Below are 115,343 nucleotides of genomic sequence, written 5' to 3' on the forward strand. Positions count from 1 at the left end.
ACTCGAACCAAGCCCGGACCGATGCCCTGCAACCATGGCTAGACTTCTACAACCACCAACGCCCACACGGCAGCCTCGGAGGCAAAGCACCCATCACCCGGTGTAACTAACGTGCTGTCTCAGTACACCTAGGTGAGGCGGCCAGGTCTGTTGGTGTGGACGCGGGCCGGGCACGGCGCTGGCTGACACGGTCCCGGGCCGGAGCCCGCTTCCGTGCCGGCGGGCCGGGCACCGGTTACAACGAGGGGGTGAACCCTCTTTCCGAACTGCCCGTGACCCCGGGTAACGGCCGGTGCCTGTCCTTGACCGAGCGGGAACAGATCCAGGACCTGCGCCGTGCCGGTGAATCAGTGCGCGGTATCGGCAGGGTGCTGGGCAGGCCGGCCTCGACGATCAGCCGGGAGCTGGCCCGGAACACTGCCGCGGGGATGGGGTACCTGCCTCATGCCGCGCACCGCCTCGCAGCCGGGCGCCGGCACCGCCCGAAAACGGCGAAGCTCGCTCTCTCCGGCAGGCTGCGGGAGTATGTTCAGGCCGGCCTGGTGCTTCAATGGTCCCCGGAGCAGATTTCGAAGAAGCTGGTCTCAGATTTTCCCGATGACCAGGAGATGCGTGTGAGCCCCGAAACGATTTACCAGAGCCTTTACTTTCAGGCACGCGGCGGGCTCAAGCGTGAGGTTCAGGCCGCGCTGCGTACCGGGCGGGCACGGCGGGTAGGGCACCGCGAACCGGACCGTCGCCGGCCCCGGTTCATCGATGAGGCCCTGATGATTTCCGCCCGCCCGGCCGAGGTCCAGGACCGGGCAGTGCCCGGCCACTGGGAAGGAGACCTGATAACCGGTGCCCATAACCGTTCCGCGATAGGCACCCTCGTCGAGCGCAGCACCCGGTACGTGATGCTGATCCACCTGCCCGGAGACCACAGTGCCGAGACCGTCAGGGACGGGCTGGTCAAGGCCATGAGTTCCCTGCCCCGGCATCTGCGCGGGTCGCTGACCTGGGACCAGGGCGTGGAAATGGCCCGGCACCGGTCTTTCAGCATGGCCACCGGAATGCCGGTTTACTTCTGTGATCCGGCCAGCCCCTGGCAGCGCGGATCGAACGAGAACACCAACGGGCTGCTGCGTCAGTATTTCCCCAAAGGAACCGATCTCTCCGTCCACTCACCCGAAGACCTGGAACTCGTAGCCCAGAAGCTCAACGGACGCCCACGTAAAACGCTCGACTGGGACAGCCCAGCCGAGCGTTTACGTGATCTACTTCTAAGCACCTAACAACCCAAGGTGTTGCAACCACCCCTAGAATCCGCCTCCTGATACGGGCAGTTTCTGCTATCTCGCGGGGGATGGGAAAGGGGGTGTCCCGGCGGAACGCGTCGAGTGAGGCCCGCATTCCGGCGCATGGAATAAGGGTTTGTCCAACGTTACGTCCACAATGTGGACCAATGTCCGAATGGCGGACGCGGGGTTCTACGATAATCCTACTTTCCATCCGCACCCGAAAGACTTGCCATGTCAACAAACACACCAAGTGCCGAAACCGAAAAGGCACCCGCAAACTCACGCGGTCGCGTGATCGTAGCGTCGCTGGTCGGAACCTCCATTGAGTTCTACGACTTCTATGTCTACGCGACGGCCGCAGTACTGGTCTTCCCGATCCTCTTCTTCCCGAACGCAGAGGGCGTTACCGCGCTGCTGAGTTCCTTTGCCGTGTTTGGCGTGGCATTCATCGCGCGTCCGCTTGGATCCATCGTCTTTGGGCACTTCGGCGACAAGGTGGGCCGTAAGGGCACCCTGGTGGCCTCCCTGCTCACCATGGGTATCGCCACGTTCCTGATCGGCTGCCTGCCGACCGCCGACATGCCCGGCTGGACCTTCTGGGCACCGGCACTGCTGGTTGTCATGCGCTTCGCCCAGGGCCTGGCCCTCGGCGGCGAGTGGTCAGGCGCGGCGCTGCTGGCCACCGAGAACGCCCCCGCCAATAAGCGCGCCATCTACGGCACGTTCCCGCAGCTGGGCGCTCCGATCGGCTTCATCCTGGCCAACGGCCTGTTCCTGATCCTGAGCTTCAACCTCTCCGAGGAAGCCTTCATGTCCTGGGGTTGGCGCATCCCGTTCCTGGCCAGCGCCGTCATGGTCATCATTGGCCTGTACGTCCGCCTGAAGCTGGTGGAAACCCCGGCCTTCCAGAAGGTTGTCGACTCCGGTGAAGTGAGCAAGCTGCCCCTGGCCGCTGCGTTCAAGTTCTCCTGGCGCCCGATGATTGCCGGCACCTTCATCATGCTGGCCACGTACGTGCTCTTCTACCTGATGACCACCTTCACGCTGTCCTACGGCACCGCCGCGAAGACCGAGGCAGAAGCCGCTGCGAAGGCAGAAGCCGCCGGCAAGGCCTTCGATCCGGATTCATTCGCCTCCGGACTGGGCTACGCGCGCAATGACTTCCTGATCATGCTGATCGTCGGCGTCGTGTTCTTCGGTATCTTCACCATGGTTGCCGGTCCGCTGGCCGAAAAGCACGGCCGCCGCAAGACCCTGCTCTGGGTCACCGCAGCGATCTTCGTCTTTGGCTTCGCGTTCGATCCGCTGTTCGGCGGCGGGTTCGTGGGCACCATGGCGCTGCTGATCATCGGCTTCACGCTGATGGGCCTGACCTTCGGTCCGATGGGTGCGGTACTGCCTGAGCTGTTCCCGACCAACGTCCGTTACACAGGCTCCGCCATCGCCTACAACGTCTCCTCGATCCTGGGCGCCGCTGTTGCCCCGTTCATCGCCGTGGCCCTGTGGCAGGCAGCTGACGGCAGCCCGTGGCTGGTAGGCGTCTACCTGTCCTCCATGGCGGTCCTGACCTTCATCGCCCTGTGGGTTACCCGCGAAACCAAGGACGTGGATTACGTAAACCACTCCAGCTAGTTCGCCTGCTGGAACGCCAAGAGGCCCGGATCCGTGTGGATCCGGGCCTCTTGTGCTGTGCCGGCCGGGTAGGACCTAGTCCAGGATGGTGGCGATGACCGCGCCGGCGGTCACCGTGGCTCCGGGGGCTGCCGAGAGGCCGCTGACGGTTCCTGACTTGTGCGCGGTGAGCGGCTGTTCCATCTTCATGGCCTCGAGGACCACGATCAGGTCCCCCTCGGCAACCTGGGCGCCATCCTCGACTGCCACCTTCACGATGGTTCCCTGCATGGGGGACGTCAGGTCATTGCCGGTTGCAGCCGCCGTGGCGGACCGTGAGCGGCCCTTGCGCTGCTTGCCGTTGGCCGCGGCGCCGCCCTTCCCAGCCATCTGGGCCATGCCGGCGGGCAGGACAACCTCAAGCCGTTTGCCGCCCACCTCGACCGTGAGGCGCTGGCGGGAGGCGTCGTCGTCGTTCCCGCCTGCCGGGTATCCGCTGAACGGTGCAATGGTGTTGTCGAATTCCGTCTCGATCCAGCGGGTATGCACGCTGAACGGTCCCTCTTCCGGCGCGAACGCGGGATCCGCGACGACGGCGGCGTGGAAGGGTAGGACGGTCGGCAGGCCGGTGACTTCGAATTCCTGCAGGGCGCGGCGCGCCCGCTGCAGGGCCTGGGTGCGGGTGGCGCCGGTGACGATCAGCTTCGCCAGCATTGAGTCGAAGTTGCCGCCGACAGTTTCGCCCGCTTCGATGCCGGAGTCGACGCGGACGCCGGGGCCGGTGGGCAGGCGCAGGGACTCGACTGTGCCGGGGGAAGGCATGAATCCGCGGCCGGCGTCCTCGCCGTTGATGCGGAACTCGATCGAGTGCCCGCGGACCTCGGGATCGCCGTAGCCGAGCTCTTCGCCGCGGGCAATGCGGAACTGCTCTCGGACCAGGTCCAACCCGGTGACCTCCTCGGAGACCGGGTGCTCAACCTGCAGGCGGGTGTTCACCTCCAGGAAGGAGATGGTTCCGTCGGTGCCGACCAGGAACTCGCACGTTCCGGCGCCCTGGTAGCCGGCTTCGCGCAGCAGGGCCTTGGAGGATTCGTAGAGCCGCCGGGTCTGTTCCTCGGTGAGGAACGGCGCCGGAGCCTCTTCAACGAGTTTCTGGTTGCGGCGCTGCAGCGAGCAGTCGCGGGTGGAAACGACGACGACGTTGCCGTGCGCATCAGCCAGGCACTGGGTTTCAACGTGGCGGGGAGAATCCAGGAACCGTTCGATGAAGCACTCGCCGCGGCCGAATGCTGCGGTGGCTTCACGGACGGCCGAGTCATACAGTTCGGGGATTTCCTCCAGCGTGCGGGCAACCTTGATGCCTCGTCCGCCGCCGCCGAATGCTGCCTTGATGGCCACCGGGAGTCCGTGTTCGGATGCGAAGGCCAGGACTTCATCGGCGCTGGACACCGGATCCGAGGTGCCCGGAACCAGGGGTGCCCCTACCTTCGCGGCCAGGTGGCGTGCGCGCACCTTGTCTCCAAGCTGCTCAATGGCCTCTGGGGAGGGGCCGATCCAGGTGAGTCCGGCGTCGATCACGCGGCGGGCGAACTCCGCGTTCTCGGAGAGGAAGCCGTACCCGGGGTGGACGGCGTCGGCGCCGGCACGCGTTGCAGCGGCGAGGACCTTGTCCATGTCCAGGTAGGAATCTGCGGCGGTGCTGCCGTCCAGGGCGTAGGCCTCGTCGGCCAGCCGGACGTGGAGTGCGTCCCTGTCCGGGTCGGCATAAACGGCGACCGTGCCGATACCTTCGTCGCGGGCGGCCCGGATGATCCGGACGGCGATCTCACCGCGGTTGGCAATCAGGACCTTGCCCAGCGGGGCGGGGGTGTTCTGGCTCATGAAATGCACTGGCTCCTTTGATCTCTTGGGAGCGTAGCGCGCTTTTGTGGTGTCCCGCCATAAACCGTGCTGTTTCTGCGTGGGGCGGCAGGTTTAGTTGTGGGGACCCTACAAATGGTGTCGTGGTGTGGCGACCCGTTTGGATCTGTGGATATCCCGGGCGGCTGTCCGGACCAGCCGGTAGAACTGGTGGATGCGCACGCCGAAGCCGCTCCCGCCGTCGTTCTCTGACCCGTTCCTTGCCGCTGATGCGCAGCGGGCGGGGCTCACCAGGGGCAGGCTCCGCGCCTCTGACCTGCGGATTCCCAGCCGGGGAATCCGGGTTCCGCGTGCAGCCGACGGCGATGCCGGGGATCTCGCGGCCCGCGCCCGGCCGTACCTGCAGCTGCTGCCGGATGCCGTGCTCAGCCATACGACGGCGGCCAGGCTGCATGGGATTCCGCTGCCGGCGTCGTTCCGGCGGGAGCCGGTGCTGCATCTGGCGCGTGCCCGGGCTGCTGCCGCTACCAGTCGACGGCACGTGCGATGCCATCGGCTGAATCTGGCCGAATCGGAGATTGTCCTTCCATCGGAGGGCGTCCGAGCCACGTCTCCCGTTCGGACCTTCATTGACTTGGCGGGCATGCTTGCGTTGCCGGACCTCGTGGCCGCGGGCGACTGGCTGGTCAGCGAGCATGGACGAAGCTACGGTCAAGTGCGCCGGGCCGTGGTTCGGTTCGAAGTCCTGAGGAGTTACGTGGACGGTGCACGCTGGGTTCCACATATCAGGAATGCGCGCGCAGCGGTAGATTTGGTTCGGGTGGGAGTGGACTCGGGGCCCGAGACTCATCTGCGCTTGTTGCTGCGCGAAGCCGGGCTCCCCACATTTCACCCAAACCTTCCGCTCCTGGATGCCGAAGGGAGGCCGGTCTTATGGTCCGACCTCGGCTGTCCGGAGTTCCGCACCTGCGTTGAGTACGACGGCGAGCACCACCTGATGCGGCAACAGCAGCTCCGTGACCACAACCGGGATCTGCTGGTCAGCGAGCTCCAATGGCATCAGGTGAAGGTCTCTGCTCTGGATATGCACAGGGGGCCCGAATGGGTGGCGGGAAAGGTTGTTCGCGGGCTGAAGCTGGGCGGATGGACTCCAGGCGCCGGGCTTGGGGAATGAGGTTCCGAATAGCCCATCATGTGGGGCAATAGCGGCGTAATCAGTAGGAGCGGACAAAATCCTGTGTCGCGACAGCGTCCTTTGGCTCAACGCCGATGCATCCTGTGTCGCGCTATTGTCCCTCTTCAGCGGTCGAAGGAACCACATCCCGCCACAGGACGTACGGAGAGGCCCAAAGCGACTTCATTGCGCCACAGGATGATGCCCGGAGGCACGGCTGGCACGGCCACGCGCGGCACAACGCGCCGCCGCCGGCTGCCCCGGCCGCGCGGCAGCTAGGCTGCGAGCCCCGCAGCCCCGCAGCCCCGCAGCTGCTGACCCTGCGAGAGCTACTGCCAGAACGAGGTCACGCCAACACCGGCGCTGGCCAGCAAATGGCGCAGCGTCGAGACGGAAAGACCCACAACGGCATGCGGATCCCCGACGACCTTTTCGATGAAGGCACCGCCAAGAGAGTCGATCGTGAAGGACCCGGCAACCTGCAGCGGTTCGCCGGTGGCGACGTAAGCCTCAATTTCGTCGTCGAGCAGCTTCGCGAAGTGCACCTCCGCGGAACTGACAGCGCCGAGGGTGGCGCCGGAGCCGTCCTCCTCGGTGTCGCGGCAGTCGACCAGCCAGTGGCCGGTATGCAGCACCCCAACGTTTCCGCTCATCCGCCGGATTCGTTCGCGGGCGACGTCGGCCTCCCACGGCTTGCCGTGCGCCTCGCCCTGGAACTCGAAGACCGAGTCGCAGCCGAGCACCAGTGCGCCCTCGGACTCGGGCAGCGACGCCACGGCCTCGGCCTTGGCACGGGCGAGCAGGAGCGCGGTATCGTGCGGGTCGGTGGGTCCGTAGCGGGCCGTCACGGCGTCTTCGTCGACGTCGGAAACCAGCACGCGGTGGGCAATGCCGGCGTTGGCCAGAAGCTTGGTGCGGGCCGGGGAAGCGGAGGCAAGAATCAGTTCAGTCACGCTTCCCAGCCTAGTGGGCAAACGAAGAACGGCCGTCCCCGCAGTGGGACGGCCGTTCTCGGAGAAGTGCGAGCAGGAAAACCTTACCCCCTGTTCGCCGTCTCCACGGTAGCGGATGAAGCGGAAGTGCTCTCCTGTGACGGAAGTTCTGCCGCACCCGTCTCAGGTGTGTCCGATTCAACCGAATCGTCGGCGAAGGGATCACCGTTGCGCTCTGCGTCGTAGAGCTCCGGCTGCAGCATTCCATTGCGCTTGGCAACGATGGCGGGGACCACGGTCTGTCCGGCAACGTTCACGGCGGTGCGGCCCATGTCCAGGATGGGGTCGACGGCGAGCAGCAGGGCAACGCCTTCGAGCGGCAGTCCCAGGGTGGACAGGGTGAGCGTCAGCATGACGACGGCGCCGGTGGTTCCGGCAGTTGCCGCGGAACCCAGGACGGCGACGACGGCGATGAGCAGGTACTGGCCGATGCTCAGGTCAATGCCGAAGAACTGTGCCACGAAGATCGCGGAAATGGCCGGGTAGATCGCGGCGCAGCCGTCCATCTTGGTAGTGGCACCCAGCGGTACGGCGAAGGATGCGTAGGCCCGGGGTACACCGAGGTTGCGCTCGGTCACGCGCTGGGTCAGCGGGAGCGTGCCCACGGAGGAACGGGAAACGAACGCCAGCTGGATTGCCGGCCATGCGCCGGAGAACCACTGGCGGACCGAGAGGCCGTGGGACTTGATCAGCACGGGGTACACCACGAACAGGACGATGGCCAGGCCCACGTAGATGGCGAGGGTGAATGTACCCAGGGAGCCGATGGTGTCCCAGCCGTAGGTGGCTACGGCACGGCCGATCAGGCCGACGGTACCCAGCGGAGCCAGGCGGATGATCCACCACAGGACCTTCTGGATGACGGCCAGGGCGGAGGCATTCAGTGCCAGGAACGGCGCGGCAGGCTTGCCGACCTTCAGGGCGGCGATGCCGACGGCGATCGCGATGACCAGGACCTGAAGCACGTTGAAGTTCAGCGACGTGGTAAGCGTCTCCGAGGTGGAGGCGGTCAGGCCCAGGAAGTTGCCCGGGATCAGGCCGGTGAGGAAACCGATCCAGCTGCCGGTGCCGCCGTCGTATCCGTCCGGAGCGGTGGCATCGGCATTGGCGCCGGGCTGCATAATGACGCCGAGCGCAATACCGATCGCGACGGCGATCAGGGCGGTGATGGCGAACCACAGCAGTGTCTGCCAGGCCAGGCGCGCGGCATTGGATACCTGGCGCAGGTTGGCGATGGAGCTGACGACGGCGGTGAAGATGAGGGGTACGACGGCGGCCTTCAGCAGCGAGACGTAGCTCGAGCCGATGGTGGACAGCGTGGTGGTGAGCCAGTTGGGCTCGCCGTCAACGGTGCCCATGTTCTTGGCCAGCAGGCCCAGGCCGAGGCCGACCAGCAGGGCTGCGATGATCTGCGGGCCGAAGGAGGTGGCCCAGCGCGGAAGCCGGCGCCGGGTCTCGGCTGCGGCGGGGGACTGTGGGGAGGTCTGGGGTGATGTCACCGTTCGATGCTAGACGTGATCCTTTATCAGAGCCGTTTCGGTATTGCGAAATGTTACGCGGCCGCAAAGGGGGCACCCTTGGAAGAATGCGCGTGCGAGCCGTTCTGTGGCGCGGACCCGCCGAAGTGGAATTCTTATTCCCTGCCCCACTGTGACGATTGTCCCATCCTTGCCCCCGCCCGTCCGGAGCGCTCCCGGCGTGCTGGGCAGCAGAAACACGCACCCGGCAGAAACACCTGGGCAGCAGGGGAGACGACTGCAGAAACACCCGGAGAACAGGAACGCCCGGCCGGAAACCGGCCGGGCGTTCAAAAAGGGGGTAGCGCTAGTTTTCCAGCAGGGCCCGGCGCAGGGTGTCCAGGCCTACCGAGCCCAGGCGCAGTGCCCGGGTGTGGAAGGTCCGCGCGTCGTAGGCGTCGCCTTCGCGGGTGCGTACTTCGTCACGGATCTGCTCCCAGAGGCGCTGTCCCAGCTTGTAGGCCGGTGCCTGCCCCGGCCAGCCGAGGTACCGGGTGAACTCGAAGTTCAGCTGGCCCTCGGAGATGGCGATGTTCTGCTTCAGGAAGTCGTAGCCCTTCTCCGGAGTCCAGGTGCCGGTTCCCCAGCGCTCGGGGACCTCAAGCTCCAGGTGGACGCCGATGTCGAAGACCACGCGGGCGGCGCGCATGCGCTGGGCATCAAGCATGCCCATCCGGTCTCCGGGATCGGAGAGGTGGCCCAGTTCCTCCATCAGGCGCTCGGCGTACAGTGCCCAGCCCTCGCCGTGTCCGGAGACCCAGCAGACGTTGCGGCGCCAGCTGTTGAGGGTGTCGCTGGCGGCGGTTGCCGTGGCGATCTGCAGGTGGTGGCCCGGAACGCCCTCGTGGTAGACGGTGGTGGTCTCCTTCCACGTGGTGAAGGTGTCTTCCCCTTCGGGGACGGACCACCACATGCGGCCGGGGCGGGAGAAGTCCTCCGACGGGCCGGTGTAGTAAATGCCGCCCTCGTTGGTCGGCGCAATCATGCACTCGAGCCGGCGCATGGGGCCGGTGATCTCGAAGTGCGTTTCGGAGAGCTCGCTGACGGCGCGGTCGGAGAGTTCCTGCATCCAGGCCTGCAGCTCGGCGGTGCCGTGCAGCTGGCGCTCCGGGTCGGCGTCGAGCAGGTCCATTGCCTCGCGGACTGAGGCGCCTTCCTTGATCTGGTTGGCCACCTTCTCCTGCTCAGCGATGATGCGGTCCAGTTCGGCCACGCCCCAGGCATAGGTTTCTTCCAGGTCAACGGCGGAGCCGAGGAATTGGCGGGAGAACAGTGCGTAGCGCTCTGCTCCCACGGCGTCCTTTTCCGGGGCCGAGGGCAGCAGTTCGGTTTCGAGGAAGCTGACCAGCGAGCGGTAGGCGGCGCGGGCGGCGTCGGAATTCTCCTTCAGGGACGCCTGCAGCTGCTCAGGCAGCGCAGCCCCGTCCGGAAGTGCGGCACCGGAGGTGAAGGAGTCGAAGAATCCGCCGTCGTCGGCGTACTTCGACGCCTGCTCCATGACGATCTTGACCTGCCGGCGGGCCGCTACCCGGTCCTGCTCGGCCCCGTGGCGCAGCGAGGTGATGTACCCGGCGACGGCGTCGGGAACGTTGTGCAGGCGGCCGGAGATGTGTTCCCAGGCTTCCACGGTGTCCGTGGGCATGAGGTCGAAAATGGCGCGGATGTCCTGCGCCGGGGAAGCGATGTTGTTCAGGTCTGCCAGGTCCCAGCCGGATTCGTGGATCTCCAGCGCCAGGCCCAGGCGCTCACGCATGGCGTCCAGGGTGACGCGGTCCACGTCGTCCACCGGCTGCAGGTCCTCAAGGCGCTCAAGGGTCTCCCGCATTGCCTCGGCCATGGATTCAAGGCCGGCGGGGGAGTAGTCGGCGTACTCGGTTTCGTGGCCCGGAATGCCAAGCGTGGTGGCAAATGACGGATCCAGGGTGAGCAGATTCTGCGTGAAAGCTTCGGCGACGGCGTCAATCGCAGTGGGGGTGCGCGAACCGGCGTTGGACAGGTTATCTGATGAGGTTGTCTGTTCAGTCACACGTCCGAGCGTAGCGTGTCAGCGGTAGCTGCGCCGCCACGAGCCCGGCCCTGGCGTGGGCTGAAGGCTCAGCGCACGGCGCCGGGTCCACGCCCTGCGGGTGCGCGCGGGGTCCTTCTCCGGGAGTGTTCCAGAGGACAGGTCCGCCTCGGGGGAAGCGGCCCCCAGGCCAATAACGACGGCGGTAAGGGCCGCCAGCTCCTCCTCCGTCGGGTTGCCGCAGACAACCTGCAGGAACGGCTCGGCGGGTACGGCCGGGCCCGCGGTTTCGGAGCCGGAATCAAAGACGCTCACAGCGGAATGTTTCCGTGCTTCTTGTGCGGCAGGGCCGCGCGCTTTTCGCGCAGTGCCCGCAGTCCGCGGATGAGCTGCAGCCGGGTTTCGGACGGTGCAATGACGGCGTCCACGTAGCCGAGTTCAGCGGACTGGTACGGGTTGAGCAGTTCCTCTTCATAGGCGGTGATGTAGTCCTGCCGGACTTCTTCGACGTCGCGTCCTTCGGCAGCGGCGGCGGCGAGCTGGCTGCGGTACAGGATGTTCACCGCTCCCTGGGCTCCCATCACGCCGATCTGGGCGGTGGGCCAGGCCAGGTTCAGGTCCGCGCCGAGCTTCTTGGACCCCATGACGATGTACGCTCCGCCGTACGCCTTGCGGGTGATCACGGTCAGCTTGGGAACTGTGGCCTCGGCGTAGGCGTAGAGCAGCTTGGCGCCGCGGCGGATGATGCCGTTGAATTCCTGGTCCTTGCCGGGCAGGAAGCCGGGCACGTCCACGAAGGTGAGGATGGGGATGTTGAACGCGTCGCAGTTGCGGACAAACCTGGCTGCCTTCTCCGAGGCGGCAATGTCCAGGGTTCCGGCGAACTGCATGGGCTGGTTGGCCACGATGCCAACAGTGTGCCCTTCCAGCCGGCCATAGCCGATGATGACGTTAGGTGCGTAGAGGGCCTGCATCTCCAGGAAGTGCCCGTCATCCACCACCTGCTCGATCACGGTGCGCATGTCGTAGGGCTGGTTGGCGGAGTCCGGGATGAGTGCGTCCAGAGCCAGGTCGCCGTCGTTGGTTTCCGGGTCCTGGTCAAACGGGACCAGCGGGGCTTCGGCGAGGTTGTTGCTGGGCAGGAAGTCCAGCAGTTCGCGGACGAAGTCCACGGCGTCTTCCTCATCGGAGGCGAGGTAGGTAGAGGTGCCCGTGGTGGCGTTGTGCTGCCGGGCGCCGCCGAGGGTTTCCATGTCCACGTCCTCACCGGTGACGGTCTTGATGACGTCCGGGCCGGTGATGAACATGTGGGAGGTCTTGTCCACCATCACCACGTAGTCGGTGAGGGCGGGGGAATACGCGGCACCGCCGGCGGAGGGGCCCATGATCAGGGAGATCTGGGGAACGACGCCGGACGCGTGGACATTGTTGCGGAAGATATCGGCGAACATCGCCAGGGAGGCAACACCCTCCTGGATGCGGGCTCCGCCGCCGTCGAGGATGCCGACCACTGGGCAGCCGTTGCGCAGCGCGAATTCCTGGACCTTGACGATTTTCTCACCGTTGACCTGGCTCAGGGAGCCGCCGTAGACGGTGAAGTCCTGGCTGTAGACCGCAACCGTGCGTCCGTCCACGGTGCCGTAGCCAGAGACCAGGCCGTCGCCGAGCGGCTTCTTCTTCTCCATCCCGAACGCGGTGGAGCGGTGGACGGCGAGGGCGTCGAACTCAACAAACGAGCCTTCGTCCAGGAGAAGGTCGATGCGCTCGCGGGCTGTGTGCTTGCCGCGGGCGTGCTGCTTGGCAACTGCCGCTTCGCCGGAGGGCACCAGCGCCTGTGCCTGGCGGCGCCGGAAGTCGGCGATTTTCCCGGCGGTCGTCTGCAGATCGATGTCCTGGTCGAGGCTCATTTACTCTCCGGTGCTGGGTCTGGCGGGCGGCAGGTGGATCGCCACCCCGAGGGCCGCACAGCGGTTCAGTAGGTTTCTTACAAGCGTGCGGGCGATTCACCCAGTCTAGTGAGCACCCACACGCGGGCAGGGTGTAGGAAACCTACAATTTGTGTCTGCGTGCCTTGGCCCACCTGAAAGCGCCCGGCGGTTTGGCTGCCGACTGCCGCTGCCGGCAGCGCCTCCGGGACTCCGTGTCTGCCGGGAGCCGCATGTTACTGGCCAGTAACATTTTCGACGCAGGTGCATTACCCTGTCCGTATGACTTCGAACACAGCATCCTCTTCCCCGCGTTCGCTGGCCGGCCGCACCATCCTCATGTCCGGCGGAAGCCGGGGGATCGGCCTGGCAATTGCCCTCCGCGCCGCTGCCGACGGCGCCAACATTGCGATGCTCGCCAAGACCGCTGAACCGCACCCGAAGCTGGAAGGCACTGTCTACACGGCGGCCGAACAGCTCGAAGCCGCCGGCGGCAAGGCCCTGCCGATCATCGGCGACGTGCGCCGCGACGAGGACGTTGCCGGGGCCGTAGCGGCCACGGCGGAGCATTTCGGCGGCATCGACATCGTGCTGAACAATGCATCCGCGATCGACCTGCGCAACACCGACGACGTCACGATGAAAAGCTATGACCTGATGCAGGACATCAACGCCCGAGGCACGTTCCTCCTGTCCAAGACAGCGCTGCCGGCCCTGCGCGAATCGGACAACGGGCACATCCTCACCCTCTCCCCGCCACTGAACCTGGACCCCAAGTGGGCCGGAAGCTACCTCGCCTACACGATGGCCAAGTACGGCATGTCGCTGACCACCCTGGGCCTGGCAGAGGAACTCAGGAAGGACGGCATCGGCGTGAACTCGCTGTGGCCGTGCACTTCGATCGACACCGCCGCGATCCGCAACATGCCCGGCGGATCCGAGCTGGCACAGGTCTCCCGCAGCGCGGACATCATGGCAGACGCAGCCCACGCCATCCTCACCCGTCCGGGCCGCGAGGCAACCGGCAACTTCTACACGGATGAAGAGGTGCTCCGGCAGGAAGGCACTACTGACTTCACGAAATACAGCCTGGGTGCACCCGAAGACAAGCTGATGGCCGATTTCTTCCTCTAACCGGGGGGAGGCCAGCGGGTCCACCGGGGAGCGGGGGAGGCGGCGCGTAAGATCGGGATCATGCACCTGCACTACTCCAGCATGGAGCGCCCGCCCCTGGAACCGGAGCGCCTCCAGGCCAGCCTTGTAGCACCTGCGGGTCCGCTGGCCCGCCTGGACGTCGTCGCCGAAACCGGATCCACCAATACGGACCTGGCGGACTCCGCGCGGCTGGTGCCTTCCGAGTACCCGGACTTGTCCGTGCTGACTGCCGAGCTGCAGACCGCGGGCCGCGGGCGGCTGGGACGTTCCTGGCAGGCGCCGGAACGTTCCTCGCTGTTTGTCAGTGTGCTGCTGCGCCCGGTCAACCCTGCCGGTCGGCCGCTGCCCACCCAGTCCTACGGGTGGTTGTCCCTGCTTGCAGCGCTGTCGCTGACCAAGAGCGTGGCAGCCCGCACCGGCGTCGAGCCCCGCCTCAAATGGCCCAACGATGTCCTGGTTGACGGACGGAAACTCGCCGGCGTCCTGGCCCAGCTCGTTCCGGAAAGCTCCGGCAATCCGCCCGCCGTCGTGGTTGGTACGGGTCTGAACGTCTCACTGACGGACGAGGACCAACCGGTTCCCACCGCCACGAGCCTGCTGATGGAGTACGCCTCCACCACAGACCGGAACATCCTGCTGCAGGACTACCTGCTGCAGCTGGCCGGGGATTACCGTGCCTTCTGCGCCGTCGACGGCAATGCGCTGGCCGCCTGGCCCGGCGGCGGGAGCCTGCGGGACCTGGTAGCCGCACGCATGACCACCCTCGGCCAGCACGTCCGCGCCGAGCTGCCCGGCGGAGGTGAGCTGACCGGCCGCGCGGTGGACCTGGACGCCCACGGCGGGCTCGTTGTGGTGGACGCGGAGACCGGGGAACGGCAGACCGTCACGGCCGCCGACGTGGTTCACCTGAGGCCCGCGCAGGCATGACCAAACTTCGACTCCCCGGATTCCGGTGCGGATGAGGCTGGAGCCCGGCGAGCAGGTGATCGTATCCGCACGGCCGCACGCGGGTCCGCTGGCCGGTCCTGTGCTCCTTGCCGTGCTGTCCTGCGCTGCTGGCGGTTTCGCTCTCGGTTACCTCGGGCGGGAGTCGGTACCCGCGTCACTGGCGGAATGGACGCCGGTGCTGGCTCCCGCCGTCGCCATTCTGGTGCTCTTGATCCTGCTGCGTTTCTGCGTCCCGGCCGTGCTGCGCTGGAACGCTGCACGGTATGTGCTGACCAACCGCAGGATGATCCACCGCCGCGGAGTGCTGAGGCGGCGCGAACACGACCTTCCGCTGGCCTCCATCTGCCAGCTGGAAGCCAGGCAGGGGATACTGCAACGCATGCAGCGCGCCGGAACCCTGCGCGTGGATCTGGGCAGGGGGAGGGTCATTGACTATCCGTCGGTTCCGGAAGTGCACCGGTTTAAGTCGATTGTGTTGGCCACCATAGAAGAGCTGCCAATGACCGTAATGTTCGATGGTGTAGATATTGAAGGAAGCGCGGTCTACGACGACGAATGGAGCAGCGATGAGTGAGCAGGGCCAGGACGCACCGGATGGTGCCGCCGAGCCCGAGCCGCTGACACTGTCGATGAACGCAGTCCCCCTGCCGGATAAGCCCGCAATTCCGGGATCTTCCGGTTCGATTGACCGCGAGGATGTCCGGCGGCTCGAAGCGCAGCTGATCGGCGGCCCCCGGACACTCAAGCGGCGCGAGGCCGCCGCAGGGGCAGGCGTGTCCCTGCTCTCCGCCCGCAAGCTCTGGCGCGCCATGGGTTTTCCGAACCTCGACGACGACGCCGTGTTCTTCACGGAGGCGGACAAGGACGCCCTCAGCACCGTGATCGAGCTGGTCCGCGAGGAACGGCTGACCGAGGAAGCCGCGATCTCGATCATGCGGTCCATCGGACAAATGACGGACCGCATGGTGGTGTGGCAGATCGAAGCGCTGGTCGAGGAAATGGTGGTCCAGCGCGGGATCACGGACGCCGAGGCGCGCAAGCGGCTGGTTGCTGCCCTGCCGGACCTGGTTGAACCGCTGGAAAAGACGCTGGTCTATGCCTGGAAGCGGCAGCTGAATGCTGCCATCCAGCGGCTCGCGCTGCGGGCCGAGGCCGGCCTTGCGAGCCATGAAGGGGAAACGGATGACAATCCGCTGCCGCTGGCACGCGCCGTTGGCTTTGCCGACCTGGTTTCCTACACGAGCCTCTCCCGGCAGATGAATGAGAAAACGCTGGCACAGATGGTGCAGCGTTTCGAGCACAAGTGCTCCGAGATCATCTCGGTGGGCGGCGGCCGGCTGGTGAAGACCATCGGTGACGAAGTCCTGTTCAACGCGGAGACTCCGGAAGCGGGAGCCGAGATTTCGCTGGCCCTGGCCAAGGCGTTCACGGAGGATGAGCTGCTGCCCTCCGCCCGCGTAGCCATGGTGTGGGGACGCGTCCTGTCCCGGCTTGGCGACATTTACGGGCCCACCGTGAACCTGGCTTCCCGCCTGACCTCCCTCGCGGAGCCCGGAACGGTCCTGACCGATGCCTCGACGGCGGCGGCGCTGCGCAACAACGAACGGTTCATCCTCATTCCGCATTCCCCGCGCAACGTGCGCGGTTTCGGGGAGATCCACCCGGTGACGCTCGCCCGGGGCACCGGCCCCGGCCTGGTCCTGGACTAGTCCGGCAGGCGGAGTCCGGGTCAGGGATCCACGCGTGCAGCCGGAGCGATCCCCGGAGAACTCCACACCCCCTGACTTTTTTGGGCAGGAACCTTAGCAATATGCGACACTAAGTCCGTCTGCCTGCGTTCTGCCGCCCAGCGATTGGACACCGCATCAACAAGGCGCGGAGAACCGGCACGGCTTTTGGGGATCGCAACAGGGGGAACCACGTGTCAGCATTGAGGGGGGCTGTGCCCGCGCGTCTGCGTGCGCACCGCAAAGCCATCTCGGCCGGCGCGGCTGTGGCAGCCGCGGGAGCACTGGTGGCGACGGCCATCCTGTACCCCGGTTTCGCCCGCGCGGACGTGGATCTCAACGACGGCGGCGTCTGGGTCACCAACCAGACCCAGGGCATGGTGGGCCACCTCAACTATCCTTCGCGAATGCTCGACGGCGCGTACGCGGCCAACAGCGACCGCTTCAACGTGACGCAGCACGAGAGCACCGTTTTCCACTCCAACACGGACCAGTCCAAGATCTCCCCCGTGGACGTGGCCAACGTGGCCCGCGGCACCGAAGTCCAGCTCCCGGCGTCGGCCGTGCTCAGCCAGGGCGGAAACGCCGTCGCCGTGACCGACCCGGCGGCAGGAAACGTATGGCTGACCAGCACCGGTTCCCTTCCTTTCTTCAGCGACACGGAGCTGGAGCCTGCCGTGCAGAATGCGCCGGGAGCCGCCGCGGACGTTTCGCCCGCGGGCGCGGCCGTGATTGCCGACCCGCGCGGAGGCCGCATCTACAGCTACCATGTTGCCGCTGACGGAAGCTACGGCGAGCCGTCCGTCACCGAAGCCGAGGAGCTCAAGGGATTCGGCGACGTCCAGGTGGCTGCCGTGGGCAGCAGGCCGGTGGCGTTCGACGCCGAATCGGGAACCCTGGTGCTGCCCGGGGGACGCACGGTGGAGTTTGATGACACCCGCGGTGCGCAGCTGCAGGACTCAGGTCCCGAGTCGGACGTTGTTGCGCTGGCCACCGCCACTGCGCTCATTGAGCAGCCGCTGAACGGTTCCGAGGCAACGGTCACCGAAATCGAGGGGTCCGGGACACCTGCTCCGCCGGTGATGGTGGACGGCTGCGTCCACGCTGCCTGGGCCGGCGCCGGAACCTACGTGCGCAACTGCGAGCAGGAAGCGGACAACCTCCGCGAGGAGATCCCCGGAATCGGCGCTTCCTCGGACCTGGTGTTCCGGGTCAACCGCTCCGTGGTGGTCCTCAATGACGTCAACGGCGGCAACGTGTGGCTGGTCCTCGAAAACATGCAGCTGGTGGACAACTGGGGAGACGTGATCCCGCCCAAGCAGGATTCCAGCGACGACGAAGAGGAATCCGCCAGCGAGAACCCGGTGAACACCCTCCCGGACCGTACCGGGGAGAACCGGCCGCCGGTCGCCTCCGATGACCGCTTCGGCGTGCGGGCGGGCCGGACCACCATCCTGAACGTCCTGGACAATGACACCGATCCTGACGGGGACCTGCTGACCGTCAGGCTGACGGGTGAACAGCCCGCCGCCGGCGTGGTCCAGGAAATCTACAACGGCGCCGGCCTGCAGATTGTGGTGCCAGCCGACGCCTCCGGGACGAGCACGTTCACATACGAAGTCAGCGACGGACGGGGCGGCACTGCCTCGGCCACGGCTACCGTGCAGGTCCGCGGCGCGGGGGAGAACGCTCCGCCCGAGCCCAGGCGCTCTACCCGGATCCTGGTGGAGCAGGGCAAATCCGTCAGCCAGAACATCCTGAATGACTGGATGGACCCGGACGGGGATGACCTGGTGCTGCTAGCCGCGGAACCAACCGCCGACGGGGACCAGGTGCGCACCCGCTCCGACGGTCTGCTGACCTTCCGGGACATTGGCAAGACTCAGGGCGTCAAGGACGTTGCCGTCACCATTTCGGACGGTACTGAAACAGCCACCGGAACCATCACTTTCGACGTCCGCCCCGCCGGTGTGCTTCCGCCGGTGACGAACTTCGACCACTTCACGGCAACCGTCGGAGAGGCCGTCACCCTGTACCCGCTGCAGAATGACCTGGATCCTGCCGGCGGCCAGCTCAGCCTTGCCCGGGTGGAACAGGAGCAGGAGGACGGCTCCGCACTGGTGCCGAACTATGAGACGGGCGCAGTTTCCTTCACGCCCGCGGCGGCGTCGACCTATTACCTGGAGTACCTGGTGACCAACGGCCCGCAGAGTGCTGCCGGCCTGATCCGCGTGGATGCCCAGGAATCCGGCAGGCAGGGCGCGCCCGTGGCCGTCCGCGACGTTGCGCTGCTGCCCCGGGGCGGAAGCGTGCTCGTTGACGTTCTGGGCAATGACACGGATCCCACTGGCGGGGTGCTCGTAGTCCAGTCCGTCAGCACCGGGGCCAGTTCACCGCTGGACGTAGAGGTGCTGGACCACAACATCCTGCAGATCCATGATGTGCGCGGCATGCAGGAGCAGGGTGTCATCCGCTACACGGTGTCCAACGGTTCGGCCAGCGCCAGCGGCGAGGTGAGCGTGCTTCCGGTGGAGCCGCCGGAAACGCTGCTCCCGCCCGCCGCGTCCGCTGACACCGCCACCGTCCGTGTGGGTGACGTGGTGGATATCCCTGTCCTTGAAAACGACACTTCGCCCACCGGTGATGAGCTCACCCTCAACCCGGTACTTCCGCAGGACGTGGACCCCGCAGACGGCCAGCTGTTTGTCTCCGAAAACATCCTGCGCTTCGTTGCCGGTGACACGGCCAAGACCGTTTACGCGATCTATGAGGTGCGCGACTCCAGCGGCCAGAGCGACTCGGCCCAGGTGCGCATCAACATCCTGCCGCGGGATGACGAGAAGAACACCCCGCCGGTTCCCCGCAACCTGGAGGGCCGGGCGATTGCCGGGACCACCGTGCGGATACCGGTGCCGCTCAACGGGCTCGACGCCGACGGCGACTCGGTCTACCTGGACGGCATCGCGGCAGCCCCGGCACTCGGTGCCGCAGTTCCGGGCCCCGACTACATCGACTACACCGCCTCCGCATCCGGCCGCGGAACGGATTCGTTTACCTACACCGTGCGGGACCGCCTGGGCCTGGTGAACTCCGGAACCGTGCGGGTGGGAATTGCGCCGGCGGCGGAAGCCAACCAGAAGCCGGTGGCGGTGAACGACGCCGTTACCGTGCGTCCGGGACGCGAGGTGGCCGTTCCGGTCCTCGCCAACGACTCAGACCCCGACGGCGATCCGATCTCGCTGGACCCTGACGGCGTGAGCGCCCAGGAACCGTCCATGGACGCCCGCGCCGACGGGCCCCGGGTCCGCTTTACCGTGCCGGATGAACCCGGAACCTACAACGTCCGCTACGCCGTAAAGGACAACCGCGGCGGATCCGCGAACGGCAATGTTGCCGTTGTCTCGGACCCCAACGCTGAACTGCTGGCCCCGATCGCCCGCGATGACCGGGTGGAGGTCGCCGAGATCCGGGGCCGCACCGCGGTTGACGTGGCGGTGCTTGAGAATGACGAGGACCCCGACGGCGTTGCCGAGGACCTTGAAGTGTCAGTGGACCCGCTCCGCACCACCGCCTCGGTGGTTGGGGACAAAGTACGGGTGCAGCTGACGGAAGAAGCGCAGGCCATCCCCTACACGGTGCAGGACATGGACGGCGGCACGGCAACGGCGGTGGTTTGGGTACCGGGCCTGAGCGCGCAGTATCCGACCCTGCGCAGCTCCGCGGTCCAGGAGGTGCAGGCGGGGGACACCCTTGACCTCGAGCTGGGTGACCTGGTTGAGGTGCGTGAGGGCAGGACGCCCCGCATTACCGAGACCGCCAAGGTCAGCGCTATTGGCTCCTCCAACCGGGACACGTGGGTGGCGGACGAGGACACGCTCGCCTACACGGCGGACGAGGATTACGCCGGGCTGGGGGCGATGACCTTCGAGGTGACGGACGGCTCCGGTCCGGACGATCCGGAGGGCCTCAAGGCCACGCTCACCGTCCTGATCAACGTGATTCCGCTGCCGGAGCAGAACCTCCCGCCGGTGATGAACCCCGGGTCGCTGGAAGCGGCCAAGGGCGAGGACTCGGTGCGGCTGGACCTGGCACCGCTCGCGTCAGACCCTAACCCGGAGGACGCCGACCGCCTCGAGTTCGCCCTGGCCGGTCCGGTTCCGGAAGGTTTCGAAGCGAGCCTTTCGGGCACCATCCTGGAGGTCGCCGCTGCCGACAGTGCCGCCGTCGGGACAGTGGGCCAGCTTGCCGTGACCGTCACGGACGGACGCAGCGACCCGGTACCCGGACGCGTTGACCTGACGGTGCTCGCCTCCACCCGTCCGCTGCCGGTTGCCGCGGATGATTCAGTGGACGACGCCGTGCAGGGCAAGCCAGTCACGGTGGATGTACTGGCCAATGACGACAATCCCTTCCCGGAAACGCCGCTGCGGATCCTGGAGGCGACAGCAGACGGCAACGGCACAGCGCAGATCAGCGGCGACTCGATCGTGGTTACTCCCAACCCGGACTTCGTGGGAAGCATGAGCGTGCAGTACCGGGTGGAAGACAAGACCCGGCAGGCAGACCGGCAGGCTTCCGCGCAGATCCGGCTTTCAGTGCAGGGACGGCCTGACTCGCCGTCCACGCCGGTAGTGGAGAGCACTCGCAGCCGCACCGTTGTCCTTTCCTGGGACCCGCCGGCATCGAACGGTTCACCCATCACCGGATACACGGTCACCGGGAGCAGCGGTTTCAGCCAGGACTGCCCGGCCACCACCTGCACGCTGGCCGGGCTGACGAACAACGTTGAGTACACCTTTGCCGTAACGGCAACAAACGCCAACGGCACCTCGGACCCGTCCCCGCAGTCGGCGGCCGCCCGGCCGGATACCCAGCCCGCCCAGCCGGCTCCTCCGGTCCTGGCGTTCGGTGACCGGCAGCTGGACATCTCCTGGAGCGCACCGGCAAACGACGGCTCTCCCATCGAGAGCTACGACCTGCAGATCTCTCCGGCTCCGCCCGGGGGCACCGCCCAGAAAACCGTTCCTGCGTCCATGACCCGCACCACGTGGACGGGCCTGGCCAACGGCACCAGCTACCGCGTGCGGGTCCAGGCACGCAACGCGGCCCCCGAGCCGTCAGGGTTCAGCGAATACTCTTCCCCTGAGGTTCCCGCCGGTGTGCCATCCGCTCCCGGAACACCCACCACGGCCAAGGCTAATTCGGTGGGCGTGCAGAGCCAGCTCACCGTTGACTGGGCCGATTCTGATCCGAATGGAGCAGACGTTACCGCCTATGAGCTGCGGGAGTACCGCGGCTCAACCCTGGTGCGGACCCTGGAGGCCGGTGCTGCGTCCAATATGACGGTCCGGGTGGACAACTCCGAGCAGAACTATTCGTACTCCGCCCGCGCCTACAACAAGGCGGGCTGGAGCGAGTGGGGCCCAACCTCCGCGCCGCGCCGCGCCGTCGGAGCTCCGGATGCGCCTGCGGCGCCCGTACTGGCAGCTTCGCGCACCGGAGCCGAAGGACGGGCCGTCACCATCACCTTCACTCCGCTGGCCCAGGGCGCACGCAACGGCGCGCGGGCGGAGGAAATCAGCTACCGGGCAAGCTTCAGCGACGGCCGTTCCATGATGGTGAGCAGCGGCCAGGAAATCACCGGCTTCAGCAACGGTGCCACGATCACCGCGCGGCTGACCGCCGTCGTGAATTCAGACGGCTCCTCCTACGACAGCGCCGCCTCCGCAGCGTCCGCCGGCGTGAAGGTCTTCGGCAGCCCTGGAACTCCGTCGGCGTCGGGCTCCGACGGCGGGCAGGGAAGCCGCACTGCCAGGCTGTCCTGGGCCCCGCCCAACCAGAACGCGCACGACGTCGCGCAGGTCCAGATCTCGGTCAACGGCGGCGGGTGGGAGAACGTTGGCGTCTCCGGCAGCCGCGATGTCGGTGACGGGTACAACCAGACGGTGAGCATCCGGGTGCGGGTACTGAACTCGCAGGGGACCGCCGGCGGAATCGCGGAAGCCTCCGCGCGCACCGGCAGCGAGCCGCCGCCTGCCACCTGGACCCTGACTGTGGGCAACCAGCTCTCCAGCGGGGACCGGCGCACCTGCATGGATCCTGTGAACGGCACCAACTTCACTGACCCCGGTTGCCGCGGCGCACACTGGGCCTACATCGGAGACAGCATCGAGACCCGCTGCTACATCGTCCGCCGCAGCGGCGAGATCTGGTACCGCCAGCTCTCCGGCCCCAATGCGTCCAACAACGGCCTGCACATCAAGGGCATCCACACCAACTTTGGCTACAATCCGCCCGGCGGGATGGGCCAGTGCTAAACCCGTTTACGAACACCCAATCCGCACCACCTAGGGGAACACCACCATGTCCATGACCGAAGAGCAGGCCGCCTGGTTCGCCGAAACCTTCGCCAAACTGGTCACCAACGTTGGCCAGGCAGTGCTGGGCAAGCCGCAGGCCGTGCGGCTGATCCTCACCTCCATGCTGGCCGAAGGACACGTGCTGCTCGAAGACGCCCCCGGCACAGGCAAGACCATGCTCGCCCGCGCGCTGGCTGCCACCGTGCAGGGAACCACGTCCCGCATCCAGTTCACTCCGGACCTGCTGCCGTCCGACGTCACCGGCATCACGATCTACGACCAGAAGACCCAGGCCTTCGAGTTCCACCGCGGTCCGACCTTCGCGAACGTGGTCCTGGCGGACGAAATCAACCGTGCCTCGCCCAAGACCCAGTCGGCACTGCTGGAGGTCATGGAAGAGTCGCGCGTCACCGTGGACGGCACCACCTACACGCAGGAGCGCCCCTTCATGGTGATCGCGACGCAGAACCCGATCGAGCAGGCAGGCACCTACCGCCTGCCGGAGGCGCAGCTGGACCGGTTCCTGATCAAGACGTCCATGGGATATCCGGATCATGCGGCCACGGTAGAGCTGCTGGCCGGGTCCGCCACACGCGACCGGTCTGCCGCGTTGACCGCCGTCATCACCTCCGCCGCAGTACGGGACATGGCTGACCTTGCCGCGTCCGTGCATACCGATACCTCCGTGCTTGAATACATCGCCCATCTGGCGGCGGCCACCCGCGAGGCTCCCGAAACCCGCCTCGGTGTCAGCGTCCGCGGCGCCCTGGCAATGGTCCGGGCCGCGAAGGTATGGGCCGCGGCCGAAGGCCGGAACTACGTACTGCCCGACGACGTGCTGACGCTCGCACCCAGCGTCTTTACCCACCGCCTGGTCATGGATCCCGAAGCCGAGTTCGCCGGCGCCACGGCCTCCGCCGTGCTGGACCAGGTCCTTGCATCCACTGCCGCGCCGCAGCAGCGCGTCAACGCCTAGGACCACCCGAGTGCCCAGTTTCCCCCGGATTCCCGCATCCGTCCTCCGCGCGCCGAAGGCTGTCTTCGCCAGCGTCACGGCACTGGGGTGGACCGTTGCCGCCCTCGCCGCGGCGTGCTGGCTGGCCGGCGGACTGCTGGGCTGGCGCGAGGCGCTGATCGCTGCCTTGGCGCTGTCGCTGGTGCTCGCCGCAGGGCTCGCCTTCGTCCTGGGGCGGCAGGCCTATTCGGTGCGCCTGGACCTCACCCGCACCCGGGTAGCCGTGGGGGATGACGCCGTCGGCTCCCTGACCGTTGGCAACCCCGGGGCGCGTCTGCTGCTGCCTGCACTGCTGGAACTGCCCGTGGGGGCAGCGACCGCCGTCTTCGAACTGCCGCGCATGGCACCGGGAGCCGAACACGAGGAACTGTTCCGGATCCCCACGCAGAAGCGGGCAGTGATTGTGGTGGGGCCGGTGGAATCGGTTCGCCGGGACCCGTTTGGCCTGCTGGGCCGCCGGCTGCGCTGGACGGACCCGGTGGACCTGTTTGTCCATCCGCGGACCGTGAACCTGCAGGGCTCGGCCACGGGATTCATCAAGGACCTGGAGGGACTGCCAACGCGGATCCTCAGCACCGCCGACGTGTCCTTCCACGCGCTGCGGGAATACGTACCGGGAGACGACCGCCGGCACATCCACTGGAAGACCACGGCACGGACCGGCACGCTGATGGTCCGCCAGTTCGAGGAGACCCGGCGTTCCCACCTGGCGGTAGCGCTCTCCGGACGCCGCGCGGACTACGGCAGCGAGGACGAATTCGAGCTGGCGGTGTCAGTGGCGGGATCCCTGGGCCTGCAGGCACTGCGCGAGCAGCGTGACCTGAGCGTGCTCACCCAGGACGGGTTGATGCGCAGCGGCAGCGGAACGATCCTCCTGGACGGCCTGACCCGTCTTGAAAGCACGGACCGCCGGGAGGGAACCCGGGAACTGGCCGGCCTCACTGCCGACGCCGTGCCCAACGCCTCAGTGGTCATCCTGGTGACCGGTTCAGTTCCGGGCGCCGCAGAACTGCGGTCCGCGTCGACTGCAATTCCTCCGGGTATCCGTACCCTTGTGGTCCGGTGTGCCGAGGGCGGAGCGCCGGGTCGCCGGGACATCGCCGACCTCACGGTGCTGGCGTGCGGCAACCTGGATGATCTTCCAGCGCTGATTCGGAAGGGCACGGCGTGAGCACCGAGACACCCCTGCGGCCCCGCGAACGCAACCGGCCGCGCCCCGTCAGGCCGGCCGGCACGGAACTGCTCACCCCCGAGGTGACGCGGCGGAGCCTCGAGGCGTCTGCACTGGCGCTGCTGCTGACCGCCGGCGTGCTGGGCTTCGGCCCGAGCTTCGGCGGGGACGCACGCTACCTGGTTGCCGGACTGGGCGGAGTAGTGCTCGGGCTTGGCCTGGCTGCAGCTGCTGTTGCCCGCCGGTGGGGCGGTTGGGCGATTGCCGGAGCTGCCGGTGGAACCTACCTCGTCTTTGGGTCCGCCCTGGCGGCACCGGTCGAAGCAGCCGCGGGAGTGCTGCCAACCCCCGGATCGCTGCGGGTGCTGGTGCTCGGCCTGGTCTTCGCCTGGAAGGACCTGCTGACCGTCGCCCCGCCGGTAGGGACGGCAGGCGGCATGCTGGTGGTCCCGTTCCTGCTCAGCCTCCTGGCCGCACTTGCCGCCGGGCTGCTCGCGTGGCGTGTCCGCGGCGCGTACTGGCCTGCCCTTCCCATCCTGGCCCTCTTCGCCGCCGGCATTGCCTTTGGCACCAAGGATGTTCCGCTGCCGGGCCTGCGGGCACTCCTGCTAGCTGCCGGGCTGCTGGTTTTCCTCTCCTACCGCCGCGCCCGCGCGCAGTCCGCTTCCGCAGCACCGCAGGCTGCCCTGGGCTCGGCGCCGGCACGTGCTGCCCGGCTGCGCCGCAGGGTATACGGGGCCGCAGTCCTAGCCGCAGTGGCCGCGCTGTCGCTGGCGGCGGCACCGCTGCTCGGGACGGACCTGGACCGTAAAGTCCTCCGCGACACGGTGGAACCGCCCGTAGACCTGTTCAATTTCCCGAGCCCCCTGACTGACTTCCGGCGTTATGTGAAGGACAACGCGGAAACCACGCTGTTCACCGTCCAGGGCCTGCCGGAAGGCCAGCGGGTCCGTCTCGCGGCGATGGATGCCTACGACGGCGTGGTGTACAACGTCAGCGGCCAGGCTGCAGGCGGTTTCGCCCGGGTAGGAGACGCAGGCACGCTTGGCGGCGGCTCCGCAGACGGCGAAGCGGCAACCCTGCAATTCGAAATCCGTGACTACAACGGTGCCTGGCTGCCCTCCGGCGGGGACGTCCGTGCACTCCGCCCCGGCGGTGACCGTGCACGGGACATCGCTGCCGGGCTGTATCACGATGCCGGGACCGGCACGATGCTCGCCACGGCCGGCGTCCAGTCCGGTGACAGCTACGAGACGGCGGTGGTGTTCCCGGAGGAATACGACGACGCCCAGCTGGCCCAATACGGTTTCGCCCAGACCGCGATGCCGCGTCTGCAGCAGGACCCGCCCATTATCGGGGCCAAGGCAGCGGAGTTCGCGGGAGAGGAAACCACCCCCATCCAGCGGGTCAGGCAGCTGCAGCAGATCCTCGCCACCGAGGGATACTTCAGCAACGGCAAGGACGGACAGACTCCCTCACTGCCGGGTCACGGTGCCGCCCGGATGGTCAGCCTGCTCGACGCCGAGCAGATGGTCGGGGACGACGAGCAGTACGCGGTGGCCATGGCGCTGATGGCGCGGAAGCTGGGCATTCCGGCGCGCGTAGTGATGGGTTTCTATCCTGACTGGGAGGAGCTCGAGGGCACGCCGGAGAAGGTTGAGATCACCGGCGATGACGTACATGCCTGGGTGGAAGTCGAGTTCGAACGGGTGGGCTGGGTGCCGTTCTTCCCCACCCCGGATGAGGACAATGAACCCGTCCCGCCGCAGCAGCAGCCCAAGTCCACGCCCAAGCCGCAGGTTCTCCAACCGCCGCCCCCGCCGCAGGAACCCGCTGAACTGCCGCCGGACACGGCAGCGGACCCGCAGGACGCCGATGAGAAGGACGAGGATCTCTGGAAGAGCGTTTCCGGGTTCCTGCGCATCCTGGGACTGGCATCCCTGCCCCTGGTTCTCCTGTTCGGCCCGCTGCTGCTGATCCTGGCGATCAAGCGCAGGCTGCGCATCAAGCGCCGCACTTCGGGAGGCACCGCCCAGCGGGTCGCCGGAGGCTGGCGGGAAGTGCTGGGTGCCGCAGCGGACCTGGGCGTTATGGTCAGCGGCCGGCGCACACGCCGGCAGGACGCCGCTGCCCTGGGCCGGGCCTTCCCGCTCGGGGCGGAAGCCACTGCCGCACTGGCGCGGCGTGCCGACGCCGGCGTCTTCGGCCCCGGCGATCCCACCGAGGAAGAGGTGGGCGCCTATTGGGAGGACGTGGAAAAGGTCCGTGTATCCCTGACCGGAACCGCAGGCTTCTGGCAGCGCCAGCGCGCCCGCTATTCGCTGCGTTCCCTCCGCCTTGAATCCAGGCTGGCGTCGCGGCCACGGCCTCATGGCGCGCGCCGCGGATGGTTCGCGGGACTGTTTGGGCGGCTGCGGGGAGGAGCGTCGAAGGTGACCCGCCGCAGCGGCGCTGCTCAAGATCCCCGGGGTCCGTTAGGGTAATGGAGAGAACAGGTAAGACAGATCACTACAGTGAGCAGCTTCCGGATAGGGCATGAATGAACTCCGACGAAAAGACATCTGAGCCCCTGGAACTAGAAGCAGTCTTTGGGTACGCCTCAGACCGCGGACTGCGGCGGGAGCTGAACGAAGACTCGCTGATCGCGGCAGACCCGGTGTTTGCCGTGGCAGACGGCATGGGCGGACACGAAGCCGGCGAGATTGCCAGCAGCATCTGCGTCCGCACCCTGGGGGATTCGCGGCTGGTGGGCGAACACCTTCCCGAGGTCCCGGCTGCGGAGATCGAGGAACTGCTGGCCAAGGCAGACCGCCAGATCCGTGAAGCCACCGGAGGCCGTGCCGGAACCACCCTCACCGGTGCAGTGCTGGTCCAGGAAGAATCCCGTCCGTACTGGCTTGTCTTCAACGTCGGTGACTCCCGTACCTACCGGCTGTCCAACGGCGCGCTGGAACAGATCACCGTGGACCACAGTGAAGTGCAGGAACTGGTTGACCTTGGCCAGATCACCCCGGACGAGGCGCTGGTTCATCCACGCCGGCACGTCGTCACCCGTGCCCTGGGCACGGGCAATGACACCAACGCCGATTTCTGGCTAATTCCCGTTGAGCCGGGGGACCGGCTGATGGTCTGCTCCGACGGTCTCACCGGTGAAGTCAGTGACGGGCATATCTTCCAGGTCCTTTCCTCCGTCAGCAACCCCCAGGACGCCTGCGCGGCGCTGGTGCAGGCAGCCCTGCGCGCCGGCGGCCGGGACAACATCACCGTGCTGGTCATCGATGCGCACTCCGGAACATCAAACCCCGATTCAGGCGCGATCACGCTCCCCGGACTCGCAGCACCGAACCCGGCGGACAGCACACCGGCATCCCCCGCGGCGGAGCCGGCAGAAAACGGACAGTGATTAGCTGATGGACGGACTGCGGTATCGGCAGCACCCCGGCGCGGCCTGGCTGGTGCTGGTGCGCGGCACCCGTGTGGTGCTGCTGCCGGCGGAGACCAGCCAGGAGCGGCTGGATGGAGTTTGGGCGTCGCTGCAGGGCAGCGCGCCGCTGGAGGACGTCTTCGACGCCGTCACGGGCGGGCTCGCCGGCTCGCTGAGCAGGCTGCCCTCTTTCGGGCTGGTCTCGGTGGACAGCCAGGTGACTGTCCTGCTGCGTGGCCCGCTGGAACTGGACGTTGACGGGGTTGCGGCTGCCTCCGGCAGTAACCTGCGTACCTGGAGCGAGCAGGTCTTCCCCGCTTCCGGCAGGCTGGTGCTGCGCCCGGCCGGCAGCCGGGAGCAGCATCCGTCGTCACCGCTTCTGCTGCTGCGCGAGGGCATGGCGCCCGTGCAGGGCATCGAAATCGACCTGGCGGCTTCGCCGGCCCCCGCATCCTCCGGGCCGGCCGCTGCGGTCCCCGCAGATGCGGCTTCCATCGATATTCCGCCCGTCCCGGCGGACCCGCCGCCCGCTTCCTCCGAGACGGCGCCTGCCTCCACTGAACCGGCCGGTGCGGGACCGGCCGAACGTGAACCGTCCGTACCGGATACGGCCCCACCGGCCACGCCCGATACAGCCGTGCCGGCCCCGGCCCCGGCCGCACCCGAACCGGTTGAGCCGGCACCTGCAGCAGGGCCTGACCTCAGCGCCGCTGTTCCCTGGCTGAACCTCACGCCGCCCCCGCTGTCCCCGGACGACTCCGCGCTCACCCGGGAAGCCGAATCCGCTCCGGATGGCGGCGAACCCACCGAGACCCTCCCGCCCATGGACCATGACGGCAACACGGTCATGGGGTTCAGGCCCCAGCCCGGCACGGCGGTACCCGGTACCCCGCTGCCCGCCACGCCTGCCCCGGACGCCGGAACGGGTGAAGCCGCGGATTCGCCGTCGGGAGACGAGGACGACGGCGAGACGATCCGTTCTGCCCCGGCTGGGCCGCGCCCAGCCACCCCGTCAGCGGGGACTGCGCCCGGCACGGACACCGGGCCCACTGTGCTGGCCCGTACCTGCAGCCGGGGCCACGTGAATCCTCCAACCGCTGCCGCCTGCCGTTTCTGCGGAGCGGAAATGTCCGGGGATCCGCAGCCCGTTCCCCGGCCCAGCCTGGGGCTCATGCGTCTCTCCACCGGTGCCGTGTATGAGTTGGACCGGAACATCATCATCGGACGCCAGCCGTCGGCGTCGCGCGTAGCCGGAGCACAGCTGCCAAGGATGGTCCAGGTGCCCAGCGACAGCGGAGACATTTCCCGCTCCCACGCCGAGGTCCGGCTGGAAGGCTGGCACGTGATGCTCCGGGACCTGTTCTCGACCAACGGGACGGTACTCATCCGGGACGGTGCGCTGCCGCGGCGCCTGGCACAGGGCGAGACGGCGATCCTGCTGGACGGAGACGTCGCCGAACTGGGTGACGGGGTCACGCTCCGCTTCGAAGGGCTCGCATGAAGAAGCGGCCGCCCGCGCCGCCGCCCGCCATCCCCGGTTTCCGTTTCCTGGAGCACCTGGGATCGGGTGGCTTCGCCGACGTCTATCTGTACGAACAGGACCGCCCGCGCCGCCGAGTGGCCGTCAAGGTCCTGCTGTCCGATCTGCGGAGCGACTCGGCACGGGCCGGGTTCGAGGCTGAAGCGAACCTCATGGCGCAGCTTTCCTCCCATCCGTACATCGTCACGATCTACGAGGCGGACACGACCGCCGAAGGCCGTTCCTACCTGGCCATGGAATACTGTTCCCGGCCAAGCCTCGATGCCAGGTACCGGCAGGGCGGGCTCCCGCTGGCCGAAGTCCTGGCCGTCGGTGTGCAGGTGGCATCGGCCGTGGAGACCGCGCACCGGGCAGGAATCGCCCACCGTGACATCAAGCCGGCGAACATCCTCACCACGGACTACAACCGGCCCGCGCTGACGGACTTCGGAATATCCGGGACGATGGACGGCGACGAGGACGATGATGTGGGGATGTCCATTCCCTGGTCGCCTCCGGAAGCCCTGTCCGGCGCCCGCGTGGACGGCATTCGGGCGGACGTGTATTCCCTGGGGGCCACGCTGTACACGTTGCTTGCCGGCAGGTCACCATACCTCCGCCCCGGGCGGAGCAACGCACCGCGGGATTTGGTGGACCGGATCATTTCCGAGCAGCTGACCCCCACAGGGCGCAGCGACGTGCCAGAATCCCTGGAACTGGCGCTCGCCACAGCCATGGCGAAGAGCCCCGAATCCCGGTACTCATCCGCCTATGCCTTCGCCCTGGCGCTGCAGCGGATCCAGGCGGAACTGAACCTGTCCGTCACGGAGTTCGCGGTGCTGGACGAAGCCGGCCGCCAGGAACCTGCACAGGACGACGGCGAACGCACCCGGGTGCGCAGGGTCGTCTCGATCGATCCGGCGGCAACCACCTTTCCTCCGACACTGCGGGGCGGCACGGGCCTGGCTCCGGAAACGTACGAAGACACCGCCGACGGAACCGTCCTCCGTGCCCCGGCCGTACTTTCTGCCGGCGCCCAGCCGGATAACGCCGGCGTGGACGCTGCCGGAACGCAGGCGGCAGCCCCGTCCGGGGCGGGGGTGCCCGGGGGAACCCAGATGCACCCGGATACGAACGGCACACCGTCCCGCGCAGCAGCCGGCCGGCAAGTCCCGCCGGATCCTGATCCGGGCATGCCGGTTGCCGGAAAACGAGCTCCGCGGGGACGCCTCATCGCCGGACTTGCCGGAGCGGCGCTGGTGGCTGCCGTAGCGGCTGCGGTGGTCCTGGCTCCGGACCCGGACCAACGCCCGGATGCTGCGCAGCCGTCCCAGCCGCCGTCGAACGCACTGGGCGGGCTGGAAGGTTCGGTGGCGCCGCCGTCGGACCTCACCGGTGTAAGGGAGGCGGATAACGCGGTGTTCCGCTGGGATAATCCGGCCCCCCAGGAAGGGGACATCTACCTTTGGCGGAGCGTCACCGCCACGAGCAAGGGTGAGCTGGTCCGCACGTCGGAAGCTGAGGCCGTGATACCGGCGACGGGGGCGCAAACCTGCATTGAGGTCCAGGTGGCCCGGGCCAACGGACGGGCCTCGGAGCCCGCGGCGGTGTGCACCGGCTAGCACACGCGCCGCGCGCCGGGAGCACCGGCACGGGGATGGGCCGCGGATAGGACATAATAAGCCGTTGGGGAGCGCCAACACCGTGCTGCCCAGGCAAGGCTTCCGCTGCAGGAAATGCGCCGGGGCCGCTACGAAGGAGAGGGATCTTGGGGGATCTGGCGATCGATTTTAGCGGGGAGTGGCACGAGCCCGATGACGGGGCTGTGTTCCGGATCGGACGCGAGGGGGACCTCGCCATCGATGACAACCCGTACCTGCACCGGCAGTTCCTCACCATTTCCCAGGAACACGGAATCTGGTGGCTGACCAACATCGGAAGCCGGATCTCAGCGACGATCTCCGACTCAAAGGGCGGCATGCAGGCCTGGGTTTCGCCGGGTGCCCGGATACCGCTGGTGTTCGAGCAGACCCGGGTGATCTTCACTGCCGGTCCCACCACCTATGAGTTCGATGTCCACCTCAAGACACCGTCATTCCGGCCGGACCCGCTGGATGGATCCGGATCGGGGGAGACCACGATCGGCCCGGTAATGTTCACCGAGTCGCAGCGCGCCGTGATCGTGGCGCTTGCCGAACCAATGCTGCGCCGCGACGGCACCGGCTACAGCGCACTGCCAACATCGGCGGACGCAGCGGCACGGCTGGGGTGGTCCCAGACCCGGTTCAACCGCAAGCTGGACAATGTGTGCGACAAGCTGGACCGGGTGGGAGTCGCCGGGCTGCGCGGCGGGCCTGGAAAACTGGCGGTGAACCGCAGGGCACGCCTGGTGGAGCACGCCGTGACGTCGCAGCTGGTGACGTCGGCGGACCTCGTCCTGCTGGACCAGGTCTCCGCTGAGCCGGAGGCTTAGGACGGAAGCTGTTCCCACCCCGGGCACGCGGAAAGAAATAACGCTAGGAACGAAGAGGCAAAGGTGACCAACCCGAATCTTGTGAACGCGACGGCAGGCCAGAGGCTGGCAGCCCGCGCGGTGGACAGCGTGCCCCTGGTGGTTCTTGCGCTGGTCGCAGTGCTCGTTCCGGGCCAGCCCGCGCTCCTGGTGTGTGCCGCCGGCGCTGCCGGATACCTGGCCTGGATCTGGTGGTGGGAAGCGGCCAGCGGGCAGACTCCTGGCAACCGGGTCCTGGGACTGAGGACGGTGAATGAAGACGGCCTTGCTCCGGGCTTCGCCGCTGTGCTGGTCCGCAACCTGCTCCTGACCGTCTCGGCCGTAACCGTGGTGGGCCCCTGGATCATGACCGTCTCCAACCTGTGGGATCATCCCACCCGCCGCCAGGGCTGGCATGACAAGGCCGCCCGTACGCTCGTTGTCGATATCCGGGCCGGCCGCGACCCGCTCTTGACCGGTGGACGCTGGGCCGGGGCAGCCGCGTCGGCGCCGGTCCCTGCCGGCGCGTCGGCTACGGGGTGGGTGCCGGGGCCTTCGACGACGCCGGGGCCTTTGACGACGCCGGCCGTACCCGCTGCGCCGATCAGCAGCGTGCCCGGGGCCCGCAGCACGATTGAAACAGCCGCACCCGCAGCCGCACCCGCAGCGCAGACCGCTGTCAGCATCCCTGCCGCGGAAGATGACGAGGACGTTGAGCTCACCCGCATCGTCTCCCGCGGGCAGGGGACCGGATGCCGGTTGGTGTTCGACGACGGCGCCGCCGTCCGGGTCACCGGCACCGCCCTGCTGGGCCGGAACCCCGCGGCGGCCATCGGTGAGAAAGTGAACCAGCTGATCGACTTCGCCGACATGGGCCGTTCCGTGTCCAAGACCCACCTGCATCTGCAGTCGGACGGTTCAACCGGGCTTTGGATTACGGACCGGGGCTCCACCAACGGCAGCTCGATCGTGGCTCCGGACGGCCGGCACGAGGCCCTGGCGCCGCACAGTCCCGTTCTCGCGCCGTCGGGCAGCACGGTCTATTTTGGCGACCGCCACTTCACGGTCGGCTAACCCTGCACGCCACCCCGACCGACAAGTCCCGTTAGGGGCGCGGCTCGGGTGCCAGCTCCACGGCCAGCCGGGCGTAGGCCTCCAGCGGATGGAGTTCTCCCGGCACCTGTTCCAGTGAATACCGCACACCCAGGGACTGGGCCGGCGCCGTGCCAATGAGGTCCGCACGGGGGCCGGCGGAAGCCAGGGCGGACGCTGCCTGCCGTCCGGCAAGGGCCTCCGGACCGAAGAGGGCAGCGCCGGGAACTGCTGTGCCGGTAAACCGGGCCGGCCGCAGCAGATCGCGGTATCCGAGGCCGTAAGCCAGCACTGCAGTGCGTGCCCGGGCGGTGTGCATGGACCACAGGAACTCATCCAACCCGGCATCGTCCAGCGGAGCCCGGGCACCGGCCAGCAGCTCGACGCTCTCCATCACACCGGAGCGTGTCCGCTCCACGGTGACTACTGCGATTGAACCGCTGCGTTCCCCCGGGTCGGATACCGACCCCGGGGCGGTACCAAGGACCACCAGGCGGCTGGGCAGCGGGGCCCGGCCGTAGCAGTAGTCGGAGAAGGCCGCGGCGTCCCACGTTTCGCTCACCGGTTCATACAGTCCCCAGCCCACGGGCAAAGATCCCGTGACAGCGTCAAAGACGCGCTCAGTGAACGTTCCGGCCCGGGTGGAGAACGACGCCGGGTGCATCACGGACGCACGGACATGGAAGTAGGCGCCTGGGCTCCGTTCCGCGGCGAGGAAATCGTCCGCCACGGTACCGGCGGGCTGCAGGGTGCCGCCGTCCCAGGTCTGGGCCTGGCCGGTCACGGCGTCGAAGAACCCGCCATCGGAACCGGTGGCCATCCAGGACGCGCTGTCGCCGTTGAACAGGGCGGACAGCGGAAGCGTGAGGGAGGACGCAGAGGGAGTCAGCAGCACGAACCGGCGGCCGGACTCCACCGCTCCGGCGTGGGCCCGGGCAAGCCAGGGACTCAGGCCGGCCACCGGCTGGTCGCAGAAGACCATCGCAGTGGACGCGGTGAGGAAGTCATACGCAGAATCGTGCATCAGGAACGCACCCCGTCAGGCAGGAGGACCACGCCGCCGGTTAGCCGCGCCAATGTGTGGCTGAGCTCGTCAGCCAGCCTTCCGCCGTCGGGCACCCCTCCGGTGGCATGAACCTCGAGCCACCACAACGGTGCCGCGGACCCGGTGCCCTCGGCGGTGAAGAACTCCGGAACCGCGGACCCTGCCGGAGCGCTGACGTCCGCGCCGGAGAGCAGCCGCAGCACTTCCCCCGGCAGCCGTATGAGGCGGGGGAGCTCCAGGACCAGGGGGACGCTGTCTCCGTCGAGTATTTCCAGGACCTGCCCTGCCGCGGCTTCGCGCATGCTCTTCTCCGGCATGGTCTCGGCGAGGGCCTGGACCACGGTTCGGCGATCCGGTTCTCCGGTGCTGACCACCACCCACCGCGCACTCACTGGCCACCCACAGGGGCCACGGCGCCGGCCGGATCATTGAGGAACAGCTGGATCATTTGCACCGGACGCCCGGGCTGGATCAGCTGGGCACGGCCGGGGGGCAGCGTACGGGCCCGGACACCGTTGATCAGGCCTCCCTCGGTCCGGTCGCCGGAGAGGATCAGGGCCGCGCTGCCGGAGTCCCGCAGGGCAGTAAAGAAGGATTCATACATGCCGCGGCTGGCGCCCCGCACCCGGCGCGACAGCACTGCGTGCAGCCCAATCTCCGGGGCCAGGGGAAGGTACGGCGTGAGGCGCGCGAGCGGTGAGGAACCGCCGGCCGTCAGCACGTCATAGTCATCGATTACCAGGACCACACGGGGGGCCGCCGCGATCTCCTCGGGGGAGGCCCCCACACGTTTCTCCAGCTCGGACGCGACGGCAGCCGCCAGCTTCTCAGCCAGCGCCGCGCTGGTCGCGTAGCCGCCCAGGTAGTCCTCCTGCACCTCGCCGGCGAGAGCCCGGCGGGGATCGAAGACGGCAAAGACGATGTTCTCGGCAGTGTGCTGGGCAGCGAGGGTTCGGACCACACTCCGAAGCACGTTGGATTTGCCCGAGGCATCATCACCCATGACCACCAGGTGGTGCTCACGGCCCTGGAGATCCAGGTTCTCGGTCCCCAGATCGGTTTCCCGCAGTCCCAGCGGCACCAGGCCCGGCACGGACGGCACCGCCGCGGGATCCGCCGGTGCCACGGCAGGCAGCACACGGACCGCCATTGCCCGGCCGTCGGTGGACGCGGCAACGGCAGCCACCAGGTCCCGCGTTCCCTGGATTGCGGACCCGTCATCCGGGTTTCCGTCGATGCGCGGCAGGGCGATGTGGCCCTGCAGTTTGCGGTCCGTCAGTGCCCGGCCCGGAGTGCCGGGGCTTAGGGCTTCGGCCAGCTTGCGGCCGTGCGCGGACTCGCCGGGATCGGCCAGCCGCAGCTCGATCCGGTTGCCGAAGAAGCTCTGCTGCGCAATCCGGATTTCATTCATGCGCGAGCAGGTGACCACCACGTGGATGCCGTAGCCGCCGCCGCGGGAAATGAGGGCGTGGACGGACTTTTCAATGTCCTCGAACTCGTCTGACAGTTGTCCGTAACCGTCGACCAGCAGCACAATGTCCGCGCTGGAAAGTTCCGGGATCCGGCCCTGGGCATGCAGGGTCCGCAGCGTGCCGAGCGAATCGATCTGGTACTTCTCGAAGATCCGCTCGCGCTGGTTCAGCATGCCCAGTACCTCGTCCACGGTCCGGCGGACGACCTCCCGGTTGGTGCGCACGGCTACGCCGCCCACGTGGGGGAGTCCTTCCAGCGGGAGCAGGGAGCTGCCGAGCAGGTCCACCGCATAGATCCCTGCCTCGGACGGCGTGTGGGTCAGGGCGAGCGACGCCGCAATGGTGCGCAGGGCGGTGCTCTTGCCGGTGGAGGGCCCGCCTACTATGGCGGCGTTCCCGCCGTTGGCGGCCAGGTCCAGGTGCCAGATGCCCTGCCACTGCTTGGCCGGGTCATCCAGCAGACCAATCGGGATGGACAGGTTACCGCCGGCGTTCAGCCGCAGCCCCTGGCTGGTGGTGAGCACTCCGCCGGCAGCGGTGTCCAGCGCCAGGCCGCGGGGAAGCGGCGGCAGCCAGATGGGGTCCACTGCGCGGGGGAAACGGGCCAGGGTGTCCATGAGCGTGGACAGCACGGTAGGCCCGGTGGTGCGTTTGGCTGACGACGCCGAGGCAGGCGCGGGAGCGCCGCCGTCCCCGGGAGACTCCAGCGAAGCCGCGTAGGGGGGAACTTCGAGGACCGGCGGCTGTTCATCCGCTTCCTGTTCTGCGGGGGCAGCCGCGTCTTCCAGGGGGCCTGAGACATATCCGGCCTTGAAGCGGGTGTAGGTGGTGGTGTCCACCTTGAGGTAGCCGAAGCCCGGCACGGGCGGAAGGTGGAAGGCGTCCGGCGTGTCCAGGACAGTCCTGGACTCGGATTCGGAGAGGGTCCGCAGGCCGATCCGGTAGGAGAGGTACGTGTCCAGGCCACGCAGTTTGCCGCCCTCGATCCGCTGGCTGGAGAGCAGCAGGTGCACGCCGATGGACCGCCCGATGCGGCCAATGGAAAGGAAGAGTTCAATGAAGTCGGGGCGTGCGGTGAGCAGTTCACCGAATTCGTCGATGATGACCACCAGATGCGGAAGCGGCGGGAGGTCCTCGCCCTGGCCCTGGCGGTGTTTGCGGTGCAGCTGGTAGTCCGTGATGTTAGCCAGGTTGCCGGCGTCCTTGAGCACTTCCTGGCGGCGCTGGATTTCGCCGGACAGGCTGGCATAGACGCGTTCGATCAGGCTGACGTCATCGAAAAGGTTGGTGATGACGCCGGTGACCTGCGGGGCGTCCGCGAACGGTGCGAAGGTGGCTCCGCCCTTATAGTCCACAAGGACCATGGCCAGCAGCTCGGGCGGATGCGTGGCCAGCAGGCCCACCACCAGGGAGCGCAGCATTTCGGACTTGCCGGAACCGGTGGCGCCCACGCAGAGGCCGTGCGGGCCATGGCCAAACTGTGCTGACTCCTTGAGGTCAAGCAGCGCCGGACGGCCGCGATCGTCGGCCCCGAGCGGTACCCGGAGGAAGTCCACCTCGCTGCGCGGCTGCCAGAGCCTGCGGATATCTGCCTCATCCAGCCGCGGAGAAAGGCCGAGCATGTCCAGGAACCCTTCGGAGCTGCCGGTGCTTTCATGTTCCAGGGAATCGGGGGAGAGCCGCAGCGGAGCCAGGCTCCGTGCGAGTGACTCGGCCAGCTCCACGGGAAGGGAGTCCAGCGTGCCGCTGTCCAGGCGGGGCTGGACCGGATCCTCGCGGTAGTTCTCCAGCAGGAACCCCGAGTCGGTTTCGGAAATGCGAACAGCTACCTCGCCCGGCTCCTGCCCTCTGTCCGCGGCAAGGTAGAGGGTGGTGATGCCAAGCTGGCCCGGAGCGGCCTGCCGGTCCGGCAACGTCAGTTCGGACGGCAGCATGCCGTAACTGTCCGAAACCACCAGCAGGCGCGGAAGGGCTGAGCCGATTCCGCCGCGCAGGAAGTTCTTGCGGGCCTCGGCGGCCAGGTTGGAGCGGCGGGAAAGGTCGTCCTGGACCAGGTCGGCCAGCGAGTCCATGCTGGGCGCGATCCGGCGGACGGGACCGGTGCGGTGGGTTTTGTCCTGGTCCGCCAGGTGCGGAAGCCAGGAAGCCCATTCCCAGTCCGTGCGCGTCTGCTCAGGGGTGACCACTGCCAGGTGCAGGTCTTCGGGTGAGGAGAATGCCGCAGACTGGAGTACCAGCAGGCGCGAGACCCGGAGCACGAATTCCCGCGAGCCCACCACGCTCACCGTTCCGGCGCCGTCCAGCGGAACGGTTACCGGCAGGTCGGGACTCGCCTCATAGCGCCGCTTAAGGATTTGCAGTTCTGCAGTCATGAAGGTGTCGTCGCGGGCCAGCGCGGACCCCGAATCCATAACCGTGATCTCCCGGTTACTCCGGGTGCCGGTGCCAATCCTGGTGCGGAGGAAATCCTCGTTGTGCCGGCGGCGTTCCCAGACCCGGCGGTGATTGCGGATGATGTCGAACAGCGCCTCGGGCGGCGGATTGGCTGCGCGCGCGACGGCGGCCGCCTCCTGTTCCTGGACCCGCAGTGTAGTGCGGCAGCGCTCCAGGTACTCGAGGTAGTTTTCCCGCTGTTCCCGGCGCGCGCGTCCCTGTTTTCCGCGCTGGCTGACCATCATCACGATCGAGGCGAGGATGGTCACGATCATCATGAGCGCACCGACTGCCGCGAGCGGGGAGCCGCGGAAGAGCATCATCACGGTCATCGAAACGCCGGCGCCGAGCAGCGGCACCAGCGACATCATGTTCATGCCGCCTTTTCCGCCCTCGATCTGCGGCGGCGCGTCCAAAGTGAAAGCTTCCATGCTGCGGGCCGGCGGGGTAGTGCGGGCGGGGCGGTGCAGCAGTTTCACGCTCATACCCGGGCCCTCCTCCCGGAGTTGTTCTCCGCTTGCCTGGCTGCGGCGGGCTTTCCGGGCCGGCCGGGCGCGGAAGACGCAGCCGCGAGTACCCTGGCGGCCAGTTCGGCGGCCTGCAGCCGGGCGGCACGGGACAGGAGGCGGGGCTGGATCTCCACGCCGGCGGCCAGATGGGCGTCGTAGTCCAGCACTGCGGTGTCTATCCCGGAACGGGCGAGCCTGCGGGCCTCGGCTGCGGGCTTGAACGGACTGCGGGCGGAACGGGTGAGCAGCACCAGCAGCGGCACCTGTGCCAGTGACTGGTTGCTGCGCCAAAGCTCGGCGGCCTGCACTGCATCGTCGATTCCGGCCACGCTGGCCGGGGTGACGAAAAGCGCCAGATGGGATTCGGCCAGGGCCCAGTGAACGGCGTCGGATCCGAGACCCGCCGGGCAATCGAAGAGGGTGACAGGACAGTACCGGGAGAGCACCCGGGAGAAGTGCGTGGCGTCGTCGTGCGTGGCTTTCCGGGTTCCCGCCGCGGACCGCCGCCCGGTGAACAGCAGGTTCTCCGGACCGGGAGACGCCACAATGTTCCGCACTTCGGCGAGCGAACCGGGGATGGTGCGTGCCAGCCTGGACGACGCGGCGTCCAGGGAGGGTGCATCCGGCGCCGCGAGGCGCAGTGCGAGCGTTCCGGCTTCGGCCAGGTCAACTGCGGCAGCGGCGTCGGCGCGGAGGGAAGCATAAGTGCGTGCCAGCAGGGCCGCGGCCGTGCTCCGTCCGGCACCCCCGCGGAAACCCGTCACCGCGATCCGCCTGCCGGTTGTCACAGGACGCTGCACGCCCGCGGCGGCTTCCGCCAGGGACTGAGCGTAGTCGTCCCCGCGGAACATGTCCGCGGCCTGCTGCAGCACCCGGCGTGCTGGGCCTTCCGCCGGGCGGGTGCGCAGCGTGCGCCGGAGGCGCTGGGGCGTGGACTCGAAGCCGTCGCCCTGGGCTGCTGCAGGCGCCCCAAAACCGTTACCGGGAGTTATCTGTGTCATCTAGAAGCTCTCCAGCAGTTGCGCGAAGATACCGAACATTCCGGCCGCGAGCGGGACGGACGCGAGGATGGCGAGGGTTTCCAGCCGCTTTGCGGCCAGCCGGAACCTGGCCTGGGCATGGTCCGGAAGGTCCAGGGACAACGCGATCCAGACTGCGGCGGCGAGCACCAGCACCGTAACCCCGGTTACCCAGGGCTGGTCCGCGAACCAGCGGCTGCCGCCGGCCGCGAGTGCGGCCAGCCCGACGGCGGTGGCGGCGTAGAGTGCCAGCCGCTCCGGGGCCAGCGGGAAGGCCCGGGCACGCAGGAACACCGCCAGCGTCAGCACGGCGACCAGCGGCAGCGACCAGGACTGCTGGGCTGTATCCGTGCCAAGGATCCACAGAGCGAGGGCAGCGGAAGCGGCGGCGGCTGCGGTGCCTGCTACCAGTCCGCCGTGTGCCGAAGCGATGGCCTCGAGGGCGTCGGGGCGTCCCACGTGGCCGCCCTTGGCCCGGCGGTCATCCAGTGCCGCCAATCCGGAGGCGGCCAGAGCCAGGCCCGGAAGCAGGCCGAGCAGCAGTATGCTGGCGATTCCGGCGAGGGCCGCGGCCTGGACAGCGGTTCCCGTGAGAACCACCGAGGCGCTCCAGAATGCCGCGGTGAGAGCCGTTACCAGCGCGCCGCTGTACATGGCCCTGGGGTGGCGGTTCGCTGCGCCGAGGGCCAGGAGTGTTCCCGCGGTGGACCCGGCGAGAAGCAGGCCGGCGCGCGCGTAGTCGCCGTCGGTCCCGCCGAGCAGTCCCGCTGCGTGGAGGGAGGATCCCAGCCCGGCCAGCCAGCCGGCTCCGAGTGCGGCGGGTCCCGCCGGAGAGGAGGGGCTGCGTCGGCAGACCAGGATTCCTGCGCCAGCGGCCAGCACGGCGAGGGCGGCGAGCAGCCACCAGGCTGCCTCCGGTGCGGTCGCTGCGATGATTAGTTCGGCACCGGCCCAGAGACCGGCGGCTGCGAACACACCGGCGGTGGCGTTTTTCCAGGTCCTGGTCCATCGTCCGCGAACTGCCTCGGTTTCGACGACCACGAGGTCAGTGACGTCGTAGACGACCGGGGCTGGCGGGGCCTCGGACGCATTGCACAGCGCAAGTGCAGTGCCATCCAGCACCTCGGCCTGGGCAAGGGTATCTGTGGGGGTGAGTTCGGACCCGTCCGGGGTGACGAGGACCTTGGCGGCTACGTCCTCGGCAGGTTCGTCGCCCAGGAGATCCAGTACCTGCGGCAGAAGAGCCGCAACCGGCTGGTCCGAGGGCAGCAGCAGGTCCAGATGGCGCTGCCGGCCCACCAGCGTTACCCGTGTGTAGGCATGCGCCATGGCTGCCAGGCTCCCGTCTCGTGGCTCAGGTGTTCACTGCGTGTGTCTTGGGGGTCCAGACCGGCGCCGGCTGGTCCCGCTGCACTTCCGCCCTCGTGCCGTGGACCGGCTGCGGTGCTTTGCTGCTGCTGTTCCTGCTTGGCACGGTTCTGCTCGAGCAGGTTCGTGACGAACGAGTAGCCAACGCAGACGGCTGCAATAAGGGCGGCCACGGCAACGCTGAAGAGGAACAGCTTCACGGTGTCCGCCCAGCGGCGTTCGTTGGGGTTTCCCCCGTAGAGCAGGGCTGTAAGCAGCCGGTTTCGGCGGACGGCAACAGACTCAATGAGCTGGTTGTCGTAGTCGCTTGCCATGATGCATGTCCCCCCAATCACAAGTACGCTACATATCCTTACATGCCCCGGGCAGATTACCGGCGCGGCCGGGCGGTTATCCACATGGGTAGTTCTCCCCATTGCGGGTCGGAGGAAGTGCGGCTTGTATGAGGGGGTACCGCGCGGAAGCCAGGCCACCCTGTGTGGCCCTGGACGGCCGGAGCACCGGCAGCGGGGGGAATGACCGGACGAATGGCACGCAGGTGCCGGAGGTGGTAGACGAATGAAATTTGATATGGGGTCCTCGACCCTGGGCACACTGACGCAGCAGACGGGACACTCCAATGAGGACCTGGGCCAGCTGGTCCGCAACCTCATGGACGCCGTCACCCCGCTCCAGGGCAAGTTCAACGGCCAGGGCCGGGTGCGCTTTGATGAGTTCAAGGCCCGCACCGATGAGATCGCCAATGAGCTCAACAGCTCCCTGTCGGCGATCCTTATGGGCCAGTCGGAAATGGACCGTTCCTTCCAGATGGGCGACCAGGAGTCCGCGGACAACGCAGCCCAGCAGCAGGGCGCGGCCAGCTTTGACGCCGCACGCTTCGGCTCCTCGCGCTAACTCCGTCCCCTTTCCATAGTCTTAGAGAAGGAATTGCCATGTCCCAGGACCGTTTGAGCTATGACACCGATACTTCCGCTGCCGTGCAGGGAGACATCCAGGCCATTGTTGCCCGGCTTGAGTCCCTGATCGCAGAACGCGAGAAAGCCGTGAACGCGGCTATGTCCGACTTCCAGGCGGACGGCGTCTCCGAGGAGTACCAGGCGGTGGAGAACCGCTTCCGCAATGCCGCCAACGAGACCCGCAACATCATCGCGCTGGTCAAGCAGACGCTTAACCTGAATGACCAGACGGCCTCCAGCGCGGGCTCCCGTGCCAGGAGCGCTGTCCAGAACATTGGCTAGCCGATGAGCTACAACGTCAACCCCGGCGCCGTATCCGGAGTCCTCCAGCAGGTGGCACCCCTGCTGGAGGAATACGGTACCGAATTTGCTGCCGTGGGGGAGAAGATCAGCGAGCTGGCCACGGCCTGCATGGCTGAGCCGGTGGCAACCGAACTGGGTTCCCTCACCGAGAAGCTGATCAACCCGGCTTTCACCAATATTGCCGGACGCTCCTCGAACGCTGTGAACGCGGTCAACAACGTCTTGGCCATCCTGCTCGAATCAGACGGGCAGATGGCCGGCGATGCCCGCGAAGCGTCCATGCGTGCCGCGCAGTCTGCGGCGGACGATCCGCCTCCGGCTCCCGAACCTGCGGCCCACTACGGGCCAGGACCGCAGCCCCTTTAAGCCAGCCGCAGGCCCGACCAGTACTCGTATCCAGTTCAACCCGGGGGAAACCATTGAGCATCGACATCGCAGCGTTCGAGGCTGTGCTGCCGGATCCGGAAGTGATCCGCACCGCGGCTTCCGCGCTGGTCAGCGCCGTCGGCGACGTCGTAGGTACCGCTGAGGAGTCCGCAGCCGCATGGGGACACCTGCAGTCACCGGATGTGTATGACATTGCCGGTTCCGAGGTGGTCTTCAACGCCTTCCGGCCGGTTACGTCCTCCGCCGCCGATCTCGATGCGGACGTCGGTACCGTCGACAAAGCTGTCCTGGCCTACGCGGATACCGTGGATGCCCTGAAGGTGCGGCTGGACGCGGTGAAGGCAGACGCCGCCAACTTCTTCTCCCGGATCCGTGGACGCAGCCAGGACGACTGGGACGACGACGAAGGCCTGATCCAAGCTGAGCAGAACATTATCGGCGACCTGAACCGGCTGTACTCGGACCTCCAGGAAGCCCAGCGCGTCTGCGCCAACGCGATCAGTGCCATCTACGGCGGCCCGAAGTATGTGCTGACCACTGAAGAAGGCGCCGGAACGGGCGAGGTGGAGTTCGGCTTCAGCGGAGAACAGCTCGATGCCGCTGCGGTGGAAGGCAACGTTCCCTGGGGGCAGCCCACCGAATGGGATAAACCCTGGTACCGGGACGCCTGGGACGGCGTGGCCTCCTTTGGCAAGGGTGTTTGGAGCGGTGTTACCGGCACAGTCACCGGACTCGGCAATATGGTTGGTCTCGGCGGCGCGGAGGCCTTCGAACAGACCTGGAAGGGACTGGGGAACCTCGCGGTCAACCTCGCCATCATGACCAGCCCCGTGGTCCAGATTGCCCTGCATGCCAGCGGCAACAGTGACCGTGTTCAGCAGGCGGGGGATGAATTGCTGGCGGTTGGCAAGGCAGCCATCCACTGGGATGAGTGGCAGACCGATCCCGCGTACGCTGCCGGAGCGACGTCGTTCGACCTGGCTTCGATCCTGCTGACGGCCGGTGCGGGTGCTACGGCGAAGGTCGGTTCCGTGGCGGGGAAGATCGGTGACATAGCCAATGCCTCCGGCAAGGTCTCGGCCGTGGTGAATGCCTCTGGCATCGGCAAGGTAGCCGGCGTGACGGTGAAGGTTACCGACGCCGCGCAGGCGTTCAAGATCAATGCGATCACCACGGTGGTGGATACCTCCCGCGTGACCGTGGGGAAGGTCGGCGCTGCGTGGCAGGCAGCGGATCAGTTCCTCATCGACTCGGGCCGGGCGGCTGTGAACAAGGTGGATGCCGCGCTGGCCAACGCCGGCCACGGCCGCTTTGGCACGCCCGCGGTGGCCGCTGCTGGCGGAGGGGGCACCCGCGTCATGGCCTTCACTCCGGATACTCCGCCGGTTCGGACCGGCAGTGGTTCGGGGGGCGGGGCCACCGTCCCGCATTCCACGACGACGCCGGATGCTCCGGTGCGTACGAACGTTCCCGAGTCCTCCGGCGGCGGCCGGACATCCGCTCCGGATGCCCCGGCGCGCAGCAACGGAACTGGCGCCGAACCGCCGTCAGGCAGGCCCGGGCATGCCGTGCCGGAGGACCGCACGCCGTCAGGAAAGACAACGGATACTTCTGCTCCAGCGGCGCACGTTGACGTCGACGACGCACGCCCGGGTGCGAAGGGCGATCCCGACGATGTGCGCCCTGGGGCTGCAGCGGTTGACGATGCTGCCGGCGGACCACGGAACGGTGACGCTGATTCGCCAGCGTCAGCTGACGCGCCGGATGCGCCGGATGCACCAGCGCCCAAGCCCGTTGTGCACTACGACGCTGAGGGCCGGGTAGAGAGGGTGGGCCTCGGGGACCGCACGCATGCTGTCTCGACCCGGAACGACCAGATTGCGCAGCTGCAGCGTTCCCTGGATCCTGCGACGTGGAAGAACACCGACGATTTCCTTGCGACCCATCTTCCGACGGCGGAGTTCCAGGCCCTGGATGGGCTGCGCGGCCCGGACGGTAAGCTGCCGCCGAATGTGGTGGAGACGCAGGTTGCTGACCTGTTGGAGAAGGCTTTCGACGGCGAGGTCCGTGGACCTGTTCGCCCCGATGCCGGCCCGCTGGAGAACGCGCTGCGGGGAATCCCAACTCGCTACTACTACGACCTGACCGATGCGCAGGCGGTCCTGGTGCACGACGTCCGGCATTTGCTGGGCAGCGGGGACATCAGCCAACCGTTCCAGAAGATCATGGGGGCTGAGGATGCCCGCATAGTCCTGGCCAATCAGGACCGCTATGCAGGCAGTATGGGCGGGTTCATCTCGCAGGCGTCGGACACGGCACTACTGCGGACCGTGGACGAGATCATTCTCGGCCTAAGGCTGGATTACGCCCTTCCGCACAACGGCGGAATGCCCTACAAGGTGGGAGAAACCGAAGCCGTGTACGCGGTGCGTTTCCACGCGCAGAACGCAGCCCCCATACACATCCCGGACTATTCCAACCATCTCCGCGTCGAGGAGCTGCGCCGTGACCGGGTCGCAGAGCAGGTCAGAGAGGCCAACGGAGCCCTCACGCCCGAAGATATTCGGCTCATGGAGCAGGATGTCGCAACCTACCGGGAACACGCGAACACCGAAGGGGGAGCAGGAACACTTGCTGACCGCGCGGAATGGCCGAACACCGGTCATGGCCTCACGAGCAGCAGGGTTGAAGCTTTGCCTGTGGTGCCGGAACTCAAGGTCGACAGGGGTGTGATAATGGAATCGGGTGCGGAAATGTGGCGGATCGACAGGGACGGAAACGAAGTATTAGTGGGAGTCTTTAATCAAAAAACTGGATGGATGAGCCTGTAATTATGTGGCGCAAAGACGGGACAAAACTCACAGGAAATTACGGGACATGGAAGGGACGAGAATTTGAGCTGTGGTCGCTGAAGCCATATGAAGGGTATCTGACCTTGGTGCAGAACGGCGGCGATTCGCCAGGACCGGAATGGCACACTGCAACCTTTCCGAACCGATTTGCAAAAACGCCCCTTACCCACAGCTTGGATGTCCCGGCAGACGAAGTTACCAACCGGCACAGCGTCGAGGTGACGGGGAATATGGGTCCGGGACGTAACTTTGTGCTCATCGCGGAAGATGATGAGGGGAATCTGGCTGTGGAAAGCATTGACCCGATGGCTGCGCAGTACAAGCGCCAACTCATCAACAACCACAATTTCAAGCCGTTTAGCGAGAATGAACCGTTGGAACACGTATTTGTCGGTGGCTGGCTTCCCGCAGACCGAGTTCGGGATATCAGAGTAGAAACTATTCCATATGGCACTGACTGATTGACCTACCGAAGGGTAGTAATGACTTTTTTGCAGAAGGCGTTGAGTCCGGCGCATGTTGAGTTCCTGGTAGGTGGTAACCGGGATACGGTTTCGGGGTTTGTGGTGAACGCCGGGGATGCTGTGAATGCGCGGACGCCGGAGGACTTGTTTGCTGTTCACTGCCTGGATTTCCCGGGGTCGCCGTGGGACCGGGGCGCCGGGTACGTTGATGTGCTGCGGTTCCAGGTGCCGTTGTCCGTGTATGTGCACGATGCGGCGGATCCGGAGTTTGTGGACCGTCCGCCGTTTACGGGGACGGGTTTCGCGGCGTGGTCCGGTGGTGTGGTGCCGTCGTATTTCCTGGATGAATGTGCCATTCCGCCGGGAGCCGAGCTGTGGCGTATCCGGGCCGGGCAGCCCGAGGAACTGATTGCCGTCTATTTTGAGGTGGCGACCGGCTGGGGTGTGTCCGATGCCTCGGGGATTTCCAGGCCTGGTACGCATACCCCGTCGCACATTATGGGCTGGTCCGCGGTCTGGCAGGGGCAGGTGTTCCGTGCAGACTTGGTGAATGAAGGCCGTTCCGTTGAAGTGGCGGCCACGTCGGATCCCGGGGTGGAGGGTTTTGAGCGGACCCCGAAGGGGGTTTGGCGCCGGACGGTGGGACTGGGGGAGATCCAGGACTTCTATGAGCTGCTGGCAACGTGTTCGTGGCAGGGTGAGCCGTTCAGGATCACCGACGTAGCCCAGGGCGAGGATGGGCAGGTCTACCGGTTGTTCTATACGGGGCATAACGCGGACCGGGCCGAGGCGTTGGGGCTGAACAAGGCTGATGCCGGCGTGTATTGGACGGTCGTGCCGGAGTCGCAGGTGCAGGATGTTCAGGTGGTCCAGAACCGGTTGCCGTCCCTGGCGTTCCGGGGGTGACCAGGTGAGATTCGCCGAGGAGAAATCCCGGAGATCATTATTGCCGGACGGGGCGAGTATCACGGAGCGTTCCGCTGGGAAGACCTCAGCGACGTCGTGCTGACCGAGCACGATCTGCTGACGCGCTAAGGCATTCCAGCCGCACGGCGCTCCAGGACCTCCCGCTCCCGGTCATTGCGCGCCAGCGAGGCGGCAGCACTGAATTCAGCCCGTGCCTCTTCCGCCCGGCCGAGGCGGGAGAGAAGTTCAGCCCGTACGCTGGGCAGCAGATGCGAGCCGCGGAGCGCACCCGAGGCAGCAAGCCGGTCCACCATCTCCAGAGCCGTTGCCGGACCGGTCGCCATGGAAACCGCAACGGCGCGGTTTAGCTCCACCACAGGAGACGGTGCCAGCCGGCCCAAAGCCTCATACAGCAGCACGATCCGCTTCCAGTTCGTACCCTCCACACTCGGCGCAACCGTATGGCACTGCGCGATCGCGGCCTGCAAGGCATAGTTTCCGCGGCCCCGCCCCAGAGCATCAGCTTGGGCCATGGCAGCCCTTCCGCGCTCAATCTGTGCTCGGTCCCACAGTGTGCGGTCCTGCTCGTCGAGCAGCACTGGGGACCCGTCCGCGCGGGTTCGAGCGCGGAACCTCGATGCCTGGAACTCCATCAGGGCCACCAAGGCGAGGGCCTCAGGCTCCTGCGGAACGAGCCGGGACAGCAGCCGCCCCAGCCGCAGTGCCTCTGCTGCCAGGTCCTGGCGCATCCACGACTGTCCGGCGGACGCAGCGTATCCCTCCGTGAACAGGAGGTAGATCACCGCGAGCACCCCGCCGAGCCGGGCTCCCCACTCATTCGGTACCGGAACATCAAACGGCACCCTGGCCGCCGCCAGCGTCTTCTTTGCCCGGAGAATCCGCTGCTGCACGGCGGCCACCGGAAGCAGGAACAGCCGGGCAATCTCCGCGGTGGACAGCCCACCCACAATCCGCAGGGTCAACGCGACCTGTGCTTCACGGGACAGCACCGGATGACAGGCCACGAAGATGAGTTTCAGGACGTCATCCGGCAGCGGATCCCACTCCGGGGCGGCTTCGTCCCGGAGCTCCCTGCCGAGATCTGTGTAACGGTCCTGAAGTCGCTCCGCCCGCCGCCAGGCGTCAATCGCGCGGCGCTTGGCGACGGCGGTCAACCACGCAGCCGGGTTCCGCGGCACGCCCTCGGCCGGCCACTGTGCCAGGGCCTGAGCCACCGCTTCCTGGGCAACGTCCTCCGCCAGACCCAGATCCCCGGTGGCACGGGCCAGCGCCGCGACAATCCCGGCACCGTCAATCCGCCAAACGGCGTCTATCCTCTGGCGGACTGCCGCGGCCGCTGCGTCCTCACCAGCCGCGTCCTCTGCCGCCGGGTTTACGGAAGTCATAGCGCTATGGGTTCTCGGCGCGCAGCTTCTCTGCCTGCTCGCGCCATCCTTCTTCCTTCTGGATGTACTCGTTGTTCGCGAAGTCCTCAAAGTCGGAAGCATCGGTAACCCGCCGGACTTCCAGCTTCGCGCCGGGGCCAAGCGGGCACCGGCTGGCCCACTCCACAGCCTCCTCCTTGGAGGAAGCCTGGATGATCCAGAATCCGTTGAAGAGCTCGTGGGTCTCGCCATACGGTCCGTCGGTGATCAGCGGCGGGTCCTGGGCGAAGTCCACCAGGAAGTTGGCATCCTCCGTTGCCTCGGCCAGTCCTTCGCCGGCCAGCAGCACTCCGGCGTTGATCATTGACTCGTTGTAGGCGCCCATGGCATTGATGATCTCTTCAAACGGCATGTCCTTGGACGCTTCAACGGCCGCATCAGTGGTCCGCATAATCATCATGTACTTCATGGCATTCTCCTGACCTCTTTGGGGGAGTGCGTTGTGCGCCTCCTACTATGCCGTCGAACCGGCCGCATGGATATCGACAGCCGGCGGGAATTTTTTTCCCGGACCCGGGACGCGCGGCAGCCGGCAGGCCCCGCAAAGCTCCCGCCGCCGTCGTACATACGGCAAGATTGGGTAGGTGAGCACAGCCAAGACCTCCCCCGAAGAAGCCGTCGACGCCGTCAGCACGGACACCCCTCCCAGCGACAGCCTGCGCGAAGAATATGAGACTCTCTCCGACCAGGTGCGGAAGTACCGCTTCGCGTACTACAACGAGGACGCCCCGCTGGTCTCCGACGCCGAGTTCGACCAGCTGTACCGCCGGCTTGAGAAACTCGAGGCACTCCACCCGGAACTGGTGACCAACGATTCCCCCACCCAGGAAGTCGGCGGCGAAGTGTCTGCGGCGTTCGCCCCGGTGGAACACCTCTCCCGCATGTACAGCCTGGAAGATGTCTTCTCGCTGGATGAACTCGACGCCTGGGTCAAGCGCGCCGAAGCGTCCATTGCCTCTATCGCACCCGGGTCGAAGGTCCGCTGGCTGACCGAACTGAAGATCGACGGCCTGGCGGTGAACCTGCTGTACCGCAACGGCGAGCTGGTCCGGGCCGCCACCCGCGGCGACGGCACCACCGGCGAGGACATCACCCACAACGTCCTCACGATTGCCTCCATCCCGCGCCGCCTCCAAGGTGAGAACCTTCCCTCCGAGGTCGAAATCCGCGGCGAGGTCTTTATCCCGTCCAAGGAGTTCACCCGCCTCAACGAGAAAATGGTCGACGCCGGGAAGGCGCCGTTCGCAAATCCGCGCAACGCAGCCGCCGGCTCGCTGCGGCAAAAAGACCCGAAGGTCACTGCGGAACGCCCGCTGAGCATGTACGTGCACGGCATCGGCGCCCGGGAAGGCCTGGGAGCCGCCAGCCAGTCGGAGACCTACGAGCTGCTCAAGGCCTGGGGCCTGCCCACCTCGCCGTATTACAAAGTGCTGGACACCTATGACGAGGTGCTGGAGTTCATCGCTGTGAACGGCGAGCAGCGGCACAGCTTGGCCCACGAAATCGACGGCATTGTGGTCAAGGTGGACGACTTCGCGCTGCAGCGCGCGCTCGGCCACACCTCCCGGGTGCCGCGCTGGTCCGTGGCGTACAAGTATCCGCCGGAGGAAGTGAACACGAAGCTGCTGGACATCCGGGTGAACGTGGGCCGCACCGGGCGCGTCACGCCGTACGGCATGATGGAGCCGGTCAAGGTAGCCGGATCCACTGTGGAGATGGCCACCCTGCACAACCAGGACGTGGTGAAGGCCAAAGGCGTCAAGATCGGTGACACCGTGGTGCTGCGGAAGGCCGGCGACGTCATCCCCGAAATCGTGGGTCCCGTCGTCGCACTCCGCGACGGCAGCGAACGCGACTTCGTAATGCCCACGCACTGCCCCTCCTGCGGCACCGAGCTGAAGCCGGCGAAGGAGGGCGACGTCGATATCCGTTGCCCCAACGCCCGTTCCTGCCCGTCCCAGCTGCGCGAGCGGGTGTTCCACCTGGCCGGACGTGGAGCCTTCGATATTGAGGCACTGGGATGGGAAGCTGCGATCGCGCTGACGTCCCCGGCGGAACCGGAGACCCCGCCGCTGACCAGTGAGGCAGGACTCTTCGACCTGAAAATCGAAGACCTGGCAGACGTTCGGATCGAACGGCCCAAACGATCCAAAGGCGTCGTGGTGGGTACCGAGCTGGTTCCCTACTTCTACACCAAGGGCACCGCGAAGAAGCCCTCCGAACCGTCGGCCACCACCCGCAAGCTCTTCGAAGAACTCGAAAAGGCCAAGTCCCAGCCCCTCTGGCGCGTATTGGTGGCACTGTCCATCCGGCACGTAGGCCCGACGGCGGCACGCGCCCTCGCCACTGCGTTCGGCTCCATGGAGAACATCCGGGCAGCCACCGAGGAGCAGCTCGCGCACGTGGACGGTGTTGGCCCGACCATCGCGGCAGCACTGGAGGAATGGTTCGCCGAAGACTGGCACGTGGAAATCGTCGACTCCTGGGCCCGCGCCGGCGTCCGCATGGCCGACGAACGGGACGACTCCCAGCCCCGCACCTTGGAGGGCCTCACCGTCGTCGTCACCGGCACCCTGCCGAACTTCAGCCGTGACGAGGCCAAGGAAGCCATCATCACCCGCGGCGGCAAGGCCTCAGGCTCCGTCTCCAAGAAAACCGACTATCTGGTGGCGGGGGAGAACGCCGGCACCAAGCTGGACAAGGCTGAGTCGCTGGGAGTTCCCGTCCTGGACGAGGACGGATTCCGCCAGCTGCTTGAAAACGGACCTCTGGACTCAGGTTCGGCCAACAACGCAGAAGACAACGCAGAGGACGAGGAAACCACGCCATGACCAAAGCACCCGCCCCTGACCCGCTGGAACTGCTCGACGTCGCCCGGCAGGCAGCTGCCGCCGGGGCCGCTGTGCTGGCCAAACGGTCGGAGGCGGGGCTGCACGTTGAGAACAAGGGCGCCTCCGGCGACTGGGTTACCGCCTATGACACCGAGGCAGAATACGCGGTCCGGGAGATCATTCACCGGCTGCGCCCCTTCGATGCGGTGACCGGTGAGGAACTGGAGGCCAGCGTTCCGGAGGATCCCTCCGGTATCCGCTGGTCCGTGGACCCGCTGGACGGGACCACCAACTTCATTCGCAACATTCCCTTTTACGCCACGTCCGTGGCCGCGGTGAACGCCGACGGCGAGTGGCTGGCCGGGGTGGTCCACGCACCGGCGCTGGTGCGTGTCTACTGGGCTGCGAAAGGCCACGGCGCCTGGCTGGCAGAGCACGGCACCCTTCGGCAGCTCCACGGCCCGGACCCCGACCGAACGGGCCGGCTGCTGGGCACGGGCTTCTCCTACGAACCTGTTGTCCGCGCCGAACAGTACGCCGCGCTGGGGGAGCTGATGGACGGATTTGCTGACCTGCGCAGGCTCGGCTCGGCAGCACTGGACCTGTGCATGGTGGCTGACGGAACCCTGGACGCCTATGCGGAGAGGGGTCTAAACGAGCACGACTTCGCGGCCGGTGCGCTCATCGCGGAGGAAGCTGGCCTGACGGTCAGCCGTCCCGGCTCGCCGGACCGAAAAATGGGCGACGCCGAGCGGCTGGCAGCGGTGACCACGGCCTGGCTGGTGCCCCCGGCCTAAGCGGGCTCAAGGGTGGCCGTGTGGATGCCGGACGCTTAGTAGGCGCCGGTCCAGGACGGGACAGACGTCTTTGAGTCGACCGTGATCTTGTTCCGGTCCATCACAATGACGTGCCCTTTCCAGTAATGGAAGTTGTCCACCACGGCGTCTTCCATGACCTGGACAATCACGCCCATGGTGCTGCAGCCGTCACAGCGGCTGGCCCCCATGACACGCAGCTTCACGGAGCTGATGCCCTTTTGGCAGCTGACGATCATGCCCGGAGCAAGCCGGATTTCCTGCTTCATGTCTACCCCCAGTAATAGAACTCCGTTGCGAGACCAATCAGCAACGGTGAAGTGAGACTAGCCAAAGATCGCCGGGAAAAGGCCGGTCCGGACTACCCGATTTCTGCCCGAGGCGAAGAATTATGGGTTTCCTGCGTCGGTCTTGAGCAAATCTTGAGCTTTGGGCCACTTGGGCCACACCGGCCCCTCCCGCCGCGGGGATGTAGCGGAGATTTAAGCCCAGAGGAAAGCGGCCGTTGAAGGGGCAGGAATTTGGCGTTCCCGCGCGGATAATGGGACAACTTAGCGAGATCCATGGACCCGGAAGGACGCACCATGCCACGTAAAGTTACAGCGGCATCGCGCAAGCTGGCACCAGTCGTCACCGCACGTGTCCAGGAACAGAAGCTCCAAACGCCCAAGGGCCTGGACACCGCCCGCTTCGCCGCGATTCTCGACGAGCACATAGACTCCGCCCGCGCCAAGATCGACGCCGTGCTTGCGGATATCCGGGAAGTGACTGCGGCTGCCAAGGACACACCTGCGGATGACGAGCATGATCCAGAGGGCACCACCGTCACCGTAGAGAGGGCGAATGAGGTTGCCATGCTCACCGCGCTCGAAGCTTCCCTTGTGGAACTGCTGGACGCCAGGGTGCGGCTCGACGACGGCGCCTACGGAATCTGCGAACGCTGCGGCGAACCCATTCCCGAAGCCCGGCTGGAGATCCGTCCCGAGGCGCGCTTCTGCGTTGCCTGCGCCGCTGCCGCCCGACGCCGCTGATGACCGCCCGCTGACGCCGCCCGCTGACGGGTGCCCGCCTGCCGCCGGACCCTCCGGCCTGAGCCGCTGTGTGCGCCGTCACCACCGGCGCATGGAGGTGCGGGTGCGCCGATAGAATCATCCGTGGAAATCAACCACCACGTAAGGATTCGTAACACCCATGAGCATCACAGTCCGGCGGGCAACACCGGCTGACTATGAAGACATCCGCCGGATCACCCGCGAGGCATACCTCAAGGCGGGGTTCATAGACGCTGACAATCCCTACGTCCAGGAGCTGGAGAACGTTGAACACCGGGACCAGCACGCCGAACTCTGGGTAGCGGAGAAGGACGGCGCCGTGGCTGGTTCCGCGGCCGTTACGTTCGCCGGGCAGCCCTACACGGACATCGCCGTCGAAGGTGAAGTCGAATTCCGCATGCTGGCCGTTGACCCTGCCGTCCAGCGCGGGGGAGTGGGCCGCGCCCTGGTCACCGCAATCGTGGAGCACGCCCGGAGCCTGGACGGAATCCACGCCGTTTCCCTCACCAGCATGACCAGCATGCTCGGCGCGCACAGCATGTACCTGTCCCTGGGCTTCGAGCGCGTGCCCGAAAGGGACTGGACTGTTCCGGGCGAAGACTATGTGCTGTGGGTCTTCCGGCTGGAACTCTAGCTCCCGGTCAAACGCAGGCATCGGCGTCGGACCCTGCCTTCACTCCCGCCGTGAAGCAGCCGCGCCCTGTATGTCCGGGCCACCGAACCGGCAGCCCAAACGCCGTAGACTGGTACGGATACCGGCGTAAGGCCGAAAATACTGCATAAGACGCATGGGAGACTCATGTCTGAGATCAATCGTGAGGCTGTGGCGCATCTGGCGCGGCTGGCCCACATTGAGATGACCGATGACGAGCTGGACAAAATGGCCGGCGAACTCGATGTCATCGTGGATTCGATCAAATCCGTAAGCGAAGTTGCCGGCGAGGACATCCCGGCTACCTCCCACCCGATCCCGCTGGCGAATGTGTTCCGCGAGGATGTCGTGGGGCAGACGCTGACCAATGAGCAGGCCCTGTCCGGTGCTCCGGACAACGCCGAAGGCCGCTTCAAGGTCCCTGCCATCCTGGATGAGGAGTAAAGACTTCCATGAGTGAACTGATTACCTCTCCCGCTGCCGTCTTGGCGGAGAAGCTCGCCGCCCGCGAGGTTTCCGCCGTCGAGGTCACCCAGGCCCACCTGGACCGGATTGCCGATGTGGACGGCGAGATCAACGCCTTCCTGCACGTCAACACCGACGAGGCACTCGAGGTTGCCGCCGGTGTGGACAAGGCCCGCGCTGCCGGCGAAGAGCTGCACACGCTTGCCGGCGTTCCCATCGCCATCAAGGACCTGATTGTCACGGTGGGCCAGCCCACCACTGCCGGATCCAAGATGCTTGAGGGCTGGATGAGCCCGTACGACGCCACCGTGATCTCCCGGATCCGTGCCGCCCGCATGCCGATGCTCGGCAAGACCAACCTGGACGAATTCGCCATGGGTTCCTCCACCGAGCACTCCGCCTACGGCCCCACCCGCAACCCGTGGGACCTGGACCGCATTCCCGGCGGCTCCGGCGGCGGCTCGGCAGCAGCAGTGGCCGCTTTCGAAGCACCGCTGGCCCTCGGCACGGACACCGGCGGCTCCATCCGCCAGCCCGCGTCCGTCACCGGTTCCGTGGGCGTGAAGCCCACCTACGGCGGCGTCTCGCGCTACGGTGCGATCGCCATGGCCTCCTCACTGGACCAGATCGGCCCGGTGTCCCGGACCGTGCTGGACGCCGCGCTGCTCCAGGAAGTCATCGGCGGACATGACCCGCGCGACTCCACTTCCCTGACCGACCCGGTGGGCAACCTTGCCGAAGCCGCCCGCAACGGCAGCGTCGCAGGTATGCGCATTGGCGTCATCAAGGAACTGCAGGGTGAGGGCTACCAGCCCGGCGTGCAGGCCCGCTTCGACGAGTCCCTGGAACTGCTCAAGGACGCGGGAGCGGAAATCGTTGAGGTTTCCTGCCCCAACTTCAAGTACGCCCTGGGCGCCTACTACCTGATCATGCCCTCGGAGGCCTCCTCCAACCTGGCGAAGTACGACGGCGTCCGTTACGGCATGCGCCGCCTGCCCGCCGACCCGCCGCTCACCATCGAGCGCGTCATGGGCGCCACCCGCGCCGCCGGTTTTGGCGACGAGGTCAAGCGCCGCATCATCCTGGGCACCTACGCCCTCTCCGCCGGCTACTACGACGCCTACTACGGCTCGGCCCAGAAGGTCCGCACCCTGATCCAGCGCGACTTCAGCGCCGCCTTCGCGCAGGCTGACGTGCTGATCTCCCCGACCTCGCCGAACACCGCGTTCAAGCTGGGGGAGAAGCTGGACGATCCGCTGGCCATGTACCTGAACGACGTCGCCACCATCCCGGCCAACATGGCCGGCGTGCCCGGCATCTCCATCCCCGGCGGCCTGGCCGACGGACTGCCGGTGGGCATCCAGTTCCTGGCACCGGCCCGCGAAGATGTGCGTCTGTACCGTGCCGGCGCGGCACTGGAAGGCCTGCTGGAGCAGAAGTGGGGCGGCCCGCTGCTTGCCTCGGCACCCGTACTCGGAGGAGGAAAGTAATGTCCGTGCACACCCAGGAAGAGACCCTTCCCTTCGAAGAGGCCATGGAGAAGTACGACCCGGTGCTGGGATTCGAGGTCCACGTGGAGCTCAACACCAAGACCAAGATGTTCTCGGACGCTCCGAACGTGTTCGGCGACGAGCCCAACACCAACGTGACCCCCGTGGACCTTGGCCTGCCCGGCGTGCTGCCGGTGGTGAACAAGACCGCCGTGGAGTACTCGATCCTGATCGGCCTGGCGCTGAACTGCAAGATCGCCGAATCCTGCACCTTTGCCCGGAAGCAGTACTTCTACCCGGACACCCCCAAGAACTTCCAGACCTCCCAGTACGAAGACCCCATTGCGTACGACGGCTGGCTGGACGTTGAGCTTGAGGACGGCTCCGTGTTCCGAGTCGAAATCGAACGCGCGCACATGGAAGAGGACGCCGGAAAGCTCACCCACATGGGCGGCGCCGCGGGGCGTATCCAGGGCGCCGACTTCTCCCTGGTGGACTACAACCGTGCCGGTGTCCCGCTGGTGGAAATCGTCACGAAGCCGATTGAGGGCGCCGGTTCCCGCGCGCCTGAACTGGCCAAGGCCTACGTGGCAGCCATCCGGGAAATCGTGAAGAACCTCGGTGTTTCCGACGCGAAGATGGAGCGCGGCAACGTCCGCTGCGACGCGAACGTTTCCCTGCGCCCGCACGGCCAGGAAAAGTTCGGCACCCGCTCGGAAACCAAGAACGTCAACTCGCTGCGCGCCGTCGAACGCGCCGTCCGCTTTGAGATCCAGCGGCACGCCGCCGTCCTCGAATCCGGTGAGAAGATCGTCCAGGAAACGCGCCACTGGCACGAGGACACCCGTTCCACCACCTCGGGCCGGCCGAAGTCCGACGCCGATGACTACCGGTACTTCCCGGAACCGGACCTGCTGCCCGTGGTCACCACGGAAGAGTGGATCGAGGAACTGCGCTCCCGGCTGCCCGAGCCGCCTGCCGAGCGCCGCAAGCGCCTGAAGGCAGACTGGGGCTACTCCGACGCGGAGTTCCGTGACGTCGTCAACGCCGGCGTGATGGAAGCCATCGAAGAGACCATCGCAGCCGGCGCCTCCGCCCAGGTGGCCCGCAAGTGGTGGATGGGCGAAGTCGCCCGCCGTGCCAAGGAAGCCGAAGTCGATCCGGTGGACACCGGCGTGACGCCCGAGCTGATCGTTGAGCTGGACCGCCTGGTCCAGGCCGGCAAGATCAACGACAAGCTGGCCCGCCAGGTCCTCGACGGCGTCCTCGCCGGCGAAGGAACCCCGGAGGAAGTCATCGAAAAGCGCGGCCTGGCAGTGGTTTCTGACGACGGCGCCCTGCTCGAAGCCATCGACGCCGCCCTCGCGGCAGCACCGGACGTTGCGGACAAGATCCGCGGCGGCAAGATCCAGGCCGTCGGCGCGATCGTCGGCGGGGTCATGAAGGCAACCCGCGGACAGGCAGACGCCGGCCGCGTCCGGGAGCTGATCCTGGAACGCCTGGGCGTTTCCGCCTAGCTGCACCAAACCTGGAACGGCCCCGGGGCCGGTGCTGACGGTCAATCCCACCCGATGCACCGGAACCGGGGCCGTTCCGCGTCTGCAGCCCTGCCGCTGCGCCCGGCGCCAAGGTAGGGTGCCAGGCATGCCAACGTCCCAGCTCCGGGTTGATGCGGGGCTGGTCCGCGGCTTGCTGCAGGCCCAGCAGCCCCAGCTGGCGGACCAGTCGGTTACTCCGGTGGGTGACGGCTGGGTCAACCACGTTTTCCGGCTGGGCCGCGAGTATGCCGTCCGCCTTCCCCGGCGGGATGAGGCGGCCGAGCTGATGGCCAAAGAGCAGCAGTGGCTGCCGCAGCTCACCGCCGGACTGGCAACGGCAACCTCCGTGCCGATTTACTGCGGGGTGCCCCAGGAACCGTATCCCTACCCCTGGAGCATCAGCTCCTGGTATGACGGACTCGATGTGTCCCTGCAGCCCAGGGACCGCAACGTGACGCTGGCGGCTCCGCTGGCAGCGTTCCTCAATGCCTTCCATAAACCGGCCCCGCCGGACTATCCCCGTAATCCCGCCGTTGGCGGTCCGCTGGCCTCCCGGGACCAGGCCGTGCAGGAACGGCTGCACTCCGGGATGGTGCCGCACGCGGCCCGGGTCGAGGAGCTCTGGGCAGAGGCGCTGGAACTTCCGGGCTGGAACTCTGGGCCGGTATGGCTGCACGGGGACCTGCACCCGGCCAATCTCATTTCAGGCAGCGGGACCCTGCAGGCCGTAATCGATTTTGGCGACCTCACTGCGGGAGATCCCGCCGCTGACCTTGCCGCGGCCTGGCTGGTGTTCGACGCCGCGGGACGCCACGCGTTCCGTACCTTCCTGGACGGCCGGTACGACGCCGATCCGGCCATCTGGCTGCGGGCCCGCGGCTGGGCGCTGTGCATGGCGTCCAACCTGCTTGCGGGCGCGCAGCGCCACCCCGGGCTCTACCTGGTGGGCTCGGAGACCCTCATGGAGATCCTCACGGATGACCTCTCCTGGCTCTAGGACGCGTGCCAGAATGGGCTATGCCCATTTCCTGGAGTCACTCCGTCCGTGTCCAGACCGAAGGGGACGGGCACGTCACGGAGGACACCTGCGGCTATGCAGCCGCCAGCGCCTGGGTTATTGACGGGGCAACGTCCCTGCTGCCGGAACTGGACCTCCCCGGAGCGTCCAACCCGTCCTGGTATGCCCGGACCCTGGACCTGCTGCTCAGCGAAAGCGCTGGTGCCCAGCCGGGCCCCGAAAGTGGTTCCGAGGCCGGAGGCGTACTGGCTGATGCCCTCCGCGGGGTAGCCCGGGTGGCCGAGGAGAGGGCCGGAAATGAGCACAAACGGTTTCCCAGTGCGGCCCTGGCCCTCGCGCAGCTCACCAGGGAAGGCGTCGACGTGATGGTATTGGCAGACTGCCACGCGGCAGTGGAACTGGAGGACGGATCAGTCGTGCACGTGACAAGCGAACCTGCGGACCAACGTGTCCACAGCGAACACCCCGCCAATCCTGACCAGGCGCTGGAACTGCTCCGCCGGGACCGGGAGCTGCGCAATACCCCGGGACGACTCTGGGTTGCCCGGCGTGAGCCGGAAGCGGTGCAGCACGCTCACCTGGTGCGGCTTCCCGCACCGCGGCGCGTGGTCCTTGCCTCCGACGGCGCGTGGCGCGCGGTGGACCTGGGCCTGGTGGATGGGCCCGGGAGTTTCCTCCGGGCGGCATCAACGCCCGTTGGAGCGCAGCAGCTGATGCTCGAACTCCGCCGCCGACAGGAAGCGATTGGGGAAAAAGCCGACGACGCGACGATCCTCACGGTGGTGCCCGGTGCCTGAGATTCCCGTACTCATCATTGGCGGCGGCATCGCCGGACTTTCCCTCGCCTCGCGCCTGGCCCGGGAGACCGGCGTCGTGCTCCTGGAAGCCGAGAACGAACTTGGCTACCACACGTCCTCGCGCTCCGCGCGGCAGCTCATTCCCAGCTACGGGCCGCCGGTAGTCCAGGACCTCACTGTTCGCACCCTTGCCCTGATCCGCGAACTGGAGGCCGGCCTGCCCGAGCCGATCCTGCGGCCCAGGTCCTTCATGCTCGTGGGCCGCGAGGAGGACGTCCGGGACAGGGCGAGCGGGCATATGCACCCGATCACCATCGCCGAGGCGACGGGCCTGGCCCCGGAACTGGCCGCCGGCAGCTTTGAGGCCGCAGGGCTGGACACAACATCCGTTTCCTGCAACACGGACATCCTGATGGATTGGCACCGGGCCCGGATCCTGGCCGGCGGGGGCCGTATCCTCACCGGACGCCGGGTGGATGCCGTCAGCGGCGGCGAGGGGGAGTGGCTGGTCTCTGCGGGCGGGGACACTTTCAGCGCGGCGGTAGTCGTGAACGCGGCCGGTGCCTGGGCCGATTCAGTGGCGGGCCTGTTTGGAGTCCGCCCGCGCGGACTCCAGCCATACCGGCGAACCGCCGCAATAGTCGAGGCCGGCAATCCGCCCGCTGCGGACGGTCCGATGGTTGCAGGCGCGCTGGACAACTTCTACTACCGGCCGGACCTTGAAGGTGTGCTGATCTCCCCGTCCGAAGCGGTTCCCAGCCCGCCGGAGGACGCCCGGCACCGGCCTGAGGACGTGGCAGACCTGGTAGGACTGGTCAACTCGCTGACCCGCCTTGAGTTGGGACGAGTTGTCCGAGCCTGGACAGGGCTGCGCACGCAGGCCGCTGACGGTGTGCCCGTGGTGGGTTTCGACGACGCCGTTCCCGGCTTCTTCTGGCTGGCCGGACAGGGCGGCTACGGGTTCCAAACCTCGTCCGGAATAGCCGAACTAGCCGCCGCGCAGCTGCTTGGCCAGCGGCCTTTCCTGGACGTGTCTGAAGCACTTTCCCCCATGCGTACGGGGCTGTGACGAATCTCTCATCCCAGACGGATAACGAATCGCGGAAACGGCGCGGGAATGGTCATTTGAAGGGCACGGGAAACCTACAGTTGAAGGGCAGGCCGGCTCCGGCCAATTTCCTATTTCAGTCCTGCTGTTTGTGCTTTTGAGAGGTCTCGTCAGTGCCAGAAATCATGCCGCCGCAGCTAGCGGGCGTGCAGCAGCGTCCCTTCTACGTCAAAGCCCGTTCCGTGATTACCGTGGTGAGCCTGGTGTGGCTTGTCCTGGCAGTCGCGGGGTATGGATCCTTCTCCGGCGGGACGACTTCCCTGGCCCTGTCCCTGGCCATGATGTATGGAACGGGCGTGGCAATCCTGGTGGTGGTTTCCGCTGCGTACCGGCTTCTGAAGCGCTCCGCCGTGCGCAGGGTTGAACATTCACCCGAAGATGCAGCTGCTGCAGCGTTCATTGATGCGACCCGGTTTGCTGCCGAAGAAATCCGCGCGGCCCTCACCCCGGCGCGTCCCGGAACCCGTCCGGCAGTGTCCCCGTGGGCCGCGGACACCGCGCAGGTGGCTGCCGCCGTCCCGGTCCTCCGTGAACCCGGTGCCGAAGGTGCATTTGCCCGCGAGCTGCTGGGGCGCAGGCATGGCGCCGGGGGCGCCTCCGCGGTAGCTGGTCCTGCCGTCGCTGCGGACGCTGATCCAGCGCCGGCCGCGGCTGCACCCCACCTCCCCGCGAAGGCTGCGGGCACACCCGATGCGCCTGCCCCCGAGGCCACGACCCAGGCCGCGAAGAATACGTCCGCAGGCAAGTCAGTGGTGAACAAGAGAGCTTCGTCCAAAAAGAAGAAGGGCAGCAAGCCTCGCCCGGTCCAGGCGAACAGCCAGGGCGGCAAGCAGGCTTCGGCTCAGGCCGGCGGCAAGGGCAGCGGCAAAAAGACCGCGGCTCCGGCTGCAAAGAAGGCAGCTTCTTCCGGAAAGGGGCCGGGCAGCGAGACCGCACATCAGGCCTGCAGCGGCCCCGCAGCAGGCCAGGATATGAAGCGCGCAGCGTAGGCCTCCTGCCACTCTCAGGAAGTTGCCAGCTTGCTGACAGGAGCTTTCCAGACCGCTGTCCTAACGTAGTTATTACCTCATAAGGGTGCGAGTGATGAATGGATAGCGTAGTGAACTATCCGGCGCCGGCAGACTAGGGTTGTTCCCCCCAACCAACCCCACAGTCTGCCGGCGTTCTTCATGTCCGGGGTCTTTTGTTCCTCTCATCCGGGGGCTTTCATTCCCGGGTCGCCGGCCTGCGGACCCGCCTCAATTCCCCGGCGGTCTCCAAAGGCGGTTACCCGGCGTCGAAGCTGCTGAACTCTCCCGTTGCCGGTGAATGGTGTTCCTCGACGCTCTCGACCACGCCCGGCGCAGCGGGGGAGCGAACCCACTCCACGAGCCCGTCCACTGCGGACGGCAGCCCTTCGGCAGTAATCACCACGGAGCCGTCCGGCTGGTTCACCGCGGACCCGGTCAGATTCAGCTTCGCTGCCTGCCGGAGTACCCGGTACCGGAAGCCGACACCCTGGACTACGCCGCGCACCACTGCCGTGACGCGTACTTCGTCTCCTGATGCGCCGGTGGAATCCGGGGTACGTGGCGAATTCATGCCTGCAGCCTAGTGGAGAGGAGCCTCCAGTACAGCGTTTGCGGCAGCAACGAGGGATCCGTCCGCCACCAGCCGGTACACGGCCTCAATCTCAGGTGCCAGGTACCGGTCGGGTCCCGGCCCGTCCACGACGGACCGGACGGCAGCACGGACTGCCGCGGAGACCGGCGCGCTGCGGGAGGAGTGAAGGCCGCCGTCGCGCATATCCAGGGCCCGTGCCGAGGTGAGAATTTCCACGGCCAGGACCCGGGTGAGCCCATCCAGGGCTTTGCGGAGCTTCAGTCCGGCCGCCCATCCCATTGAAACGTGGTCTTCCTGCATGGCGGAGGACGGAATCGAGTCCACTGATGCTGGTACGGCGAGCCGTTTGAGCTCGGAGACGATTCCGGCCTGGGTGTACTGGGCAATCATGTGCCCGGAGTCCACGCCGGGGTCATGGGCAAGGAAAGCATTCAGTCCGTGGCTGCGGTTGCGGTCCAGGAACCGGTCGGTGCGCCGCTCGCTCATGGAGGCAAGGTCCGCGACGGCGATTGCGAGGAAATCCAGGACGTAGCCCACGGGAGCGCCGTGGAAGTTGCCGTTGGACTCAACCCGGCCGTCCGGGGTCACCACCGGGTTGTCCACGGCGGAGGCGCGCTCACATGCCGCCACGTGCTCGGCATGCGCCAGGGTGGACCGGGCCGCCCCATGGACCTGCGGAGCGCAGCGCAGGGAGTAGGCGTCCTGCACCCGGGTGAACTCTCCGGTTTTCTGTTCCTCCACCAGCACGGATCCGCGCAGGACCGTCCGGATGTTCTCAGCGGACTCTGCCTGTCCGGGCTGCGGACGGAGCGCCTGGAGGTCAGCGGCGAACACGGCCTCGGTCCCCAGCAGGCCCTCGACGCTCATTGCCGCCGCGATGTCCGCAACCGTCAGCAGCCGGTGCAGGTCCGCGATGGCCAGGGTGAGCATGCCAAGCATGCCGTCAGTGCCGTTGATCAGCGCCAGGCCTTCCTTCTCCTGCAGCTCCAGGGGTTCCAGGCCAGCCGCCGCCAGTGCCGCGGAGGCCTCCAGTTCCTTCCCATCGGCGTCGCGCACCCTGCCCTCGCCCATGAGCGCCAGCGCGCAGTGGGACAGCGGGGCCAGGTCACCGGAGCAGCCGAGCGAACCGTACTCGCCAATGACGGGAGTGATGCCTGCGTTGAGCAGATCGGCATAAGCCGATGCAACTTCCGGGCGGACACCTGTACGTCCGGTAGCGAGGGTGGAAAGCCGGTTGAGCATCAGTGCTCGAATCACCTCCCGGTCCACCTCCTGGCCGGACGACGCCGCATGGCTGCGCACGAGCGAGCGCTGCAGGACCGTGCGCTGGCTGGGAGGTATCTGTTTCGTCGCCAGTGCCCCGAATCCCGTGGAGACGCCGTAGTGGGGCTTCGAGTCTGCGGCAAGTGATTCGATCACTGAACGTGAGGACCGCATGCCCGCCAGGGACTCGGCAGTCAGCGCCACCCGGGCACCTCCGCGGGCCACGGCCAGGATCTCCCCGGGCTCCAGGGGCCCTGTGCCAACGTTGACGGTGCGGACCGTGCCGGGGGCGGATTCCTGAGAAAAGAGAACCAAAACGTCATCCTGTCTGTGTGCTGCCGGCATTGCCCGCCGAACCGTGAAATGCCGCACAGTGGTACTGGCATTTCAACCAGTGAAATGCACCGGGTGGTAATCCGCAAGTAGGGGACGAACGGCCCGCGAGGGTGATCAGGCACAATAGGGCACATGCCTACCGCCTCTGCTGATGCTGTGCCTGATGCCGGGACTCGGCGCAGGATCACGGTCGAAATCCTGATTGTGCTGGGACTTTCCCTGGGGCAGTCAGGCGTGTACGCCGTCGTGCGCCTGCTGGACAAGATGACCCAGGGGCCGCTGCAGGGACAGACCACCACGCTCAACCCGGTCCTGGATGACAGGGCCGTGTTTGACCTGGTGTACCAGCTGCTGGGAATTTTCTTCTCCCTGGTCCCGGTGGCGCTGGTCCTTTTCCTGCTGACCGAGCCCGGACGCTCGGCCTTCCGCCGGATCGGCTTCACGTTCTCCCGTCCGGTGCTGGACTTCGGGCTGGGATTTGCACTGGCGGCCGTCATCGGCGTGGGTACGCTCGGCGTCTATGCGGCAGGGCGGGCGATGGGCATCACCACCGCAATCGTCCCGGCGGCCCTGGACACGTACTGGTGGACGCTTCCGGTCCTGGTGCTGTCCGCGATGCGGCATGCCGTCCTGGAGGAAGTCATTGTGGTGGGTTACCTCTTTACCCGGCTGCGCGCCCTGGGATGGTCGGTACCGGCGATGATCATCACCAGCGCACTCATCCGGGCCAGTTACCACCTGTACCAGGGAATCGGCCCCGGAATCGGAAACTTCCTGATGGGACTGCTCTTCGGGTACGCCTATTACAAGACGAAGCGGGTGATGCCGCTGGTCATTGCGCACGCGCTCGTGGACATCGCCGGGTTCGTTGGGTTTGCCCTGTTTGGATCCGCCATTGGAATTGGAGACTGACGCCTTCATGGCACTGCTGACACCCTGGGGAGAAGCCCTGGACCCGCAGAACGTCCTGCCCGACTATCCGCGGCCCCAGCTTGCGCGCGGAAACTGGCTGAACCTCAACGGGTACTGGGACTACGCCATCACCCCCGCAGCCCAGGCGGACCCGCCAGCGTCCTGGGACGGCAGGATCCTGGTGCCATTCTCGCCCGAGGCGCCGCTGTCCGGCGTCGACCGCCAGCTGCAGCCGGACCAAGCGCTCTGGTACCGTCGCACCTTCGAGGCACCGGCGGGCCAGGGAGGCCGGGTTCTGTTGCACTTCGGAGCCGTGGACCAGTCCTGCACCGTCCTGGTCAACGGACGGAAAGCGGGGGAGCACGACGGCGGCTACCTTCCTTTTGCCCTGGACATCACCGCGATGCTGGATGATGGTCCTCCTGGCGCGGAGGCCGTGCATAACGGGAGTGCTGGAGCCGCGGCTGCCGCGGAAACCGGGGAAGCTGCCGGGCAGGAGATCGTGGTGCGGGTCCTGGACGGCAGTGAGACGAACGGGGCATCACGCGGCAAGCAGAAGCTGGACCGCGGAGGAATCTGGTACACGGCGCAGTCCGGGATCTGGCAGACGGTCTGGCTGGAACGGGTCCCGGAAACCTGGATTCGCGATGTGGTGCTGACTCCGCTGGAATCGCTCGACGGCGTCGAAATCACTGTGTCGATTGACGGTGCTTCGGCTGGTCCGGGTGCGGAAACCGGGCGGGAAACGGAGGCCGAGCGGAATCCGCCTGCCGAACCGAGCCTGCCCGCCGAACCGAGGCCGGAGGCCGGACCGAAAATCTCCGGCGACGTGGCGGTCTTTGCCGGTGGCACCGAAGTCGCAGCGGCGGTCTTCGTCCCGGGGCAGCCGCTCCGGCTGGCCCTGCCAGATCCACGGCTGTGGAGTCCGGAGGATCCGTTCCTCTACGACGTCCGGGTTCGCTTTGGCGCGGACGAGGTCAGGTCCTACTTTGGTCTGCGGACGTTCGGCACCGGTATTGATCCCGCCGGACACAAGCGCCTGCTGCTCAACGGCAAACCCTACCTGCACGCCGGCCTGCTGGATCAGGGCTACTGGCCGGACGGGCTGTACACGCCGCCTTCGGACGATGCCATGGTGTTCGACATCCAGACGGCCAGGGACCTGGGCTTCACGATGCTGCGCAAGCACATCAAGATCGAGCCGCTGCGCTGGTACCACCACTGCGACCGGCTGGGCATGCTGGTCTGGCAGGACATGGTGAACGGCGGAATGGGGGATGGCCGGGCGCCTGAACCGGTGCCGCTGCCGGGCCGGGGAGGCAGGAGCGACCGCCGGTATGCGAAGTTCGGCCGCAGTGACGCCTCCGGCCGGGAGGCGTTCCGCCGTGAAGTGCGGGAGACCGTTGGGCTGCTCCGGAGCGTTCCCAGCATCGCCGTCTGGGTTCCGTTCAACGAGGGTTGGGGCCAGTTCGACGCCGCCGACGTCGCTGCTGAGCTCCGGGAGCTGGATGCTACCCGGACCATTGACCATGCCAGCGGCTGGCATGACCAGGGTGCCGGCGACGCCAAGAGTCTGCACGTGTACGCCGTTCCCTTCCATATCCGCCGGCGGTGGCAGCGGGACCCGCGGGTCATCGTCCTCTCCGAGTACGGCGGCTTCAGCCTCCCCGTCGAAGGACACACCTGGAACGCCAAAGTCTTTGGCTACGGCAAAACCCTGCGCAGCCGGGCCGAGCTCGAGAAAGCGTTCACGGCACTGCACCGCGAACAGATCGAGCCGGCTCTGCGGGAAGGCCTTGCCGCCACCGTCTACACCCAGCTCACCGACGTTGAGGATGAGGTCAACGGGCTGCTCACCTACGACCGCCGGGTGCTCAAGGTGGATCCCGCCGTCGTCCGCGGTTTGAACGCGGACCTGCTTCGTGCCTTCGTCCGGTAGCCTGCCGGTTCTGCTGCCGGTTTCCACGGAATCGACCGCCTAGCAGTTCTGCTCCCGGTTAGAACCGGCAGCAGAACTGCCAGCCGTGAGCGGATATCGGAACTGGCAGCGGGATCATCGACGTCGTTTTCGGGGCAGACCCGCCCTCACCAGCCGCTGGACCAGTCCGTCGGGATTCTGCGGTGAACCTTGGAGATCGGTCCAGGACCATCGCACGAATCCCACACCAGTCGCCCGAATGGCGTCTTCACGCCGCTTCTCCCGAACGAGCGTCTCCCAGGACGGCTGCATTGTTTGGGTGCGGGGATCCCCAACGTTTCGTCCGTACTTCACAGCACCGTCGAATTCGCCGACCAGTCTGTGTTCGCGCCAAAAGAAGTCAGTGCGGCCGAGGAGTTTTCCGCCGGGGGACCGGAATTCCTGCTGCAGTTCCGGTGCTGGAAACCCATGCCGGCGGAGGATAGCTCGGGAGAACGACTCACCCGGTGATTCAGAGCGGGCGTCAGCGAACTCCAGGACCCGTAATGCCCGGCCACGTTTGGCGGAATCCGGAAGCCTGCCTGCAACAAGGCGAAGGTCATCTTTGCTGAGCGGAGAGAACCCTTTCAACATGTCAGGACGGAGGGCATGGTCCATAGCCGGAAGGGCCCGCTCAAAGGGCAGATAGGCGGCCATGTCAATAACGGTCTGCGCGCGGGACGTGAGTTCCACCCCGGCATACACAACCAGTGGATCCAGCAGTTTCCGCCTGGTCCAACGCAGGTCGCCCCGGCGCCGGCCGTGCGAACGGGTGGATGCCAGAAGCAGAATCTCAGGCAACGCACCGACGACGGGAATGCCCCAAATGACTGCTGCCGTCTCCTGTACCAGGACGCGGGTCCCCACGGCGGACTCGACAGCCGCCAGTATCCTTAGCCGTTCACGCTCCCAGGGAGGCAACCGGCCCCATGCGACAGCGTCGACGTAAACGCCGCGCCTCAGGCGAACCAGTTCCCCGGCCAGGCAACGTTCGGACAGTGGCTTGCCCAGTCCGGCATGACCGTCGGCTACGAATAAAAGTTCTGCATCCATTCCGTAGCTCTACGGGCAGGCAAGCAATCCCACCAGTGTCCTGGCCCCAAATGTGGATGACAGGGAGCCGGCTGGTTTGCGATTCTGCTGCCAGCTGCAACTGGCAGCAGAACCGCAGACCGGAGCTAGAACTAGATCTCGACGAGACCCTTCTCGGTGGCAAAGGTGACGGACATGATGCCGGGGGTGCCCTTGGGAGAGACCCAGGTGACATCCACGGACTCGAGCGGCTTTTCGACGGGCATGCCCAGCCACTCGGTCACCCGTGCGGCCGAGCCGGCAATGGTGAGCGACTGCAGCGAGACGGTGCCTTCCAGGGCACGGGAGGGGTGAAGGTCTGCCTTGTCCTCATCCCAGCGGAGCATGTAGGGAACCTGCGGGTCGGCGATCAGCCCGTTGATGCCGATCTGCCGCCAGGTGAGTTCCTGTCCGTCGGGGAACTTGCGGTTGCCGGGGACGGAGGAGCGGCCAAGGCGTTCTTCGAAGGGAGCAAGGTCCTCAACGGCAACACACCAGCCCATCCAGCCGCCGCCGGCGTCGGAGCGTGCACGGACGGCCTGTCCAAACGGGGCCTTGTCCGAGGCGGGGTGGTTCAGTACTTCAACAACCTCAACATACTGGTGGTTGGCCAGCGGGAGGATCATGTTGCGGGTACCGAAACGGGGATGGACTCCGCCTTTGACGAAGTCAGTTCCCAGGGCAGCAGCAATGCGTTCCGTGGTGGCCAGCAGGCCGTCGGATTCGCAGGCGTAAGAGACGTGATCCAGGCGCATGCGAACATCTTGGCACGTTGTGACCTGTGTCTCGACTAAGGCAAGCCTAAGCGCCGTAATGCGGCACTTTCACGCTGCGTCATATGGGTTGCACAACTGCCGGAGCGTTGGTTCTATTGGTACAGGTCATGAGTGCCAGCAGATAGCCCCGGCTTGCTGGCCGGCAACCCTCCAACCGCGGTGGGGTGCCCCGGGTGAAGACCTGGCCGTACGCAAACAGGCGTACCGGCAAGCGCGGGCCACACGTGTCGCTCCGGAGTATCCCGGACTCGACCCTGTGGGGCCCCTGGTCATAAAGGGAGCACACAATGTCTGCCAACTGGTCCTTCGAAACACGCCAGATCCATGCTGGTCAGGAGCCCGACGCCGTAACCGGCGCCCGCGCCCTGCCCATCTACCAAACCTCGTCCTTCGTCTTTCCCAGCGCCGAAGCGGCAGCCAACCGGTTCGCGCTGGCGGAACTCGAACCGATCTACACCCGGATCGGCAACCCCACCCAGGAAGCGGTGGAGAACCGCATTGCGTCCCTGGAGGGGGGCATCGGAGCGCTGCTGCTCGCCTCCGGCCAGGCAGCCGAAACGTACGCCATCCTGAACCTCGCCCAGGCCGGCGACCACATTGTGGCCAGCCCCAGCCTTTACGGCGGCACGTACAACCTCTTCAAGCACACGCTGAAGAAGTTCGGCATCGACGTCACGTTTGTTGCTGACCCGGACAACCTCGACCAGTGGCGCGAAGCGGTGCGCCCCAACACCAAGGCCTTCTTCGGCGAGGTGGTGTCCAACCCCCGCCAGGACGTCCTGGACATTGAGGGGATTTCCGGCGCGGCGCATGAGGCAGGCGTCCCGCTAATCGTGGACAACACGCTCTCCACTCCCTACCTGATCCGTCCCATTGAATGGGGAGCGGACATCGTGGTGCACTCGGCCACCAAGTACCTCGGCGGGCACGGCACCGTTATTGCCGGCGTGATCGTGGACTCCGGAAACTTCGACTTCGGTGCGGACCCGGAGAAGTTCCCCGGCTTCAACACCCCTGACGAGAGCTACAACGGACTCGTCTACGCCAGGGACCTCGGCGCCGGCGGCGTCCTCGGGGCCAACCTGGCCTACATCCTCAAGGCCCGGGTCCAGCTGCTCCGGGACCTCGGTTCGGCGCTGTCTCCGTTCAACGCGTTCCTCCTCGCCCAGGGGCTGGAGACCCTCAGCCTGCGCGTGGAGCGGCACGTCGAAAACGCCGTCGCCGTCGCGCAGTGGCTTGAAGCGCACGACGACGTTATCTCGGTTGCGTACGCAGGGCTTGAGTCGAGCCCGTGGTACGAGAGGGGACGCAAGTACGGTCCCCGGGGAACCGGAGCGATTGTGTCCTTTGAAATTGAAGGCGGTGTGGAAGCAGGCAAGCGCTTCGTCGACGGACTCGAACTGCACTCGCACGTGGCCAACGTGGGGGACGTGCGCTCCCTGGTGATCCACCCGGCGTCCACGACCCACAGCCAGCTCGGGGCCGAGGCCCAGGCGGCGGCGGGCGTCAGCCCGGGGCTGGTCCGCCTCTCGGTTGGCCTTGAGCACATCGATGACATCATCGCGGATCTCGATGCCGGTTTCCGCGCCGCCAAGGGAGCATGAAGTACAGCGTGACCACCTACCCGCCTGCACCGCAGCACCCTGTCCGTGTTCTTGACGGGGTGCTGCGGTACGCCCCCATCGGTGACCTCAAACTCGAAACCGGCGGTGTCCTTCCGGACGTTGTGCTGGGCTACGAAACCTGGGGCGAGCTAAACAGCGACGCGTCCAACGCCGTTCTGGTTCCGCATGCCCTGACGGGGAGTACCCACGTTGCGCAAGGCAGTTCGGATGAGCCGGGCTGGTGGGACGGACTGGTCGGCCCGGGGAAGACCATCGACACCGACCGGTTCTTCGTTGTCTCCATCAACATGCTCGGGGGTTGTTACGGTTCCACCGGGCCGGGGTCCGCGGATCCGGACGGACTGCCGTGGGGTTCGCGCTTTCCGTTCGTGACCATTCGGGATTCCGTGCACGCCGAAGCCCGGCTGGCGGACCAGCTGGGCATCCGGCGCTGGCACACGGTGCTGGGCGGATCACTCGGCGGCGCCCGGGCGCTCGAATGGGCGGTAACGGAACCCGAACGGGTGGCCCGGTGCGCGGTGATAGCAGCGACGGCGGCAAGCACCGGTGAGCAGATCGCCTTTGCCCAGGCGCAGGTGGCGGCAATCCGTTTGGACCCGGACTACAACGGCGGGGACTACTACAACGGCCGTGCGCCCGTGGCCGGACTGGGCCTGGCGCGGCGGATTGCGCACATTACCTACCGGTCCGAGGCCGAACTTCAGTACCGGTTCGGCCGGACGCCGCAGCCGGGGGAGGACCCGCTCGGTGCTGCCCTCCCGGCAGAACGCGGCCGCTACCAGGTGGAGAGCTACCTGGACCACCAGGGGACAAAGCTCGCAGGAAGGTTCGACGCCAACAGCTACGTCATCCTCACCGAGGCGCTGATGAGCCACGATGTCACCCGGGACCGGGGCAGCCTGAGCGAAGCGCTCGCCGCTGTCCGGGCTCAGTTCCTCGTGGCCGCGGTGGACTCGGACCGGCTGTACTTCCCGGAACAGTCCTACGAACTGGCAGCCGCGCTTCCCGGGGAGAACCGCGTGCACCTGATCAGCGCGCCCATTGGACACGACGGGTTCCTTACCGACGTGCTCCAGCTCCGGGACGTGCTGCGGAAGGATTTCTTCGGCTAGGCGCCTGCTCCGCGGAGGAACCTACCCCTGGCCCGCAGGCCCGGCGCCGGCGGTTTGCGCCCCGGCAGCCTCGGAGGAGCCCTGCGGCATCCGCTTTCCGAAGAACGGGCCGGCGTCCGGGCGCTTGGGTGAGATGCCGTCGCCCGAGGAGCGGCGGCGGACCCGCCGCATCACCCACGGCATCAGGTATTCACGGGCCCAGAACAGGTCCTCGGAACGTGCCGTCCGCCAGTTCTTGGGCGGCAGTTCCTTCACCCGCGCCGGTTCCAGGGTGTGCGGAACACCGAGCGTCTCCAGCGCCATGGCCGCAATGGTCTGGTGTCCCATGGGGGAGAAGTGCAGCCGGTCCGGGGCCCACATCTGCTGGTTGCTCAGCTCCCGCAGCGCCCACATGTCCGCTATGACGGCGTCGTGCCGCATGGCCACTGTCCGCAGGTTTTCGTTGTAGATGGCCACCCGGCCGCGGACGCTTCCCAGTACCGGGGTGGCTCCGATGTCCGGGCCGGTGAAGAGCACCACCGTGGCGCCGGTCTCCCGCAGCCGCGCGATGGTGCCGTCCATGGTTTCGGCGAGCCGGTCCGGATCCCCGCCCGGCCGGATGACGTCATTGCCGCCGGCGCAGATGGTCACCAGGTCCGGCTTCAGGTCGATGGCCGGCTGAACCTGCTCGGCAACAATCTGGTTCAGCAGGCGTCCGCGGATGGCCAGGTTCGCGTAGGCGAAGTCGTCATGCCCGGCGGCGAGTTCCTCTGCCAGCCGGTCGGCCCAGCCGCGGTGCCCTCCCGGGCTTTCCGGGCTCGGATCGCCGATCCCCTCCGTGAACGAGTCGCCCAGCGCCACGTAGCGGTTGAAGGGGTGGTCCGGGTGTCCCTGCTGCTGGGCGGGCTGCACCGGCGGCTCGGAGTGGTTCCGGGGATCGGATGGCACGGAGGGGAGCTGGGCATTTTCGGTCACCGAACCATGATTGCCCCTGGGGGCCTGGCTACGCGACCGTAGGTTGGAAGAGCCGCATGCCAGAATGGAATTTATGACGAACAACTCTCCCTGGAACCCTGTTGTGCTCTTCTCCAAGCCGGAGGAAGAGCGGGCCGGAACCCCGCTGCTGGTGCTCTTCCACGGCTACCTGGCCAACGAGGAAGACCTCATGGGCCTGGCGCAGTACCTGCCTCAGGAGTTCACCATCGCCTCCGTCCGCGCACCCCGGACGCTGGGTCCGGGCTACTCCTGGTTCCCGCTGATGCACGAACCGGATTATTCGGTGGACCGGGTGGTTGCGGCAGTCCAGGACGTCTCGGACTGGCTCGACGGCCTCAGGGAACAGCACTCGAGTGTGAGCCTGCTTGGCTTCTCCATGGGAATGGCCGTGGCCAGCACACTGATGCGCCACCGGCTCGAGGAATTCGCCGCCGTCGTCGGGCTTTCCGGTTTTGTGGTGCCGGCCGAAGGAAACGGCTTCTTCCACGACGAGGAGCTGGCGGCGCTGAAGGTGCCGTTCTTCTGGGGACGGGACCAGGCGGATCCGGTGATCGACGCCGAGCGCATCGAATACACCCACGCCTGGCTGAACGGCCATACCAAGCTGACCAAGGTGCTCTACGCCGGCATGGGGCACAGCATCAATATGCAGGAACTCGGACACGTGCGGGAATTCCTCACCCACACAGTCCTCGGTTCCCGGTAAGGGCTATCCGCCGGAGACGATCCGCACGGCCTCGCCGTTCACCTCGATGGTGTCCCCGGCGTGGAGCTGCCGGCCGCGGCGCTCCTCGATGTCTCCGTTGACCTTCACCAGGCCGTTCTCGATCAGTTCCTTGGCCTCAATGCCGTCCTCGGCAAGGCTGGCGAGTTTCAGTGCCTGGCCAAGGCGGATCATGTCGTCACGGATGGGAAGGTCCTGGGGATCGGTTGAGCTCATGGAACCTATTCTGCCGGAGAAAGCGCCCGACGCCGTTACGGGGCCCGGGGTGCAGGCTGCGGAAATCGGGGCGGGGACAGGCGGGGCACCGAAGCGGGAGTAATGTGAAACGGTGCCACAGCCTGCCCGTATCCCTGTCTCCGTCGGTCTGCCCCTAGCTCTCGCCTCCGGGGTGGCCATTCCCGCCCAGTCCCGCATCAATGGCGCCCTCGGCGTTGCCCTGGATGATTCCCTCGCCGCCGCGCTGGTGAGCTTCGGCACCGGGCTCGCCGTGATGATCCTCGTCACCGCCGTGTTTCCGCGCGGACGGGCCGGCTTCGGGCAAATCCTGCCCGCGCTCCGGCAGAGGCGCTTTCCGCGGATCTACATCCTTGCCGGCGTCATTGGCGCCTGGTTCGTACTCACGCAGACACTGACCATAGCCGTACTGGGTGTTGCCGTGTTCACCGTAGCCACGGTTGCCGGCCAAACCCTGACCGGGCTGGTGGTGGACCGGATGGGCATTGGTCCCGGCGGCAAGAAAACCCTGACCATCATGCGGGTAGTGGGGGCCGTGCTGACCATCGCCGCCGTCGCGTGGGCGGTGAGTCCCAAGCTCTCCGGCAGCGGGGGCGGCGCCGACTGGCTGCTGACCGTGCTGCTGCCGCTGAGTGCCGGCATGGCCATGAGCTTCCAGCAGGCCATGAACGGGACCACGGGAATGCACTACGGCACGCCCATCACGGCAACCCTGATGAACTTTGTCTCCGGATTCACCGCCCTGCTGGTGGTATGGCTGGTGAAGGTGGCGGTCTCCGGAGTCGGCAATCCGCTGCCGGACACCTGGTGGTATTACCTGGGCGGCGTGATGGGCTGCATCTTCATTGGCGTCAGCGCCATGCTCGTCAAGACACTCGGCGTCCTGCTGACCAGCCTTGGCCTGATCGGCGGGCAGCTGGTGGGGTCCCTCCTGCTGGACCTTTTCCTCCCCGCCCCGGGCTCCGTCGTCGTCGCGGCAACGGTGCTGGGCACCGCCCTGACCCTGGTTGCAATCGTGGTAGCCACGCTGCCCTGGAACATGCCCGGATTCCGGCCGTGGGCGCGGCGGCGCAACGGGTAGCCGGCTTTCGCCGCCGTGACCTTAAGCTGGTATCTATAGGTTTTGCCCTCCGGCCCGCACCTGCGCACTTCCGCGCCGGAAAGCGAGGCGGAACGGGATCAAAAGCGGACCGCACCCAGCGGCCTGCGTGAGCAGAAAGAACGGCGGTACCATTCACATGGCTTCGACCAAATCCAAACTGGATCCGATCATCTCCCTGGCCAAGCGCAGGGGCTTCGTCTTCCAGTCGGGTGAGATCTACGGTGGTTCGCGTTCCGCCTGGGATTACGGGCCCCTCGGCGTCGAGCTGAAGGAAAACATCAAGAAGCAGTGGTGGCAGTCCATGGTCCGCGGACGCGACGACGTCGTCGGCCTGGATTCCGCGGTCATCCTGCCGCGCGCCGTGTGGGAAGCCTCAGGCCACGTCGAGGTCTTCTCCGACCCGCTGGTCGAGTGCCTCAGCTGCCACAAGCGCTACCGTGCGGACCACCTCGAAGAGGAATACGAAGAGAAGAAGGGCCGCGCGCCTGAAAACGGCCTGGCGGACATCGCCTGCGCCAACTGCGGCACCAAGGGCCAGTGGACCGAACCGCAGGAATTCTCCGGCCTGCTTAAGACCTTCCTTGGCCCGGTGGCCAGCGAAGAAGGCATGCACTACCTGCGCCCGGAAACCGCGCAGGGCATCTTCGTGAACTTCAACAACGTGCTCACCACCTCCCGCAAGAAGCCGCCGTTCGGCATCGGCCAGATCGGCAAGAGCTTCCGCAACGAGATCACCCCGGGCAACTTCATCTTCCGCACCCGTGAGTTCGAGCAGATGGAAATGGAATTCTTCGTCGAGCCGGGCACGGACGAGGAATGGCATAAGTACTGGATTGAAACCCGGAAGAACTGGTACACGGACCTGGGCATCGACCCGGAGAACCTGCGCCTGTTCGAGCACCCGCTGGAGAAGCTGAGCCACTACTCCAAGGGCACCACGGACATCGAGTACCGCTTCGGTTTCCAGGGTTCGGAGTGGGGCGAGCTGGAAGGCATCGCCAACCGCACCGACTTTGACCTGGGCACGCACTCCAAGCACTCCGGCACGGACCTGAGCTACTTCAACCAGGCCACCAACGAGCGGTTCACCCCGTACGTGATTGAGCCCGCCGCCGGCCTGACCCGGTCCTTCATGGCATTCCTGGTGGACGCCTACACCGAGGACGAGGCACCCAACGCCAAGGGCGGCGTGGACAAGCGGACCGTGCTGCGCCTTGACCCGCGCCTGGCCCCGGTCAAGGCAGCCGTGCTGCCGCTCAGCCGCAACGAGGACCTGTCCCCGAAGGCCAAGGAGCTGGCCGCCCAGCTGCGCCGGAACTGGAACATCGACTTCGACGACGCCGGCGCCATTGGCCGCCGCTACCGCCGCCAGGATGAGATCGGCACGCCGTTCTGCATCACGGTGGACTTCGACACGCTCGAAGACCAAGCCGTCACCGTCCGCGAGCGGGACACCATGGCCCAGGAGCGCGTGAGCCTGGACAAGGTACAGGGTTACCTGGCCGAACGGCTGATCGGCGCGTAATGGCCATCTCTTTCCGCGAATGGCGTGAGGACGACGACCTCGCCCTGATCCAGCTCTGGGGCGACCCCGAGACCGGTGAAGCCGCACAGTTCCGCTCCGTTCTGCGTCCCTCGGCGAACGAGCCGTGGAGCCGCTGCATCGTGGCGGAGGACGACGGCGTGCCGGTGGCTGCCGGGGTGGTCTACGAGACCAGCCTGCACCCGGACCTGCTATGGGCGTATATCGAAGTGGCACGGGACAACCGGCGTGCCGGCCTGGGCTCCACCCTGCTGGGCATGCTGCGCAAGGAAGCCGAGAACGCGCCGTCGGGCGTTACCAGGCTTCGTGCCAAGGTGGCGCCGGACTCGGCAGGCGCGGCGTTCGCCGCCGCTGCCGGCCTGGAACCGATCCAGCGCTCACGGTCAGTGATCGTTGAACCGGGCAAGCTCAAGCTGCCCGTCTTCGAGGACCACGGACCGCAGCTGGAGGAAGCGGCAACCGGTTCGGTTGAACTGACCCGCGCCGTCGCCGACTTCTACAACGCTGTCCACGACTGGGACCGGGCGGACATGGGACTTGGCCGCGCCCAGCAGATGCTGCTGCACGAGGTCACCGGCGCCTCGGGTGCCGTGGTGCTCAGGGACAAACCGAAGCACGAAGGCGGAAAAATTGCCGCATTTGCGGTGAGCTACACCTCCGAGCGCACGGACGCCCCGGCGGACGTGCTGCTGGGCTGGGACACGTCGCTGGAGGAGACCGAGGCGGAAGCTGCGGTTGAATCGCTGCTGGCCATGCTGGCCTATCAGTACCCGGTGCAGCTGGAGGTCGATGACTCGATGACCGCCCTGGCCAAAGTGCTGGACCGGCTGCTGACCGCCGGCGCCGCCCGGCAGGACGGGCCGGAGACGCTGATCCTCAGCAGCTAGCCCCACCCATCGAGATAACAGAAAGTGCACGTATCAGGCCTGATACGTGCACTTTCTGTTATCTCAATGAGGGGAAGGCTCAGGCAGTGAGCCGTCCCGAGAGGGTGAAGAGCACCGACTCGGACACTTCCTCCACACTGCGTTCGGGGGAGAAGGCCAGCCACTCGATGCCGCCCACCAGCACGGCTCCGAAGATGGTGCCCGCCATCAGCTCAGCGTCCGGACGTTCCGGGTGGGTTTCCCGGATCACCGTCACGATTTCCGCCAGCGCTTCCCGCCGCACAGTTTGCAGGTGGGTCTGCCAGGACCTGTCCGTCCGGAAGATCTCCGCGGCAATCAGCTTGGCCAGGGGTTGGTTCCCGGAAATGAGTTCCAGCATTGCAGTGACCATGGAGGCCAGCGCCTGCCCGCCTGTCTTCCCGTCCCGAGACTGCCGCAGCGTTTCCGCCAGCGCTCCGATTCCGTCCAGGAGGAGCTGTTCGAAGAGCTTGTCCTTGGACGAGAAGTTGTAATAGACGCTGCCCTTGGCCACGCCGGCGCGCACCGCTACGTCTTCCATGGTGGTGCCGGTGATCCCGTTCAGCGACGCCAGCTCCAAAGCGGCATCCAGGATCGACCGCTTGGTGCCTGATACCCGTGGCATGCAATGAGTCCTTTGTTTCTCCGGTGGTTCCCTTTGATCTTAGAGGTGCAGCTCCGGGTGCAGCCGCTTGATGGTCCACATCCGCTGCCGGCCGGCGCTGAGTGAGCTCACGGCCACGCATACTGCCGTGAGGATTCCCAGGACGGCGACGGCGGTCCACATCCGGGCGTCCACGCCTCCGGTTATCAGCGCCCGCAGCCCGTTCACCACATAGGTTGCCGGCATGAACGGATGCAGTGCCTGGAAGAAGCCCGGGGTGGTTTCCACCGGATAGGTGCCGCCGGAGGAGCTGAGCTGCAGCATCAGCAGGACCAGGGAGACCACCCGGCCGGCCGCGGTTCCCAGCACGATGATCAGCATCTGCTGCAGGGCAAGGAAGGCCACCGTGGTCAGGTAGAGGAAGGCGCCGGTGCCCAGCAGGTAGGCAGGATGGATGTCCAGGCCCCAGACCAGCACGGCCATCATGATCAGCACCTGGCCCAGGCCGATGGCCAGGGCGGGGATGAGTCCGGTGGCGGCAGCCCGGAAGCCGGAGATGCCGGCAGCCAAGGCCCGGGTAGGCAGGGCGCGGAGCAGCAGCCAGGTGATCAGCGCGCCAACGAAGGTTGCCAGTGCCAGGAAGAACGGCGCGAAGCCTTCGCCAAAGCTGTCCGCCTGGGTGGCGAATCCGGCGTCGAGTTCGACGGGATCCGCAGCGACGGCTGCCTTGGCATCTATCGCGTCGGCTGAGTCCTGGGGGAGCGCTTTTCCTCCCTCAGCGAGGGCGTCGGCGAGGGTGTGGCTGCCGGCTGAGAGCTGACCTGCTCCTTCGGACAGGGCGGTGCCGCCGTCGAGCAGTTCCCCGGCCCCGGCCGCCAGGTCGCTGGTGCCGCCGCTGAGGGTGGCGGCCCCGGCGTTCAGGTCGGCGGCGCCGCGGGCGGCCGCCTGGGCTCCGGCATCAACCTGAGAGGCTCCGGCCGCCAGGTTGCCTGCGCCGGAGGAGAGGGCGGCAGCGCCGTCGGCAGCGGACTGCGCTCCGGCGGATACCTGCGCGGCGCCGGCGGAGAGGTCTGCACTTCCGGCCGCCAGCTGTCCGGCGCCGTCGGCTGCCTGCCCGACGCCGGTCTGCAGCGTCTGCGTCCCCGCGGCAACCTGGCGCGCTCCTTCGGCCAGCGGTTTCAGCTGGGCCAGGAGCGGACTGTCCGGGTTCTGGGCAGCAATTCCCGCGACCACTGAATCCAGGCCGGAGGAGACCTGTGAAGCGCCCGCATTCAGCTCCGAGGACTGGGGAACGGCGCCGCTGAGCTTGCCGGACAGGGCAGTCAGATTATTCTCCAGCGACTGCGCTCCGGAGGCCACACCGGCTGCCCCGGTAGAAAGCTGCGCCGTGCCGTCGGAGAGGGACTGCGCGCCGGCCGCGAGGTCGCTGCTGCCCGCGGACAGTGCGGACGTTCCTGCGGTGAGGTCCGTGAGGCCGGAGGCCAGGGTGTTCGCGCCGGCAGAGAGGCGGAAGGCGCCGTCCTGCAGGGTGAGGGTCCCGTCGGCCAGGCTTCCCAGCCCGGCAGTGAGCTGCCCTGCACCGTCTACGGCGGAATCGATTCCCTCGGTGAGTTCACCGGCACCGGCCGCGGCGTCCCGGAGGCCCTCGCCGGCGTCGTTCAGGCCGACCAGCAGGCTCGAGGCGACCTGGTTGCCGAGCTGGGAGGAGACCGCCGCCTGGACCTGGGCCATTGCCTGCTTGCCCAGTACGCCGGCCAGGAAGTTGTTGGAGTCGTTGTAGTCGACCTTCAGCGTGGCGGATGACGGGTGTTCCGTGCCCACTGATACGGCGTTCGCCGAGAAGTCCCGCGGGATGGTCAGGGAAAGGTAATAGGTCCCGTCCGACACGCCGCTGGCAGCATCCGCAGCGTCCGTGGCATGCCAGTCCAGGTCAGCGCCGTCGAGCAGCTTGTGCTCGAGTTCATCCCCGGCGTTGAGGGGTTCGCCGTCGCGGACTGTTCCTTCATCTTCATTGACCAGCGCGACGGACAGTCCGTCCAGGTGCTTGTCGGGGGAGTCGAAGGCCCACAGGTACAGTGCGCCGTAGATCAGGGGAATAAACAGCATCACGACGACGGCGATCCTGGGCAGGGTGCCCCGCCGAAAACGGCTGAGTTCGGTCCCGGGGGAAAGCATTGCAAACATCAGTGCGCCTCCATCAGCACGGTGGATGGCTCAATCCCAGAGCCGCTCCAGGGAAGGGTTGGCAGCGAGGCTGCTCCGACGACGACGGCGGTGCCGGCCGCGGCGAGCGCAGCCAGCCGTTCCTGAACCAGGGCACGCGCGCTGCTGCCCTGCAGCTGTTCAATGTCGTCGACGAACAGCACAGCGGGGTGGGACAGCATGGCCAGCGAGACGCGCAGCAGGAACTGTTCCGCTTCTCCCAGGTCCCAGATCACGGTTCCCGCGGCGGGGACTTCGAGCTGCCCGAAGACCGGTCCGCAGATCCGGGCCATCTGGCGGTCGGACACCCTGGGAACAAAACGCCACCACGGCGCCAGCCAGGCCAGGCGCTCACGCACGGCGGCGCCGGCGGTGACCCCGGGCTCCAAGTCGTCGATGTCCCTGAACCCGGCGATGCCCGTTTGCCGCTGTACCTGCCGTGCCTGCCGGGGAAGCTGCAGGCCAAGGACTTCAAGGGTGCCGCTGTCCGGCTTCATGCGTCCGGCGAGGGTCAGGAGCAGGCTCGTCCGGCCACTCCCGGCGGGGCCGCACAGGACGCTGAGCGGATCAGTGACAGTGAAACTAAGCGGGCCGTAGACGCGGCCCCTGGCTGCGGAGAGGCTGAGCTCCTCCGCTGAAATAACCGGTTGCACGACGTGCCTTTCACGAAATCGAATTTTTGTACTGACCAGTCAGTCTAGACCCCAAGGGGGGTAAATTCGGAAATCGGCCCGCGGCATGGGGAGAATGGGAGTGCTCGCCCGCACCGGGCATCCGGTCAGCCCAACCCAGTGAGGACCTGCATGGGACACACCCACCTGCACGACGCCGGAACACCCACCCGAGCGGCCCTCGCCGCGCGTCGAAAGGCCAACCGGCTGCTCACGGCCATCCTCGTGCCGCTCGGCCTGCTGGCCGTCGCGGGAATGATTGCGCTGTGGCCCAGCGGCGATCCGGGCGAGATCACCATTGCGGACCCCTACGCAACCGCCGAGGGCGTCACCATCGACACCGGATCCGTCCAGCGCGTGGGCGTTGAGGACTGTCCGTCCTCCGTCACGCTCACCCAGGCCGGGGTGCAGGCGCCCCAATGCCAGGTGGCCCATGTGCTGCCCTCCTCCGGCGGTTCCGCCGTTCCCGTGGAAGTGCCCCCGGAAGTCGCCAAGACCAATGCCATCGAGGCCGGGGATACCGTCCGCTACCTGAACCTCGAAAACGTGATGGTGGACAGCGGGGCGCCGCCGTACATCTTCATGGACTTCGTGCGCAGCGTTCCCATAGCGGCGCTCGCCGTGCTGTACGCGGCAGTGGTCATCGCCGTCGCCCGCTGGCGCGGAGCGCGCGCACTGATCGGGCTGGGCGGTGCCTATGCGGTGCTCGCCGGGTTCATCCTGCCGGGGCTGGTGGAGGGCAAGCCGCCGCTGCTGCTGGGCCTGGTGGGATCCAGCGTGATCATGATTGGAGTGCTCTACTTCGCCCACGGATTCTCGGCCAGGACCTCGACGGCGCTGCTCGGCACCCTGTTCGGGCTCGGGATCACCGCCGGGCTGGCGGCATGGGCGACGGACGCCGCCCATCTGATCGGCGTGGACAATGAGAACGCCTATGCCCTCATCAACGCCTCGGACGAACTCTCGATCTCCGGCATCATTCTCTGCGGCCTGATCATTTCCGGGCTGGGCGTGCTCAACGACGTGACCATCACGCAGTCCTCGGCCGTGTGGGAGATGTATGAACTGGCACCCGGGGCCTCCGCCCGGCGCCTCTTCACCGGGGCCATGCGCGTGGGGCGGGACCACATTGCCTCCACGGTCTACACCATCGCCTTCGCGTATGCCGGTGCGGCACTGCCGGTCCTGATCCTTGTCTCCCTGTATGACCGCACCCTGATGCAGACACTGACCAGCGGTGAGTTGGCCGAGGAAGTGGTGCGCACGCTCGTTGGATCCATCGGGCTGGTACTTGCCATCCCGGTGACCACCGCCGTCGCCGTCCTGGTGGTGAAGGCCGTCGGGCTGTCCGGGGCCCGGGCGGAACACGCCGGCGATTCACCGGACACCGGCCCCGGTGCCGCAGGGAACGGGCGTGAACCGGCACGGACTGCGGCCGGCGGCTCCGCGGCACTGGGCCGGCCGTCCGGCGGAGCCGCTGCGGGTGAGCCCGGAACGCGCCGCGGGGCGCGGGCAAGGCGTTCCGCACCCGGCTTCCCCACGGAGGACCAGGTTCCGGAGTGACCACGGAGAGGCCTCCGCGACGACACCCTTCGTGCAAACCCGCGCAGGATTTGCACCCGCTTGCGAGAATAGGAGGGTGAGCGTTGCAACCACTAAGACCAGGCTTGAACTGCCGCCGCTGCAGCTCGGCAAGCTGACCATCGATACGCCGGTGATCCTGGCTCCCATGGCAGGCATTACCAACAAGGCGTTCCGCCGGCTGTGCCGCGAGTACGGCGGCGGACTCTACGTCACCGAAATGGTGACGTCCCGGGCCCTCGTGGAGCGCTCGCCGGAGTCGCTGCGCATTATCCAGCACGACGACGACGAATCCATCCGCTCGGTCCAGCTCTACGGCGTGGATCCCGTGACCGTCGGCGCGGCCATCCGGATGCTCGTGGAGGAAAACCGGGCAGACCACATTGACCTCAACTTCGGCTGCCCCGTTCCCAAGGTCACCCGCAAGGGAGGCGGCTCCGCCCTGCCCTGGAAGCTGGACCTGTTCACGGCGATCGTCCAGACCGCCGTCCGGGAAGCCTCCAAGGGAGAGATCCCGCTGACCATCAAGATGCGCAAGGGCATCGACGAGGACCACCTCACCTTCCGCGAAGCCGGCAAGATCGCCCGCGACGCCGGAGTGGCGGCAGTAACCCTGCACGGACGCACCGCTTCCCAGTTCTACTCCGGCAAGGCGGACTGGAACGCCATCGCCGAACTGCGCGAATCCCTTCCCGACGTGCCGGTGCTGGGCAACGGTGACATCTGGTCCGCGGAGGACGCCATCGCCATGGTCGAGCAGACCGGTGTTGACGGCGTCGTCATTGGCCGCGGCTGCCAGGGCCGCCCGTGGCTCTTTTCCGACCTGCAGGCAGCCTTCGAAGGCCGCGAGGACCGCCACCGTCCCGGACTGAAGGAAGTTGCGGACAGCGTCTACCGGCATGCCGAGCTGCTGGTGGAAACCTTCGGCGATGAAGTCATTGCCCTCCGGGACATCCGCAAGCACATGGCCTGGTATTTCAAGGGCTACGTGGTCGGGGGAGAGCTGCGGGCTAAGCTGGCCACTGTGCCCTCCCTCGAGGTCCTCCGCGGACTCCTGGCGGAACTCGATCCCACCGCGCCGTATCCCGGCGCGGATGCCGAGGGCCCCCGTGGCCGGGCAGGCACACCCAAGAAGACAGCACTGCCGGAAGGCTGGCTGGACGGCCGGGAACTGAACCCCGCCCAGAAAGCCATCATTGCGGCAGCCGAACTCGATGTATCAGGTGGCTAAGAACATATGACCCTTCCGCAGGTTTTCCGTACCGCCGGCTACACCGACGTGGACCAGTCACGCTGGGTCACCGAGCCGGCCAAGAGCACGCACCGGACGCAGTTCGGCCGCGACCGTGCCCGGGTACTGCATTCCTCGGCCCTGCGCCGGCTGGGTGCCAAGACGCAGGTAGTGGCTCCGGACACCGACGACTTTGTCCGCACCCGCCTTACCCACAGCCTGGAAGTGGCGCAGGTGGGACGCGAACTGGGCAACGCCCTGGGCTGCGACCCCGACGTCGTCGACGCCGCCTGCCTCTCCCATGACCTGGGTCACCCGCCCTTCGGGCATAACGGCGAAACCGCACTGAATGACATTGCCCACGCCATTGGCGGGTTCGAAGGCAACGCCCAGACCCTGCGGCTGCTGACCCGGCTTGAGCCCAAGATCATTGGACCGGACGGATCCCCGGCCGGCCTGAACCTCACCCGCGCCAGCCTGGACGCGTCCTGCAAGTACCCGTGGTCCGCCGTCGACGCCCCGCTGGTCAACGGGCACCGAACTACCAAATTCGGCGTGTACGAGGATGACCTCCCGGTCTTCACGTGGCTGCGTGACGGCGCGCCGGCCGGCCGGTCCTGCCTTGAAGCGCAGGTCATGGACCTGGCGGATGATATTTCCTACTCCGTGCACGACGTCGAAGACGCTATCGTTGCCGGACACGTGCAGCTCAAGTGGCTGGACAATCCCGACCAGCGCGCCAGAGTGATCGGCTACACCCAGCAGTGGTACGTGCCCACCGCGGATCCCGCTGCCGTGGACGCCGCCCTTGCCCGCCTGGAAGCCGAAGGCGTCTGGGTCCGCGAAGCCGACGGGAGCCGCCGTTCGATGGCTGCGCTGAAGGACATGACGAGCCAGCTCATTGGACGCTTCTGCTCCAGCGCCATGGACGCCACCCGGGACATCTACGGACTGGATCCGCTGACCCGGTACAACGCTGAAATGGTTGTTCCCGAGGAAACGCAGCTGGAGATCGCCGTGATGAAGGGCCTGGCGACCACCTTCGTCATGACTACGGACCAGCGGCAGCCGCTGTACGAACGGCAGCGCGAAGTCCTCACCAACCTGGTTGCCCAGCTCTCCGCCACCGGTGACCGCCACCTTGAACCGATGTTCGCGGCGGACTGGCGGGAAGCGGCCGACGACGGCGCCCGGCTGCGCGTGGTCATCGACCAGGTGGCCTCTCTGACGGACGGATCCGCTCTGGCCCTGCACGAACGCCTGGTAGGCCCGGTTCCGGCTCTCTGGTAGGAACCCGGGTTTGGTCCCGGGGAATAAGGTAGAACCATGGCCGGCCTGATTAAACGCGAAGACATTGATGAAGTACGCTCCCGCACCGATATCAAGGCGGTAGTGGACGGGTATGTCACGCTGAAATCCGCCGGAATCGGCTCCTTCAAGGGACTGTGCCCCTTCCACGACGAACGCTCCCCGTCCTTCCACGTCCGTCCCCAGGTAGGCACCTACCACTGCTTCGGCTGCGGGGAGAGCGGTGACGTCATCTCTTTCGTGCAGAAGATGGACCACGGCACCTTCTCAGAAACCGTGGAGAAGCTCGCCTCCCGCCTGGGCTACGAACTCCACTATGAAGACGGCGGAACCGGTCCGCGCCGCGAGGACGTGGGCAAGCGCCAGCGACTGCTGGACGCGCACAAGGTTGCCGCGGAGTTCTTCCGTGAACAGCTGCTCACTCCGGGAGCTGCCGCGGCCCGCAGCTTCCTGGCCGAACGCGGCTTCGACCCCGCCGCCGCAGAGCACTTCGGAGTGGGCTACGCGCCGCAGGGCTGGGATTCGCTGCTCAAGCACCTCACCGGGCGCGGGTTCACCCGGGAAGAACTGGCCCAGACCGGCATGTTTTCCACCGGGCAGGATGCGTCCCGGTTCTACGACAGGTTCCGCGGGCGGCTGATCTGGCCGATCCGGGACCTGACCGGCGCCACCATCGGGTTCGGCGCCCGCAAGCTGTACGAGGATGACCAGGGACCCAAATACCTGAACACCCCGGAAACCCCGCTCTACAAGAAGTCCCAGGTCCTCTACGGCATTGACCTGGCCAAGCGTTCGATTGCCAAGGATCGCCAGCTGGTGGTGGTGGAAGGCTACACGGACGTCATGGCGTGCCACCTCGCCGGCATTACCACCGCAGTGGCCACCTGCGGCACCGCTTTCGGTACGGACCACATCAAGATTGCCCGCCGGCTCCTTTCCGACGACGGCACCGGGGGAGAGGTCATCTTCACGTTCGACGGCGATGCCGCCGGCCAGAAAGCAGCCCTCCGTGCGTTCGAGGAAGACCAGCGCTTCAACGCGCAGACCTTCGTCGCCGTCGACCCCCACGGCATGGACCCCTGCGACATCCGGCAGCAAAAGGGTGACGCCGCCGTGGCGGAACTGATCCGCTCCCGCCGGCCGCTGTTTGAGTTCGCGATCCGCTCCACGCTCGCCAAGTTCGACCTGAACACGGTGGAGGGGCGCATCTCTGCCCTCCGCGCCGCGGCTCCGGTGGTTGCCGAAATCCGTGACTCCGCCATGCGCCCGGCCTACGCCCGGGAACTGGCCGGTTGGCTGGGAAGCGAGGTGGACGACGTCCTGCGCGCCGTGAACGCTGCAGCGAAGCGGCAGCGCGAAGCCCGGGACCCGAACAGTCCGCAGTACCAAAAGGGCCAGCAGGCCGTCCACGGACAACAGGGCCAGTATGGCCAGCACGCCCAGCACGCCCAGTACGGCCCGCAGCAGGCGGAACCGCACCCGGCGCAGGAAGCCGCCCCCGAGGCCCAGTCCTTCGCCCGCCCGGATCCCAATGACCCGGCGGCACGAATGGAACGCCAGGCCCTGGAGGTGGTGCTCCAGCAGCCAGGACTCCTGGACGCCGGCCAATGGGAGCGGTTCAAGGCAGCACGGTTCACCGTCCCGGCCTACGTGGCGGTCCACAACGCGGTGCGGGCTGCCGGGGAGGTTCCGGCGTCTGCCGCAGCATGGGTGGAGCAGGTCCGCCAGGAACTGCCGGACGCCCTGCGCGGTTTCGTCAGCGAACTGGCGGTGACACCCATCCCCGCCCGAGACGCGGATGCCCTTGCGATGTACTGCCGGGACATCCTCAACCGGCTCTTCGAGCTTCAGGTGACACACCTTAAAGCGGAGAAGCTGGGGCAGCTGCAGCGGCTGGATCCCAGCGCGGATCCGGCGCTGTTCCAGCAGCTCAACCGCGAGCTGATGGAGCTCGAAATGCAGCGGCGTGCCCTGCGTGAGATGCAGTGAGACGCGGATTTCGTTTCTTGGCTCTTCGTCTGTAAAGTAATAGTCGCGCTTTCCCCCGTAGCTCAATTGGCAGAGCATTCGACTGTTAATCGAAGGGTTACTGGTTCGAGTCCAGTCGGGGGAGCAACTGGGCTCCTGACCTGTACAAAAGCAGGTCAGGAGCCTTCTTCTCGCTTCCGTCTCCGGCAGCGGGGAGCAGGCCGGGCAGGCGGTGACAGCTGCCGGGCCGGTGTAGACTGATTGTCGCCGCTTTCCCCCGTAGCTCAATTGGCAGAGCATTCGACTGTTAATCGAAGGGTTACTGGTTCGAGTCCAGTCGGGGGAGCAACTGCCGAAGGCCCGTAACGCTGTTACGGGCCTTCGCTGCATCCGGGGCGCATCCGCCCCGGGCCCGGGAAGCGCAGGTGCCGCGCCGCCGTCGGCCGCAGTTTGCCCACCATGCCCGCCCCGCGGCTACACTGGGGGTCTGCCGCCGCGCAGGCCACCGGATCCACAACATATCCGCACGCCGCAGGCGGCCGGGGCGTACCTATCCTGATGCCCATGCCGGAACCCTACTGTTCCGCCGCATACGTGTTTATGAGGCTGCTGATCCAGCGGATCCCTCAACCGCGGTCCTTCTTTTCTTCCTTCATCAGGAGTACAACCATGACCTCTACTGCCGTAACTGCAACCATCACCGAGCAGGAAATCTTCGCGTTCCACGAAGGCGGCAAGCTGTCCGTCGAGACCACGCAGCCGCTGGATTCGCAGCGGGCCCTCTCTATCGCGTACACCCCGGGCGTGGCGCAGGTGAGCCGCGGAATCGCCGCGGAACCGCAGCTGGCCGAGTCCCACACCTGGGCATCCCGGCTGGTGGCCGTTGTCAGCGACGGCACCGCCGTCCTGGGCCTGGGCAACATCGGTGCCTCCGCCTCCCTGCCGGTCATGGAGGGGAAATCGGCGCTGTTCAAGACCTTCGCCGGGCTGAATTCGATTCCGCTGGTCCTGGAGACCACGGATGTCGACGAAATCATCGAAACCCTGGTGCGCCTGCGGCCCAGTTTTGGTGCCGTGAACCTGGAGGACATCTCGGCGCCGCGCTGCTTCGAGCTGGAGAGCCGCCTCATTGAGGCGCTGGACTGCCCGGTGATGCACGATGACCAGCACGGCACCGCCATCGTCGTACTGGCCGCGTTGACCAACGCGGCCCGGGTCACGAACCGCGGGCTGGCGGGGATGCGTGTGGTGATTTCCGGCGCAGGCGCCGCCGGGGTTGCGTGCGCCACGATCCTCCTGGAAGCCGGAGTGCACGACGTCGCTGTCCTGGACTCGCGCGGAATCCTCTCCGCCGGGCGGGGGCTGGATGGGGCCAAGGGCGAACTTGCCGCCCGGACCAACCCGCGCAACCTCGAAGGGGGACCGGCCGAGGCGATGGCCGGCGCCGACGTCTTCATCGGTGTGTCCTCCGGAACCGTCCCGGAAGACATCCTGGCAACCATGGCACCGGACGCCATCATCTTTGCCCTCTCCAACCCCGATCCCGAAGTCCATCCGGACGTTGCCGCCCGCCACGCTGCCGTCGTTGCTACCGGCCGCAGTGATTTCCCCAACCAGATCAACAACGTCCTGGCGTTCCCGGGGATCTTCCGCGGCGCGCTGGACAGCGGCGCCCGCCGGATCACCTCCGCGATGAAGGTGGCCGCCGCAGCCGCCATCGCGGACCTGGTGGGGGATGACCTGGCTCCGGACCACATTGTCCCGAGCCCGCTGGATCCGAGGGTGGCGCCGGCCGTGGCTGCTGCCGTAGCTGACGCTGCCGGCTAGGCGGGCGGCGGCAAACTGCCGGTTCCGGCGCCCGCCGGGGGTGTGTCCTCCGCCGTTTGTGCGGAACGTACCCCGGGCGGGCGCTGTGCCGGAATCCTGCGGCCACAGTTCCCAGTGATCCAAAGGATGCTTAGTGTTGGAGTAGGCTTTATTGGTTATTTCCCAGCACTAGGAAAGCCGAGGAACCGATGGGTGCCAGCCAGACAGGCCCTAGCCAGACAGGCCCTAGCCAGGGAAACGCCGGACACGTTTCACACCCGGCAAAAGTCATTGCAGTAACCGTTGCCGCAGCAGTCGGCGGGCTGCTTTTCGGCTTTGATACAGCCGTTATCAACGGGGCCGTCGACGCGATTGGCGGCGAATTTTCGCTCAGCGCAGGAGTGCTGGGCTTCACGGTTGCCATTACGCTGCTTGGCTGCGCGGTTGGCGCGTGGTTTGCCGGCCAGCTTGCGGACCGGCTGGGCCGCAAGACGGTCATGGTGGCGGCTGCCATCCTCTTTGCCGTCAATTCAATTGGCTCTGCCTGGGCGTTCAGTGTCTGGGACCTGATGCTCTGGCGCCTAATCGGCGGCCTGGCCATCGGCACGGCGTCGGTCATCGCCCCTGGCTACATAGCCGAAGTAGCCCCGGCCAAGTGGCGCGGGGCGCTCGGATCGGTGCAGCAGCTGGCCATCACCCTGGGCATTTTCGCGGCCCTGCTCTCCGATGCCTGGCTCGCCAACAGTGCCGGCAGCGCGTTCAACGAACTGTGGTGGGGCATGGCCGCCTGGCGGTGGATGCTCCTGGTGGGCGTAGTCCCGGCCATCGTGTACGGAATCCTGGCACTGACGATCCCGGAGTCGCCGCAGTATCTGGTAAGGAAAAACCGCGACGAAGAAGCCGCCCGGGTGCTCCGGAGCATCACCGGTGTCCAGGACACGGACCGGAAGATCCGCGAAATCCGGGAAAGCTTCGCAAGCGAAGAGCGCGCCACCTACGCGGACCTGCGCGGAACCATGCTGGGCCTGAAGCCCATCCTGTGGATTGGCATGTCCATCGCCGCACTGCAGCAGCTGGTGGGCATCAACGCCATCTTCTACTACTCCACCACCCTGTGGCAGTCGGTTGGCTTCAGCGAATCGGACTCCTTCACGACGTCGGTGATCACTTCCGTAGTCAACGTGCTGATGACGATCGTCGCCATTGCCTTCGTGGACCGGGTTGGCCGCCGCAAGCTGCTCATGACCGGCTCGATCGGCATGTTCGTGGGCCTGCTGGCGGCAACCGTGTCCTTCTTCCAGGCGGACAGCAGCAGCGGAGAAGTAGTGCTGCCGCAGCCCTGGGGTGCTGTCGCGCTGATCGGCGCCAACCTGTTCGTCGTCTTCTTTGCAGCAACCTGGGGACCGGTCATGTGGGTGACGCTGGGGGAGATCTTCCCGAACAACATCCGATCCCTCGCGCTGGGGCTGAGCACCATGGTGAACTGGATCTTCAACTTCATCGTCACGCTGTCCTTCCCCTGGGTCAGCGAAAACTTCGGGTTGTGGATCATGTACGCCATCTTTACGATCTTCGCGGTGGTCTCGTTCTGGTTCGTCAAGACGAAGCTTCCGGAGCTCTCCGGCCGCGAGCTGGAGGAGAACCGGGACAAACTGTGACTCATGGTGCTGGGGCGCCTGGGCATCGGCTAGTGAAAGCTGAGGAGAATGGTAATTTTGGGTAATGGCAACGGCGAACAGTAACGAGCAGACGGAGGCAGAGCCGATGAACAGCTCCGCAAGCACCAGGACCCAGCGGGCTAACGGGAGCTCCTCCCTCGCTGGACTGACCAAGGTGATGGCGCGGCTGCTGCCCCGCCAGGTCAGCGACGAACTGTCCCTGGCCCTGGCCGAGATGAAGCAGAAGGGCATCAAGGCCGGTGTCGCCGCCGCCTTCGTCGTCGTCGCCCTTCTCTTCCTGGCTGCGCTCGGCGTCGCCCTGATCTCCGCGGCCATCCTGGGACTCGCCACCGTCATGCCGGCGTGGCTCGCCGCACTGCTCGTCGCTGCACTCTTCCTGGTGATCGCCGCGGTTGCCGCCCTGGTGGGAATCAACCGGTTCAAGAAGACCATGCCGCTGCTCCCGGAGGATGCCCTCCGCGGTATCCGCTATGATCTTGGCGTCCTCAAGGAAGGACGCAGCTTCGATCCCGCAACCCTGGACGCGCCGAAGAAGCCCAAGGAGCAGAAGCCTGAAGAAGGCAAACAGGACAAGCCCGAGGACGCCGTGCAGAAGCCGACCCCCGAGGAACTGCGGATCCGGCTGCGGCAGCGCCGCGAGCACATTGCCGCCGTCCGCGACGGCCTGGGCGAGAAGACGGACGTCAAGAAGCAGATGGCGGACCTCAAGGCACGCCGCGCTGCAGACCGCAGGAACGGCACCGCCGGCTCCGGCGCCCAGCAGGGCGAGGGCATGGCGGACGAGGTCGGTGCCATGTTCCGCGAACGCAAGCAGCCCCTCGCGGTTCTGGGCGCCTCCCTCCTGGCCATGGGGATCCTGCTGCGCAGGCTCCTGCGAAAATAGCGCCTTGAACAGGAAGGCAGAAGGAGTTCGGCAGTGATCAGGCTCATCGGCGCCGGAACACGACCGGGCCGGGGTGAGCGGGTCCTTGATACCTTCTGGACAATTCCCAACCTGATCACCATCCTGCGGTTCCTCGGCGTACCGCTGTTCGTCTGGCTGATCATCCGGGATGACTACGGGGCAGCGTTCATCACCCTGGTCCTCGTGGGCTCCACGGACTGGGTGGACGGCTACCTGGCGCGGCGCCTGGACCAGGTGTCGGCGACCGGGAAGTGGCTGGATCCCGTAGCGGACCGTCTCGCCCTGATCATTGTGGCGACGGTGTTCGTCGTAGACCGGATCGCGCCGAGCTGGTTTATCTGGGCGATCGTCATTCCGGACCTCATCCTGATCATCAATTCGCTGATCCTGTTCCGCGGCAGTCCAAACCTCCCGGTGAGCAACATCGGCAAGATCCGCACGGCACTGCTGCTGGTGGGTGCCCCCATGCTGCTGCTCCACAAGGTGCCCGGCTTCGACTACGAGTGGCTGGCCATCGCCGGGAACTCCGTGCTGGTCCTTGGCTGCATCGGCCATGTTGCAGCCTTTGCCGGCTATCTGCGGGCTTCCTGGCACAAGCACCGGAGGCAGCTCGAAGCAGCAGGCGAAGCCCATGGTTCCTAGGCACGGACCGGGGGAACCATGACCGCCGTCGCAATTGCCTGTGCCCTTGCCAGCGCCGTCTTCCTCGCCTTTGGTGCCCAGCGCCAGGGAAGCGCGGTCAGCGCAGACACCGGCGGACTCAGCCTGAGTTCCGCCGGACTCGGCCGGCTGCTGCGCAACCCGCGCTGGCTCTTCGGCCTGCTCCTGCTGGGGACAGGTACTGCCCTGAACGTTGCGGCACTCGCGATGGCGCCGCTCACCGTGGTCCAGCCCATCGGTTCGCTTGCGCTGGTGATCACCACGATCGTGAACTCACGGGACCAGGGCCTGCGCCTGAACCGGGTGACGGTCGTGTCCATCGTCGCCTGCGTCGTAGGCAGCATGCTCTTCGTGCTTCTCGCCGTCGGGGCCACCCGGACCGAACAGGTGGTGGAACCCCGGCAGGAAATCGTGATCGTTCTGATCCTCGCCGTCGTTGTGGCGTTCTTCGGCCTGCTGAACCTGCTGTTCGGCAAACGGCTGGGTGCAATAGCGCATATCCTTGGCGCCGGCATCCTCTTTGGCTTCGTCGCGGTGCTGACCAAGACCATCGCCGCGGACCTCCTGGATCCCAACGGCCGTTTCCTGCTGAACGTGCCCTGGTACACCATCGTGGGGATCGCCGTCGCCGGCGGGCTGGGTGCCTGGTTTGTGCAGAGTGCTTATTCCAGCGGTCCGCCGGACCTGGTAATCGCGGGACTGACGGTTATCGACCCGATGGTGGGCATCGCCATCGGAATCGGCGTGCTCAACGAACTGCGGCCGGATGTCCCCGCCGTACTGGGCGTCGCCATGGGTGTCTGCGCCGTGATTGCTATTGTGGGGGTGGTCGCTTTGTCCCGCTACCATCCGGACGTCATCAAGCGCCGGGAAATGAACAAGCGGCGGCAGAAGCCCGCGTCCACCCGGACCGGGGCCACCCGCAAGCCCTGATACCGTACGGCCCGACCGCCACAACACCAATAGAGGACTTTTTACGTGACCGAGGAACCGGCAGACAAACCGCTGACCATCCTGATCGCCTGCGACACCTACCCGCCGCACCTCAACGGCGCAGCCCAGTTCGGCTTCCGCCTGGCGCAGGGCATGCACGGACGGGGACACAATGTGCACGTCCTGGCTCCGAGCCCGGACAGCGGGCCCGCGCATTCCGAGACCGACGGACCTTGGACAGTGCACCGCCTCCGCTCGCACGGAGTGCCGACCCATGACTACTGGCGGATCTGCCTCCCGTGGGAAATCAAGAAGCACATCTCCATGCTGCTGGACAAAGTGAAGCCCGACGTCGTGCACATCCAGTGCCATTACATGGTGGGGGAGTACACCCTCTACGCTGCGCGCAAGCGCGGGATCCGGGTGGTGGCCACCAACCACTTCATGCCGGAAAACCTGGACCCGTTCCTGCCCTTCCCCAAATGGTTTAAGCGCATTGTCGCCAGGAACTCGTGGCGGGACATGGGCAAGGTCATGGGAAGGGCCGCTGTCGTGACGACGCCGACCCCGCTGGCTGCCAAGGCCATGGTGGAGCACGCGCGCCTGACGGACGTTCTGCCGCTCTCCAACGGAATCGACGCGTCAACCTATGAACTCCGTGCCGGCGAATCCGTCGACCGACCGGACCACCCCACCGTGCTGTTCGTGGGCCGGCTGGCCGAGGAGAAGCACGTCGACGTGCTGATCAACGCCGTAGCCAAGACGCCGCGCGAACTGAATGTGCACGCCGAGATCGTCGGCGGCGGTGAGGTTAAGCCCGCCCTCATTGCGCTGGCCAAGCAGCTGGGCATTGAAGACCGTGTTCAGTTCCGCGGGCTGGTCAACGACGAGGAACTGCGCCAGGCCTACCTCCGCGCGGATATCTTCTGCATGCCCGGTACTGCCGAACTGCAGTCGCTGGTGACCCTCGAAGCAATGTCCGCGTCCACTCCCGTACTGCTCGCCAACGCCATGGCGCTGCCGCACCTGGTGGAACAGGGCCGGAACGGGTTCCTGTTCGAGCCCGGAGACAGTACCGAAGTTGCCGGCCGCATCACCGAAATCCTGCAGCTGCCCGAGGATGAGCGGCTGAAAATGGGCCAGCACAGCCGCAGCATGGTTGATGCACACAGCCTCGAAGGCACCCTGGCCACCTTCGAGAAGCTCTACCGGACGGACAGCACCGCCTAGCCTCGCCGCACCCCGGGCACCGCCTGATTCGGTGCCCGGGGCCGCAGCCGATTAGGATGTTCCTACTGCCTGTCAGGACACTGGCAGTACGCGGGGCTGTAGCTCAGCCGGTCAGAGCAGCGGACTCATAATCCGTGGGTCGTGGGTTCAAGCCCCACCAGCCCTACCCGCACGGCGCGCCATCTGCCATTCCGGCGGGTGCAGCGTACAACACCCCGGTCTTCGGACCGGGGTGTTTTTTGTTTGGTCCTGCAGGGAGTCGCCGTACGTGCCCGGCAAACTGTCCAGCCCGGGGGATTGTGCCCGATGTTACTCACGGGTAACATAAGGGGCAGCCGGCTTCACGGCCCGGATCGAACTGGATCAGCGAAGGACATTCCATGGCAACTATCGACGTCGATAACCTCCCCTACGCGGACGGCGACTTCTACGCATTCGAAGACCTGCTCAGCGACAAGGAGCGCGACCGCCTTCACGAGATCCGTTCCTGGCTGGCGGCCGAGGTCAAGCCGTATGCCAATGACTGGTGGAACGCCGGCACCTTCCCCACCCACATGATTCCCAAGCTTGCCGAGCTGGATGTTGTGTCCCCGGTCTATCGCCAGGGCTACTCCAACCTTTTCGCCGGGCTTTGCCACGCTGAATTCACCCGCGCCGATACCTCCTTTGCCACCTTCATGGGCGTGCATGACGGCCTGTTTACCGGATCGATCGAAGCCCTGGCCTCCGAAGAGCAGAAGGAAGCCTGGCTGCCGGACATCTACTCCCTGAAGAAGATCGGCGCCTTTGGCCTGACCGAACCGCTCGGCGGTTCGGACGTTGCCGGCGGAACCCGCACCACTGCCCGCCGCGAAGGGGACAACTGGATCCTCAACGGCGCCAAGCGCTGGATCGGCAACGCCACCTTCTCAGACTGGGTTGTCATCTACGCCCGCGACGAAGCGGACAACCAGGTCAAGGGGTTCCTCGTGGACACCAAGACCCAGGGCTACACCGCCACCAAGATCGAGAACAAGATCGCCCTGCGCACCGTGCAGAACGCGGACATTGTGCTGGACAACGTGGTGGTCAGCGACGACTACCACCTCAAGGGTGCCAACAGCTTCCGGGACACCAACAAGGTCCTGAAGGTCACGCGCCTGGCCGTTGCCTGGCAGGCTGTGGGCCAGCAGATGGCAGCGTTCGACGTTGCCCGCCGCTACGCCGTCGAACGCCAGCAGTTCGGCAAGCCCCTGGCGTCCTTCCAGCTGGTGCAGGAACAGCTGGTGCAGATCCTCGGAAACACCGTCAGCTCAATGGGCATGATGGTCCGGCTGGCACAGCTCGAGGATGAGGGCCGCGCCAAGGACGAGCAGTCAGCCCTGGCGAAGGCCTTCACCACCGCCCGGATGCGCGAATCGGTTGCGCTGGGCCGCAGCATCCTGGGCGGCAACGGAATCGTTACCGACTACGGAATGGCCAAGGTCTTCGCAGACGCCGAGGCCATCTACTCCTACGAGGGCACCTATGAGATCAACACCCTGGTGACCGGCCGTGCCATTACCGGAATCGCTGCCTTCGTCTAGGCTCTCCAGCGGCCCGGCGCCCAGTGGGAGCAGGACGCTCGGACGCCGGTCCATGACGAAGGCCAGCGGGTCCACGTAGTCCCCGCCCAGCCGTACTCCCCAATGCAGGCAATTGCCGGGGCAGTGCGGCTGTCCGGTTTCACGCCCCGCAGCGCCGCGCTGCTCGAGCTCACCAAGACGCTGGCCGGGCAGGACCGGATCGCCGGGGGAGAGGATGCCCGCCACCGGTTCGAAGCTGCTGAGCAGGCCACCCCCGTGATCGACAGTCACGACGCCGCGGTCCACCACCCGCCCCGAGAAGCGGACCGTGCCGAAGGCGGGCGCCAGCACTGCGTCTCCCGGCGCGGCAGCCAGGTCAACGCCGCGGTGGCCGGGAAGCCAGCGCTGCGCAGGCTTGTCGAAGACCCGGAGAACGCGCGGCTCTGGGCGCAGGGGCCATTCCCACCCGGGAGCGGCTGGCGCAGGTTCGGCCCGGCTTGAATCGGCCACCGTCCACAGGCATGCCAGGGCCAGGACGGCGATCCATGCTGTGCCTGCACCTGCGCGGAGCCCGGTCCACCGGGTCTGCCCGGGCGCGGCGGGGGAAACCACGGGCGGCAGGTCAGGGGTCGGCAGGTCCGGGGCCGTCGAATGTGCCGGAACGAAACACGTCATGGGGCCAGTCCACTCCAGCAGCGGCTGGTACGGCGCCCGCGTACCCGAACGCGGGGACAAGATTTCTCCGGACCGGGGAAGATGCGTTGCTGGGGAGGAAAGCAGGCACAGCCGCGGGCCGAAGTGCTCCGGCGCTGTAGTACACTTGACGAAGCAGTTTGCTGCGCGCTGATCCTCCCTGCCCAACCGGGAAAGTCCCTCCTGCCGCCACAGGCGCACCGGAGAAGCAGGACGGATCAGGAGAACGCGCTTCATGCTGACTACGCGTGCCCCAACTATCCACGTTTTCCGCAAGGAAAAACTGGGTGCGTTCCTGCGGTCCGGTGAACACCGGGATAGGGACGCACGCCACCGGCCTTTAACAGGCGCGAGGGCTGATGGGCACCAGGAGCAACACCCGCCGGGTGCTGCTGATAACCGTCAATTGGCAGCTTATCCAAGCGTGCGCACAGCGCCGCACTGCTGCCGGAAGGAGTGACGACATGCCCGTCGTTACCATGCGCCAGCTGCTCGACAGCGGCGTTCACTTTGGTCACCAGACCCGCCGTTGGAACCCGAAGATGAAGCGCTTCATCTTCACCGAGCGCAACGGCATCTACATCATTGACCTGCAGCAGTCGCTGTCCTACATCGACCGTGCATACGAGTTCGTCAAGGCCACCGTTGCCCACGGCGGAACCGTCCTGTTCGTCGGCACCAAGAAGCAGGCGCAGGAAGCCATCGCAGAGCAGGCCACCCGCGTGGGCCAGCCCTACGTCAACCAGCGCTGGCTCGGCGGCATGCTGACCAACTTCCAGACCGTTGCCAAGCGTATCCAGCGCATGAAGGAACTCGAAGAGATCAACTTCGACGACGTTGCTTCCTCCGGCCACACCAAGAAGGAGCTGCTGCTCCTCAAGCGTGAACTGACCAAGCTGGAATCCAACCTGGGCGGCATCCGCAACCTGACCAAGGCTCCGTCCGTGGTTTGGATCGTGGACACCCAGAAGGAACACCTCGCAGTTGACGAGGCCAAGAAGCTGAACATCCCGGTTGTTGCCATCCTGGACAGCAACTGCGATCCGGACGACGTCGACTTCCCGATCCCGGGCAACGACGACGCCATCCGCTCCGTCAACCTGCTGACCCGCGTTATCGCCGACGCCGTTGCCGAGGGTTTGATCGCCCGCCACAACAAGTCCGGCAACACCGAAGCCCCGGCTGAGCCGCTGGCTGAGTGGGAGCGCGAACTGCTCGAAGGCGCAGCTGCCCCCGCCGCCGAAGAGGCTCCGGCCGCTGAAGCCGCTGCTGAGGCTCCGGCCGCTGAGGCTGCTCCGGAGGCTCCGGCCGCCGAAGCTCCCGCAGAAGAAGCAAAGTAATTCGATTTCCACTGTGACGGCAGCTGCTTCCTAGCAGCTGCCGTCACGGAACCTTCGCCTGTGCGGCGGGCCGGAACCCCGGCCCGCCGCACAGCCGGAACTGCACCAATACTTTTATTACGGGAGGACTGGAGTCCAAATGGCGAACTACACCGCTGCTGATATCAAGGCTCTGCGCGAGCGCACCGGCGCCGGCATGATGGATGTGAAGAAGGCTCTCGACGAGGCCAACGGCGACGCCGACAAGGCCATGGAGCTCATCCGCATCAAGGGCCTCAAGGGCGCTACCAAGCGCGAAGGCCGTTCCACCGCCGAGGGCCTGGTTGCTGCCAAGGTCATCGATGGCACCGTTGGCGTGATGATCGAACTGAACTGCGAGACTGACTTCGTTGCCAAGTCCGCAAAGTTCATCGAACTCGCAGACCGCGTCCTGGCCGCAGCCGTGGAATCCGGCGCCGCTGACGCCGAGACCCTCCTGGCCTACGAGGTTGACGGCAAGCCGCTGTCCGAGGTTGTCGTCGAAGAAGGCGCGATCCTGGGCGAGAAGGTTGTTGTCCGCCGTGTTGCACGCGTTGAAGGCAAGACCGTCGACGCCTACCTGCACAAGACCTCAAAGGACCTGCCTGCACAGGTTGGCGTTCTGTTCGCCGTCGACGGCGAAGGTGACGCAGCCTTCACCGCCGCCCACGATATCGCCGTGCACACCGCTGCCTACGCTCCCACCTACCTGACGCGCGACGAAGTTCCGTCCGACCTGGTTGAGAACGAGCGCCGCATTGCTGACGAAACCGCACGCGCCGAAGGCAAGCCCGAAGCTGCCCTGCCGAAGATCGTCGAAGGCCGCCTGACCGGCTTCTTCAAGGAGATCGTGCTGCTCGACCAGCCGTTCGCCAAGGATGCCAAGAAGACTGTTGCCACCGTCCTGAACGAAGCCGGCGTTCAGCCGACCGCCTTCGCCCGGTTCCGCGTCGGAGCCTAAGGTACCGAAACGGCGCGTACGCACAGCGAACGCGAAATGATGGCATAGAGGGGGTGGCCACCGAAAGGTGGCCACCCCTTTTGCCTGTCCAAATCCCCTTATTACCCTTGAACCAGCTGACACGTTCACTCACCAGCACTGCCCCGGGAGGCATCATGGACCACGCTCTGAAAGACACCGACACTCCGCGCCGCCGCGTACTGCTCAAGCTCTCCGGCGAGGTGTTCGGCGGAGGGAAGCTGGGCGTGGATCCGGAAACCGTCCGCTCCGTGGCCAAGCAGATCGCCGCTACGGTCGGCGAGGTGGAGACGGCGATCGTGGTGGGCGGTGGTAACTTCTTCCGCGGTGCCGAGCTGTCCCAGAGCGGCATGGACCGCTCCCGCGCCGACTACATGGGCATGCTTGGCACGGTCATGAACTGCCTGGCCCTGCAGGACTTCCTGGAGCAGGCCGGCGTTGAAACCCGCGTCCAGAGCGCGATCACCATGGGCCAGGTGGCAGAGGCCTACATTCCGCGAAGGGCCATCCGCCACCTCGAAAAGGGCCGCGTAGTTATCTTTGGAGCCGGAGCCGGCCTGCCCTACTTCTCCACGGATACCGTTGCTGCCCAGCGCGCCCTGGAAGTCCACGCTGACGAGGTGCTGATGGCCAAGTCCGGTGTGGACGGCGTTTACACTGCGGACCCGAACAAGGACCCCAACGCACAGCGCCTGGAAACCCTGACGTACGACGACGCACTCCGCCAGGACATCCGGGTCATGGACCAGACGGCTATGACCATGTGCAAGGACAACGACCTGTCCATGGTGGTCTTCGGCATGGAGGGCGAAGGCAACGTCACCCGCGCCATCCGCGGCGAGAAGATCGGTACCGTGGTCTCGAACTGAGCCGCCTCCCGCGCGGCTGACCGCCCGGCACTCCGGCGGCATCGCCGCAGGTGCCGGCGCGGGAGCCGCGCGGGTTAGGATGGTAGAAGAGACCAAATTCGCCACTGCACGGTTCATTTCCGGCGCTGGCAATTCCCTTCCAATGAGGAGACACCGTGATCGAAGAGACCTTGAAAGAGGCAGCCGACAAGATGGACAAGGCTGTGGAGGTTGCCAAGGAGGACTTCTCGACCATCCGCACCGGCCGGGCGAACCCCGCACTTTTCTCCCGCGTCCTGGTGGACTACTACGGCTCGCCGACGCAGCTGCAGCAGCTGGCATCCTTCGCGACCCCGGACGCCCGCACGCTGCTGATCACCCCGTACGACGTCACTGCCCTGCGCGCCATTGAGCGGGCACTGAGTGACTCCGAGGTAGGGGCCAACCCGTCCAATGACGGCAAGGTCATCCGGGTGGTCATGCCCGAACTGACCCAGGACCGCCGCAAGGAATACGTCAAGATTGTCCGCAGCAAGGGCGAAGACGCCAAGGTTTCGGTCCGCAACATCCGCCGCAAGGCCAAGGATGGCCTGGACCGGCTGGTCAAGGACGGGGAAATCGGCGAAGACGACGGCAACCGTGCCGAAAAGGACCTGGACGCACTGACCAAGGCTCACACGGATTCAATCGATGAGCTGCTCAAGCGCAAGGAAGCCGAGCTGCTCGAGGTCTGATGAACCAATCCCAGCCTTCAACCCAGGCTGGCGGTTCCCCGTCTCCTGAGGCAGACCCGGCAGCGAAGGGCACGGACATGACTGTTCCCGATGGCCGCAGGGCCCGCAGTGCGGCTGCCCGTGCCGGCAAGCAGCGCAAGCCTTCCAAAGCCGGACGCAACCTCCCGGCGGCCATCGCCGTCGGCGTGGTCCTGCTTGGTGCGCTGCTGGTGGGCCTGCTGTTTTCCCCGGTGGCCATCGCGGTGATCGCCGCGGCGTTCTCCGCAGTGGGCGTCTGGGAAGTCTCCCGCGCACTGGAAATCCGGGGAATCAAGGTTCCGCATGTTCCGGTGCTGGTCGGCTCCGTAGCAGTGCCGCTTGCTGCCTACTTCGGCGGCACGGAGGCACTGGCGATGGCCCTGGCCGGTACGGGCATAGCCGTCCTGCTCTGGCGGACCATCGACACCGCGCAGGACGCTCTGCGCAGCATTCTTGCCGGTGTGTTCGTGATCCTCTGGATTCCGTTCCTGCTGAGCTTCGCGCTGCTGCTGCTGCGGGAGCCCGAAGGGCAGACCCGGGTAGCGGTCCTGCTGCTGCTGGTGGTTGCCAATGACACCTTCGGCTACCTGGTGGGGGCGATCTTCGGCAAGCACCCCATGGCGCCGAAAATCAGCCCCAAGAAGTCGTGGGAGGGCTTCGGAGGCTCTGTTGCGGGTGCCACAGTGGTGGGCGTCCTGGCCGCCGTGCTGTTCCTGGACCAGCCCTGGTGGTTCGGCCTGGTGCTGGCGGTAGCTACCGTCGCCGCAGCCACGGCGGGGGACTTCTCCGAGTCCATGGTCAAGCGCGAGCTTGGCGTCAAGGACATGTCCAACCTGCTCCCCGGACACGGCGGCGCGATGGACCGGCTGGACTCGGTGGTCTTCGCCTCGCCGGTGGTGTTCCTTCTCTCGGTCCTGCTCGTTCCGGGTGCAATGTAGCGCCGTCCCGGGGAGTCCTGCCCAGGTCCTGGGCGGGGAACACGTAAGATATTTTCGACGGTCCCGCATCCCGTGGCGGAAACAGACTTGACACCTAAGGATTAGCTGAACATGAACGATGCGAGGCAGGCCAGTGCCCCCTTTGAGCGTGTGGGCCGCAGGGAGTACGGATATAACGTCCGCCAGGTAGATGATTTCCTGACCCGGGCCCGGAACTACTACAACTCAGAGACACCGGGAGCCAAGGTTATTACCAGCCGCCACGTCCGTTCCATGGCTTTCGATCCCGCCAAGGGAGGCTACGAGGCACAGGCCGTCGACGCCGCCCTTGACCGGCTTGAGGACGTCTTCGCCCAGCGTGAGCGGGACCGGCTGATCCAGGAAAAGGGCGAAGAAGCCTGGCTGCTGCAGATCGGCCGCACCTCGGCCGTGCTCCGGGCCCGGCTGCACCGCAAGCCGGGGGAGCGCTTCCGGCGCCCTACCAAGAAGCGTGCCCACAGCTATAACGTGCGCGACGTCGATGCGCTCTGCAACGAACTGCTGGGCTACTTTGAGCACGACCGTCCGCTGAGCGTCGACGTCGTGCGCCGTGCAGTGTTCCGCGAGGCCAAGGGCGATGCGGGCTACGAAGAGACCCAGGTCGATGCGTTCCTGGACCGGGTCGTCGAGCTGATGGCCGCGATCGACTAACCCCACCATCGAGATGACAGAAACTGCTCGTTACAGCCCTGTAACGAGCAGTTTCTGTCATCTCGATGAGGCGGTGAGGCGGTGAGGCGGTGAGCTAGGGGCGCAGGGCGCGCTCGGGAGTGTGCAGCCGGGCCAGGAAGCGTCCGGTCCCGGCCGGAACGGATCCCGGGCCGCGCAGCGAGACCAGCACCGTGACCGCGAAGGCCGCGGGAACCGTCCACGCCGCCGGCTGCTCCAGCCACACCGGGGTGGACCCGCCGGAGACGGACAGCACGCCGCCGGCAACGATCGCCCCGCCGCAGAGGACCGCACCGGTGAGCATTCCACAGACCGCACCGGCCGCGGTCAGCCGGCGCCACCAGATCCCCAGGAGCAGCAGCGGACACAGCGTCGAGGCCGTGAACGCGAAGACCATTCCCACGCTGCCGGCCAGGGCCTGAGTGTTGGTGAGCAGCGCCAGCCCCAGGGGAACCGCCGCCGCCAGCAGCGTTGCCGTGCGGAAGCCGCTGACGCTGCCGCGGAAAAATTCCTGGCTGATCACCCCGGCGAGGGACACGATGAGACCGCTGGACGTGGACAGGAACGCGGCGAAGGCGCCTGCGGTAACGAGCGCTGCCAGCAGGTCCCCGAGGGCACCGTCGAACACCTGTGCCGGCAGCAGCAGGACGGTCGCGTCCGCATTGCCCTCAGCCGCGAGCCCCGGCAGATAGGTGCGGCCCAGGATCCCGTACAGCGTGGGGAAGACGTAGAAGACCGAGAGCAGACCCAGCACGATCAGCGTGGTGCGACGTGCGGACACTCCGTCAGGGTTCGTATAGAAACGGACCAGCACATGCGGCAGTCCCAGCGTTCCGCACAGCAGCGCGATACTCAGCGAAATGTTGCGGTACACGGAATCCGCGCCGGGGGAGTGTCCGCCAAAATCGAAAGCTGCCCCTCCATTGGTCCAGGACACGCCATCGGCGCCCAGGCGGAACAGGATGAACAGGACCGGCACCGCCAGCGCCACCAGCTTCAGCCAGTACTGGAACGCCTGCACGAAGGTAATGGACCGCATCCCGCCGCTAAGCACGCTCAGGCAGACAATAACGACGACGGCGGCAGATCCCGCCCAGCCCGGCAGTCCGGTGGTCAGGCCGACGGTCAATGCCGCCCCGTGCAGCTGCGGAACAATGTAGAGCCAGCCGACTGCCACCACCAGCAGGCTGGTGACCCGCCTCGCCGGCAGGGAATCAAGCCTGGCGCGGGCGAAGTCGGGCACGGTGTACGCACCCGAGCGTCGCAGGGGGGCGGCCACAAACAGCAGCAGCATGAGGTAGCCGGCGGTGTAGCCGATGGGGAACCAGAGGGCGTCCGCACCGGAGACCAGCACCAGTCCGGCCACGCCGAGGAAACTCGCGGCGGACAGGTACTCCCCGCCAATGGCGGACGCATTCCACCACGGCTTCACCGTGCGGGACGCGACGTAGAAGTCGCCGGTGGTCCGCGAAATGCGCAGGCCGTAGGCGCCGATGAGCAGCGTTGCGGCCGTCACGGCGGCAAGCGCTGCATACCCGACGCCGGGGCTCACCTCCCAGTTCAACGCTTCCTACCCCTCATCCAGCAGGTCCTGGAACCGCTTCTCGTTCCGGTTGGCGCTGCGCACGTAGAGCGCTCCGCTGATGATCACCAGCGGATAGACGCCAAATCCGAGCAGGACCCACGGCACCGGAATGCCGAAAAGCTCCAGCGTGCCCAGGTGCGGATAGGCCGCGAGCAACAGGGGAACGCCGAGCAGGATGAGGCCAAACCCGCCGGCCACCACCAGGGCCAGGCGCAGCTGGGACCGGATCAGCGAGGAGAGGAACACCTCACCGACTTCGGACTGTTCATCCAGTTCCCGGGCCACCGGGAATGCCGGGGGAACGGCGCCGGGACGCGGGGGAGCAGTGACCCGGACGCGCTGCGGACGGTTCTCACCGTTCATGCCGTGGGCCGCACTCTTCCGGAGGCCAGCGTGCTGCGCACGGTGGGCAGGTGCCGGCGGCTGACCGGCAGCTCCTCGGAACCAATCCGGATGCTGGCCCGCCCGCCGCTGAGCCGAACCTGGGTGATCTGGCTGCGGGCCACCAGATAGGACCGGTGGATGCGCAGGAACCCGGCATCGGCCCACTGTGCTTCCAGCTCCGCCAGCGGGATCCGAACCAGGTAGCTGGTCTCGGCCGTGTGCAGCCGGGCATAGTCTCCCTGCGCCTGGACGTAGCGGATGTCCTCGCGGCGGATCATGCGCGTAGTGGCGCCCTGGACCACGGTGACCACGTCCCCGGCCTCCGTGCTGTCCGGCCCCGCTCCGGCCAGCGCGTCGCTGATCCGGCGGATGGATTCGGTGAGCCGTTCCTGCCGCACCGGCTTGAGCAGATAGTCCAGCGCGGCGAGGTCGAACGCCGCCAGCGCGTGGTCCTCGTCAGCGGTGACGAAGACGACTGCGGGCGGGCGTTCCTTGCGGGCCAGAGCCCGGGCTATGTCCAGTCCGGAAAGGGCAGGCATATGGATGTCCAGGAACACGGCGTCGACGTCGGCGGTTTCGATGGCGTGGAGGGCCTGGGCCCCGCTGGAGGCACGCAGTACGGTGCCAATGCGTGCGTCCCGGCCCAGCAGGAACGCCAGCTCCTCAACGGCGGGGGCCTCGTCGTCGGCCACCACCACCGTCAGCGGCTTTGCGGATTTCGGCATGGCAGACAGCCTACTTCCTTCACGCCCGGTGACCCGGCTGCGACTTGGGGATCCGCATGGTGATTAGGGTGCCGGCGCCTTCCGCGGTATCAATCACCAGGCCGTGGGCATCGCCGTAGACCTGGCGCAGGCGCAGGTCAACATTGCGCAGGCCCACGTGGTCGCCGTCGGCATGGCCGGCCAGCAGCGCCCACAGCTTCTCCGGATCCATGCCTACGCCGTTGTCCTCCACGGTGATTTCCGCCAGGGCACCGGCGTCCCGGGCGGAAATGGTGATGCGGCCTTCGCCGTCGATCGAGTCCAGTCCGTGCCGCACCGAGTTCTCCACCAGCGGCTGCAGCGACAGGAAGGGGATCACCGTACCGAGGACCTCCGGGCTGATCTGCAGGCTGACCTTGAGCCGTTCACCGAAACGCGCCCGTTCCAGAAGCAGATAGCGGTCGATGGACTGCAGCTCTTCGGCCAGCGTGGTGAAGTCCCCGTGCCGGCGGAAGGAATACCGGGTGAAGTCGGCGAACTCCACCACCAGTTCCCGGGCGCGCTGCGGATCCGTGTTGATGTAGGAAGCAATTGCGTTGAGCGAGTTGTAGATGAAGTGCGGGCTGATCTGGGCCCTCAGTGCCTTGACCTCCGCCTCCATGAGCAGGGCACGGTTTGTGTCCAGCTCGGCGAGTTCAAGCTGGGCAGCAACCCAGTCAGCTACGTCATTGGTTGCCCTGATCAGCCCGGCGCTGATCGACGGCGCAAAGACCCCCAGGGTGCCCACGGCCTGCGCGTTGACGCGCAGCGGGCAGATCAGCAGCTCGCCGCCGTCCTGCAGTCCCAGCGCCCGAAGGACGGGGCCACGAAAGACCTTGGTCCGGCCGCTGTCCAGGACTCCGCGGGAGGCGACGAGAATCCTTTCGCGCCGCATGGAGCTGTCTGGCAGGGCGCCTTCCCAGGCCAGGACGGCCGCGGTGTCCGTCATGAGCAGGGTCTCGCACCGGAGCAGTCCGCGCAGGTGCCGGCTGGCCCGGGACGCACCGGCAGGGGTCAGGCCCGCTCGCAGGTGACGGGAGGCGAGCGACGCCGTGTGCAGGGTTGCGTAGGCGGCCCGCTCGGCGTCCGAACCGAGATCGCGCTGGGACCGGCTCAGCCGGTAGCCCAGGGCAGCCACCGCTGCGAGCGTCAGGACGGCAACGGCGCAGACCAGAGCGACTTCGACGGCAGCGGGCATGCGTCCCAGACTACCGACACCGGGGAGGGGCCGGGGTGCCAAATCATGCCGTTTGGCGCACGGATTGCTCCGTTCACCGACGCGGGGGGCGGGATAAGTGGCACCGGATGCATCCGCATTGGAAAAGTGATCCCCATCACAGCCGGCGTGCTGGCGGCCCGGGTTCCCGATGGACCTGCGGTTCGAATGCCGTACCGCCGCACGTGCCCAACCCAAGGAGGAGAGATGGCTGCACACCAGCCACAATCACACCCCGAAAGCGAGGCGCCGGTCGACTTCCGGGAAGTCCAGCGGTCCCCGCAGTTCCAGGAGCTGCGCAAACGCCAGCGCAGCTTTATCTTTCCCATGGCCGTGGTCTTCCTCGTCTGGTACTTCGCCTACGTGCTGCTCGCTGACTACGCGCACGAGTTCATGTCCACCCCGGTCATCGGCAACATCAACATTGGTCTGATCCTGGGCCTGCTGCAGTTTGTCAGCACCTTCGGCATCACCATGTGGTACGTCAGCTACGCCAACCGGCGCCTCGATCCGATCGCCTCCGAACTGCGCGGCGAGCTGGAGGCCAAGGGCGTGTCCCTTCCCGAGGAGACCAAATGAACACCCTCTACATCCCCGCCGCCGTCTCCGCCGACGCCGTCCGGGAAACCGGCTGGCTGAACATGCTGATCTTCGGCCTGTTCGTGGCCGTAACCCTTGTGGTGGTGCTCCGTGCCAGCCGCAACAACAAGACCGCCGCTGACTATTACGCGGCGGGACGTTCCTTCACCGGACCTCAGAACGGCACCGCCATTGCCGGCGACTACCTGTCCGCAGCGTCCTTCCTTGGCATCGTCGGCGCCATCGCCATCAACGGCTATGACGGCTTCCTGTACTCCATCGGGTTCCTGGTGGCATGGCTGGTAGCGCTGCTGCTGGTAGCCGAAATGCTCCGGAACACCGGCAAGTTCACCATGGCCGACGTTCTGTCCTTCCGGCTCAAGCAGCGTCCCGTTCGCATCGCCGCGGCTATCACGACGCTCGCCGTCTGCTTCTTCTACCTGCTGGCCCAGATGGCCGGCGCCGGCGGACTCGTCTCCCTGCTCATGGGCATTGACTCGCGGATCGGGCAGTCACTGGTCATCGCGATCGTCGGCGCGCTGATGATCATCTATGTACTCGTCGGCGGCATGAAGGGCACCACGTGGGTGCAGATCATCAAGGCGTGCCTCCTCATTGCCGGCACTGCCGTCATGACTGTCTGGGTCCTGGCCATCAACGGCTTCAACCTCTCCGAACTGCTCGGTTCCGCAGTCGAGATGTCCGGCAACGCCGCGATCCTCGATCCGGGACTGCAGTACGGCAAGTCCGAGACCTCCAAGTTGGACTTCGTCTCCCTGGGCCTGGCACTTGTGCTTGGCACCGCAGCCCTGCCGCACGTGCTGATGCGCTTCTACACGGTTCCCACCGCCAAGGAAGCCCGCCGCTCCGTGGTGTGGGCCATCTGGCTGATCGGCCTGTTCTACCTGTTCACCCTGGTCCTCGGCTACGGCGCCGCGGCCCTGATTGAACGGGAGACCATCATCGGCGCTCCGGGCGGCGTCAACTCGGCGGCTCCGCTGCTGGCCTTCGCTCTAGGCGGACCGGTTCTCCTGGGGCTTATCGCCGCCGTCGCCTTCGCCACCATCCTGGCGGTAGTGGCCGGCCTGACGATCACGGCAGCCGCATCCTTCGCCCACGACATCTACGCCAACGTTGTCCGCAAGGGCAAGGTGGACGCTGACGGCGAGGTGAAGGTTGCCCGCCGGACCGTGCTGGTGATCGGCGTCGTCTCGATCCTGGGCGGCATCGGCGCGCAGGGGCAGAACGTGGCCTTCCTGGTGGCCCTGGCCTTCGCCGTCGCGGCAAGCGCCAACCTGCCCACCATCATCTACTCGCTCTACTGGCGGCGCTTCAACACCCGCGGCGCTGTGTGGAGCATGTACGGCGGACTGGGCTCGGCCATCCTGCTGATCATCCTCTCGCCGGTTGTCTCCGGCGCCGAGACCTCGATGATCTCCGGAGCGGACTTCGCAATCTTCCCGCTGAACAACCCGGGCATCGTGTCCATACCGCTGGCGTTCTTCCTGGGCTTCCTGGGGACGGTGACCAGCAAGGACGACGAGTCCCCGGAGAAGCAGGCGGAAATGGAAGTCCGCTCGCTCACCGGCGTCGGTGCGGAGAAGGCCGTGGACCACTAGGTCCGGTTCCCCTCCAGCTGAGCCAAAGGACGCCTCCCCACACAGGGGAGGCGTCCTTCCTCATGTCTGGCGGCCGGCGCGGCGGAATCTTTGCGGGGGCCGGGATCCTGTGGGGAGATGAGGCTGCTATCACTGCCGTATGGGGACGTTATCTCCCCACAGGGTGCGGGGAATATGCGCTTTTAGGGACGTTATCTCCCCACACGATCCACGGGACTGGATGCCAGGCGTGTTGCAAGCGGAAACGGTGCGACGCCGCGCGCGGCAGGCCCGCTGGCACGCCGCGCGCGTGCACTCCCTACCGCCCCGACTCGGAACGCTAGCTGCCGGCGGGCCCGCGCTCGAGCAGGGGCGCCACCCGGTAGGGGATGAGCTCGCCCATGGCCAGGGTCGTGTCCGAACGCTCCACACCCGGCACGGACAGGATGGCTTTGTTGACGCGGAAAAGGTCCTCGGCGTCGAGCGCCACAATCCGCAGCAGCAGGTCCGCCGCCCCTGTCAGCCCGTGTGCCTCGATGACCTCAGGGATGGCTGACAGCTCGCCGGTGATCTCAGCCAGGCGCTGCTGCTGGACATGCACGTGCACGAAAGCCATCAGGGGGTAGCCCAGCGCCACCGGGTTGATCCGGCGCTCGAAGGAAAGGAAGGCGCCCTTCTTTTCCATTCCGGAAAGCCTCGCCTGCACCGTGTTCCGGGAGATCCCCAGGCGGGCGGCGAGGGCCACCACGGTCCGGCGGGGATCCGTGGCCATCGCCCGCAGAACGCGGAAGTCGGTGCTGTCCAGAATCTGCATAGTGCGCAACGCTAGCACGGCCCGGGAGCCGGAAGCAGGGCAGTATGCGCAATCCGACGGCACATGGTTGTGCCGCCTGCTTGGTGTGAGTAGGGTCACACCTAACTGGGCAACGGCGCCCGGCATCAGGTTCGGACCCCACCACCCCCGGGGCCCCAACACGGAAGGATGCGCATCAAAGTGTCCCTGCATACCCCGGTAGGACATCCCGAAAACACCGGGATGGAACCCAACGATCCCTACGTCCAGCTCGTCCGCCCCGGCGGCGCACGCGTCGAGGACGCGTTCTATGCCCGCTGGGTCCAGGACGTCGACGCCGAGGCCCTCCGGGGCCTCTACCGGGACATGGTCCTGGTGCGGCGCATTGATACCGAGGCCACTTCCCTGCAGCGCCAGGGCGAGCTGGGCCTTTGGCCGCCGCTCCTGGGCCAGGAAGCCGCGCAGATCGGCTCGGCCCGGGCGCTGCGCCCTTCCGACTTCGTCTTCAGCAGCTACCGGGAGAACGCGGTGGCCTGGTGCCGCGGCGTCGACTTCGCGGACCTCATGCGGGTCTGGCGCGGAAACGCGGCCGGCGGCTGGGACCCCTATTCCGTCAACATGGCGCCCACGCAGGTGATCATCGGCGCGCAGGCACTGCATGCGGCGGGTTACGCCATGGGCATCGCCCAGGATGGTGCGGACGACGCCGCCATCAGCTACTTCGGTGACGGCGCCACCAGCCAGGGAGACGTCAATGAGGCAATGGTTTTCGCCGCGAGCTTCCAGGCGCCGGTAATTTTCTTCTGCCAGAACAACCAGTGGGCCATCTCCGAGCCGGTAGGGCTGCAGGCCCAGGTGCCGATCGCCAACCGGGCACCGGGATTCGGCATCCCCTCCATCCGCGTTGACGGCAACGACGTCCTGGCCGTCCTGGCAGCCACGCGGGAAGCGCTGGACCGTGCGCGCAGCGGCGGCGGACCCACGTTCATCGAAGCCGTGACCTACAGGATGGGACCGCACACCACTGCGGACGATCCCACCCGCTACCGCGACGCCGCGGAACTGGAGGACTGGCGGCTTAAGGACCCCATCAGCCGGCTGGGAGCCCTGCTGCAGAACGAGGGGCACGCAGACGGGGCATTCCTCGCCTCCGTGGAGGCCGACGCCGATGCGCTCGCCGCCGCACTGCGCGAAGCCTGCCTGACCCTGCCGGACCCCGGCCCCGTGGACGTGTTCGCCCACGTCTACGCCGAACCCAACAGCTGGCTGGACCGCCAGCAGGAGCACTACGCGGCTTACCTGGCCATGATGGACGGCGCGGCGGAAGGACAGGCCCGATGAGCAGCATGACCTTTGGCCGTGCCATCACGGCAGGACTGGACGACGCACTTGCGGCGGATCCCAAAGTGGTGCTGATGGGAGAGGATATCGGCAAGCTGGGCGGAGTCTTCCGGATTACCGACGGGCTGCAGGCAAAGTACGGGCCCAAGCGCGTGATGGACACCCCGCTGGCCGAATCCGGAATCATGGGCACCGCCGTCGGGCTGGCCTTCCGCGGTTACCGGCCGGTGGTGGAAATCCAGTTCGACGGGTTCATCTACCCGGCGTTCGACCAGATTGTCTCCCAGGTTGCCAAGATGCATTACCGCACCCGCGGCGCGGTGAAACTGCCCCTGACTATCCGTGTGCCGTTTGGCGGCGGGATCGGTTCGCCGGAGCATCACTCGGAGTCGCCGGAGGCCTACTTCACGCACACGTCGGGCCTCCGCGTGGTCAGCGTGTCCAACCCGCAGGACGCCTACACGATGATCCGCCAGGCCGTCGCCTGTGACGACCCGGTGCTCTACTTCGAACCCAAGCGCCGCTACCACACCAAGGGAGAGGTTGAGCAGACACTTGAGGGTGCCTTGCCCCTGGGCGCTGCGCGGGTTGCCGCCGCGGGAACGGACGTCACCCTGGTGACCTACGGGCCCCTGGTCATGACGGCGCTGGATGCCGCCACGGCTGCCGAAGACGAGGGTATCTCCGTGGAGGTGATAGACCTGCGCTCCCTGTCCCCGGTGGACTACCCGGCGGTGGAAGCCTCGGTCCGCAAGACCGGCCGCCTGGTGGTCACCCATGAAGCCGCCCAGTCCGGCGGTCTTGGTGCGGAGCTGGCCGCCAGTATTACTGAGCGCTGTTTCGACTTCCTGGAGCACGCACCGGTGCGGGTCACGGGCTTCGACATTCCCTATCCGCCGGCCCGACTGGAGAAACACCACCTGCCGGATCTGGACCGGATCCTGGACGGCGTGGACCGTGTGATGCGCCGGCCCAACTCCCTGGCGCCGTCGGCTGTCCTGGAAGGAGCCGGACGATGATCCGTGAATTCCGTCTGCCGGACCTCGGTGAAGGGCTCACAGAATCCGAGATCCTGTCCTGGCGGGTTACCGAAGGCCAGAGCGTCACCCTCAACCAGGTCATTGCCGAGGTGGAGACGGCGAAGGCCGTCGTCGAGCTGCCGTCCCCGTTCGAGGGCGTGGTGACCCGGCTGCATGAGGCCGAAGGCACGGTGGTTGAAGTGGGGAAGGCGATTATCAGTTTCGACGTTCCGAATGCCGGCGGTGTCCCCGCCCCGGCAGCGCCCGCAGCCGACGCAGCAGCGCAACGCCGCCAGCCAACCCTGGTGGGATACGGCGCTGAACCCGAGAAGGCCGGACGTCCCGCCCGTCGGGCGCGCCGCGGCTTCGTCAGCCCCGAGCCCGCAGTCCAGCCGGCACCGCCAGCCCGGCCGGGACCGCCAGTCCAGCCGGCACCGGCCCCGGGCGCAGCGGAACCTCCGGTGCCGACAGCCGGAGCGGAAAGCGCGGGGACCAACGGAACACCCGCGGTACAGGAACGTCCGCGCTCCACACCGCCGGTCCGCAAGCTCGCCCGGGATCTCGGAATCGACCTGTCCACGGTGGACGGTACCGGTCCGCAGGGCCGGATCCTGCGCGGCGATGTGGAAGCCGCGATCCTGCGCAGCTCCGCGGAGCCGTCCCGTACCCCGGACCGGCCACAGCCGGTGGTTGCGGATGCTCCGCACCTGGGCCAGGGCAGGGAGGAGCGGATTCCCATTGCGGGCATCCGAAAGCACACCGCAGCGGCCATGGTCTCCAGTGCCTTCACGGCGCCGCATGCCACCGTGTTCCTCACCGTGGACGTCACTGCCTCGATGAACCTGCTGGAGAAGCTGCGCAGCCGCCGGGAATACGACGGCGTCCGGCTCACACCGCTGGTGCTCGCGGCCAAAGCCGTCTGCCTGGCCTTGCGCCGCCATCCGGAACTGAACGCACGCTGGGACGAGGCTGCCCGGGAAATCGTCCGGTACCGCTACGTGAATCTGGGTATCGCGGCAGCCACGCCGAGGGGACTGATGGTTCCCAACATCAAGGACGCCCAGGACCTTGGCCTGAGGGAACTCGCCCTGGCAATTTCGGACCTTGCAGGAACTGCCAGGGAGGGGCGGACGCCGCCGGCGGCGCTGACCGGTGGCACCGTTTCGATCTCCAATGTGGGGGTATTCGGCGTCGATGCCGGTACGCCCATCCTGAACCCGGGCGAAGCCGCCATCCTGGCCCTGGGCGCCGTCCGCAGGCAGCCCTGGGAACACGAAGGCGGCATTGCCCTGCGCCAGGTCACTACGCTCAGCCTGTCCTTCGACCACCGCCTGGTGGACGGAGCCGAAGGGGCGGCCTTCCTGCGCGACATTGGTGATGTCCTGGCGGAACCCGCCATGGTCCTGGCCCTGGACTGAGGATCCGCCCTTAAACGGCAGCAGGGCCCCTTTCCACCGTCCGCGGATATGGGGCCCTGCTGCAGTAAGGCTGTGTGCTGCTAGGCGAGCTCAAGTTCCAGCTCGCGGACTACCGCGCCGCGGGCATTGGCGAAGGACTGGGCCTCGCCGATGACCTTGAAGCCGTAGCGTTCAAGGATGCGGATGGAGCTCACGTTGTCTGCGACAGCCCGCGCCCGGATGGGGCGCTCGGGGAACTCTTCGAGGAAGAGGCCCACGGCCGCCGTCGTAATTCCCTGCCCCCAGCGCTCGCGGTCAATCCAGTAGCTGATCTCCGGGATGCTGCCGTCCCGGTAGGCGAGGATGGAGCCCACAACCTCTCCGTCGGCAACGATGGTGCGCACGGTGATGCCCGGGTCGCTGAGGATCTGCTGCCAGTGGAGGTCGAAAACACCCCGGTCCGCAGGATTCTTGGCGGCAAAAGCAGCCATATGGTTGGCGCCCGGGTCCAGCTGATGGGTGAAGAACTCATCAACGTCGCCCGGTTCTACGGCACGAAGCTCAATCACGGCAGGTCTTTCTGCTCGGGGGTTTTTCTTAGCCTACTAGGCATTCAGTGCGGCCCAAGCCATGCGTTCAAGCAGGCCGCGCAGTTTGACCGTCTCACGGGCGGTGGTTTTGCTGTTCAGTGTATGGGAAGTGGAGTTGATCAGTCCGAACACTGCCTGCGCCCGGTGGCGCAGCAGCGCCAGTTCAGCCTTGGGGTGCAGGGCGGAAATGGCGTCCACCCAAACCTCCACGTACTGGCGCTGGAGCTGGCGGACGGTACGCTCGTCCTCTTCGGGCAGGCTGGCCAGGTCACGGTCCTGGACCCGGATGACGTTGGACTGCCGCAGTGCAAAATCCACCTGGAACTCGATCAGTCCGCTCAGGGCGGCTTCGGCGGTGTCAGACTCGGCGACGACGGCTATCCCGCCTTCCAGCAGATCCTTGCTGACTCCGATCAGCAGGGCGGAGAGCAGAGCCGGTTTGCCGCTGAAATGGCGGTAGACAGCCGGTCCGCTGACACCCGCAGCTGCGCCGAGTTCCTCGATGGAGACACCGTTGTAGCCTTTCTCCGCGAACAGCGCGGCTGCAGCGTCCAGCATCGCCGCGCGCCGGGAGGCCTTCGCGGCGCTCCGGCCCGTTACGGTGCGCGGGGTGCTCTTAGTGGAATCCATGCCTGCCTTTCCGCGGTTTTCTGTTGGCAACCCTTCCATTGTGGTGGACACGTCAGTTAATAGCCACTAACCTAATTTGAGTTAGCGGGCATTAACCAACGCCGGTGCTCCGGCGGGCAGTGCCGGAGACGCTCAACCTAAGGAAGTCGATGGAGACCCTTGCCACAGCGCTGGACCCGGCATCTGAGCAGTATGCCGCCAATGAGGCGGCCCAGCGGATGCTGGCCGGGGAGCTGCACAAACGCCTGGCCGAAACCGCGCAGGGCGGACCGGCCCGTTCCCGGGAGAAGCACACTTCCCGGGGCAAGCTCCTTCCGAGGGAAAGGATCGAGGCGCTGCTGGATGACGGCAGTCCATTCCTGGAGATTGCGCCCCTGGCAGCGAACGGCATGTACGGAGGCGAGTGCCCGGCGGCCGGACTGATTGCCGGCATTGGGCTGGTTCACGGACGGCACGTCATGGTGCTTTCGAATGACGCGACGGTCAAGGGCGGAACCTATTACCCCATGACGGTGAAGAAGCACCTGCGTGCCCAGGAGATCGCCCTGGAAAACAGGCTTCCCTGCATTTACCTGGTTGATTCCGGCGGTGCTTTCCTGCCGCTGCAGGATGAGGTGTTCCCCGACCGGGAACACTTCGGCCGCATTTTCTACAACCAGGCACGGATGTCCGCCGCGAAGATCCCGCAGATCGCAGCCGTCCTGGGGTCCTGCACCGCCGGCGGCGCCTATGTACCGGCCATGAGCGACGAAACCGTGATTGTGCGCAATCAGGGCACCATCTTCCTGGGTGGGCCGCCGCTGGTGAAAGCGGCCATCGGGGAGGTGGTGACGGCGGAGGAGCTGGGCGGCGGCGAGCTGCATTCGCGCACCTCCGGAGTAACCGACCACCTGGCCGAGAACGATGCCCATGCACTTGAAATTGTCCGGGACATCGCCGAGACGTTCCCCGAACCGCTGCGTGCCTGGCAGCCTGTCCCGGCCGTGGAACCGGAAGCGGATCCCGGGGAACTCTACGCGGCCGTTCCGGCAGACCTGCAGAGCCCGTATGACGTGCGGGAGGTTATTGCCCGGATCACCGACGGAAGCGAATTCCACGAATTCAAGAAGGAGTACGGCGCCACCCTGGTCACCGGCTTCGCCCGGCTGCACGGCCACCGCGTGGGAATTGTGGCGAACAACGGTGTGCTGTTCAGCGAATCCGCGCAAAAGGGGGCGCACTTCATCGAACTGTGCGACCAGCGCGGCATTCCGCTGATCTTCCTCCAGAACATCTCCGGCTTCATGGTGGGCCGCGACTACGAAGCCGGCGGAATCGCCCGGCACGGCGCCAAAATGGTCACTGCCGTGGCCACCTGCCGGGTCCCGAAACTGACCGTGGTGATCGGCGGTTCCTTCGGCGCAGGCAACTACTCCATGTGCGGCCGGTCGTACTCGCCGCGCTTCCTCTGGATGTGGCCTGCCGCGCGGATCTCCGTGATGGGCGGAAACCAGGCCGCTGCCGTGCTGGCAACGGTTCGCCGGGACGGACTCGAGGCCCGCGGCGAAGAGTGGAGCGCCGAGGAGGAGGAATCCTTCCGCGAACCCATCCGCCAGGACTATGAGGCGCAGGGCAGCCCCTACTACTCGACCGCACGCCTGTGGGACGACGGGATCATAGATCCGCAGGACACCCGCACCGTGCTGGGCCTGGCCCTGGACGTCTGCGCCAACGCACCGCTTCCCGAAACTTCCTTCGGCCTCTTCCGGATGTGAGCACATGAGATTTACGACTGTTCTGGTAGCCAACCGCGGAGAAATAGCCTGCCGGGTCATCCGCACGCTCAGGAAGCTGGGACTGCGCAGCGTTGCCGTCTACAGCGACGCCGACGCCGGTGCCCGCCACGTGCGCGAGGCGGACACCGCCGTGCGCCTCGGCCCGGCGGACCCGCGCAGCAGCTATCTCAATGCCCAGGCGGTGCTCGCCGCCTGCCGCCTCTCCGGCGCGGAGGCCGTGCACCCGGGTTACGGGTTCCTCAGCGAAAACGCCTCCTTTGCCCGGCTGCTCGCTGAAAACGGCATCACCTTTATTGGCCCCGGCATCAAGGCGCTGGAGCTGATGGGGGACAAGATCCAGTCCAAGAACCATGTGGCCGGGTACGGCGTACCTGTCATCCCCGGGATCGCCGAGCCCGGACTTGGCGACGGGGAGCTGAGCGCTGCTGCGGCCGGAGTGGGCTATCCGCTGCTGATCAAGCCGTCGGCAGGGGGCGGCGGCAAGGGCATGCACGCGGTCACCGATCCCGCGGACCTGCCCGCCGCGCTCGCCTCGGCCCGGCGCGTGGCTGCAGCGGCATTCGGGGATGACACCCTGTTCCTGGAACGCCTTGTTTCCTCCCCCCGGCACATTGAAGTCCAGGTCCTTGCAGATACCCACGGCAACGTCATCCACCTGGGCGAACGGGAATGTTCCCTGCAGCGCCGTCACCAGAAGGTCATCGAGGAAGCGCCCTCGGTCCTGCTCGACGCCGCCACCCGGGAACGGATCGGCGCCGCAGCCTGCGAG

General features: G+C 66.6%; 96 protein-coding genes, 3 tRNA genes, 1 pseudogene and 1 riboswitch (1 of these 101 running past the window's edge). Of the genes and pseudogenes, 69 read left to right on the plus strand and 31 right to left on the minus strand.

Going from position 1 to position 115,343, the window contains the following annotated elements; translation table 11 throughout:
• The first annotated feature begins 26 nt into the window (after nt 1-26).
• The 3 genes from GD628_RS16990 (at nt 27) to GD628_RS14065 (ending at nt 2,912) form a co-directional block, all read left to right on the plus strand.
• Nucleotides 27-110, plus strand: coding sequence for an integrase core domain-containing protein (locus tag GD628_RS16990; protein WP_420837578.1), 84 nt, complete (start codon nt 27-29; stop codon nt 108-110).
• A gap of 45 nt (nt 111-155) precedes the next feature.
• Nucleotides 156-1,274: an IS30 family transposase gene (locus GD628_RS14060; RefSeq protein WP_420837577.1), complete on the plus strand. Its 1,119-nt coding sequence runs from the start codon at nt 156-158 to the stop codon at nt 1,272-1,274.
• A 237-nt stretch (nt 1,275-1,511) separates the two neighbouring features.
• Nucleotides 1,512-2,912, plus strand: coding sequence for an MFS transporter (locus GD628_RS14065; RefSeq protein WP_152275170.1), 1,401 nt, complete (start codon nt 1,512-1,514; stop codon nt 2,910-2,912).
• Between the two features lie 75 nt (nt 2,913-2,987).
• On the opposite strand, the gene GD628_RS14070 is transcribed toward GD628_RS14065, so the two are convergent.
• Nucleotides 2,988-4,772 (minus strand): acetyl/propionyl/methylcrotonyl-CoA carboxylase subunit alpha, encoded by a 1,785-nt coding sequence (locus GD628_RS14070; RefSeq protein WP_152275171.1) that lies wholly within the window; start codon nt 4,770-4,772, stop codon nt 2,988-2,990.
• Between the two features lie 193 nt (nt 4,773-4,965).
• Here GD628_RS14070 and GD628_RS16765 point away from each other — a divergent pair, with 193 nt between their 5' ends.
• Nucleotides 4,966-5,925: a hypothetical protein gene (locus GD628_RS16765; RefSeq protein ID WP_226802565.1), complete on the plus strand. Its 960-nt coding sequence runs from the start codon at nt 4,966-4,968 to the stop codon at nt 5,923-5,925.
• Nucleotides 5,926-6,254: 329 nt separating this feature from the next.
• Here GD628_RS16765 and GD628_RS14080 read toward each other — a convergent pair whose 3' ends face one another.
• The 5 genes from GD628_RS14080 to GD628_RS14100 form a co-directional block, all read right to left on the minus strand.
• Nucleotides 6,255-6,878, minus strand: coding sequence for a Maf family protein (locus GD628_RS14080; protein ID WP_152275172.1), 624 nt, complete (start codon nt 6,876-6,878; stop codon nt 6,255-6,257).
• An 83-nt stretch (nt 6,879-6,961) separates the two neighbouring features.
• Nucleotides 6,962-8,416, minus strand: coding sequence for a dicarboxylate/amino acid:cation symporter (locus GD628_RS14085; RefSeq protein ID WP_152275173.1), 1,455 nt, complete (start codon nt 8,414-8,416; stop codon nt 6,962-6,964).
• A 325-nt stretch (nt 8,417-8,741) separates the two neighbouring features.
• Nucleotides 8,742-10,460: a DUF885 domain-containing protein gene (locus GD628_RS14090; protein WP_152275174.1), complete on the minus strand. Its 1,719-nt coding sequence runs from the start codon at nt 10,458-10,460 to the stop codon at nt 8,742-8,744.
• An 18-nt stretch (nt 10,461-10,478) separates the two neighbouring features.
• Nucleotides 10,479-10,754 carry an acyl-CoA carboxylase subunit epsilon gene (locus tag GD628_RS14095; protein ID WP_091606496.1) on the minus strand — a complete coding sequence of 92 codons (276 nt, stop codon included), beginning with the start codon at nt 10,752-10,754 and terminating at the stop codon, nt 10,479-10,481.
• Complete coding sequence (locus GD628_RS14100) at nt 10,751-12,346, minus strand: acyl-CoA carboxylase subunit beta (RefSeq protein ID WP_091606494.1); 1,596 nt, start codon at nt 12,344-12,346, stop codon at nt 10,751-10,753. The genes GD628_RS14095 and GD628_RS14100 overlap by 4 nt, the downstream gene beginning before the upstream one ends.
• A 300-nt stretch (nt 12,347-12,646) precedes the next feature.
• Here GD628_RS14100 and GD628_RS14105 point away from each other — a divergent pair, with 300 nt between their 5' ends.
• The 13 genes from GD628_RS14105 (at nt 12,647) to GD628_RS14165 (ending at nt 33,247) form a co-directional block, all read left to right on the plus strand.
• On the plus strand, nt 12,647-13,498 hold the full coding sequence (locus GD628_RS14105) for an SDR family oxidoreductase (protein ID WP_152275175.1): 852 nt from the start codon (nt 12,647-12,649) through the stop codon (nt 13,496-13,498).
• Between the two features lie 60 nt (nt 13,499-13,558).
• A complete protein-coding gene (locus tag GD628_RS14110) occupies nt 13,559-14,446 on the plus strand; it encodes a biotin--[acetyl-CoA-carboxylase] ligase (protein ID WP_091606488.1) in 888 nt (295 codons plus the stop codon).
• A gap of 31 nt (nt 14,447-14,477) precedes the next feature.
• Nucleotides 14,478-15,041 (plus strand): PH domain-containing protein, encoded by a 564-nt coding sequence (locus tag GD628_RS14115; protein ID WP_152275176.1) that lies wholly within the window; start codon nt 14,478-14,480, stop codon nt 15,039-15,041.
• Complete coding sequence (locus GD628_RS14120; RefSeq protein WP_091606482.1) at nt 15,034-16,176, plus strand: adenylate/guanylate cyclase domain-containing protein; 1,143 nt, start codon at nt 15,034-15,036, stop codon at nt 16,174-16,176. Before GD628_RS14115 ends, GD628_RS14120 begins: the two co-directional genes overlap by 8 nt.
• A gap of 233 nt (nt 16,177-16,409) precedes the next feature.
• Entirely contained in the window at nt 16,410-22,511 is a 6,102-nt protein-coding gene (locus GD628_RS14125) for an Ig-like domain-containing protein (protein ID WP_152275177.1), read from the plus strand.
• Nucleotides 22,512-22,557: 46 nt separating this feature from the next.
• Nucleotides 22,558-23,529 carry an AAA family ATPase gene (locus GD628_RS14130; protein ID WP_152275178.1) on the plus strand — a complete coding sequence of 324 codons (972 nt, stop codon included), beginning with the start codon at nt 22,558-22,560 and terminating at the stop codon, nt 23,527-23,529.
• Between the two features lie 10 nt (nt 23,530-23,539).
• Complete coding sequence (locus GD628_RS14135) at nt 23,540-24,739, plus strand: DUF58 domain-containing protein (RefSeq protein ID WP_226802566.1); 1,200 nt, start codon at nt 23,540-23,542, stop codon at nt 24,737-24,739.
• A complete protein-coding gene (locus GD628_RS14140; RefSeq protein WP_152275180.1) occupies nt 24,736-27,222 on the plus strand; it encodes a transglutaminase-like domain-containing protein in 2,487 nt (828 codons plus the stop codon). The genes GD628_RS14135 and GD628_RS14140 overlap by 4 nt, the downstream gene beginning before the upstream one ends.
• A gap of 56 nt (nt 27,223-27,278) precedes the next feature.
• Nucleotides 27,279-28,142 (plus strand): PP2C family protein-serine/threonine phosphatase, encoded by an 864-nt coding sequence (locus GD628_RS14145; RefSeq protein ID WP_152275181.1) that lies wholly within the window; start codon nt 27,279-27,281, stop codon nt 28,140-28,142.
• 7 nt (nt 28,143-28,149) lie between these two features.
• Nucleotides 28,150-29,664: an FHA domain-containing protein gene (locus GD628_RS14150; protein ID WP_152275182.1), complete on the plus strand. Its 1,515-nt coding sequence runs from the start codon at nt 28,150-28,152 to the stop codon at nt 29,662-29,664.
• Nucleotides 29,661-31,304: a serine/threonine-protein kinase gene (locus GD628_RS14155; protein WP_152275183.1), complete on the plus strand. Its 1,644-nt coding sequence runs from the start codon at nt 29,661-29,663 to the stop codon at nt 31,302-31,304. Before GD628_RS14150 ends, GD628_RS14155 begins: the two co-directional genes overlap by 4 nt.
• Nucleotides 31,305-31,450: 146 nt before the next feature.
• A complete protein-coding gene (locus GD628_RS14160; RefSeq protein WP_091606458.1) occupies nt 31,451-32,155 on the plus strand; it encodes an FHA domain-containing protein in 705 nt (234 codons plus the stop codon).
• 63 nt (nt 32,156-32,218) lie between these two features.
• Nucleotides 32,219-33,247, plus strand: coding sequence for an RDD family protein (locus tag GD628_RS14165; RefSeq protein WP_091606455.1), 1,029 nt, complete (start codon nt 32,219-32,221; stop codon nt 33,245-33,247).
• A 31-nt stretch (nt 33,248-33,278) separates the two neighbouring features.
• Here the strand turns inward: GD628_RS14165 and GD628_RS14170 are convergent, their stop codons facing one another.
• From GD628_RS14170 to GD628_RS14195, 6 genes are read right to left on the minus strand one after another with little or no spacing between them, the layout of a single operon-like run.
• A complete protein-coding gene (locus GD628_RS14170; protein ID WP_152275184.1) occupies nt 33,279-34,289 on the minus strand; it encodes a DUF6177 family protein in 1,011 nt (336 codons plus the stop codon).
• Complete coding sequence (locus tag GD628_RS14175; protein WP_091606448.1) at nt 34,289-34,702, minus strand: hypothetical protein; 414 nt, start codon at nt 34,700-34,702, stop codon at nt 34,289-34,291. Before GD628_RS14175 ends, GD628_RS14170 begins: the two co-directional genes overlap by 1 nt.
• Nucleotides 34,699-38,700, minus strand: a complete 4,002-nt coding sequence (gene eccCa, locus GD628_RS14180) for a type VII secretion protein EccCa (protein WP_152275185.1) — start codon at nt 38,698-38,700, stop codon at nt 34,699-34,701. Before eccCa ends, GD628_RS14175 begins: the two co-directional genes overlap by 4 nt.
• Entirely contained in the window at nt 38,697-39,725 is a 1,029-nt protein-coding gene (locus tag GD628_RS14185; RefSeq protein WP_152275186.1) for a MinD/ParA family ATP-binding protein, read from the minus strand. Before GD628_RS14185 ends, eccCa begins: the two co-directional genes overlap by 4 nt.
• Nucleotides 39,726-41,072: a type VII secretion integral membrane protein EccD gene (eccD, locus tag GD628_RS14190; RefSeq protein WP_152275187.1), complete on the minus strand. Its 1,347-nt coding sequence runs from the start codon at nt 41,070-41,072 to the stop codon at nt 39,726-39,728.
• The gene (locus GD628_RS14195) at nt 41,048-41,425 is read right to left on the minus strand and encodes a hypothetical protein (RefSeq protein ID WP_193313286.1); all 378 of its coding nucleotides are present in this window, start codon (nt 41,423-41,425) and stop codon (nt 41,048-41,050) included. Before GD628_RS14195 ends, eccD begins: the two co-directional genes overlap by 25 nt.
• 244 nt (nt 41,426-41,669) lie before the next feature.
• Here GD628_RS14195 and GD628_RS14200 point away from each other — a divergent pair, with 244 nt between their 5' ends.
• Genes GD628_RS14200 through GD628_RS14225 form a run of 6 tightly spaced genes read left to right on the plus strand, consistent with a single transcriptional unit; the run spans nt 41,670 to nt 46,979 of the window.
• Nucleotides 41,670-42,005, plus strand: coding sequence for a hypothetical protein (locus GD628_RS14200; protein ID WP_055240353.1), 336 nt, complete (start codon nt 41,670-41,672; stop codon nt 42,003-42,005).
• A gap of 38 nt (nt 42,006-42,043) precedes the next feature.
• Complete coding sequence (locus GD628_RS14205; protein ID WP_091606437.1) at nt 42,044-42,349, plus strand: pore-forming ESAT-6 family protein; 306 nt, start codon at nt 42,044-42,046, stop codon at nt 42,347-42,349.
• A gap of 3 nt (nt 42,350-42,352) precedes the next feature.
• Nucleotides 42,353-42,736: a DUF6507 family protein gene (locus tag GD628_RS14210; protein WP_091606435.1), complete on the plus strand. Its 384-nt coding sequence runs from the start codon at nt 42,353-42,355 to the stop codon at nt 42,734-42,736.
• 53 nt (nt 42,737-42,789) lie between these two features.
• Nucleotides 42,790-45,588, plus strand: coding sequence for a hypothetical protein (locus GD628_RS14215; RefSeq protein ID WP_152275188.1), 2,799 nt, complete (start codon nt 42,790-42,792; stop codon nt 45,586-45,588).
• Nucleotides 45,573-46,070: a hypothetical protein gene (locus GD628_RS14220; protein ID WP_152275189.1), complete on the plus strand. Its 498-nt coding sequence runs from the start codon at nt 45,573-45,575 to the stop codon at nt 46,068-46,070. The genes GD628_RS14215 and GD628_RS14220 overlap by 16 nt, the downstream gene beginning before the upstream one ends.
• 21 nt (nt 46,071-46,091) lie before the next feature.
• Nucleotides 46,092-46,979 (plus strand): hypothetical protein, encoded by an 888-nt coding sequence (locus GD628_RS14225; protein ID WP_152275190.1) that lies wholly within the window; start codon nt 46,092-46,094, stop codon nt 46,977-46,979.
• 125 nt (nt 46,980-47,104) lie between these two features.
• On the opposite strand, the gene GD628_RS14230 is transcribed toward GD628_RS14225, so the two are convergent.
• Both GD628_RS14230 and GD628_RS14235 read right to left on the minus strand, forming a co-directional pair.
• Nucleotides 47,105-48,385, minus strand: coding sequence for an RNA polymerase sigma factor (locus GD628_RS14230; RefSeq protein ID WP_152275191.1), 1,281 nt, complete (start codon nt 48,383-48,385; stop codon nt 47,105-47,107).
• Between the two features lie 4 nt (nt 48,386-48,389).
• Entirely contained in the window at nt 48,390-48,833 is a 444-nt protein-coding gene (locus GD628_RS14235) for a YciI family protein (RefSeq protein WP_152275192.1), read from the minus strand.
• A 175-nt stretch (nt 48,834-49,008) separates the two neighbouring features.
• Here GD628_RS14235 and ligA point away from each other — a divergent pair, with 175 nt between their 5' ends.
• Together ligA and GD628_RS14245 are read left to right on the plus strand one after the other, a co-directional pair.
• Nucleotides 49,009-51,255 carry an NAD-dependent DNA ligase LigA gene (ligA, locus tag GD628_RS14240; protein ID WP_152275193.1) on the plus strand — a complete coding sequence of 749 codons (2,247 nt, stop codon included), beginning with the start codon at nt 49,009-49,011 and terminating at the stop codon, nt 51,253-51,255.
• On the plus strand, nt 51,252-52,052 hold the full coding sequence (locus GD628_RS14245) for an inositol monophosphatase family protein (RefSeq protein ID WP_152275194.1): 801 nt from the start codon (nt 51,252-51,254) through the stop codon (nt 52,050-52,052). The genes ligA and GD628_RS14245 overlap by 4 nt, the downstream gene beginning before the upstream one ends.
• A gap of 35 nt (nt 52,053-52,087) precedes the next feature.
• Here the strand turns inward: GD628_RS14245 and GD628_RS14250 are convergent, their stop codons facing one another.
• The gene (locus GD628_RS14250) at nt 52,088-52,339 is read right to left on the minus strand and encodes a hypothetical protein (protein ID WP_091606418.1); all 252 of its coding nucleotides are present in this window, start codon (nt 52,337-52,339) and stop codon (nt 52,088-52,090) included.
• Nucleotides 52,340-52,654: 315 nt separating this feature from the next.
• Between GD628_RS14250 and GD628_RS14255 the strand changes: the two genes are divergently transcribed.
• The 9 genes from GD628_RS14255 to GD628_RS14295 all read left to right on the plus strand — a co-directional run bounded on the left by GD628_RS14255 (nt 52,655) and on the right by GD628_RS14295 (nt 61,179).
• Nucleotides 52,655-53,101, plus strand: a complete 447-nt coding sequence (locus GD628_RS14255) for a TraR/DksA family transcriptional regulator (RefSeq protein WP_091606942.1) — start codon at nt 52,655-52,657, stop codon at nt 53,099-53,101.
• A 160-nt stretch (nt 53,102-53,261) separates the two neighbouring features.
• The gene (locus GD628_RS14260) at nt 53,262-53,756 is read left to right on the plus strand and encodes a GNAT family N-acetyltransferase (RefSeq protein ID WP_152275195.1); all 495 of its coding nucleotides are present in this window, start codon (nt 53,262-53,264) and stop codon (nt 53,754-53,756) included.
• A 165-nt stretch (nt 53,757-53,921) separates the two neighbouring features.
• Nucleotides 53,922-54,218 carry an Asp-tRNA(Asn)/Glu-tRNA(Gln) amidotransferase subunit GatC gene (gatC, locus tag GD628_RS14265; RefSeq protein WP_091606413.1) on the plus strand — a complete coding sequence of 99 codons (297 nt, stop codon included), beginning with the start codon at nt 53,922-53,924 and terminating at the stop codon, nt 54,216-54,218.
• 8 nt (nt 54,219-54,226) lie between these two features.
• Nucleotides 54,227-55,729 (plus strand): Asp-tRNA(Asn)/Glu-tRNA(Gln) amidotransferase subunit GatA, encoded by a 1,503-nt coding sequence (gene gatA, locus GD628_RS14270; protein WP_091606411.1) that lies wholly within the window; start codon nt 54,227-54,229, stop codon nt 55,727-55,729.
• Entirely contained in the window at nt 55,729-57,246 is a 1,518-nt protein-coding gene (gatB, locus tag GD628_RS14275; RefSeq protein ID WP_091606402.1) for an Asp-tRNA(Asn)/Glu-tRNA(Gln) amidotransferase subunit GatB, read from the plus strand. The genes gatA and gatB overlap by 1 nt, the downstream gene beginning before the upstream one ends.
• 127 nt (nt 57,247-57,373) lie before the next feature.
• Complete coding sequence (locus GD628_RS14280) at nt 57,374-58,264, plus strand: aminoglycoside phosphotransferase family protein (protein WP_152275196.1); 891 nt, start codon at nt 57,374-57,376, stop codon at nt 58,262-58,264.
• 20 nt (nt 58,265-58,284) lie between these two features.
• Nucleotides 58,285-59,082, plus strand: coding sequence for a protein phosphatase 2C domain-containing protein (locus tag GD628_RS14285; RefSeq protein ID WP_152275197.1), 798 nt, complete (start codon nt 58,285-58,287; stop codon nt 59,080-59,082).
• Nucleotides 59,075-60,151: an NAD(P)/FAD-dependent oxidoreductase gene (locus tag GD628_RS14290; RefSeq protein WP_152275198.1), complete on the plus strand. Its 1,077-nt coding sequence runs from the start codon at nt 59,075-59,077 to the stop codon at nt 60,149-60,151. The genes GD628_RS14285 and GD628_RS14290 overlap by 8 nt, the downstream gene beginning before the upstream one ends.
• A 164-nt stretch (nt 60,152-60,315) precedes the next feature.
• Complete coding sequence (locus tag GD628_RS14295; RefSeq protein WP_193313287.1) at nt 60,316-61,179, plus strand: hypothetical protein; 864 nt, start codon at nt 60,316-60,318, stop codon at nt 61,177-61,179.
• 277 nt (nt 61,180-61,456) lie between these two features.
• Here the strand turns inward: GD628_RS14295 and GD628_RS14300 are convergent, their stop codons facing one another.
• Both GD628_RS14300 and hutH read right to left on the minus strand, forming a co-directional pair.
• Nucleotides 61,457-61,771, minus strand: coding sequence for an acylphosphatase (locus tag GD628_RS14300; protein WP_152275200.1), 315 nt, complete (start codon nt 61,769-61,771; stop codon nt 61,457-61,459).
• A gap of 9 nt (nt 61,772-61,780) precedes the next feature.
• Nucleotides 61,781-63,400, minus strand: a complete 1,620-nt coding sequence (gene hutH / locus GD628_RS14305) for a histidine ammonia-lyase (RefSeq protein WP_152275201.1) — start codon at nt 63,398-63,400, stop codon at nt 61,781-61,783.
• Nucleotides 63,401-63,523: 123 nt separating this feature from the next.
• Here hutH and GD628_RS14310 point away from each other — a divergent pair, with 123 nt between their 5' ends.
• Together GD628_RS14310 and GD628_RS14315 are read left to right on the plus strand one after the other, a co-directional pair.
• Nucleotides 63,524-64,303, plus strand: coding sequence for a CPBP family intramembrane glutamic endopeptidase (locus GD628_RS14310; RefSeq protein WP_091606384.1), 780 nt, complete (start codon nt 63,524-63,526; stop codon nt 64,301-64,303).
• Entirely contained in the window at nt 64,287-66,242 is a 1,956-nt protein-coding gene (locus tag GD628_RS14315; protein WP_226802568.1) for a glycoside hydrolase family 2 protein, read from the plus strand. Before GD628_RS14310 ends, GD628_RS14315 begins: the two co-directional genes overlap by 17 nt.
• A gap of 1,202 nt (nt 66,243-67,444) precedes the next feature.
• On the opposite strand, the gene GD628_RS14320 is transcribed toward GD628_RS14315, so the two are convergent.
• A complete protein-coding gene (locus tag GD628_RS14320) occupies nt 67,445-68,086 on the minus strand; it encodes a VOC family protein (protein ID WP_091606374.1) in 642 nt (213 codons plus the stop codon).
• A gap of 124 nt (nt 68,087-68,210) precedes the next feature.
• Nucleotides 68,211-68,327, plus strand: a riboswitch (SAM riboswitch).
• Between the two features lie 67 nt (nt 68,328-68,394).
• Between GD628_RS14320 and GD628_RS14325 the strand changes: the two genes are divergently transcribed.
• Both GD628_RS14325 and metX read left to right on the plus strand, forming a co-directional pair.
• A complete protein-coding gene (locus GD628_RS14325; protein WP_152275202.1) occupies nt 68,395-69,711 on the plus strand; it encodes a bifunctional o-acetylhomoserine/o-acetylserine sulfhydrylase in 1,317 nt (438 codons plus the stop codon).
• Complete coding sequence (metX, locus tag GD628_RS14330; RefSeq protein ID WP_152275203.1) at nt 69,708-70,844, plus strand: homoserine O-acetyltransferase MetX; 1,137 nt, start codon at nt 69,708-69,710, stop codon at nt 70,842-70,844. Before GD628_RS14325 ends, metX begins: the two co-directional genes overlap by 4 nt.
• 21 nt (nt 70,845-70,865) lie before the next feature.
• Here metX and GD628_RS14335 read toward each other — a convergent pair whose 3' ends face one another.
• Nucleotides 70,866-71,735: an SGNH/GDSL hydrolase family protein gene (locus GD628_RS14335; protein ID WP_152275273.1), complete on the minus strand. Its 870-nt coding sequence runs from the start codon at nt 71,733-71,735 to the stop codon at nt 70,866-70,868.
• Between the two features lie 136 nt (nt 71,736-71,871).
• On the opposite strand from GD628_RS14335, the gene GD628_RS14340 reads away from it, so the two are divergent.
• Nucleotides 71,872-72,525, plus strand: a complete 654-nt coding sequence (locus tag GD628_RS14340) for an alpha/beta hydrolase (protein WP_152275204.1) — start codon at nt 71,872-71,874, stop codon at nt 72,523-72,525.
• A 3-nt stretch (nt 72,526-72,528) separates the two neighbouring features.
• Here GD628_RS14340 and GD628_RS14345 read toward each other — a convergent pair whose 3' ends face one another.
• Nucleotides 72,529-72,759: an RNA-binding S4 domain-containing protein gene (locus GD628_RS14345; RefSeq protein ID WP_091606360.1), complete on the minus strand. Its 231-nt coding sequence runs from the start codon at nt 72,757-72,759 to the stop codon at nt 72,529-72,531.
• A gap of 112 nt (nt 72,760-72,871) precedes the next feature.
• Between GD628_RS14345 and GD628_RS14350 the strand changes: the two genes are divergently transcribed.
• From GD628_RS14350 to GD628_RS14360, 3 genes are all read left to right on the plus strand, one after another.
• Nucleotides 72,872-73,858 carry a DMT family transporter gene (locus tag GD628_RS14350; protein ID WP_152275205.1) on the plus strand — a complete coding sequence of 329 codons (987 nt, stop codon included), beginning with the start codon at nt 72,872-72,874 and terminating at the stop codon, nt 73,856-73,858.
• 157 nt (nt 73,859-74,015) lie between these two features.
• Nucleotides 74,016-75,404, plus strand: coding sequence for a glycine--tRNA ligase (locus GD628_RS14355; protein ID WP_091606354.1), 1,389 nt, complete (start codon nt 74,016-74,018; stop codon nt 75,402-75,404).
• Complete coding sequence (locus GD628_RS14360; protein WP_152275206.1) at nt 75,404-76,309, plus strand: GNAT family N-acetyltransferase; 906 nt, start codon at nt 75,404-75,406, stop codon at nt 76,307-76,309. The genes GD628_RS14355 and GD628_RS14360 overlap by 1 nt, the downstream gene beginning before the upstream one ends.
• Nucleotides 76,310-76,388: 79 nt before the next feature.
• On the opposite strand, the gene GD628_RS14365 is transcribed toward GD628_RS14360, so the two are convergent.
• The 3 genes from GD628_RS14365 to GD628_RS14375 are packed head-to-tail and all read right to left on the minus strand — an operon-like array spanning nt 76,389 to nt 79,786.
• Complete coding sequence (locus GD628_RS14365; RefSeq protein WP_091606349.1) at nt 76,389-76,952, minus strand: TetR/AcrR family transcriptional regulator; 564 nt, start codon at nt 76,950-76,952, stop codon at nt 76,389-76,391.
• Between the two features lie 39 nt (nt 76,953-76,991).
• Nucleotides 76,992-79,115: a YhgE/Pip domain-containing protein gene (locus GD628_RS14370; RefSeq protein ID WP_152275207.1), complete on the minus strand. Its 2,124-nt coding sequence runs from the start codon at nt 79,113-79,115 to the stop codon at nt 76,992-76,994.
• Nucleotides 79,115-79,786, minus strand: a complete 672-nt coding sequence (locus tag GD628_RS14375; RefSeq protein WP_091606344.1) for an ATP-binding cassette domain-containing protein — start codon at nt 79,784-79,786, stop codon at nt 79,115-79,117. Before GD628_RS14375 ends, GD628_RS14370 begins: the two co-directional genes overlap by 1 nt.
• Before the next feature lie 150 nt (nt 79,787-79,936).
• Between GD628_RS14375 and GD628_RS14380 the strand changes: the two genes are divergently transcribed.
• The 14 genes from GD628_RS14380 to GD628_RS14445 all read left to right on the plus strand — a co-directional run bounded on the left by GD628_RS14380 (nt 79,937) and on the right by GD628_RS14445 (nt 94,669).
• A complete protein-coding gene (locus GD628_RS14380) occupies nt 79,937-81,367 on the plus strand; it encodes a YibE/F family protein (protein WP_152275208.1) in 1,431 nt (476 codons plus the stop codon).
• A 76-nt stretch (nt 81,368-81,443) separates the two neighbouring features.
• The gene (gene dusB / locus GD628_RS14385) at nt 81,444-82,616 is read left to right on the plus strand and encodes a tRNA dihydrouridine synthase DusB (RefSeq protein WP_152275209.1); all 1,173 of its coding nucleotides are present in this window, start codon (nt 81,444-81,446) and stop codon (nt 82,614-82,616) included.
• A 6-nt stretch (nt 82,617-82,622) separates the two neighbouring features.
• Nucleotides 82,623-83,906, plus strand: a complete 1,284-nt coding sequence (locus tag GD628_RS14390) for a deoxyguanosinetriphosphate triphosphohydrolase (RefSeq protein WP_091606335.1) — start codon at nt 82,623-82,625, stop codon at nt 83,904-83,906.
• Between the two features lie 36 nt (nt 83,907-83,942).
• Nucleotides 83,943-85,913, plus strand: coding sequence for a DNA primase (gene dnaG / locus GD628_RS14395; RefSeq protein ID WP_152275210.1), 1,971 nt, complete (start codon nt 83,943-83,945; stop codon nt 85,911-85,913).
• Nucleotides 85,914-85,964: 51 nt separating this feature from the next.
• Nucleotides 85,965-86,037, plus strand: a tRNA-Asn gene (locus tag GD628_RS14400).
• Between the two features lie 128 nt (nt 86,038-86,165).
• Nucleotides 86,166-86,238, plus strand: a tRNA-Asn gene (locus tag GD628_RS14405).
• 323 nt (nt 86,239-86,561) lie between these two features.
• On the plus strand, nt 86,562-87,719 hold the full coding sequence (locus GD628_RS14410) for an NAD(P)-dependent malic enzyme (RefSeq protein WP_152275211.1): 1,158 nt from the start codon (nt 86,562-86,564) through the stop codon (nt 87,717-87,719).
• 188 nt (nt 87,720-87,907) lie between these two features.
• Nucleotides 87,908-89,356: a sugar porter family MFS transporter gene (locus tag GD628_RS14415; RefSeq protein WP_152275212.1), complete on the plus strand. Its 1,449-nt coding sequence runs from the start codon at nt 87,908-87,910 to the stop codon at nt 89,354-89,356.
• Nucleotides 89,357-89,420: 64 nt separating this feature from the next.
• Entirely contained in the window at nt 89,421-90,260 is an 840-nt protein-coding gene (locus GD628_RS14420) for a phage holin family protein (RefSeq protein ID WP_226802569.1), read from the plus strand.
• A gap of 33 nt (nt 90,261-90,293) precedes the next feature.
• On the plus strand, nt 90,294-90,923 hold the full coding sequence (locus GD628_RS14425; RefSeq protein WP_226802570.1) for a CDP-alcohol phosphatidyltransferase family protein: 630 nt from the start codon (nt 90,294-90,296) through the stop codon (nt 90,921-90,923).
• Between the two features lie 18 nt (nt 90,924-90,941).
• Nucleotides 90,942-91,874, plus strand: a complete 933-nt coding sequence (locus GD628_RS14430; protein ID WP_091606324.1) for a DMT family transporter — start codon at nt 90,942-90,944, stop codon at nt 91,872-91,874.
• A gap of 45 nt (nt 91,875-91,919) precedes the next feature.
• Nucleotides 91,920-93,104: a glycosyltransferase gene (locus tag GD628_RS14435; RefSeq protein ID WP_152275213.1), complete on the plus strand. Its 1,185-nt coding sequence runs from the start codon at nt 91,920-91,922 to the stop codon at nt 93,102-93,104.
• 92 nt (nt 93,105-93,196) lie between these two features.
• Nucleotides 93,197-93,270: transfer RNA gene (locus GD628_RS14440), tRNA-Ile, on the plus strand.
• 214 nt (nt 93,271-93,484) lie between these two features.
• Complete coding sequence (locus GD628_RS14445; RefSeq protein ID WP_152275214.1) at nt 93,485-94,669, plus strand: acyl-CoA dehydrogenase family protein; 1,185 nt, start codon at nt 93,485-93,487, stop codon at nt 94,667-94,669.
• 126 nt (nt 94,670-94,795) lie between these two features.
• On the opposite strand, the pseudogene GD628_RS14450 reads toward GD628_RS14445, so the two are convergent.
• Nucleotides 94,796-95,578: pseudogene (locus GD628_RS14450) on the minus strand (M23 family metallopeptidase); the annotation flags it as partial.
• A gap of 227 nt (nt 95,579-95,805) precedes the next feature.
• Here GD628_RS14450 and rpsB point away from each other — a divergent pair.
• From rpsB to GD628_RS14480, 6 genes are all read left to right on the plus strand, one after another.
• On the plus strand, nt 95,806-96,681 hold the full coding sequence (gene rpsB / locus GD628_RS14455; protein ID WP_091606317.1) for a 30S ribosomal protein S2: 876 nt from the start codon (nt 95,806-95,808) through the stop codon (nt 96,679-96,681).
• 139 nt (nt 96,682-96,820) lie between these two features.
• Complete coding sequence (gene tsf, locus GD628_RS14460) at nt 96,821-97,660, plus strand: translation elongation factor Ts (protein WP_091606315.1); 840 nt, start codon at nt 96,821-96,823, stop codon at nt 97,658-97,660.
• 155 nt (nt 97,661-97,815) lie between these two features.
• Nucleotides 97,816-98,547, plus strand: coding sequence for a UMP kinase (gene pyrH, locus GD628_RS14465; protein ID WP_091606313.1), 732 nt, complete (start codon nt 97,816-97,818; stop codon nt 98,545-98,547).
• A gap of 155 nt (nt 98,548-98,702) precedes the next feature.
• Nucleotides 98,703-99,260, plus strand: a complete 558-nt coding sequence (frr, locus tag GD628_RS14470; protein ID WP_091606310.1) for a ribosome recycling factor — start codon at nt 98,703-98,705, stop codon at nt 99,258-99,260.
• Nucleotides 99,261-99,337: 77 nt separating this feature from the next.
• On the plus strand, nt 99,338-100,216 hold the full coding sequence (locus tag GD628_RS14475) for a phosphatidate cytidylyltransferase (RefSeq protein ID WP_226802571.1): 879 nt from the start codon (nt 99,338-99,340) through the stop codon (nt 100,214-100,216).
• 111 nt (nt 100,217-100,327) lie between these two features.
• Nucleotides 100,328-100,906: a DivIVA domain-containing protein gene (locus GD628_RS14480; RefSeq protein ID WP_176697612.1), complete on the plus strand. Its 579-nt coding sequence runs from the start codon at nt 100,328-100,330 to the stop codon at nt 100,904-100,906.
• 94 nt (nt 100,907-101,000) lie between these two features.
• On the opposite strand, the gene GD628_RS14485 is transcribed toward GD628_RS14480, so the two are convergent.
• From GD628_RS14485 to GD628_RS14500, 4 genes are read right to left on the minus strand one after another with little or no spacing between them, the layout of a single operon-like run.
• Complete coding sequence (locus tag GD628_RS14485; RefSeq protein ID WP_091606934.1) at nt 101,001-102,476, minus strand: sodium/solute symporter; 1,476 nt, start codon at nt 102,474-102,476, stop codon at nt 101,001-101,003.
• An 18-nt stretch (nt 102,477-102,494) separates the two neighbouring features.
• Nucleotides 102,495-102,872, minus strand: a complete 378-nt coding sequence (locus GD628_RS14490) for a hypothetical protein (RefSeq protein ID WP_152275216.1) — start codon at nt 102,870-102,872, stop codon at nt 102,495-102,497.
• Entirely contained in the window at nt 102,869-103,618 is a 750-nt protein-coding gene (locus GD628_RS14495; protein ID WP_091606299.1) for a LytR/AlgR family response regulator transcription factor, read from the minus strand. Before GD628_RS14495 ends, GD628_RS14490 begins: the two co-directional genes overlap by 4 nt.
• 19 nt (nt 103,619-103,637) lie before the next feature.
• On the minus strand, nt 103,638-104,834 hold the full coding sequence (locus GD628_RS14500; protein WP_152275217.1) for a sensor histidine kinase: 1,197 nt from the start codon (nt 104,832-104,834) through the stop codon (nt 103,638-103,640).
• A gap of 225 nt (nt 104,835-105,059) precedes the next feature.
• On the opposite strand from GD628_RS14500, the gene GD628_RS14505 reads away from it, so the two are divergent.
• Entirely contained in the window at nt 105,060-105,431 is a 372-nt protein-coding gene (locus GD628_RS14505; protein ID WP_091606293.1) for a DUF485 domain-containing protein, read from the plus strand.
• Nucleotides 105,428-107,050, plus strand: a complete 1,623-nt coding sequence (locus GD628_RS14510; protein ID WP_091606292.1) for a solute symporter family protein — start codon at nt 105,428-105,430, stop codon at nt 107,048-107,050. The genes GD628_RS14505 and GD628_RS14510 overlap by 4 nt, the downstream gene beginning before the upstream one ends.
• Before the next feature lie 319 nt (nt 107,051-107,369).
• Here the strand turns inward: GD628_RS14510 and GD628_RS14515 are convergent, their stop codons facing one another.
• Nucleotides 107,370-107,843, minus strand: a complete 474-nt coding sequence (locus GD628_RS14515; RefSeq protein ID WP_152275218.1) for an Lrp/AsnC family transcriptional regulator — start codon at nt 107,841-107,843, stop codon at nt 107,370-107,372.
• Nucleotides 107,844-108,011: 168 nt separating this feature from the next.
• Between GD628_RS14515 and pdhA the strand changes: the two genes are divergently transcribed.
• The 3 genes from pdhA to GD628_RS14530 are packed head-to-tail and all read left to right on the plus strand — an operon-like array spanning nt 108,012 to nt 111,600.
• Nucleotides 108,012-109,163 carry a pyruvate dehydrogenase (acetyl-transferring) E1 component subunit alpha gene (gene pdhA / locus GD628_RS14520; RefSeq protein ID WP_152275219.1) on the plus strand — a complete coding sequence of 384 codons (1,152 nt, stop codon included), beginning with the start codon at nt 108,012-108,014 and terminating at the stop codon, nt 109,161-109,163.
• On the plus strand, nt 109,160-110,182 hold the full coding sequence (locus GD628_RS14525) for an alpha-ketoacid dehydrogenase subunit beta (protein ID WP_091606284.1): 1,023 nt from the start codon (nt 109,160-109,162) through the stop codon (nt 110,180-110,182). Before pdhA ends, GD628_RS14525 begins: the two co-directional genes overlap by 4 nt.
• Nucleotides 110,179-111,600: a dihydrolipoamide acetyltransferase family protein gene (locus GD628_RS14530; protein ID WP_152275220.1), complete on the plus strand. Its 1,422-nt coding sequence runs from the start codon at nt 110,179-110,181 to the stop codon at nt 111,598-111,600. The genes GD628_RS14525 and GD628_RS14530 overlap by 4 nt, the downstream gene beginning before the upstream one ends.
• Nucleotides 111,601-111,680: 80 nt before the next feature.
• Here GD628_RS14530 and GD628_RS14535 read toward each other — a convergent pair whose 3' ends face one another.
• Complete coding sequence (locus GD628_RS14535; RefSeq protein WP_091606279.1) at nt 111,681-112,148, minus strand: GNAT family N-acetyltransferase; 468 nt, start codon at nt 112,146-112,148, stop codon at nt 111,681-111,683.
• 36 nt (nt 112,149-112,184) lie between these two features.
• Nucleotides 112,185-112,799 carry a TetR/AcrR family transcriptional regulator gene (locus tag GD628_RS14540; RefSeq protein WP_091606276.1) on the minus strand — a complete coding sequence of 205 codons (615 nt, stop codon included), beginning with the start codon at nt 112,797-112,799 and terminating at the stop codon, nt 112,185-112,187.
• Nucleotides 112,800-112,948: 149 nt separating this feature from the next.
• Between GD628_RS14540 and GD628_RS14545 the strand changes: the two genes are divergently transcribed.
• On the plus strand, nt 112,949-114,553 hold the full coding sequence (locus GD628_RS14545; RefSeq protein ID WP_152275221.1) for a carboxyl transferase domain-containing protein: 1,605 nt from the start codon (nt 112,949-112,951) through the stop codon (nt 114,551-114,553).
• Between the two features lie 4 nt (nt 114,554-114,557).
• Nucleotides 114,558-115,343 carry the 5' end (the start) of an ATP-binding protein gene (locus tag GD628_RS14550; RefSeq protein WP_152275222.1) on the plus strand. It continues 1,296 nt past the right edge of the window, so the window shows 786 of its 2,082 coding nt (coding positions 1-786); the start codon lies at nt 114,558-114,560; its stop codon lies beyond the right edge, outside the window.

It is taken from the genome of Arthrobacter koreensis, assembly GCF_009193255.1.
GTDB lineage: Bacteria > Actinomycetota > Actinomycetes > Actinomycetales > Micrococcaceae > Arthrobacter_B > Arthrobacter_B koreensis.

Excerpts from the sequence above, each read along its gene's own strand:
- gatA (WP_091606411.1), top strand. The coding sequence starts at position 54,227 with ATGAGTGAACTGATTACCTCTCCCGCTGCCGTCTTGGCGGAGAAGCTC.
- GD628_RS14155 (WP_152275183.1), top strand. The coding sequence starts at position 29,661 with ATGAAGAAGCGGCCGCCCGCGCCGCCGCCCGCCATCCCCGGTTTCCGT.
- GD628_RS14205 (WP_091606437.1), top strand. The coding sequence starts at position 42,044 with ATGTCCCAGGACCGTTTGAGCTATGACACCGATACTTCCGCTGCCGTG.
- GD628_RS14145 (WP_152275181.1), top strand. The coding sequence starts at position 27,279 with ATGAACTCCGACGAAAAGACATCTGAGCCCCTGGAACTAGAAGCAGTC.
- GD628_RS14365 (WP_091606349.1), bottom strand. The coding sequence starts at position 76,952 with ATGCCACGGGTATCAGGCACCAAGCGGTCGATCCTGGATGCCGCTTTG.
- GD628_RS14300 (WP_152275200.1), bottom strand. The coding sequence starts at position 61,771 with ATGAATTCGCCACGTACCCCGGATTCCACCGGCGCATCAGGAGACGAA.
- GD628_RS14250 (WP_091606418.1), bottom strand. The coding sequence starts at position 52,339 with ATGAAGCAGGAAATCCGGCTTGCTCCGGGCATGATCGTCAGCTGCCAA.
- dnaG (WP_152275210.1), top strand. The coding sequence starts at position 83,943 with ATGGCCGGCCTGATTAAACGCGAAGACATTGATGAAGTACGCTCCCGC.
- GD628_RS14150 (WP_152275182.1), top strand. The coding sequence starts at position 28,150 with ATGGACGGACTGCGGTATCGGCAGCACCCCGGCGCGGCCTGGCTGGTG.
- GD628_RS14310 (WP_091606384.1), top strand. The coding sequence starts at position 63,524 with ATGCCTACCGCCTCTGCTGATGCTGTGCCTGATGCCGGGACTCGGCGC.
- GD628_RS14320 (WP_091606374.1), bottom strand. The coding sequence starts at position 68,086 with ATGCGCCTGGATCACGTCTCTTACGCCTGCGAATCCGACGGCCTGCTG.
- GD628_RS14505 (WP_091606293.1), top strand. The coding sequence starts at position 105,060 with ATGGCTGCACACCAGCCACAATCACACCCCGAAAGCGAGGCGCCGGTC.
- GD628_RS14390 (WP_091606335.1), top strand. The coding sequence starts at position 82,623 with ATGACCCTTCCGCAGGTTTTCCGTACCGCCGGCTACACCGACGTGGAC.
- GD628_RS14170 (WP_152275184.1), bottom strand. The coding sequence starts at position 34,289 with ATGCACGATTCTGCGTATGACTTCCTCACCGCGTCCACTGCGATGGTC.
- GD628_RS14480 (WP_176697612.1), top strand. The coding sequence starts at position 100,328 with ATGAACGATGCGAGGCAGGCCAGTGCCCCCTTTGAGCGTGTGGGCCGC.
- GD628_RS14370 (WP_152275207.1), bottom strand. The coding sequence starts at position 79,115 with ATGTTTGCAATGCTTTCCCCCGGGACCGAACTCAGCCGTTTTCGGCGG.
- GD628_RS14105 (WP_152275175.1), top strand. The coding sequence starts at position 12,647 with ATGACTTCGAACACAGCATCCTCTTCCCCGCGTTCGCTGGCCGGCCGC.
- GD628_RS14510 (WP_091606292.1), top strand. The coding sequence starts at position 105,428 with ATGAACACCCTCTACATCCCCGCCGCCGTCTCCGCCGACGCCGTCCGG.
- GD628_RS14345 (WP_091606360.1), bottom strand. The coding sequence starts at position 72,759 with ATGAGCTCAACCGATCCCCAGGACCTTCCCATCCGTGACGACATGATC.
- GD628_RS14430 (WP_091606324.1), top strand. The coding sequence starts at position 90,942 with ATGACCGCCGTCGCAATTGCCTGTGCCCTTGCCAGCGCCGTCTTCCTC.
- GD628_RS14255 (WP_091606942.1), top strand. The coding sequence starts at position 52,655 with ATGCCACGTAAAGTTACAGCGGCATCGCGCAAGCTGGCACCAGTCGTC.
- rpsB (WP_091606317.1), top strand. The coding sequence starts at position 95,806 with ATGCCCGTCGTTACCATGCGCCAGCTGCTCGACAGCGGCGTTCACTTT.
- GD628_RS14445 (WP_152275214.1), top strand. The coding sequence starts at position 93,485 with ATGGCAACTATCGACGTCGATAACCTCCCCTACGCGGACGGCGACTTC.
- GD628_RS14260 (WP_152275195.1), top strand. The coding sequence starts at position 53,262 with ATGAGCATCACAGTCCGGCGGGCAACACCGGCTGACTATGAAGACATC.
- GD628_RS14325 (WP_152275202.1), top strand. The coding sequence starts at position 68,395 with ATGTCTGCCAACTGGTCCTTCGAAACACGCCAGATCCATGCTGGTCAG.
- GD628_RS14230 (WP_152275191.1), bottom strand. The coding sequence starts at position 48,385 with ATGACTTCCGTAAACCCGGCGGCAGAGGACGCGGCTGGTGAGGACGCA.
- GD628_RS14245 (WP_152275194.1), top strand. The coding sequence starts at position 51,252 with ATGACCAAAGCACCCGCCCCTGACCCGCTGGAACTGCTCGACGTCGCC.
- GD628_RS14490 (WP_152275216.1), bottom strand. The coding sequence starts at position 102,872 with ATGAACGGTGAGAACCGTCCGCAGCGCGTCCGGGTCACTGCTCCCCCG.
- GD628_RS14340 (WP_152275204.1), top strand. The coding sequence starts at position 71,872 with ATGACGAACAACTCTCCCTGGAACCCTGTTGTGCTCTTCTCCAAGCCG.
- tsf (WP_091606315.1), top strand. The coding sequence starts at position 96,821 with ATGGCGAACTACACCGCTGCTGATATCAAGGCTCTGCGCGAGCGCACC.
- GD628_RS14110 (WP_091606488.1), top strand. The coding sequence starts at position 13,559 with ATGCACCTGCACTACTCCAGCATGGAGCGCCCGCCCCTGGAACCGGAG.
- metX (WP_152275203.1), top strand. The coding sequence starts at position 69,708 with ATGAAGTACAGCGTGACCACCTACCCGCCTGCACCGCAGCACCCTGTC.
- GD628_RS14225 (WP_152275190.1), top strand. The coding sequence starts at position 46,092 with ATGACTTTTTTGCAGAAGGCGTTGAGTCCGGCGCATGTTGAGTTCCTG.
- GD628_RS14515 (WP_152275218.1), bottom strand. The coding sequence starts at position 107,843 with ATGCAGATTCTGGACAGCACCGACTTCCGCGTTCTGCGGGCGATGGCC.
- GD628_RS14495 (WP_091606299.1), bottom strand. The coding sequence starts at position 103,618 with ATGCCGAAATCCGCAAAGCCGCTGACGGTGGTGGTGGCCGACGACGAG.
- GD628_RS14210 (WP_091606435.1), top strand. The coding sequence starts at position 42,353 with ATGAGCTACAACGTCAACCCCGGCGCCGTATCCGGAGTCCTCCAGCAG.
- GD628_RS14420 (WP_226802569.1), top strand. The coding sequence starts at position 89,421 with ATGGCAACGGCGAACAGTAACGAGCAGACGGAGGCAGAGCCGATGAAC.
- GD628_RS16765 (WP_226802565.1), top strand. The coding sequence starts at position 4,966 with ATGCGCACGCCGAAGCCGCTCCCGCCGTCGTTCTCTGACCCGTTCCTT.
- GD628_RS14185 (WP_152275186.1), bottom strand. The coding sequence starts at position 39,725 with ATGACACAGATAACTCCCGGTAACGGTTTTGGGGCGCCTGCAGCAGCC.
- GD628_RS14475 (WP_226802571.1), top strand. The coding sequence starts at position 99,338 with ATGACTGTTCCCGATGGCCGCAGGGCCCGCAGTGCGGCTGCCCGTGCC.
- GD628_RS14065 (WP_152275170.1), top strand. The coding sequence starts at position 1,512 with ATGTCAACAAACACACCAAGTGCCGAAACCGAAAAGGCACCCGCAAAC.
- GD628_RS14500 (WP_152275217.1), bottom strand. The coding sequence starts at position 104,834 with ATGCCCGCTGCCGTCGAAGTCGCTCTGGTCTGCGCCGTTGCCGTCCTG.
- GD628_RS14380 (WP_152275208.1), top strand. The coding sequence starts at position 79,937 with ATGGGACACACCCACCTGCACGACGCCGGAACACCCACCCGAGCGGCC.
- GD628_RS14360 (WP_152275206.1), top strand. The coding sequence starts at position 75,404 with ATGGCCATCTCTTTCCGCGAATGGCGTGAGGACGACGACCTCGCCCTG.
- GD628_RS14530 (WP_152275220.1), top strand. The coding sequence starts at position 110,179 with ATGATCCGTGAATTCCGTCTGCCGGACCTCGGTGAAGGGCTCACAGAA.
- GD628_RS14280 (WP_152275196.1), top strand. The coding sequence starts at position 57,374 with ATGCCAACGTCCCAGCTCCGGGTTGATGCGGGGCTGGTCCGCGGCTTG.
- GD628_RS14115 (WP_152275176.1), top strand. The coding sequence starts at position 14,478 with ATGAGGCTGGAGCCCGGCGAGCAGGTGATCGTATCCGCACGGCCGCAC.
- GD628_RS14285 (WP_152275197.1), top strand. The coding sequence starts at position 58,285 with ATGCCCATTTCCTGGAGTCACTCCGTCCGTGTCCAGACCGAAGGGGAC.
- GD628_RS14195 (WP_193313286.1), bottom strand. The coding sequence starts at position 41,425 with ATGGCAAGCGACTACGACAACCAGCTCATTGAGTCTGTTGCCGTCCGC.
- GD628_RS14525 (WP_091606284.1), top strand. The coding sequence starts at position 109,160 with ATGAGCAGCATGACCTTTGGCCGTGCCATCACGGCAGGACTGGACGAC.
- GD628_RS14545 (WP_152275221.1), top strand. The coding sequence starts at position 112,949 with ATGGAGACCCTTGCCACAGCGCTGGACCCGGCATCTGAGCAGTATGCC.
- GD628_RS14295 (WP_193313287.1), top strand. The coding sequence starts at position 60,316 with ATGCCGCCGCAGCTAGCGGGCGTGCAGCAGCGTCCCTTCTACGTCAAA.
- hutH (WP_152275201.1), bottom strand. The coding sequence starts at position 63,400 with ATGCCGGCAGCACACAGACAGGATGACGTTTTGGTTCTCTTTTCTCAG.
- eccD (WP_152275187.1), bottom strand. The coding sequence starts at position 41,072 with ATGGCGCATGCCTACACACGGGTAACGCTGGTGGGCCGGCAGCGCCAT.
- pyrH (WP_091606313.1), top strand. The coding sequence starts at position 97,816 with ATGGACCACGCTCTGAAAGACACCGACACTCCGCGCCGCCGCGTACTG.
- GD628_RS14120 (WP_091606482.1), top strand. The coding sequence starts at position 15,034 with ATGAGTGAGCAGGGCCAGGACGCACCGGATGGTGCCGCCGAGCCCGAG.
- GD628_RS14100 (WP_091606494.1), bottom strand. The coding sequence starts at position 12,346 with ATGAGCCTCGACCAGGACATCGATCTGCAGACGACCGCCGGGAAAATC.
- GD628_RS14540 (WP_091606276.1), bottom strand. The coding sequence starts at position 112,799 with ATGGATTCCACTAAGAGCACCCCGCGCACCGTAACGGGCCGGAGCGCC.
- GD628_RS14235 (WP_152275192.1), bottom strand. The coding sequence starts at position 48,833 with ATGAAGTACATGATGATTATGCGGACCACTGATGCGGCCGTTGAAGCG.
- GD628_RS14410 (WP_152275211.1), top strand. The coding sequence starts at position 86,562 with ATGACCTCTACTGCCGTAACTGCAACCATCACCGAGCAGGAAATCTTC.
- GD628_RS14200 (WP_055240353.1), top strand. The coding sequence starts at position 41,670 with ATGAAATTTGATATGGGGTCCTCGACCCTGGGCACACTGACGCAGCAG.
- pdhA (WP_152275219.1), top strand. The coding sequence starts at position 108,012 with ATGCGCATCAAAGTGTCCCTGCATACCCCGGTAGGACATCCCGAAAAC.
- GD628_RS14130 (WP_152275178.1), top strand. The coding sequence starts at position 22,558 with ATGTCCATGACCGAAGAGCAGGCCGCCTGGTTCGCCGAAACCTTCGCC.
- eccCa (WP_152275185.1), bottom strand. The coding sequence starts at position 38,700 with ATGAGCGTGAAACTGCTGCACCGCCCCGCCCGCACTACCCCGCCGGCC.
- GD628_RS14415 (WP_152275212.1), top strand. The coding sequence starts at position 87,908 with ATGGGTGCCAGCCAGACAGGCCCTAGCCAGACAGGCCCTAGCCAGGGA.
- GD628_RS14070 (WP_152275171.1), bottom strand. The coding sequence starts at position 4,772 with ATGAGCCAGAACACCCCCGCCCCGCTGGGCAAGGTCCTGATTGCCAAC.
- gatB (WP_091606402.1), top strand. The coding sequence starts at position 55,729 with ATGTCCGTGCACACCCAGGAAGAGACCCTTCCCTTCGAAGAGGCCATG.
- GD628_RS14355 (WP_091606354.1), top strand. The coding sequence starts at position 74,016 with ATGGCTTCGACCAAATCCAAACTGGATCCGATCATCTCCCTGGCCAAG.
- gatC (WP_091606413.1), top strand. The coding sequence starts at position 53,922 with ATGTCTGAGATCAATCGTGAGGCTGTGGCGCATCTGGCGCGGCTGGCC.
- GD628_RS14220 (WP_152275189.1), top strand. The coding sequence starts at position 45,573 with ATGGATGAGCCTGTAATTATGTGGCGCAAAGACGGGACAAAACTCACA.